Below are 99,546 nucleotides of genomic sequence, written 5' to 3'. Positions count from 1 at the left end.
TTCAATATAATTGTTTAAATTTGCCAAGCAAGGTCACGTTTGATTCGGACAGATGAGGTATTACATAAACGGCTGACAAACGGACACGGATCTTTTTTTGATTTGACTCAGGAGTTAAAAGCAGTTATGTTTTACAGGAGTTATCACTTGGTCCAGAAGTTAAAGCCCCATAGACCTGTTTCTGACTCCTGCCGAAGGCATAACTCCTTCTGACTCTTTTTATCTACTGGTATTTTGAGGATATTCATTTAGATTATAATCACAAATATAAAAACTATGTTTACTATGAGGCATTGTTTATGGGCAATAAATTTTTGGGTACTTTTTTGTTTTTGCAGTGTGGGATATGCCTATTCTCCTCGTGAGGTCATTAATCTGAACCGGGAATGGAAGTATATGCAAGGAGACTTGCAAGGAGCCGAAAAGACGGATTATGACGACAATAACTGGGAGACCATTGGGATTCCTCATTCGTTTAGTATTCCCTATTTTATGTCGAAAGATTTCTATACCGGATATGGGTGGTACCGCAAGCGTGTGTTTTTTACAGACAGGAATCTCTCGGGAAAAATCTTTCTAGAGTTTGACGGTGTTTTTCAGGAAGCGGAAATCTTTTTAAACGGAAAGTTTATAGACCGGCATTGCGGGGGGTATACAGGGTTTTCGGTTGACATAACTGATGCGGCACAAAAAGGAGATAATGTGCTTGCAATACGGGTTAACAATTTATGGCAACCCACTGTGGCACCGCGCGGTGGGGAACATGTTTTTAGCGGAGGTATATACCGTAATGTCCGTTTAGTGTTGAAATCTTCTACGTATATCGGTTGGTATGGAACATTTGTCACGACATCGGGACTTGATGTAAGTAATGGCAAATATGGAATTGTGGACATTTCAACGGAGATTTGTCATTCGGAGCCTGAAACTGGCAATTTCCGTTTGGTTTCCAATATTCTGTCATCTGAAGGCAGGATTATCGCATCCGCACAAAAGATAATACAATTGAAAGGCAATACGAGCCAGGTTGTAAAACAGCAAACAGAAAGAATAGAGCATCCTTTCCTGTGGCACCCGTCACATCCGGTCTTGTACAAGTTGGAAAGTCTGCTTTTCAAAGGTGATGAGCTGATAGACCGAGAGGAAACGTCCTTCGGTTTCCGTTGGTTTGAATGGACAAAAGACCACGGTTTTTTCCTGAATGGGAAACATTTGTATTTTAAAGGAATAAATGTTCATCAAGATCAGGCTGGATGGGGTGATGCTGTGACCGATGCTGCAGCACGCCGTGATGTGGCTTTGGTTAAGCAAGCAGGCTTTGATATGATCCGCGGCTCTCACTATCCGCATTCTCCCGCATTTTCGAAAGCTTGTGATGAAGAAGGTGTGCTGTTCTGGTCGGAAGCTCCCTTTTGGGCTACGGCAGGAGAAAAGAAAGACGGATATTGGACAGCAAGTGCTTATCCAGTCCGCCAGGAGGACTGCAAAGAATTTGAAGAAAATGTCTTGCAGCAGTTGGAGGAAATGATACGTATCCACCGTAATCATCCTTCCATTATCGCATGGAGCATGTGCAACGAGCCTTTTTTTACTGCACCGGAAACAATGCATGGGATAAGGAAACTATTGGAGAGAATGGTGGCTCGTACACACCAGCTTGACCCGACACGTCCTGCTGCCATAGGCGGTGCACAGCGTCCGTTGGGAACAGAGCGCATTGACTTGATAGGAGATATTGTGGGGTATAACGGTGATGGAAGTACCATTCTTGATTTTCAGCAGCCGCCTATACCGAATATGGTAACGGAATACGGAAGCACAACATCCGACCGGCCGGGCGAATATATCCCGGGATGGGGAGACTTACAGAAAAATGACGCCTGGAAAGGTGTAGAATGGCGGAGTGGTCAAGCCATCTGGTGTGGGTTCGACCACGGAAGTATCTTTGGTGAAGAAATGGGCAAAATGGGAATTGTTGATTATTTCCGCATTCCGAAACGTTCTTGGTATTGGTACCGGAATGCTTATGCCAATATAGCCCCTCCGATATGGAGTGTGTCAGGCATTCCGGCAAGGTTGCGGTTGGAAGCCTCGCAATATACCGGCATCAGGGCCGACGGTACGGACGATGTTCAGTTGACGGTAACTGTTCTCGATGAAACAGGCAGAGAACTGAGCAATTCGCCGGCTGTCAGGCTGACTTTGCTATCGGGACCGGGCGAGTTTCCTACCGGTAGCAGCATCCTGTTTGAGGCGGATAGTGACATTCGTATCATGGATGGAAAAGCAGCGATTGCCTTTCGCTCCTATTATGCAGGCGAATCGGTCATTGAAGCTACTTCACCAGGCTTGGAGCCGGCTCGCGTTAAACTGACATTTTCCGGAGCTCCCGTATATCAAGAAGGAGAGACTCCCCAAGTGAAAAATCGTCCTTATATTCCCTTTGCTTTGCAGAAACAGCATAAAATGCAAAGTTTCGGATTGAATAACCCAGCTTTTGGTAGCAGTGCTGCACAGGGACATGCCACAGGATATGCTGCTGATGGTAAGCTTGATACTTGGTGGGAACCTGAAAATTCAGACCGAAAGGTATATTGGACACTTGATACGGAACGTTTCTTGATGTTGGATGAGGTTTGTGTCCGGTTTGCAGGTGCAGCTCCGTATCAGTACAAGATTGAAGTGTCTGAGAACAATAAAGACTGGATCGTGGTTTCGGATAAGACCGGCAACCATGTTCCGCTAGATTCGGACCTGATAAAAAGTGACAGGCAGGTAAAAATGCATTATCTTCGTATCAGTTTTCCTCATTCTGAAAGATACGTGACACCGAAGCTTGCTGAAGTGGAGGTACGCGGACAATTATACTGACACATAACACACACTGCACACGGTTGCATACGCTCATGAGGCTGTGTGCAGTGTTTATTTCTTTATTCTAATGCAATGGTACGCACCTGCACTTCCTGATGCAGAAAGACGTGGGCTGACTCACGGAATTTTTCTACCGATTCGGTAGTAAGGAAAAGACAATTCCCTCCCGTTTCGCAATGGGTTCGTATTTCCGGATGTCGGATAAGGTAGTCTTTCAGGCTGGCTGCTACGTATTTGCCTTGTTCTACCAGGCGGATGTGTGACGGAGTGTAACAACGGATTTTATCCAACAAAAGAGGATAGTGAGTACAGCCTAAAATGATGGTATCTATTTCCGGGTCTTGGGAGAGCAGGCGGTCGAGGTATTTTTGTACGAAATAATCGGCACCAGGGCTTTGGGCTTCATTATTCTCTATTAATGGTACCCACATGGGACAGGATACACTTGTCAATCGGATTTCGGGATAAAGCTTGTGGATTTCTAACGGATAGGATTGTGACTTTACAGTACCTTCGGTGGCAAGCAACCCTACGTGACGGGTTTGGGTCAAGTTGCCGATGCATTCTACGGTAGGACGTATTACGCCCAGTACTCTGCGGGCTGGGTCGAGATGTGGAAGGTCTTGTTGCTGGATACTGCGGAGTGCTTTTGCCGAAGCTGTATTGCAGGCAAGGATAACCAATGGACATCCCAGCTCGAAGAGTTTTCGTACCGCCTGTAAAGTGAATTCGTATACCACTTCGAACGAACGTGTGCCATAGGGGGTACGGGCATTGTCGCCTAAATAGAGATAATTGTACTGAGGAAGCAGGCTGCGTATTTTGTCAAGGATAGTCAACCCTCCGTAGCCGGAATCGAAGATGCCGATGGGTCCTGTGGTTGTCATGATATTTAAATCAGAAACGCAGATTAACGCAGATCGGCGCAGAATGTAAAGTTTTAATCTGCGAGAATCTGTGTTAATCTGCGGTGAATAAACAGAAGGAGATTAGTTTGCCGGAGTAGTAGTTGCGGATGCAGCCGGTGTTGCCGGTACTGCAGTCAGACTGATACCCAACTTGGTTTTGATATCGTTGGTAACATCCTTCGATACGTTTTCATCGATGTAAGGGATGTCCGTACGGTTCAGGTCGAAAACGTAGGTGTATCCGCCAGCTGCACCGATAGCTTTTACTGCATCTTCCAGTTTCTTGTAAATCGGATCCATCATATCAGTATAAGCTTTTTGCAGCTGCTGCTGTGCTTCCTGCTGAAACTGTATGCCTTTTTCCTGCATTTCCTGTAATTCTTTCTGGCGGCGTTCCTGGATGTTTTGCGGAAGTGTCTTTTGTTCTTGTTGGTATTCTGCAAATTTTTTGCTGAACTCGTCTGAAGCACGTTTGATTTCGTCTTCGTACTGTTTCTGCAAAGCTTGAATATCAGTTTGGGCTTTGGCATATTCCGGCATTACCGGGATGATGTCCATAGACTTAAAATGCGCGAACTTTTGCGCGAACAAGCTCATCGGAGCGACGAGCAACAATAATAAAGCAATTCTTTTCAACATAATCTTGATTTTCTATTAGTTTTTAATTTATTGTTTTTGTTCCTGTTGCGGTTCTCGTAAGAGAACGGCTGCAAATGTATAAAATTAATTTGAATATCCTAAGCGTGAGAGCACTTCATTGCTGATATCAATGCGCGGAGAGGCAAAAATCATACTTTGTGCCGAGGCGCGGTCAATAACTGCATCGTAATTCTGCTCCATAGCAATGTCTTTAACAGCATTATAAATGTTGTCTTGGATAGGAGCGACAAGTTCCCGTTGTTTCTTCATCATTTCGCCTTGAGGACCGAAATATTTTTGCCGGAGTTCGGCTGCTTCTTTTTCTTTTGCCACAACTGCTTCTTCTTTTGCAGTACGTTGTGCATCGGTCAGCGTAGCGGCATCTTTCTGGTAAGCCTCATACAAGGCTTTGGCTTCGTTGCTCTTGGCTTCTATTTCGCTTTGCCATTGTTGGGACAGCGATTCCATTTGCTGGTTTGCCTGTTCATAGGCAGGGATATGTTTCAAGATAAATTCCATGTCTATCAACGCGAATTTCTGTGCCTGTGCCGCGCAGAGGCTTATCACAAGCAGTGCTGCAGAGAAAATCAATCTTTTCATATCTTTGGGTCTTTAGGTTAAAATTCTTGTCCGATAATAAAGTGGAACTGGCTTCCACTGTATTGCGTAGAGCCGTTGATCTTGTCGAAACCGTATGCCCAGTCGATACCCATCATACCAATCATCGGCAGGAAGATACGTACACCGACTCCGGCAGAACGTTTCAGCTTGAACGGATTGAAGTCTGCTACATCCGTCCATGCATTTCCGGCTTCTACAAATCCCAAGGCATAGATGCTGGTAGAGTTTTCCAACATCAGCGGGTAGCGGAGTTCAGCTCCCAGACGGATATAAGCATATCCTTCGCTTCCGTAGGGGGTCAACGAACCGTTCTCATATCCACGTAGGGCGATGGTTTCGGATGCGTAGTTGTAACTGTATCCTGTCATACCGTCACCTCCGACATAGAAGGTTTCGAACGGAGAGCGCTTATAACGGTTGAAGTGTCCTAAGATACCAAATTCAGCACGGGTCATGATGACCGGACACTTCTGGATATCCATCAAAGCGGTATAAGTCTTCGATTTGAATTTCCACTTGTGGTATTCAATCCATTTAAACATACTTGCTGCCTCGTCGTAGTTGTCTCTTCCGTAAGTAGAATAGTCTTTGTTGCTGAAGAGCGAGTAAGGCGGCGTGATTTGCAACGAAGCGGTAAACTCGGAACCACGGCGTGGGAAAATGGGATTGTCGGTAGAGTTACGCGACAAAGTCAGGTTCAAGCTCAAGCTGTTGCAATTACCTGTATTCATGTATTCCCCGTTGTTCAACCGGATATACAGGTAACTCCAATCTTTCAGCATAAAGCGCTGGTAGGACAATTCTGCCATGAACGTGAAATAGTCATCGGGCCAGCGCAAGCGTTTTCCCCATCCTACCGAGAACCCGAACATCTTGATGGAACGGTCAGGGTCGTAGTAAGATTCGTAATTGTCATAATAGCCATAGTTGCCGTATCCCCATCCGTACAGATAATTGTAGTAGTTGTTCATGTAAGCCGAGTTGTAATACTGGCTGCTGATATCGGTCTGTACAGAATAGAATGCGGATACTGAAAGTGAGTTCGGGCGCTTACCGCCAAACCATGGGTCAAGGAACGAGATACTGTATGCCTGATAATATTGTCCGTTGGTCTGGCCACTGATGGTAAGGGTCTGTCCGTCACCTTGCGGCAGGAATCCACGGAAATTGTCGTTCTTACGGAACAGGTTAGCGAACGAGAAATTGGTGAATTTCAAGCTCAGCTTACCGATAATACCTGTCTGTCCCCATCCTGCTGAGAACTCTACCTGGTCGTTTGCCTTCGATTCCAACCCCCAATTGATGTCCACCGTACCATCTTCGTAATTGGGTTGTACCTGTGGGTTGATGGTTTCAGGATTGAAGTGCCCCATTTGAGCGATTTCACGGTATGAACGTTCCAAGGCTTCCTTACTGAACAAGTCTCCAGGACGGGTACGAAGTTCACGCCGGATGACGTTTTCGTACAAACGGTCGTTACCATTGATACGTACATGGCTGATGCTTGCCTGCGGACCTTCCATTACACGCATTTCAAGGTCGATGGAGTCACCATCAATATTCACTTCTACGGGGTCGATGTTCGAGAACACGTAACCACGGTTATAATAATTGTTCTTGATGGCATCTTCATCGTTCGAAAGACGGTCGTCCAGCAACTTCTGGTTGTATACGTCACCGTGCTTCATCTGCAATTGTTCGTTCAGCAGGTCAGAGGGGTAAACGGTATTTCCCACCCACGTAATGTTGCGTAGGTAATATTTGTTGCCTTCATATATTTTCATATAGACATCTACCGTCTTTTCATCGTAAGGTGATACGCTGTCCACTTCGATGACAGCATCGCGATAGCCCAGTTCGTTGTATTTTTCGATGATTTTCTGCTTATCTTCTTCGTAACGTTCATCGATGAATTTCTTGGTGCGGAACAGGTTGATGAGCTTACCTTTTTCATTGGTCTTTTTCATCACACGCTTTAACTTCTTGTCTGTCAGTACCGTATTGCCGTCAATCGTGATTTTGTGGACTTTTACCTTTTCTTTCTTGTCAATGTTTACATCAACATACACCTGCTCCTTGTCATTGGGGGCTTCGCGTTCGATAATGTTGATTTCGGCATTTTTAAACCCTTTCTCATCAAAGTATTTCTTGATGATGATTTTGGCACGGTCTACCATATTGGGCGTAATCTGCATACCTTTCACCATATTGCCGAGCTTGTTTTGCAAGTCTTCACGCTCGCCTTTCTTGATACCATTGAAATGGATGTCGGCGATACGCGGACGCTGGGTCAGTTCGATGCGGATCCAGATTTTATTTCCTTCTATCTTATCTGCCGAAATACGGACATCCGAAAACAATCCGTGGCGCCAATACCGCTTGACGGCATCGGTGATATCATCGCCCGGCACGGTAATGGTCTGCCCAACGGCAAGTCCGGAGATGCCGATCAATACATAATCCTCGTAGTTTTTCACTCCCTCCACCTTGATGTCGGCTATTTCATATTTCTTGGGAGTCCCGTTATATAAAATGACTGGTTGGTTCTCTGGTGTCTCCGATTGCTCTGCCGGCTGTGGTGTATCGTGGTGTAAAGAGGCAGAGCCGTCCTCTTCATCTGTCTGACCTTCCTGCACGTTGTTTTCTTGTGCATGTCCGATAGCCGGAAAGCTGAAACATATCAATACCAATAGAGTAAGAAAAAAACTGTATCGCATCTTTTTTAGGGTTTCAATAATTGTTCACTTGTTTTGCCAAAACGGCGTTCTCTTTGTTGATAATCGTATATTGCTTTGCAAAATTCTTCTGCTTTGAAGTCGGGCCAGTAGGTGTCGCAAAAATAAAGTTCAGAATAAGCACATTGCCATAACAGGTAATTGCTGAGCCTTATTTCGCCTCCTGTACGTATCAGCAGGTCTGGGTCGGGCATAAAACTGGTTGCCAGATACTGGTTAATGGTCTTGTCGGTTATTTCATCGACGGCAAGTTTCTGGCACGCCACTTGTGCCGCTATCTGTTTGACGGCTTCGGTCAGCTCCCATTTCGATGAATAACTGAGAGCCAGTACCAGGCACATGCCTGTATTGACCGATGTGCGTTTGATGCATTGTTGCAGGCGTTCGGCCACATTGACGGGTAACTTGTCCTTTTCGCCGATGATGCGGAAACGGATGTTGTTCTTCATCAGCGTCTCTTCCTCAATGGAATCCATAAGGAGAGCCATCAGGGCAGACACTTCTTCGGCAGGCCGTTTCCAGTTTTCGGTAGAGAAGGTGTAAAGTGTCAGGTATTTCACTCCCAGCCGTGCAGCTTCTTCTGCAATGACATGTACTGTTTCGGCACCTGCCTGATGCCCGAACGAGCGGGCATGACCGCGTTGTTTAGCCCATCGCCCGTTACCGTCCATAATGATGGCAATGTGTGCCGGAATCCGTGATTTGTCTATTAAGTCCTTGTATGATGTCATGATGCTTTACGTTTTTCTACCATTTGGGAAGGAATCCCAGCCGGTTGATTCGTCCTCTGCTCATATATCCGTTGTGCCAGATAATCCAAATAAAGTTGTTCTCATCTACTACACACGAGTAGCTTCCTTCACCCAGTGATTCTCCTTCTTCGTATTTTTGCCTGAATGAATCTGACTTTGGGAAGCGGACATAGCGTGTCACAGGTTTCCAAGAGAGACCATTGTCGGTCGACTCGAAGAACGTGTTGAACGGGTGCCGGTATTCTTTATGCGGAAGGCTGTTGATGAATCCTCCGAAAGCATATAGTTTCTTGTCGTAATAAATCATTGTTCCGTCGGCGATGTTCGGACAATAGAAAGTATCGGCCTGTGCATAGTCGTAAGCAATCCAATCGTTTTCAGAATTTAGCCGGCTGGCTGCAAATCCGAACTCATTCCCTAGTGCATCGGGATGGAATCCGAATACGACGGCGCGTGTCAGGGTGGAATTATAGGAAACAGGTAATGACGCAAACGAGAAACGTTGGTTTACGTCAGGGAAAATGCTCCCTTCTCTGTCTTCGCTCCACGATGTGCCGTTGTAGGTCACACACCGGTTGTCTTCGGTGTAGGCATACAGGTAAGAAAGTCCGCTTGCCGTAGTGGCATTTGCCAGGAGTTGCTTCAGGCGATATGCTGGTGCAGGAAGGGAGGAAGGCTGGATAACATTACCGGAAAGTTCGTACAAGGTACCGTCGGCAAGGAAATAAACCGTGCCGTTCCATACCATTGCCGAATAAGAGTCGGTTTCTTGCGGAACATTGTCGAGGGCAATCCAGCCGTCTGCCTGTCCGTTGGTACTGACCGTAGTATATTCGATGACAGGTGTATCCCCGTCTTGTCCGAATACGTAGATACGTCCGTCTGTGTATACCGCTTTCTGGCGGGTCAGGCTCTGTGATACGAAAGCTTGTTGTGAGGCTTCTTCGTCCCATGTCAGCGAGTCGGGCACTTGCTGGTGTACATTGATTTTTATGTGGTAGGCTTTTCCCATCCGTCCGCTGTAGGACATAACCTTGAAAGTCAGTCCTTCGCTAGGAGCCACCGCAAAATTAATGGAGTCGGTATTGGTCCAAAGCGTATCTACAGGTTCGGTACCTAACGAGTCTATTTTGCCATATACTATATAGGGAGAATCGGCATTGATGTTGGTAACGACTCTTGAAATGTCGGTCCCTACCGGAAGCGAGTCTTTATTTTCGATAGTCCGGTTCAGCTGGTCGATGGTGAAAGGATAATTCGACATAGACAACGTATCCATATACAAGGAATCGCTTCCGTCTTGAGCCTGTCCGGTTTTTTGCATCCATAGTGTCCCTACCGAGAAATGGATGATGCTCGTTTCGTTGGTATAGGTTACTTCTATTGTATCATCATTCAGGCAAGATGTCATTGAGAATGTAGCTAAAGCCAGGCTTGCTAATAATATGGATAAAAATCTTATTTTCATTATTAGTATATTCTTTGCATTACAAGTTGCAAAAGTAGAAAGTTTTTTTTCCACTTGGAACTTTTATATCAAGTTTTATATAAAATTATGGATAAACTTTACTTTTTTATCTGCGAATCAGGCAATTTGTCGTACCGGTTGACATAGTGCGCTATCACAGACCGGTCTCTTGGCAGGAAAGAGCATGGGAAACCGCAGGGAATGGACGGTGCCTGTACTCCTTCCCCCAATATGGTGGGGACATGTTCGGCATACGTTTCGTCCCATAATCCTGCATCAAGGAAGGACTGGAGCAACCGGTTCCCGCCTTCTACCAGCAGAGATTGGATTTTATGCTCGTATAAGATACGGGCGATCTGGGGCAGAATGTCTTTGTCAAAGTCGAGAGGAATGAAAGTCAGGTTGGCCTTTCCTGTCTGGGGTACTGAAGTGAACACCCACGTGGGGGTACTTCCGTCGAACAGGTGCAGGGAAGACGGGAGTGAGAGATGGCGGTCGATTACCAGCCGTAGGGGATGCTTGCCATACCATTCGCGGGTAGTGAGTGAAGGATTGTCGAGCAGGGCAGTGCGTCTTCCCACCAGTATTGCCTGATGTTCGGCACGTAGTTTGTGCACGTATGCCGATGTGAGTGGGGAAGAAAGCCGCACCGCTTTTCCTTCCTGACGTATGGTATCGATGAATCCGTCGGCCGATTGTGCCCATTTCAGGGTAATGTAAGGACGTTTTTGCTGGTTGAATGTCACAAAACGCTTAATCAGGTCCCGGCATTCTTGTTCCAGCACTCCGGTCTTGACTTCGATGCCGGCATCTCTGAGTTTTCGGATACCTCTTCCCGATACCAGCGAGAAGGGGTCAATGCATCCTACTACTACACGGGGAATACCTTTGCGGATAATCAGGTCGGCGCACGGAGGAGTCTTCCCGTAATGGGAACAAGGTTCCAGGCTGACATAAAGGGTAGAATCGTGGAGCAGGCTTTCGTCCTTCACCGAGGCAATGGCATTTACTTCGGCATGACCCTCACCGCAACGGGCATGGTATCCTTCGCCGATAATCTTGCCTTGGTGTACGATGACGGCTCCTACCATCGGATTGGGAGGCGTGTTGCATAATCCGTTCTTTGCCAACTGAATGCAGCGGCTTATGTATTTTTCGTCTGTAGTCATAAGCGTATGTTTTTTTCTTTTTGTACCTTTGTGGCATTATGCATCCTTTATATACCTATATTATACAGTCGCTTTCGGGCCTGTATCCAGACTTGGAAGTGAAAGCGTTGGCCAAAGGAATCCTGACCGATGTGTTCGGATTTTCTGCCGTTGATTTGTACGCGGGCAAAGATAGGAATTTTTCAACGAAAGAACGCGAGAAGCTTGAAGATATTCTTTCCCGTTTGAAGCGTTTCGAGCCTTTTCAGTACATTACCGGTGAAACTTTTTTCCTTGGACATCCTTTTTATGTGACGCATGACGTGCTGGTTCCCCGTCCCGAAACCGCCGAGCTGGTGGAATGGATAGCCCGCGATTATGCTTCACAGGAGGGTTTGCGGGTGTTGGACATCGGTACGGGAAGTGGTTGCATCGCGGTGTCGTTGGCACGGTTGTTACCTCGTTCTTCGGTGCTGGCATGGGATGTATCTGAAGCAGCTCTTGCCGTAGCAAGGAGGAACGTTGCACGCAATGGGGTGAATGTGGAGTGCGTCCGGGTGGATGTGCTCTCGCATATAGTTGCGATGCCCGATGCAGATATATGGGTGAGCAATCCTCCTTATATTCGTGAGCAGGAGAAGGCAAGTATGGATAGGAATGTGCTCGACTGGGAACCGGGGCTTGCTTTGTTTGTTCCCGATAACGACCCTTTGTTGTTTTACCGGAAAATAGCAGAACTGGGAAGTAAACATTTGTCTTCCAGTGGCGTTTTATATTATGAAATCAATCAGGCATACGGGCGTGAAACGGTGGAATTACTCCGAAGCATGGGATATCGGAACGTAGAGTTGCGGAAAGACCTTTCGGGCAACGACCGTATGGTAAAAGCGGAAAGACCATGAAGATTTATACTGAAAGCGAATTGAAGAATAAGGCTGAGGCTTATTGTGTGCGGACCGAGCGTTGTCCGGAAGAAGTGGCGCAGAAGCTGGAGCAATGGGGAGCTACTGAAGAAGAAAATGCCCGCATCCTTGCTATGCTTCAACAAGACCGTTTCATCGATACCCGCCGCTATTGCAAAGCTTTCGTGCGCGATAAATATCGCTTCGCACGCTGGGGGAGAAACAAGATAATCCAGGCATTGCGGATGAAACACTTGCCTTCCGATGATATATCGGCGGGGCTTGAAGAGATAGACGATGAGGAATATAGCCGCATCTTGCGCGAAGTGCTTGCCCAAAAGCGGAAGTCGGTAACAGGAAAGACCGAGTACGAACGAGCCATGAAGTTGCTTCGCTATGCCGTGACAAAAGGGTATACGGTAGACGAAATCAAGCGTTACGTCCATCAGGTGTCAGAAGATGAGTTTATGGACTGACTTGCGCGATTTCTTTTTCCCTCGTCTTTGTGTGGCGTGCGGGAACCGTCTGTTGTCAGGCGAGGAAGGAGTGTGCCTTCGTTGTGCATCTTCGCTGCCTTATACTCATTTATATAATAAGGTAGGAAATGAGATGGAGCAATGTTTTTGGGGACGATTCCCGATAGAACGTGCATCTTCGCTTTTCTATTATGCCAAGGGAGGAACGGTGGCACATATTTTGTATGCGATGAAATATGATGGCCAGCGAAGACTTTGTGTAAAGATGGGCGAGTGGATAGGGAGTGAGTTGTTGCCTACAGGTTTTTTCGACGGGATTGATTGCTTGCTTCCTGTGCCTTTGTTCCGCACCCGTGAAAGAAAGAGGGGATACAATCAGAGTGAGCTTCTGGCGCGCGGCATAGCCGAAAAGACAGGCTTGCCTGTATGCCGGAATGCCATTTACCGTCTTCGGAATAATGCCACTCAGACCCATAAGAGCGGTTATGCCCGCTGGCTGAATGTGCAGGAGTTGTTTTGTGCTACTGCAGATGCAGCATCTTTGGCAGGGAAACATATCCTGCTGGTCGATGATGTACTTACTACCGGAGCTACGCTGGTGGCGTGTGCTGATGCCTTGTCGGCCATCGGAGACATTCGTATCAGTATTGTCACTTTGGCGTGGACAAAATGAAAGTTTACTAACTTTTTATTAAAAAAATCCCTATATATTTCATATTCACGTATGTTTTGCATATTTTTGCATCGTTATTTATCAGATAAATAAAGTTATGAAAGCTTTGGAAAGATTATTTGCAGAAAAATTGTTGAAGGTAAAAGCTGTAAAGATTCAGCCTGCGAACCCTTTCACATGGGCATCGGGTTGGAAATCCCCTATTTATTGTGACAACCGCAAGACATTGTCTTATCCTGCCTTGCGCAATTTTGTCAAGTTGGAGTTGTGCCGTATCATTATGGAACGGTTTGGAGAAGTGGATGCAATAGCGGGTGTAGCTACAGGAGCCATTCCCCAAGGCGCATTGGTGGCAGAGGAACTGAACCTCCCGTTCGTCTATGTACGTTCGAGCCCCAAAGACCACGGTCTGGAAAACCTGATTGAGGGCGAGCTTCGTCCGGGTATGAAGGTCGTAGTGGTAGAAGACTTGATATCTACAGGCGGAAGCAGCCTGAAAGCCGTAAACGCTATCCGCCAGAACGGATGCAACGTCATCGGCATGGTGGCTTCGTTCACATACGGATTCGATGTTTCTGCAGAAGCATTCAAAGAGGCAAAAGTGGAACTGGTTACCTTGACCAATTACAATGCGGTATTGGATGCAGCCTTGAAAACCAATTACATCGATGAGCAGGATATTCCTATCCTTCAGGCATGGAGAAAAGACCCGGCACATTGGACGGGAAAATAAATAAAGCATGAAAATTGTTTACGACTTTACGATTTACTATTTACTATAATAGTCAGTCAGAAACAGAATGCGAAAATATAGTCTGTTTTTAGTAGAGACGTCACATTGTGGCGTCTCTGCTGCATGCGGTATTTTTCGCAAACCGATTTTGTTCTGCTATAATTCATCGAAATAGTAAATTGTAAATAGTAAAATCGTAAATAATATTCTGTGTTCAATTAGATACAATGTATGGTACAATTTGAAAGCAGTGTGAAACATGTTCCGTATACACAGGAACGGGTCTATACAAAACTGGCTGACTTAAACAATCTTGCCTCGGTGCGTGAGAAGCTGGGCGAACTGAAAGAAAAATTCCCCGGAAAGGTGGAAGACTTGGTTTTCGACCAGGATTCGCTGACCTTGAAAGTGCAAGGCATCAGCCTTACGCTCCGTATCGTGGAACGCGAGCCGATGAAGTGCATCAAGTTTGAAGGCGACAAGACACCTATCCCGATGAACTTGTGGATACAAATCCTTCCGGAAGGCGAAGCGGAAGCCAAGATGAAGGTGACTATCCGTGCCGAAGTGAACGCCTTTATGAAAGCCATGGTGTCGAAGCCTTTGCAAGAAGGGGTAGAAAAACTGGCAGATATGCTTGCGATGATTCCTTATTGAGTTTGTAAGTTCTTGAGTTTTTAAGTTTGGAGTGTTTTGTGTATGTTTCAACTCAGGAACTTAAAAGCTCAAGAACTCAAAAAACTTACAAACTCAAGAACTCAAAAACTTAATAACGTATGGGACAAAAACTTTGGGAAAAGAATGTACAGGTAAATGCGGAAATCGACCGCTTTACCGTAGGACGCGACCGTGAACTGGACCTTTACCTGGCAAAGCACGATGTGTTGGGCTCAATGGCGCATATCACGATGCTCGAAAGCATCGGCCTGCTGAAGCCCGACGAACTGAAGGTCCTGTTGGAAGAGTTAAAGCAAATCTACGCAACCGCAGAGAAAGGTGAGTTTGTGATTGAAGAAGGCATCGAGGATGTACATTCGCAAGTGGAACTCATGCTCACCCGTAAACTGGGCGATGTAGGCAAGAAGATACATAGCGGGCGTTCGCGGAACGACCAGGTATTGGTGGACTTGAAACTCTTTACCCGTGAGCAATTGAAGCAGGTAGCTGAGGCGGTCGAGACGCTCTTCCGTGTTCTGATTGCGCAAAGCAACCGCTACAAAGACATTCTGATGCCGGGCTATACCCATTTGCAAATCGCCATGCCTTCTTCTTTCGGACTTTGGTTTGGCGCATATGCCGAAAGCCTGGTCGATGATATGCTGTTCCTGCAAGCCGCTTATAAGATGTGCAACCGCAATCCGCTCGGATCTGCCGCCGGATACGGCTCTTCGTTCCCCTTGGACCGTGAGATGACCACCCGCCTGCTCGGTTTCGACTCAATGAATTACAACGTGGTTTATGCACAGATGGGACGTGGTAAGATGGAGCGCAACGTTGCCTTTGCCTTGGCAAGCATTGCCGGAACCGTATCGAAGATGGCATTCGATGCCTGTATGTTCAGTTGCCAGAACTTTGGTTTCGTCAAGCTTCCCGACGAATGCACCACGGGTTCCAGCATCATGCCGCACAAGAAGAACCCCGATGTGTTCGAACTGACCCGTGCCAAATGCAATAAAATCCAGTCTTTGCCCCAGCAGATTATGATGATTATGAACAACCTGCCTTCGGGCTATTTCCGCGACTTGCAGATTATCAAGGAAGTCTTCCTCCCCGCATTCGAGGAACTCTTGGACTGCTTGCGGATGTCGGCATACATCATGGAGCGTATCAAGGTGAACGAACACATCCTGGATGACGATAAATACCTGTATATGTTCAGCGTAGAAGAGGTCAACCGTCTGGCAGCGGAGGGCATGCCTTTCCGTGATGCCTATAAGAAGGTAGGGCTGGATATAGAGGCAGGCAAGTTCACTCATGCCAAGGAGGTGCATCACACCCACGCCGGAAGCATCGGGAACTTATGCAACGATAAAATCGAAGCCCTGATGGCCCAGGTTATGGATGGTTTCGATTTCGAGCGTGTCGCCCAAGCCGAGAAAGCCTTATTGGGGCGTTGAGTCTGTTCTTTTCACCACAGATTGCACAGATTAATAAAGGTGAATTACGCCCCTACTGTTTATCGCGTACAAATGACAACTGAAAATCCCTGTGTCCTCTGTGGTGAATAACGTGAAAAGAACAAACATCTTGAAAGAAAATACGGAAAATGTTTGGAGTGTAAAATAAAACTCCCTACATTTGCACCCGTAAACGCGGAAATAGCTCAGTTGGTAGAGCACAACCTTGCCAAGGTTGGGGTCGCGAGTTCGAGTCTCGTTTTCCGCTCTTGTTCTTTGAATAGGATGCCCGGATGGTGGAATCGGTAGACACGAGGGACTTAAAATCCCTTGGCCAGTGATGGCTGTGCGGGTTCAAGTCCCGCTTCGGGTACGAAAGACGCTTCATGACTGACAGGTTGTGAAGCGTTTTTTGTTTATCCGCAAAGGAAAATCTGGAAATGTTACAGACAGGTACCGGTAGAGAGAACATTCGTGCCGGGCAAACATAAAAAAGAGGCAATTTCAATTCTTATTTTGAAATTGTCTCTTTATGTGTGGAGCATACCGGACTCGAACCGGTCACCTCGACACTGCCAGTGTCGCACTCTAGCCAGATGAGCTAATGCCCCTTTCTGCGTGCAAAGATAAGAGTATTTCTTGTATATTCCTTATTTCCCCATTGTTAAAAATCCTTGTTTTATTGATTTTATGGATTGTTATCGGTCGAAATGTTCTTCTATCCATTTTCCAGTCACTTCCTTGATTGGCAAATAATCGAGGGTGTGATTTACACAGGCTATATTTTGAGCATGTTGAAGCACTGTATTTATGTCGTGGCTTACTAAGATAATGGCGTGTTCGCGGTTGATTTCTTCCAGCAGTGTATAAAGATGTGTTTCGAATCGCTTGTCAATATATGTATTCGGTTCATCTAATATTAAAATTTGCGGATTCGAGACCAAGGCACGTCCCAGCAAGGCACGTTGCAGTTGTCCGCCACTCAGTTGCCCGATAGGACGTTGCTCTAATCCTTCCAGTCCCACGCGGGAGAGCATGGCACGCACTTTTTCATGTTGCGCTTTTGTGAAGGAACGGAAGAGGGATTTCTGCTTGTTTAGGCCGGAAAGTATCACATCGTATACCGATATGGGAAATTTTTTATCTATCGAGGTATATTGTGGCAAGTAGCCCATGCTGAGTTCGGAGGTCTCTTTGCCATTCTGATAAAAACGAATACTTCCCGACAGAGGATGAAGCAATCCCAAAATGAGTTTGACCAGCGTTGTCTTTCCGCCTCCATTGGGTCCTATGATGCCAATGAAGTCTTGTTCGCAGACAGTAAGGTTTATATCTTCCAACACTGGTTTGCGGTCATAGGCGGCACAGATATGTTCTAATTGGATAAGAGGAAATGAAACTGTCATGGCATTTCATCGGATTTGGATAACGTGCGAGCTATACGCAACATTTCTTCTTCCCATCTGTAGCTCAGCGGGTTGATTCGGATAAGGGACAAGTTCAGTTCACGGGCTATTGCTTCCGCATTGCGCGTATCAAACTCTTTTTGTACGAAGATGGTCCGTACATTTTCTTTTTTACATCGGTTGATTAATGTCTTCAGTTGGGCGGGCGAAGGTTCTTTGCCTCCTTCTTCGATGCTGATTTGTGTCAATCCATAATCGCGTGCGAAATAAGAGAGTGCAGGATGGTAAATCAAGAACGTGCGTTCACCGCCGTTCAGGTAAGCCAATATTTTTTCGTCTATCTGCTTTAGCCTAGTACCCAGCCGGGTCATGCGGGTCATATAATATTCTTTATTTTCCGGGTCTATTTGGCAAAGTGCCCGGCAAATGTTGGCTGATATTGTATAAGCATTACTGATGGAACTCCATGTATGCGGCTCGACACCTCCTGCATGGGGATGCTCTGTTTTTTCTTCTTCGTGTATCAGGGTAACGCCATCCGATAAGTTAAAAAAAGGGACGTTTGGGGCATTTTGCTTTAATTTATCAGCCCAGGCGAGTTCATAGCCGATGTATCCGGCACGCAGGAAGGCGCGGCTTCGGCTCAGTTCGACCAATTGTTGTGGAGTAGGATCGTAAGTTTCCGGGCTACTGCCTTCGGGTACCATACAGATTATATGGAAATGCTCGCCCGCAATGGATTCAGCAAAATAACGCAAGGGTTCGATACTGACGGTAAGTATCGGTTTCTCCTCGGCAGGCTTCTGCGTTTTACGTCCTCCACACGCGGTAAACAATAGGATAAGTAAAAAAATGATGTACGTTTTCATGTGTCTGTTTCTTGTTTGTGTTGCAAAAATACAGAATCTTGTTCAGATATGCGAACAAAACAGAAAAGAATGCGTACTCTACGAAATGTTGGATAATAAATTCCATTTTTTCAGAAGCTGTTTTGAATTTATCGTGCGATGATTTGGGATGAGTTTTTGAGGCATTTTCGCTTCTGTGATGAGGAAGATAGCGGGCTATCTGACAAAGAACAGGAGCGAAAAGGACAAAAAAATCGCCCAAAGCACGCACGAAAACGGATACATCAAACCAAGAAAAACTTTTTGGAGAAATTCAAAACAGCTTCTCATTGTTTACGCTATTCCCATTTGCAGCTAAACAAAATAAGGCGTATTTTTGTTTTATACTTTGAATGGTGTGAAATTGTACTTTAATATGGAATGCACACTGCCGGTGTCGCTCCTGTTGTCAGTGCCACTCATGATTACAAATCCGGCATGACAAGCAAGCATTGTTCTCTCCGGCATATAGCTGCATCGGTTGTAAGATTAATAATCTTACAGCGTGAAGATTAATAATCTTTCGGCATGAAGATTAATAATCTTACAAGCAAGGCAGTCATGCGTTTCTTATTTTTTACACAATAAAACAGTAAATTTTATGAGTAATCCGATGATGAAGACTTTCGATTATGCATTCTTGAGCTTTTTGAAACATCGTGTCAATGGTGGTATGGTGCTGATGGTTGTAGCCGTGCTGGCAATGGTAATAGCCAATTCGCCATGGGCGGAAGCTTACCATGCCTTTTGGAATTATCCTGTAGCTTTACAGGTAGGCGGATTCAACCTGTTCAGCCATCACGGTGAACCTCTGACGCTGATGGCGTTCATCAACGATGCCTTGATGGCGGTATTCTTCTTTTCCGTGGGACTGGAAATCAAGCGTGAAGTGCTGGTAGGCGAACTTTCCAGCCTGCGCCAGGCGTTGCTTCCCATCATCGCGGCGGTGGGAGGGATGATTGTCCCCGTGGCAATTTACTTTGCGATGACCGCCGGAACGCCTGCCGAAGGAGGCCTGGCAATACCCATGGCGACTGATATCGCATTTTCCTTGGGTGTGTTGAGCCTGTTCGGCAAGCGTGTTCCCCTGAGCCTGAAGATTTTCCTGACCGCCTTTGCCGTGGTCGATGACATTGGAGGCATTCTGGTTATCGCCTTTTGCTATACGTCTCATTTGGCTGGAGGATATTTGCTGGCTGCAGTTGCGGTTCTTATTATCCTGCTGATAGCTAACCGGATGCAGGTTATGTCGCGCACGTTTTATTGCGTGGCAGGTATTGCGGTGTGGTATCTTTTCCTTCAGTCGGGCGTGCATGCTACGATTGCAGGTGTGCTGGTGGCGTTCACGATTCCTTCCATCCCGTGCCTGAACGTGAAGAAATACATCACGCGCATCCGTGAGAACATTGCCGAATTCCCGCATTTCGACAAGAGCAGTATTCTTCTTACTCCGAATCAGATAGATGCATTAAAGAGTATTGAGTCGGCTTCCGACAAGGTGATTTCGCCTCTCCAGTTTATGGAAGACCGTATGCATGGAATGGTGAACTACCTGATTATGCCACTTTTCGCCTTTGCCAATGCAGGCATTACGCTTTCGGGAGGAGGCGGAGAGATAGCCGGCATAGTGACGTATGCCGTAGTATTAGGTTTGGTAGTGGGTAAGTTTGTGGGGATTTATTCCTTTACGTGGTTGGCTGTACGCTTGCGTGTCACTTCTTTGCCGCAAGGGATGAACTGGCGGAATACAGCGGGAGTGGCATTATTAGGCGGTATTGGCTTTACCGTTTCGCTTTTTATTGCCAATCTTTCCTTTGGGGCAACTGATGAGGTATTGCTGGGCCAGGCAAAGTTAGGAGTGCTGGCAGGTACGGTATTGGCAGGCATCCTGGGGTATGCGATGCTTAAACTGACATTGCCGAAAGCAGATAGTGCCGGAGCAGATAATCCTGACGTTTCATAGCCCCAACCGCCATTCTGATAAGATTGTACTTTGCTCGATATGATGTTATACATTTCGTTGATATTATCATTGAATACGGAACACTACACAGAATGCACGGAGAAATCCAGAAGAAAAATATAAAAAATGAATGTCCGCAAACAGTCAATACATCCCCCTGAAAAATGAATATATACTACATCGGCAAATACAGTATTTCAGCTCCGGCGGATTGACTAATTGCGGGCATTCATAAAAAGTGTTTAGGCTTAATGTGCCGTTTTCGGGCGTGATCAGGTGTGTTTGGGAATCATTCTAAATCGCCAAGCGATAAATTCAAAACAGTTTCTATAAAAAAACGAAAAACTATCCTACTCTTACCTGCCCTGCGGTGAAATTCACTATCTTTGCGGCAATTATACAAAAATGAAACCTTAAGAATGAAACAGTACAACAAGATCAACAATCTGGTAGGCTGGTTCGCTTTCCTTGTTGCAGCATTTACTTACTGCATGACTATCGAACCTACTGCCAGCTTTTGGGATTGTCCCGAGTTTATCACCACCGGATACAAACTGGAAGTAGGCCATCCCCCTGGCGCACCTTTTTTTATGCTGACAGCCAACTTGTTCAGCCAGTTTGCCAGCGACCCATCGCAAGTGGCGATCATGGTAAATATCATGAGCGCATTGATGAGTGCAGCATGTATCCTGTTCCTGTTCTGGAGCATTACGCACCTTACTAAAAAACTGATTTGTCCCGAAGAAAAAGAAATGACAACCGGTAAGCTTATTGCCATCATGGGTGCGGGACTGGTGGGTGCACTGGCTTATACATGGAGCGATACTTTCTGGTTCAGTGCCGTAGAAGGTGAAGTATATGCTTACTCCAGTCTCTTTACCGCCGTAGTGTTCTGGTTGATTCTGAAATGGGAAAACCGTGCTCACGAAGCTCACAGTGACCGTTGGCTTATCCTGATAGCCTATCTGACGGGTTTGTCAATCGGAGTCCACTTGCTGAACTTGCTTTGTATTCCCGCCATTGTACTGGTATATTATTATAAAAAGAATCCCAATGCCAACCTGAAAGGAAGCTTGATGGCACTGGTTGGTTCGATGATACTGATAGCCGTAGTACTTTATGGTATCGTACCGGGCATCGTGAAAATAGGTGGTTGGTTCGAACTGCTGTTTGTCAACAGTTTGGGATTCTCGTTCAATACCGGACTTATTATTTATATCATCCTTTTGGCGGCCAGCCTTATATGGGGTGTATACGAAAGCTATACCGTACGTAGCCGGAAACGGATGAACATTTCTTTCCTTACCACTGTAGGATTGTTGGGTATCCCCTTCTACGGACATGGATGGAGCAGTGTGCTTATCGGCATTATCGTACTGGCGGTTCTGGCATTGTACCTGTTTGCCAAACTTCCTGAAAAATATCAAGTCAGTGCCCGCACGCTTAATACTTCCTTGCTTTGCATGATGATGATGGTGGTGGGATATTCTTCATACGCCGTTATCGTTATCCGTTCATCGGCAAATACGCCGATGGATCAGAATTCACCTGAAGACATTTTTACCTTGGGCGAATACTTGGGACGTGAACAATACGGTACGCGCCCACTTTTCTACGGACAGACGTATGCTTCGAAAATGGCACTCGAAGAAGTCGATGGGGGCTGTGTATATGCCATGACAGAAGGTGCACCTGTCTATCAGCGTAAAGAAAAAGAGCGTCCGGACGAGAAAGACAGTTATGAAATCGTACGCCACAAGAGCGAATACAAGTATGCACAAAACATGATATTCCCTCGCATGTATAGTTCGGATCATGCAGCGGCCTACGAAAGTTGGTTAGGAGGTGTAGAAGGTCGTCAGGTCCCATACGACCAGTGTGGGGAAATGCTGATGGTGAAGATACCTACCCAATGGGATAACATCAAGTTCTTCTTCATCTACCAGTTGAATTATATGTATTGGCGTTACTTTATGTGGAACTTCGCCGGACGGCAGAACGATATTCAAGGTCAGGGCGAAATCGAGCACGGCAACTGGATTACCGGCATTTCGTTCATCGACAAGATGTTGGTGGGTGACCAAACTTTATTGCCAAGCGATTTGAAAAATAATAAGGGGCACAACGTGTTTTATTGTTTGCCTTTGATACTGGGACTAATCGGCTTGTTCTGGCAAGCCTATCGGGGCGAACGGGGCATCCAGCAGTTCTGGATTGTATTTTTCCTGTTCTTTATGACGGGACTTGCCATTGTGCTTTACCTGAACCAGACACCGCAACAACCACGTGAACGTGACTATGCATATGCAGCTTCCTTCTATGCTTTTGCCATCTGGATAGGTCTGGGAGTAGCAGCTATCGCCGAATGGCTAAAGAAAAAGTTAGGCGAGAAACCATCGGCTATTCTTGCCAGCGTGGTATGTCTGCTTGTTCCTTTACAAATGGTAAGCCAGACATGGGATGACCACGACCGGAGCGGACGTTATACGTGCCGCGACTTCGGACAAAACTATTTAAATTCCGTGCAAACCGATGGTAAACCGATAATTTTCACCAACGGTGACAATGACACATTCCCCTTGTGGTACAATCAAGAGACCGAAGGTTTCCGTACGGATGTGCGTGTATGCAACTTGAGCTATCTGCAGACCGATTGGTACATCGACCAAATGCGTCGTCCGGCATACGACTCACCTTCCGTTCCTATAGACTGGGAGCGTATCGACTACGTACAAGGACACAACGAAGCGGTTTATGTACGTCCCGATGCAATGGAAACTATCAACAATTATTACAAGCAATATCCCGAAGAAGCGAAGAAAGAGTTCGGTGACAATCCATACGAACTGAAGAATATCCTGAAATATTGGGTACGTTCGCCGAAGGAAGGCTTGCAAATGATTCCGACGGACAGCATTGTCATCAAGCTGGACAAAGAAGCAATCAAACGTTCGGGTATGCTTACTCCCGATTCGATTCCTGATTATATGCACATCTCACTGAAAGGCAAACGCGTACTATACAAAAGCGAACTGATGATGCTGGAAATGCTTGCCAATACCAACTGGGAACGTCCGATGTATATGGCGATTACCGTGGGTCAGGAAAATCATCTGAACCTGACTAATAACTTCCTGCAAGAAGGTTTGGCATACCGCATCACTCCGTTCGACAACGCCAAACTAGGACGGCGTATTGATTCGGAAAAGATGTACGATAACCTGATGCACAAGTTCAAATTCGGCGGCATTGATAATCCGGATATCTATTTGGATGAAACCGTGCTCCGTATGTGCGATACGCACCGCCGTATGTTCGTTCAATTGGCTTCCCAATTGATAAAAGAAGGCAAGAACGACAAGGCATTGGAAGTTCTTGATTATTGCGAAAAAGTGATTCCGAGCACTACGGTGCGCCATGACTACATCTACAGCAGTTCGAAAGAAATGGCGGATGATTACGCAAAACTGGGTGAAACTGGGAAAGCAGAAAATATCCTCTGCCAGTTAGCGCAAAATTCGGTAGAGTATGCTGCTTGGTATATGAGCCTTGACGATATACGTTTGGCCAGTTCGTACGAAGAGTGCATACGCCACTATACCATCTTAGACGATGTCTGCAAAGCGCTTGAAAAGTTGAAGGATGAAAACGGTAAACCACTTGAATCGGCAACTAGCTACCGTCATCAGTTCGACCAGCTATATGGCTTGCTGGAAAACCGTATAGGAAAAGCTAATCCGGCTCATGAATAGTTTATAGTTAACAATTAACAGTTAACAATGAATAGTTAGCAACAGTTATGCAACAAGCCTGTTATATACTATTCATTGTTGACTATTAATTACTTTCAAAATACTGTTATGCTTATCGAACAACCTCCCTTATTGCTTCGATGGATTTATCCACGTGCTTTATGGCGTATGGATAAAAATGAAAAAGCTGTTTATCTGACTTTCGATGATGGGCCTATCCCCAACATCACACCTTGGGTACTCGACTTATTAGACAAATATAACATCAAGGCTACCTTTTTTATGGTGGGTGATAACGTACGTAAGCACCCTGAAGAATTCCGTATGGTAGTAGAACGAGGCCATCGCATCGGGAACCATACTTTCAATCATATTCGAGGCTTCGAATATCTGAGCCAGAATTATCTGGCAAATACCGACAAGGCAAATGAATACCTGCATACAGATCTTTTCCGTCCTCCTCATGGCCATATGCGCTGGGTGCAATATCATGTATTGAAAAAGAAATACCGCATCGTGATGTGGGATCTTGTCACCCGTGACTACAGCAAGCGTCTTACCGGTCCGCAAGTGCTTGCCAAGGTCAAAAAATATGTCCGAAACGGTTCCATCATCACTTTCCACGACTCTATCAAGTCTGAGCCGCGCCTGAAGTATGCCTTACCCCGTGCTATCGAATGGCTGTTGGCACAAGGCTACACATTCAAAGTATTCGAATAACACGGTCGCAGAATATCGTGGTGATGCTCATTTCCCCGTTATTGTAGTAGCCCATCTGTTCGCATGAAGCGAACAGGAGGCTTCATTTTATCAGAAACAGACATACGCTTTTCATCCTATAACTTGATTGTCCTATTACCGTGTTGTTCAGGGATTGTATTGTGAAATGCCATTCGTTATCATGTCTGTATGAATCTTTGCATTCCCACTGAGGCTTCACTAATAAAGATAGCGCACCGATGGAGGAATTGGGTGTCAAGAAGCGATTGACACACCTACATCGGTGCCGCATTTTAGTTTTCAGAGCGTAAGTATTCCACCAGCTGCTGCACGGCACGGGCGCGGTGGCTGATTTTATTCTTTTCTTCGTTTCCCATTTCGGCAAATGTTTCGGTGTAGCCTTCGGGCTGGAAGACGGGGTCGTAGCCGAAGCCTGCGGTGCCGCGGCGTGCTTCGATGATGTTGCCCTGCACGATGCCTTCGAACAGGTACTCCTTGCCGCTTTCGATGAGGCAGATGGCGGTGCGGAAGCGGGCACGGCGGTTTTCCTTTCCTTCCATTTCGGAAAGCAATTTGCGCATGTTGGCTTCCGAGTCATGTCCTTCGCCTCCGGCATAGCGTGCCGAGTAGATGCCCGGTGCACCGCCGAGGGCTTCCACTTCCAGTCCCGTATCGTCGGCAAAGCAATCCATGCCGTAGTTCTGGTAGATGTATCCGGCTTTCAGGCGGGCGTTTCCTTCGAGGGTATCAGCGGTTTCAGGAATATCGGCGTGACAATCGATGTCGTTCAGGCTCAATATCTCCAGCTTGTCGCCGAGGATGGCGCGTATCTCTTCGAGCTTATGCGCGTTGTTGGTTGCAAAAACGAGTTTCTTTTTCATTGCGTTGGTGGGTTTATTTTTTAGGAGTTAAGAAGTTAAGGAGTTAAGAAGTTAAGCCAATACTTTAGATAACAAATCACAAACAAAACTATTGACTTAACTCCTTAACTCCTTTATTTCACTTTCAGCTTGTCGAATCCTTCTCCGTATACGCCTACGACGTTGCTTTGCGAGATGAAAGCGTTGGGGTCGATGTCTTTCACGAGGCGGAAGATGTCGAGCGACTGGGTCTTTTTTGCCAGTACCACTACTACCTTGATATTCTGTTTGCTGTACCATCCTTGCCCGTCAAGCAGGGTGACACCGCGGTCTATCCGGGTGGAGATGCCTTCGGCTATCTCTTCATACTTGCGCGAGAAGATGAGGAACTGCACCGACTGGCGTGCGCTGTTGATGACATAATCAATCACGATGCTCATGATGAAGAGCACGCAGAAGCCGAAGAGCACGCGCCGCCAGTCGTGGAAGATGAAATAGCACGACGAGATGATGACGATGTCGCAGTACATCATCATACGTCCCAGCGTCACGTCCTTGTACTTATTGATAATCCAGGCGATGATGTCGGTGCCGCCCGTGCTTCCGTTGTTGCAGAACACGATGCCGATACCGAATCCAAGCATGCCGGCTCCGATGACGCACGCCATGAAGTCTTGTCCCGGTCCGAGGAGTTGGGGCAGGTGTCCGGCATCGTCTTTCAGCAGCCACTGGAAGAGCCAGAGCAGGAAGGTCAGCATAAAGATGGCATATACGGTCTTTACACTGAACTTTGGTCCCAGTATTTTCAGGGCAAAGCCTAAGAATATGGCATTGATAATGAAGTAGGATACTTGTATCTCTACTCCTGTGGCGTAATAGATAATGGCGGAGATACCCGTCACGCCTCCCGTCGTAATCTGGTAGGGGAGCAGGAACATCGCCCAGCCCAGCGCGTAGAGTACCAGCCCGAAAGTAATGGCAAGGTAATCTTTCGACTCGCGGCTTATCTTCTTGATTAATGCTAACTCCATAGATAATTGGTTTAAACGCAGATTAACGCGGATTGACGTAGATTTTTTTTATTTTTAATCTGCGAAAATCTGCGTTAATCTGCGTTTCTTTTATTTATAACACGATGTTTACGATTTTCTTCGGCACGATGATGACCTTCTTCGGAGTCTTGCCTTCAATCCATTTCTGCGATTGCTCTTCCGCCATTACCGCTGCCTGTATGGTGTCGTTGTCGGCATCCGCAGGGAATTCCATGGTGAAACGTGCTTTCCCGTTGAAAGAGATAGTATATTTCACCGTGTCTTCCTTCAGGTAGTCTTCGTTCCATGCAGGCCATTGGGCATCGCATACGGTGGTGCCATGTCCCAACGCTTCCCAAAGCTCTTCGGCAAGGTGAGGCGCGAAGGGGGCAAGCAGGATAACGAGGTCGGTCAGCACTGCCTTGTTGCGGCTCTTCAGCGCGGTCAGTTCATTGACACAAATCATGAAGGCACTGATAGAGGTATTGTATGAGAAGACCTCGATGTCGCCCGTAACTTTCTTTATCAGTTTATGGATAGACTTCAGTTCTTCTTTCGTAGCTTCGCCTTCCGCAGGCAGGAATTCGCCCTGACGCCCGTAGAACAGGTTCCAGAGTTTCTTCAGGAAGCGGTGCACACCGTCGATGCCGTTCGTGTCCCAAGGTTTCGACTGCTCTACCGGACCTAGGAACATTTCGTACATACGCAGGGTGTCGGCTCCGTATTTCTCGACAATCATGTCGGGGTTCACCACGTTGTACATCGATTTGCTCATCTTCTCTACCGCCCAGCCGCAGATGTACTTGCCGTCTTCGAGGATGAATTCGGCATCGTGATATTCGGGACGCCAGTTCTTGAAGGCTTCGATGTCGAGCACGTCATTGGTCACGATGTTCACGTCTACGTGTAAAGGTGTCACGTCGTATTGGTCTTTCAGGCCGAGAGAGACGAAGGTGTTGGTATCCTTGATGCGGTATACGAAGTTGCTCCGTCCCTGAATCATGCCTTGGTTCACCAGTTTCTGGAACGGTTCTTCCTTGACACTTACGCCGAGGTCGAACAGGAACTTGTTCCAGAAACGGGAATAGATAAGGTGCCCCGTAGCATGTTCGGTACCGCCTACGTAGAGGTCTACGTTCTGCCAGTAGCGGTCTGCCTTTTCCGATACCAGTGCTTTATCGTTGTGCGGGTCCATGTAGCGCAGGTAATAGGCACTCGAACCGGCAAAGCCCGGCATGGTATTCAGTTCGAGCGGGAATACATGTACGTTGTCTATCTTCGTATTCTCTACCACTTCGCCTTTCTCTACATCCCAAGCCCACTTCGTAGCGTGTCCCAACGGAGGCTCACCTGTTTCGGTAGGCAAGAACTTGTCTACCTCGGGCAATTCCAGCGGAAGCTTGTTTTCGTCAATCATGTAAGGCATGCCGTCCTTGTAATATACCGGGAACGGTTCGCCCCAATAACGCTGGCGCGAGAAGATAGCGTCGCGCAGGCGGTAGTTCACCTTTACACGTCCCAAGTGGTGTGCTTTCACATATTCCTTGGTAGCGGCGATGGCTTCCTTAATGGTCAGGCCGTTCAGGTTCAAGTCGCAATAAGGCGTTACACCGGCTTTCGGCGAGTTGCATACGATACCTTCCTTGGCATCGAAGCTTTCTTCGCTTACGTCACATCCCTCTACCAGCGGAACGATGGGGAGGTTGAAATGCTTGGCGAAAGCATAGTCGCGGCTATCGTGTGCCGGTACCGCCATAATGGCTCCGGTTCCGTAGCCAGCCAATACATAGTCGCTTATCCAGATAGGTACGGCATCGCCCGTGAAAGGATTGATGGCATACGAGCCGCTGAATACGCCCGTTACACGGCGGTCGGAGATGCGTTCGCGTTCGGTACGTTTCTTGGTGCGGTCCAGATAAGCTTCCACTTCGGCACGCTGTCCGTCGGTAGTGACTTGCGGAACCAGTTCGCTTTCGGGAGCCAGTACCATGAAGGTCACGCCGAACATCGTATCGGCACGGGTGGTGAAGATGGTAAATTCGAGGTCACGGTCTTTCACTTTGAACCGCACTTCCGTACCTTCCGAACGGCCTATCCAGTTGCGTTGGGTTTCTTTCAAAGAGTCGGTCCAGTCGATGTGGTCCAGTCCGTCAAGCAAGCGTCCTGCGTATGCCGACACACGCAGGCACCACTGGCGCATCTTCTTCTGCACTACGGGATAGCCTCCGCGTTCGCTTACACCGTCTACCACTTCATCGTTTGCCAGCACCGTACCCAGTTGCGGACACCAGTTTACCATGGTTTCGCCCAGGTAGGCGATGCGGTAGTTCATCAGCGTTTCCTGTTGCTGCTTTTCGCTCATTGCCTTCCATTCGTCGGCGCTGAAGCTCAGTTCTTCCGAGCAAGCTGCGTCCAGCCCTTCGGTACCCTGCTTTTCGAAGTGCTCTATCAGTTTTTCGATGGGTTGTGCCTTGCCGCAGGTGTTGCAATAGAAGCTGTTGAACATTTTCTGGAAAGCCCATTGCGTCCAGTGGTAATACTTAGGGTCGCAGGTACGCACTTCGCGGTTCCAGTCGAACGAGAATCCTATCTTGTCCAGCTGCTCGCGGTAGCGGTTGATATTGTTTTGGGTTGTGATGGCAGGATGCTGCCCGGTCTGGATGGCGTATTGTTCCGCCGGAAGCCCGTAGGCGTCATATCCCATCGGGTTCAGCACGTTGAAGCCTTGCAGGCGTTTGTATCTGGCATAAATGTCGCTGGCGATGTATCCCAGCGGATGGCCTACGTGAAGTCCCGCTCCCGAAGGATAAGGGAACATGTTCAGCACGTAGAACTTCTGTTTCGATTCGTCTTCGGTAACCTGGTAGGTTTTCTGTTCCACCCACTTCTGTTGCCATTTCTTTTCGATCTCTCTGAAATTATATTCCATGGTGATATTGTGTTGTGATTTTGATTTTACACCTTATATTATAAGCTGCGCAAAGATACAAAGAAATCCTTTATTTGCAACGAATGAAGGGCGGAAGAGTTTGAAGTGAGGGAAAGAAACGAGAATACCGGTCAGTTCACTGAAGATTGTTGCATCATTGCTTTGCGGCTTTCCACTTCTTTTTCTAATGCGGTGAACCAATTTTGGTAAACTTTCGGCTTTGTTACAATGCTGTTGGTGACGGTTTTGGTTTCTGTTTGCGATTCGCCTATCAGGTCTGATGAAACATAGCCTTGATAAAGGGTCAGTTTCACTTCAGTCAGGTCATCCCGCAATTTTTGAATGAAAAACGATGCTTGGGCAGTAGAAGATTCCGTAGCACTGCCAAAAAGGATTTTAGAGACAATGGCGAGATTATCGTCTTCCTGTCTGGATGCGATGATGAACCCGGTCGTTTTATCGGCATCGGTTATCAGGAAACCTTGAGATTGCACAAGCGATACAGTCGAAGAAAAGACCAGATCATAATTTTCATTGATGTGTGTTGTGGTCATGGCCTTGATTTCTTCTGGAGTCAAGCGTTTGAATGTTCCGCACGAAATCAATAAAAAGCTTGTCAGGAAAAGGAGCGTTATTTTTTTCATAAGCAGGTAAATGGTAAAAGTTCAGTTTTTCAGTTTCGGTTTCTCATCAGTACAAAGATACAAAAATATAGAAGACAAGCGTTTCTATCGGTTAAGAATTTTGTTGATAAATGGTAAATAAACAGTTGAAAAACTTGTTGAAACCTTCTTATAGGTGTTTATAGCTTGTGGATAACGTCAAGTGAAATGTGTGGATAAATTGCTTCTTATGCATGCTTCAGAAGCATGTGTTGCATAAGGAAGCTGTAGTTTCAGGGAATTTTAACAGGTTAAAACGGCAGTTTTATCATGGTGAAACTATAGTTCTTACCAGTTAAAATGCTTGAAATAACTGCTTGCCTTGCCGGATGTGTATAGTCTTGTGCGGAAAGGGATTGGCAGGTTGTTGGTATTTTGACAATATCTTTATGCACATGTTTGCTTATGTGTGTACTTTTGTTTATATTTACCCTCGTGAATGTAAACGAACAAGAGGCTTTATGAAATCTCATGATATGGCTTACGTAGCCTGTTTCCTTATCGGCTTTGTGATGCTGGCGCTGGGAATAGGCGGCTTCATTTCGCTGGGCATGATAGTGAAAGACTGGAATCCTGCCCGCGGAGTAGTGGAACGGATAGAGTCGGAACGGGTGTACAAGTACCGCAAGATGCGGTGGGAACATCGTGTCGACGTGCGCTACGAAACGGTGGAGTTCGGCGAGATGTACACCTCAAAGGAAGTCTATCTGACGTTCGGCATGCGCGAAGGAGGGGAGATTGCCTTGCTTTACAATCCGGAATATGTGCGCGAGGTACGTTTCCCCGTACATGAAGGCTGCTTGCACGGGTTCTTCAGTGCGGTCGGATTGGGCATCGCATGGATAGGCTTCGTGTTGCGAAAGGAAAAGCGGAAAGGCACGAAAGCATCGTAGATGTTGTAAAAGAGGATAATGCCGGGCACTTGTCCCGTACTGGCTCGGTTCAACTATGGAAGAACGAGCCACGGCAGACGGCATCGAAAAGCCCGAAAACAAGATGCCGGAAGAAAACGGTGCAGACTGAGTAGGCCAGACAAATGTTTTCCGCTTTTTCCCAATATCCTTAAAGAAGCTTAACAGATAGGTATTCGTACCCGATTTATTTGTTATTTTGCACCAAATTAGGGAATAAAGTGAACAGACTGCATATAGATACGTGCCCGTTATGCGGCAAAGACCAACTGGAGAAGGTGATGACTTGTACCGATCACTATGCCACAAATGAACCGTTCGACATTTGCCGGTGTGCATCGTGCGGATTCCTTTTCACGCAGGATGTGCCCGATGAAAGTGAGATAGGACGTTATTACGAGTCGCCCGATTATATTTCGCATACCGATACGCGCAAGGGACTTGCTAACCGGTTGTACCATTGTGTGCGTCAATACATGTTGCGCCGTAAGGCACGACTTATCAAACGGTGTTGCGGACTGAGCCGGGGGCGTTTGCTTGACATCGGCACAGGAACAGGGTATTTTCCTCACTTTATGTCTGGACGCGGATGGCGGGTTTCAGCTATCGAGAAAAGTCCGCAGGCAAGAGTTTTTGCGCGTGAACATTTCGGATTGGAAGTGAATGCTCCTGAAGCTTTGCCGGCATACGAAACCGGTTCATTTGACGTGGTGACATTATGGCACGTAATGGAGCACCTGCAGAATTTAAATGAAACGTGGGAGAGGATTTATTCCCTGCTGAGCGACCGGGGTATTCTGGTTGTAGCTGTACCTAACCCAACTTCGTTTGACGCCCGTTTTTATAAGGAAATGTGGGCGGCATATGATGTGCCGCGTCATTTGTGGCACTTTGCTCCGTCTGTCATACAGCAGTTCGGAGCCAAGCATGGGTTCATCTTGACCGAACGTCATCCGATGCCGTTTGATGCATTTTACGTATCAATGCTTTCGGAAAAGTATCGGAAAAGCAGTTTTCCTTTCGTAAAAGGGATGCTGAAGGGAATGGAAGCCGGTCTGGCTTCATTAGTGAAAAAGGAACGGAGCAGTTCGATGATATATGTGTTTCAGAAAAAAGTGAAGGCATGAGCAAAAAATCGGGAGCATTGATAGATATGCAGTTCATTATCTCCAGCATCAGCACCATGTTGGTCCTGTTGTTGCTGGGAACGGTGGTTTTCTTCGTGCTGGCAGCAAACAACTTATCTGTATATGTACGCGAGAATATAGCTTTCTCTGTATTGATAAGCGATGATATGAAAGACCCCGATATATTACAGTTCCGGAACAGGCTGAACGCCAAGCCTTACGTAAAGCAAACCGATTATATTTCAAAGAAACAGGCATTGCAGGAGCAATCGGAAGCTATGGGAACCGACCCAGCTGAGTTTTTAGGTTACAATCCGTTTACGGCTTCTATCGAAGTAAAGCTGAATGCGGAGTATGCCAATTCGGACAGCATTGCCTGGATAAAGGACGAAATTCTTTCGGAAAAGGGTGTCATCGAAATCAATTATCCACAAGACCTGCTGGATGCGGTCAACCGTAACATCCGTAAAATCAGTGTGGTATTGCTAGGGCTTGCTGCCCTGCTTACGCTGATATCATTTGCATTGATAAACAATACCATCAGGCTTACCATTTATTCCAAACGTTTTCTTATCAATACCATGAAACTGGTAGGAGCAAGCTGGGCTTTCATCCGTCGTCCTTTCTTGGTACGCAATGTATGGGTAGGTATCCTGGCTGGAGTGATAGCCGACGGGATACTGGTTGCAGCAGCGTATGCACTGGTACGATATGAACCCGATTTGCTGGCGGTAATAACCCCTGGGGTAATGTTGGTGGTGATGGGGGCGGTATTCTTGTTCGGGGTAGTGATAACGACATTTTGTGCATGGATTTCCATTAACCGTTATTTGCGGATGAAGACCAATGAACTATATTATAATTAGGAGAAGGTAAAGAAATTAAGGAGAGTGTAAGTTTCATGCCATTTCCATTGGTCTCCAACTTTTTCCACTCTTCAGGTTTCTTTATTATTTCTATAAAAGAACAAATTATGGATAGAAGAAAATTTGCTTTTGACAAGACTAACTTCCTGTTATTGGCAGGAGGGATGGTAGTAATCATCATCGGTTTCTTGCTGATGTCAGGACCGGGTTCTACCGAAACTACATTCGAACCGGACATTTTCAGTGCGCGACGTATCAAGGTGGCACCGGTAGTTTGCTTTATAGGATTTATCGCAATGATTTATGGTATATTGCGCAAACCGAAAGAATAAGTTTGTTACTACTTCGGCTTGCTATTTGCAAATAGACAACTAAATATAATGTGAATCAGGAATTAAAAGCAGTTATGTTTCACAGGAGTTATCACTTTAATTTCCAGTCCGCCTGGCGGGCGATAACTGTTTCTAACTCCCTTTCAACTCCTGATTGGCATAAATAATAAATAGCTGATTGTCAAATTATCAATAAATAATGGAAGGAGATTTGAATTTATTGCAAACAATCATAATAGCGATTGTTGAAGGGTTGACCGAGTTTTTACCTGTCTCATCGACAGGGCATATGATTATAGCACAAAATGTGCTGGGGGTAGAGAGTACCGAATTTGTGAAAGCATTTACGTTCATCATCCAGTTTGGAGCTATTCTTTCGGTGGTATGTTTGTATTGGAAACGTTTTTTCCGTCTGAATCATAAACCGGCTCCCGAAGGGGCTTCAACGCTGAAATGTTTCCTGCATAAGTACGATTTTTATTGGAAATTGTTGGTTGCCTTCATTCCTGCAGCTGTATTAGGTCTGTTGTTCAGTGATATGATCGATGCTATGCTGGAAAGTGTGATTGTGGTTGCGGTAATGTTGATTGTAGGAGGCGTGTTTATGTTGTTTTGCGACAAATTGTTTGGAAATGGAAGCGAAACGACTGAACTGACCGAGAAACGTGCTTTTTGTATCGGACTGTTCCAGTGCATTTCAATGATTCCGGGCGTATCGCGTTCGATGGCCACCATTGTAGGCGGTATGGCACAGAAGCTTACCCGTAAGGCTGCTGCCGAGTTTTCTTTCTTTCTTGCCGTACCTACCATGTTTGCCGCCACGGTCTACAAGATGCTGAAACTGTTTATGGACGGTGGTACAGAAATCATCACGGCAAATATGGAGGCGCTGATTGTAGGCAATGTAGTCGCATTTGTCGTAGCAATGCTCGCCATCAAGTTCTTCATCAGCTTTGTGACGAAATACGGATTTGCAGCTTTCGGATGGTATCGTATCATTGTGGGAGGAGTAATTTTGATAATGACAGCTTTAGGATATAATTTGGAACTTGCTTGATGAACTTTAAAGAAGGAGAGGTGTTGTATTTTGATAAGCCGTACCGATGGACATCGTTTGCGCTTGTCAATAAAATAAGGTATCACGTCAGCCGCAAGCTGGGAGTGAAAAAAATAAAAGTGGGACATGCCGGGACACTCGACCCCTTGGCAACTGGGGTGATGATTGTCTGTACAGGAAAAGCAACAAAGCGTATCGAAGAATTCCAATACCATACGAAAGAATATGTGGCGACCCTACAGTTGGGAGCCACCACGCCGTCGTATGATTTGGAAAAAGAGATAGACGCCACGTATCCTACCGGACACATTACCCGTGAGTTGGTGGAAGAAACATTGCAGCGCTTTGTGGGTGCTATAGAGCAGGTGCCTCCGGCATTTTCTGCATGCAAGGTAGATGGGAAGCGTGCTTACGAACTGGCGCGTAAAGGTGATGAAGTACAACTGAAGCCCAAGACGTTGGTTATCGATGAGATTGAATTGCTGGAATGTGCACTACCCGAAATAAAGATACGCGTGGTCTGTAGCAAAGGTACATATATCCGCGCATTGGCACGCGACATCGGGGAAGCATTACACAGTGGGGCACACCTGACTGCGTTGTGTCGTACTCGCGTGGGTGAAGTGACCTTGGAAAATTGTATGAAAGTAGAAGATTTTGAAAGCTGGCTGAACCAGCAGGATGTAATAGTTGACTAAGTTTAAGTACCTGGTTGGCGGAATGTTCGAATAGGATGGGAATATAGCTCCTTACCGGTTAAAGGAGCTGAAAATATCTGAAAGCCTGTACCCGTTCAACAAAGCCGCTTGGTATCTGGAATAATAATATAAGGAAAGGAGAAGAAGATGAAACTGTCACAATTCAAATTCAAGTTACCGGAAGAAAAGATTGCTTTGCATCCGGTGAAGTACAGAGACGAGTCCCGGCTGATGGTAGTACACAAGTCTACTGGTCAGATAGAACATGTTATATTCAAGGACATCCTGAACTATTTTGATGATCAGGATGCATTCATTTTTAACGACACGAAAGTATTCCCTGCCCGTTTGTATGGAAACAAGGAAAAGACAGGGGCGCGCATTGAAGTCTTTTTGTTGCGAGAATTGAACGAAGAACTCCGCCTATGGGACGTACTGGTGGATCCTGCACGTAAAATACGTATCGGAAATAAGTTGTATTTCGGCGATGATGATTCAATGGTGGCCGAGGTAATAGACAATACCACGTCACGTGGACGAACCCTTCGTTTCCTTTATGATGGTCCGCATGATGAATTTAAGAAGGCTCTCTATGCATTGGGCGAGCCGCCTCTTCCTCCTTTTATCCGTCGTCCGGCAGAACCGGAAGACACCGAACGTTTTCAAACCATCTATGCCAAGTATGAAGGGGCTGTAACCGTACCAGCTGCAGGACTCCACTTCAGCCGCGAGCTGATGAAACGTATGGAAATCAAAGGTATCAACTTGGCATTTATTACCATGCACTGCGGATTGGGATGTTTTCGCGACATTGATGTGGAAGACCTGACCAAGCACAAGATGGATTCGGAACAAATGTTCATCAAATCCGAGGCTTGCCGTATTGTAAATGAAGCAAAGGATAGCGGACACAAGGTATGCGCAGTAGGTACCAGCGTGATGCGGGCCATCGAAACGGCTACAGGCACAGACGGACATCTCAAAGAATATGAGGGTTGGACCAACAAGTTCATTTTCCCGCCCTACGATTTCGTATTGCCCGATGCAATGGTGACCAATTTCCACATGCCTTTGTCTACCATGCTGATGCTGGTATGTTCATATGGAGGATATGAGCTGGTAATGGATGCTTATCAAGAAGCGTTGAAAGAAGATTATCGTTTCGGCACTTATGGCGATGCGATGCTGATATTGAACAAGTAATTCGATAAAGGATGGCAAATGTCTATTTGGGACTGGGTACGAATTTGGGAGACAAAGCAACCAATCTACGTACTGCTACCAGACTGATAAATGACGAGATAGGGAAAGTGATTTCCCTATCTTCTTTTTATGAAACTGCTCCATGGGGGTTCGCTTCCGAACATAAATTTCTAAATGCAGCGGCATGTGTGGAAACCATTTTACCTCCAATGGAAGTCTTGTATCGGACCCAAGAAATCGAACGCACATTGGGGCGTACCCAAAAATCGGTCGGAGGAGTGTATCATGACCGTTTGATTGATATAGACCTGCTGTTATACGATGATGTAATCTTGTATACACCAGAACTGGTTCTGCCACATCCCTTAATGACCGAACGTGAGTTTGTTATGAAACCTTTGGTGGAGATAGCCAGTGAAACATTGCATCCGGTATTGCGAAAGACATTGGGAGAACTGTTTCTAAATGTCTGCCAACAGTCAATACATACCCCTGAAAAATGAATATATACTGCATTGGCGAATGCAGTACTATTGCGTTTTCAACGCGGTTGGGTTGGCTGATGGCAGGCATTTATAAAATATTTTTGCTACAGTAATAGAAGAAAGGATAACTTTATTTAACCTTGAAATGACAACCTAAGGCATGTTTTTCCCAATAGCTTATTTTATCGGATAAAAAACTTATAAAAAAGCCTTTTTTTCCTTTTTAGGGAAGAATCGTGATAAAAACTGCATTTTTTCTCCTTTCCCAAGTAAGATAGATAAAAATTTCCATTATTATACACGATTTTCCATTTTAAAATTCACCTTTTTTGTGGTTCTTTGCGTCTTATAAATCTTTTGTTAATAAAGATAAGAAACAGATGAAAACAACATATAAAAAATGGATATGTAAAGTGATGATTGCCGGGCCTTGAAAGGCAATACCTTTGTTTATTATAATCTTAATCATAACACTAATTAACTTAATAACATGAGAAAGAAAAAGTTTCTAGAAAAGGGGGTTTTGCCGTTTGCACTTTTGTGTACAGTAACGGCTGTATCTCCGGCCTTAGGCTTCCAATCTCTTCATGCGGCAGCTGCTTCTCAACAGCAAGGCATGATTACAGGTTCTGTGTATGACAGTGCAGGTGAACCAGTGATTGGAGCAAGTGTAATGGTGGAAGGAACCAGTACGGGTACCATCACGGACTTGGACGGAAAGTTCCAGTTAAATGTTAAACCGGGTACTAAACTGCAAATTTCCTTTATTGGTTATGCTACCGTAACAGTGGTGGCTAAAGAAGGAATGCGGGTAACAATGGAAGATGACTCACAGATGTTGGGTGAAGTGGAGGTCGTAGCGTATGGTACACAGAAGAAAGTGACCGTGACAGGTGCTATCTCCAGCGTGAAAGGTGACGACTTGCTTAAGTCGCCCACCGGTTCTGTATCGAATATGTTGTCTGGACAACTTGCCGGTTTAACCACCGTGCAATACTCAGGTGAACCGGGTGACGATGCTGCCAGCATTTTCGTTCGTGGTCAGGCTACATGGGAAAACTCAGCACCGTTAATCCAGGTGGATGGTGTAGAGCGTAGTATGAACGACATCGACCCGAACGAAATCGAAAGCATCACCATCCTGAAGGATGCTTCGGCTACAGCGGTATTCGGTGTGCGTGGTGCCAATGGTGTCGTATTGATTACTACCAAACGTGGTAAAGAAGGAAAAGCGAAGATTTCATTCTCTACCTCGGCAAGTATCATTGCGCCGACTAAGACACTTGAGTTGGCTAATTCATACCAGTATGCTACCTTTTATAATCAGATGCAGCTGAATGACCATCCCGAATATACAGAAGACCAACTGATGTTCCAACCGGATGTAATCGAGAAATTCCGTACAGGAAGTGATCCGATCCGCTTCCCGAACACAAACTGGGTAGATTACTGTTTGAAGGACATGACGTTGCAGACCCAGCATAATGTAAATATTTCGGGAGGTACCGACCGTATCCGTTATTTCGTATCAGCAGGTGCCTATACACAAGGAGGTCTGTTTAACGGTTTTGATTTGCCTTACGACCTTTCGTATCAGTACAAACGTTTCAACTACCGTTCGAATCTGGATATCGATGTAACCAAGACAACCACCGTATCAATGAATATTGCCGGAAACGTAAACAACGCCTGGAAACCTTATACGGGACAAGGAAGTGCCGGTATGCTATTGGAGATGTATTATGCAACTCCGTTCTCCAGTCCGGGACTGGTAGATGACAAGTTGGTATATACTACCACCGAATATGGATTGCCGTTTACCGGAGGTACAGGTATGGCATATTATGGCGCAGGTTTTATGCAGACCAGCAACAATACATTGAATGCCGATTTGCAATTAAGCCAAAAACTGGATTTCATTACCAAAGGATTAAGCTTCCGTGTCAAAGGTTCTTACAACAGTGGTTTTACATCGTATACACGCGCTACGGCAAGTATAGCAACTTATACACCGGTTTTGCAAGACGATGGTACCATTGTATATAAGAAAAACGGTACAAATTCGCAATTGAAATACCAAGATGTCGACCCTGCGAAGTCACGTAACTGGTATATGGAAGCTGCTTTCAATTATGACCGTACGTTTGGTAATCACCACGTGACAGCTTTGGCACTGTACAACCAATCGAAGACATATTATCCGACTGAGTTCTCATCTATTCCACAAGGCTATGTAGGTTTGGTAGGACGTGCTACCTATGACTGGAAAAGCCGTTATATGGCTGAGTTCAATATCGGTTACAACGGTTCGGAAAACTTTGCTCCAGACAAACGTTTCGGTACTTTCCCGGCAGGTTCTTTCGGATGGGTCGTCAGTGAAGAAAAGTTCTGGAAACCCATCAAACCGTTTATCGGTTTTATGAAACTGAGATACACCATTGGTCTGGTAGGTAACGATAAGATTGGTGGTAGCCGTTTCATGTACACAGCCGACCCATATTACGTAAATAATACAACAGCATCGAATTTAAATGGTGGTTATAGTTATCTTTTTGGTATTAATAATGCAACAGTAAGTCCAGGTGCGTATGAGGCAGCCAAAAATAATCCTGATGTAACTTGGGAAAAATCGTTGAAACAGAACTATGGTGTAGATATGTATTTCTTAAACGACCGTTTGCAAGGTAGTTTCGATTATTATAAGGAGAAACGAACCAATATCTTGCTGAGCGACGGTACGGCTCCTTCGGTATTGGGTTTCACTTTGCCGATGGCAAATCTTGGTAAAGTAGACAGCTGGGGTTGGGAAATTTCTTTAAAATGGAATGACCGCATTGGCGATGACTTCCGTTATTTTGTCAACTTGAACCTGATGTACAATCAAAACAAGATTATTGAACGCAAGGAAGCTCCGTTGAACCAAGAATATCAATATTCAAAAGGACACCGTATCGGTTCGCGCTTGCAATACCAATTCTTCGAATACTACGATGAGAATACCACTCCGGCTCATTACCGGGAAGTGTTTGGAACAGAAATGCCGACCCAATTGGTAGAGTTGAAGAATGGTGACTGTGTATATGTAGACTTGGATGGGGATGGTGCGATTACCCCTGATGACAAGACGCGTGATTTAGGCTATACCGATGACCCCGAATACATGGCAGGTCTAAATCTCGGATTTAGCTGGAAGAACTTTGATTTCTCCATGCAATGGACGGGTGCCTGGAACGTAAGCCGCAGCATCTCAAGTATTTTCCGTAAGCCGTTTACCGACCGCAACAATGCCAATCAGGGAGGTTTGTTGGTAGCTCAAGTAGAAAATACATGGACAACGGCAAACCCGGATCCGGATGCCGAATATCCGCGTGCTACTTTCGATAATGGTGATTCGAACAACTATCAGGATTCAAATCTATGGGAAAAGGATGCCAAATATCTGCGTCTGAAGAACCTGCAGATTGCTTATAATTTCCATTTCCCTTTGATGGAACGGCTAAAGCTGAGCACTTGCCAACTGGCATTCAGCGGATACAACCTGCTGACCTTTACTCCGTATAAGTGGGGTGACCCGGAATCAAGAGCCAGCAACCAGCCGACTTATCCGTTAACTCGTACTTTTTCGCTGAGCTTGAAACTTGGTTTTTAACCCTTAATAAAAAGATAAAATCATGAAGAAACAACATAAATGGTTTTTCGCTGTTGCCGCAGGACTGACTCTGACTTCAGTTGTCTCCACATCATGTGTGGATGATATCAAGTTCGGAAGTGCTTTCTTGGAGAAAGCACCAGGTGGTGATGTGACCAGCGATACAGTATTCAATAGCCCGGAATACGTGAGACAATTTTTGAATACATTATATACCTTTCAGTATTATGGTCTTCCGTTCCGTAATTCATCGAGCGATGCTTATCCTTGTGAATCTTCCAATCCTTATGTCGGTAAGCCTGAAGCATTGACGGACTGTTATATTTATACTTATTTGTCAAGTGGTATTGTAAACAGCTATTATTATGGAACGCATACGTCAAATTATGGTCAGCGTTCAGATAAATGGGATTATTTGAAAAACCGCGTATGGCAAGCTGTTCGTTATGGTTATTTAATCATAGAAAACATCGACCGTGTGCCTGGAATGGAAGAATCTGAAAAGGCATCCATTGTAGCACAGGCAAAGTGTATCATCGCTTCGCGTTATTTTGATACGTTCCGTCATTATGGAGGTCTGCCTATTATTGACCATTCTTTTAGCGGTACGGATGCCAGCTATGATTTGCCTCGTGCAACGGTAGAAGAAACCGTTAATTTTATGATTAAATTGCTTGATGAAGCGAAAGAAGTGTTGCCTTGGACAGTAGATAATCCACAAACTAATGCCGGTCGTTGGAATCGCGCAGCTGCAATGGCATTGAAATGTCGTATCCTGCAATTTGCTGCTTCTCCGCTTTTTAATGATGATGTAGCATATGCTGGCGGTTCTTCGGAAGCAGAAGCACAACACTTGGTTTGGTATGGCGGCTATAAGGCTGAACTGTGGACACAGTGCCTGCAAGCTTGTGAAGAGTTTTTCAATGAACTGAACGCTAATGGAGGGTATTCGTTGGTACAGTCTAAAGGAACTCGTCCGGAGGACTACCGCTTGGCTTATCGTACTTCTTATGCGGAATTGGATAGTCCTGAGATACTTATGAGTACCAGACAGTTTGGGTATGATGCCTTTAAGTCGAGTAATTATATTTGGCATCAGTGGGGTGATCCACTTGGTACAACCGATGCAAGCCGAAATGGGATTCGCCGTGGATATACTCCTACACAAGAGTATGTGGAAATGTTCCCATGGGCAGACGGTACACCCTTTGATTGGGACAAGACCGCTGCAGAAGGGCGTTTGGACGAGATGTTCATGACCGGTTCTCCGAATGGAGGTGAAGATGGAAAAAGTAACATCGTCCTGACACGTGACCCACGTTTGTATGAAGAAGCTATTGTAAACGGGCAGCCTACTGCGCTTGACTGGACGACCGGCAATATGTCGGGACGTAGTTTCGAGGCTTGGGTTGGCGGTTACGATGCGCAACAAGAGCCAGATAATCAAACCGGTTCTTTTGCTACGGGATATGCACCGATAAAATATCTGATGGGACCGGATATGCTTCGTCATTATACACAATGGGTCGTTTTACGCCTGTCTGACATGTATTTGACATATGCAGAAGCATTGTGCCAGAACAATCGTTTGGCAGATGCCATAGCACAAGTAGACATTGTACGTGCCCGTGTGGGAATGAAAGGACTGGCAGAATGCAATCCGGACAAGAACCTGACCGGTAATAAAGATGCCTTGTTGGAAGAAATTCTCCGCGAACGTGCTTGCGAACTGGGTATGGAAGACACCCGTTTCTTTGATTTGATTCGTTACAAACGTGCAGACATTTTTGAAAAACAATTGCATGGCTTGCGTATTTCCCGTACGGGTGAATTTGCCGGAGAAGGATGGTATAATGGTGATAAAACACAACCTTATCCTACACATTTTGAATATGAGAAGTATGAATTATCCAATCCGGTACGTTACTGGTGGACAAATGGTTTTGATGCAAAATGGTATTTATCACCTTTCCCGTTGACAGAAGTGAACAAAGGGTATGGCTTGATTCAAAACCCAGGATGGTAATGCGAAACACAATTATTAAAAAGTAATTCGACTTATGATAAGAAAAGATAAACTAATCATACCTGCTGCACTGTTTGCCCTTTGCACAATGCCGGGCTACGCGCAGGAAACAACAGACAGCATCGCTTCGCCGGGGAAACCGGAAAAATATGCTGACCAAGTGGTAGAGATCGGCTATCGTACCGCACAGCGTCTGGAGGAATCCACGTCATCGGTCTCCACTGTCTACAATGAAGAGTTTAACAAACGGAGTGCCAAAAATATTGGAAATTCACTTTTTGGTTACGGTACAGGTCTGATGACGTTGCAAGGGACAGGTACATACGCCAATTATGAACCAACTTTTTTTGTACGTGGCTTGCAGACTTTATCATCAACCTCTCCGTTGGTATTGGTAGATGGCATCGAGCGTGACATTACCGATATTACTCCTGAAGAAGTAGAATCGGTAACAGTATTGAAAGACGCTTCTGCCGTAGCCATTTACGGTTATAAAGGCATTAATGGTGTAGTCAATATTACCACCAAACGTGGACAATACAATACGCGTGAAGTGAAATTCTCGTACGACCATGGATTCGAATGGCAAGCACGCCGGCCGAAGTTTGCCGACAGTTATACTTATGCTAATGCCATTAACGAGGCGTTGGCAAATGATGGTCTGTCAGCCCGTTATTCGGCAGATGAATTGAATGCTTTTCGTTCAGGAAAGTATCCCTATCTGTATCCGAATGTGGATTGGATAGGTGAGACATTCCGCGATGTGGCTTCTACTAACATTTACAATATCAGTTTCCGAGGTGGATCCGAACGTTTTCGTTACTATGCTATGGGAAACCTGACCACCAATAAAGGGTTTATAGCCAATCCGTATATGAACGATGGTTATTCTACTCAAGACGAATATTCGCGTGCCAACTTGCGTACGAATCTGGATATTGATTTGACTTCGAGTACCAAACTGAAACTGAATTTGGTAGGTGTTTTGTCGGAGACCCGTGCGCCGGGTGGTAATACGAGTAGTAATACCAGTGCCGACCTTTGGGGCAGTATGATTTATCAGCTTCCTTCGGCTGCTTATCCGGCACAGTTGGAAGACGGAACTTGGGGTGGTAGCTCTACATGGGCAGGCACAATGAACCCGGTTGCCGTATCACAGGATGCAGGATACACCAAATTCCACGAACGTACCTTGTATGCCGATATGACTTTAGACCAGGATTTATCTGCTATCACACCGGGATTGGGTGCCAGCTTGATGTTGGGTTATGACAACTATGCTTTGTATTACGAAGACTATTCGAAAACATTCATTTATGGAAGTGATGCAGTTTCTTCGTGGGTAGACGGTGAACCGGGCGAGCTGACCCGTTATACCGATGGTAAAGAAAGTGCACTGGGTGAAGGCTCGAAAATTACAGCCTTTACACGAGTATTTAATTTTGCCGGTACCTTATATTATAATAAGACTATTAACGAAGCGAACAAAATCTACAGCCAATTGCGTTGGGATTACGAATACCGTAATACGAAAGGTATAGACCAGACTTGGTATCGCCAGAACGTATCTTGGTATACACATTACGGATTGAAAGACCGTTATTTCTTTGATTTGACTTTGGTAGGATCTGCTTCGAACAAGCTGGCTCCGGGACATAAATGGGCTTTTTCTCCTACTGTCGGTGCGGCATGGGTTGTTTCAAAAGAAAATTTCATGCAAAACCAATCTTGGATTGATTTTCTGAAAGTACGTGCATCATTCGGTATCATCAATGCCGACCGTCTGCCGCAAGAAGACGGTTCAGATGTAACCAATTATTGGGAACAGACTTATGGGGGTGGTAGTTTCTATCCGTTCGATACCAACTACTCGCAAGGTACAACCAGTTGGGTGTTAGGACGTCTGGCTTCGCTGAACTCTACGCATGAAAAAGCGTATAAGTATAACTTTGGTTTCGATGCCAGCCTGTTCAAGGGGCTTGACCTGACATTCGATACGTATTACGAACGCCGTTCAGATATCTGGGTTAGTTCCAGCGGTAAATATTCATCGGTATTGGGCTTTACAGCTCCGTATGAAAACGGGGGTATCGTAGATAGTTGGGGGGTAGAAATCGGTGCCAATTATACGAAGAAGGTCGGTGACTTCAAGTTCAATATCGGCGGTAACTTTATGTTGGCAAAGAACAAAATTATCGAGCAACTGGAAGAACCGCGATTGTATGACAATCTGATTCAGACCGGCAATCCGGTAAAGCAGACTTACGGTTTGCAGGCCATCGGTTTCTTTAAGGATGAGGCAGATATCGCCAACAGTCCGGCACAGAATTTCGGTACAACTCTGCGTCCGGGTGACATCAAGTATAAAGATGTGAACAATGATGGCATTATTGATGATAACGATAAAGTAGCTATTGGTTACAGCACCACTGCGCCCGAAATCTACTATTCGTTCCACTTGGGAGCTGAATGGAAAGGGTTGGGCTTCGATGCCATGTTCCAAGGAACAGGACGTTATTCGGCTGTATTGAATACTACCAGCTTGTACTGGCCGTTAATCAATAACACAACGATTTCTGAACATGCATACGAAAACCGTTGGACACCGGAGAATCCGGATGCTTTGTATCCGCGTCTAAGCTCAGAAAGCAATGCTAACAACTACCAGACCAATACCGTATGGCTGGAAGACCGTTCGTTCCTGAAGCTGCGTTCGGTAGAATTGTATTATAATTTCCCGGAAAAGTGGATGAAGAAGACCCATGTATTGAGCAAAGCCAAACTCTATGTACGGGGAATCGACTTGCTCTGCTTTGATAAAATCAAGATTGCCGATCCGGAAGCATACGGAGCCACTGCACCGTTGACGCGTAGTGCCGTGATTGGTTTGTCAATCGGTTTCTAATTTATAAAAAGGAAAAAATATGAGAATCAAAAATATCATAGGAGGCGCAGCGTGTGTGGCATTGCTGAGTGCTTGTAACATGGACTACCACGAATACGCCAATTACGAAAAAGACTATTTGGCACAAAGCTATGATGAAGTGATTGGCTTGGTGACCAATATTTATAATGAGCTTGACTACGATTTCGGACAAGTGTATGGAGGCGGTATGCTGGCTTCGGCATGTGATGAAGCCGAGTATGCCTATACCAGTGGCGATGTGTGTGACTTTACCAATGGTTCTTGGAGTCCTTCCAACCCACTTTCGAACACATGGACTACAAGCTATCGTGCCATTCAAGAATGTAATCAATACCTGCAGGAATTTCAGGGATTGACATTTGACGAACTCAAACAAAATGATGATTATGAAGCGCGTATGTTCCGTTATAACAATTCATTCTATGAAGTACGGTTGTTACGGGCTTACTTCTACTTCAATCTGATCCGTTGCTACGGTGCCGTTCCTTTCTTTACCGAAATGGTGACAGTAGACAATGTGAATAGCTTGACCCGTACACCGGCACAGGAAGTGTTCAGCTTTATCGAAGAAGAATGTGCCGAACTTGCGACTTTATTGCCTGAAGATTATACCGACTTGGGCTTGTTGGGTATTTCTCCAGCAGAAAGTGGCCGTTTGACCAGTTATGCGGCATTGGCACTGAAGGCACGTGCAGCTCTTTATGCGGCAAGTCCTTTATTCAATGAAAGCAACGACCAGGAATTGTGGCATAAAGCTGCACAGGCAAACAAGGAACTGATTGACGCTTGTGTGGCAGGAGATTTCAAATTAGGTACATACGCTGCCTTGTGGGGGACGACCAACTGGCAGAATAGTGAAATGATTTTCATGCGCCGCTATGTCAACTCGAAGGATGCTTCCGGTGCTTCCAGCGTGCTTGAAGAATACAATTATCCTATTGGTATTACTGGTGGAGGTTCGGGCAACTGTCCTTCACAAAATCTGGTAGATGCGTACGAAATGCAGGCAACTGGTTTAGGTATCAATGAAGCCGGCAGCGGATATGATCCGGAAAACCCATACGAAGGACGTGACCCGCGTTTTGCCATGACCGTGGTAAAGAACGGCGATACAGGATGGCCCTCTTATAATACGGCACCGATACAGACTTTCTACGGTGGTACTAATGGCGAACCTATTTCAGGAGCTACTCCTACAGGCTATTACTTGAAGAAGTATCTTGACCCGGCAGTCGACTTACGTGCAAACAGTACGGTTAAAAGTTCGCGTCATACGTGGATTACGTTCCGTTTGGGTGAGTTTTACCTGAACTATGCCGAAGCGGTATTCCGTTATTTGGGCTCTGCCGATGCAACTTCGGCTGAGTTCCCGATGTCGGCACGTGAAGCAGCAAGTGTTACCCGTACGCGTTCGGATGTCAATATGCCGGAATTTCCTACCGGCATGAGCAACGATGCTTTCTGGGAAAAATATCAGAACGAACGTATGGTAGAACTGGCATTCGAGGGACATCGTTTCTATGACCTGCGCCGTTGGAAAGAAGGGGATAAGCTGAAGAGCATTACTGAAATGAAGCTTACCCAGAATGCGGACGGAACCATCACTTACACGCGTAATGAAGTGAGTCGTACTTGGGATGATAAAATGTATTTCTTCCCCATTCCGCAGACTGAAATCATGAAGAATCCTAACCTGACCCAAAACGAAGGTTGGTAAAAACAGAAATACCGCAGGAGCATATACCTGACAAGAAAGATATTGACTTTCAGGCAATATGCCTCTGCGGTACATGCTATTAATTTATCTACATAAAATGAACAGATTATTCAACATTTTTCGTTTGTCTGTTGTGTGTCTGTCGGTTGTGATGCTTGTATCGTGTCTGGACAACGATGACAACCGGCAAAGTGTTACTTTCAACAACATGGCTGTAACGGTAAGTGGTAACGAACTGGAAGGCTATCGGCTGTATACTGACTTTGATGCGGTATTGGTTCCTTCCAATTTGTCACAAATCTCGTGGCTGAAAGAAGTCAGACGGGCTGTAGTCAGTTTTGATACATCAGATGAAAGCCTTACAAATGTATCGGATTTGGAATCCGGACACACGTATGACATTGTATTGAGTGAGGCTGCAGAGATTCCTACCTACATATCCTGTGTCGATACGTTGAGCGAAGACTACCAGATATTCGGGCAAGATTCTATTGCTCTTAAGAATAAGGCTGTGCAAAGCGTCAACCAGACCGAAGGACAGTATTATATACAAAACGGTTACATGAATGTAGTTCCTACCTTTTATTTTGACCCTTATAGTGCGGTTTCTTTCCTGCTTTATTATGATGGCAACCGTGATATAGACACAACAGGAAAAAAAGCTACATTCAATCTGTATTTTGATAACAATGCACCCAATGCATGGAATACAACCTCATCGCTTATCAGCCTGCGTATGCCCGATGAAGTCTATTCCCGTTTTATCCAGACAGGACTGACAGATGACGATACCATCGATGTCTGTCTGAATGTGCGTACACAGACAGGCACCGTTACACTTGAATATAAAACCGCACTGGAAGATTTCATGCTTCCATAACCGGGTTTATGGATACAAAAGTTAGATTAATTTTCAAAGTCGCGCGAGGCAGGAGCAAGTGATTGTGTGAAGCTTCGGGCGCATTTTTTTACTCACAAACCTACTAAACCTTATAACATGAATAAACTCAATTACTTGATTGGACTGGCTTGCCTTGGAACTGTTTTTGCTTGTTCGGACAATTTACCCCTAGACAATTCTGTGACAGAACTTCCTTCTCTTCCTACTGATATAATTACTGGCGACAGACTGATGTGGGTCAGCTATGATCCTGCTCCTGACGAAGATGCCAACTCAACGACCGGTATACATGGTGCTTTAGTGAGCTGGCGTATGCTTCCTACAGATCCTGCAGGTACAGCTTTTGATATATATAAATCAACTGCAAATAATGCAGAAGAGAAGCTGAACAGCGAACCTATAACCGACTCTTCATGCTGGATTGATGAAGATGTTGACCCGACAAAGGAAAACCATTATCGCGTGACTCTTACCGGAGAGGACGAAACTTTATGTGAAACTACTTTCACTTCCCAAATGGCTCAGACGTTTTATCGTGAAATCAAATTGGATATGAATGTTCCGAATGCCTCAGTAGATTATCAACCCGATGATGTACAAGTCGGTGAACTTGACGGTGACGGATGGCCGGAAATCGTGATAAAACGTGAACCGTATGATGGTGCCAACCAAGGAGGCTGGTATGGGGGAACAACTTTGCTGGAAGCATATAAGTTGGACGGAACTTTTTTGTGGCGTATCGATTTAGGTATTAACATACGCTCTGGTTCTCATTATACTTCATTTATTTTATATGATTTTGATGGCGACGGATTGTGTGAAATTGCTTTTCGTTCATCAGAGGGAACAACTTTCGGGGATGGAAAGACAATAACCAATGAAGATGGAACGGTACATGATTACCGTATCCACTATGATGAAGTCGGTTGGTATTCAGGCAGTGCCTTGCCGACACTTTTAGGACTTATCCTCGAAGGACCCGAATATATTTCTTTATGTCGCGGATATGACGGTCGCGAAATTTGCCGTACGGATAATATTCCTCGCGGTGGAACAGGTTCGAAAGCTTCCCGTGCCCAATATTGGCAAGAATACTGGGGAGATGACTACGGCAATCGGATGGACCGTTTCTTTATTGGAGCCGCTTATCTGGATGGAATACCTGACGAGACAACAGGAACGCGTACAAGCAATCCTTCCTTAATCATTACAAGAGGTATTTACCTGAACTGGCAGGTATGGGCTTTAGATTTTAAAGATAATGAATTGGTTGCTCGTTGGCAATTTGATACAGCTGATGGACATGCGGAAAAATGGTTGGCAATGGGGGCGCATGCTTTCCGTGTAGCCGATTTGGATGAAGACGGAAAAGACGAAATACTTTACGGTTCGGCAGCCATAGATGACGATGGAGGTGAATTATGGTGTACAGGCAACGGACATGGCGATATTCTAAGTGTCGGCAAATTTATCAAAGACCGTCAGGGATTACAGGTACAAGCATCTTTTGAAGAGGAAGATACTTATAGCAATCAAGGATTGGGATATGGTTGTCAGATACTGGATGCACGTAATGGCAATCTGATTTCAGGACATGGAGCTGGTCCCAGTGGCGATGTTGGACGTTCCATTGTGGCAGATATTGATCCGGATAGTCCAAACTTTGAATATTGGTCCAGCTTGAATACCGGCGTTTATAATTGTGCAAGTTCGGGTAATGTTCCTCTTGAAGGTGTGTCTATTCCTACAGGCATTGGCGGAGGTTCCATGTATAATGTAGCAATATGGTGGAGTGGAGAACTTACCCGTGAATTGTACGACCGGGCTTTAATTGTAAGCGCAAAAGCAAATCCGATGACCAACAAAAACCGGCTTGTCAATTTCAATACGGGATATGGAACAAATCAAGGGAATCATGGAACAAAATATAATCCCTGTTATTATGGGGATATGGTAGGTGACTGGCGTGAAGAAGTGATTTTGCCTTCAGAAGACAATTCTTCAATCCGTATTTTTTCTACCAATTATCCGACAAGTTACCGTTTTACTGCATTAACCAATGACCATACTTATGACATGTCGCAAACGATGCAGAATATGGGATATAATCAGCAGACGAATATAGGCTTTTATCTGGGAGCCGACAAAGACTAAGAAGCTTTTTGGAGAAATTCAAAATAGTTTCTTAAAAGGTTGTTATTATCTTCTTCTCCCAGCGCAGATAACTTCGTCTGGTGTAAGATTAATAATCTTCCGCTTGTAAGATTAATAATCTTGCAGCCTGAAGATTATTAATCTTACAGCGGATGGACCTATATGTGTGTCTGCCGCAGCACATTTTTGATGCTGCATAAAGTATAAGAACCTGATAGAATATTACTTTATTGGAAAATTTAAACAGGCTCTAAGAATCAGATGCGTTTGCCTTGATTCAGAAGGCTTATTTCTTTTTCCGTACCGGTTTCATTTTCAATATGTCGGGGCGCATAGAGTAGTTTTTCTTTCCGTATGCGGGCTTTTCAAGCAGGCAGGGAGGGATTTCTTTTCCTTCAGCCTTGCGACGGATTACATCTTCCAACACTGCTGCATATTCTTGGTGAATGTAAGCATCATCGCGGTCTGTCTGATTGTAGGCAATGTAGCGAAGATATTCTACGCACTTGTTAAACCACGTGTCGGGCGTGCCTGCCTTGCGGCTGTAATAGCTTGGGCGGGCGATGAATTTCAGGCGCTGAATTAGTTCCTGTTGATTGACGGTGGTGTCGGCTATCATGGCATCAATTTCAGCAGCAGCCTGGTCGTAGTGTTGTTGCTGGATGTCTTGATTGATGCGTATCAGGTTGCAATTGAATGCTTTACCATCGAAGTCGCACAACGATTCTATCTGTGACAGGTCACCATAGGTAGTTTCTTTGGCAAGTTTGGCATCCACAGCTTTTTTGCCGAACCGTTGGCAGAAATCTGCATAGTTATCAGAGACTTGTTGCAGATAAGGCGTGAATCCCGATATGGTATTGACAAACACTTCCCATACATCCGGTTCAGTCAGTTTGGCTCCTCCTTGTATCAGTTCGTCGAATGCCGTTGTCACACTTTTACGGTTGTAGATAGTATGTTGGTAGTTGATGTAGCTTACCAGAAAGCTCCGTTCCCGGTTTCCTTTCTGGTACTCTTCTAATAGATAAGGAGAGCGAGTTTTCGGGTCAAGTGCATTTTTACCGGTTTGGATGAACTGTTCCGGAGTCTGCCGGCTGCTGCTGTAGTGTACCAGTGCTTCGGTTTGTGGGTCAACGAAGATATAGGTGGGGAAGAGACGCACTCCGTATTTCTTAGCCAGTGCTATTCCTTCGCCGTTTTCAGCGTCAATCTTCAGGTTGACAAATGTGTTGTTGTAGAAATAGCCTACCGTAGGTAATGAGAACACTTCCTGTGCCATGTTCAGGCACGGACCGCACCATTGGGTGTAGAAATCGATGAAAATTAATTTGTTTTCGGCTTTGGCTTTGTTCACGGCTTCTTGCCATGAGGTATGCAGGAAGTTGATTCCTGCTTCTTGTGCCTGTACATAGAACAGGGTACACAAGGCAATGAGGGTTGTAAAAATATATTTTTTCATAACAGTGTTGGGTGAAGGAGTACGTGTCAGGTTGATACGTACTCCTTTAAAGTTAATATCCGGGGTTTTGTTCTGCCAGTTCATTCGAATTTCGTTCGCTTGAGGGGATAGCTTCTATCCGTCGGTCGATGATACGTTTATAGTATGCTTCCCCTTGGCTTGCCGAAGCTTCGCATTCTTCATCGTAATTCTCTTTCAGTATGGTGTTCAGTTGGAAGAGGCGTGTGAAGTCTGGACGTTCTGTAAATCCGGCAAAGCGGAGCTGTGCAAACCATTCGTGCCAGTTTTCGAACGACATTTCAATCATCCATTCATTGAATATGGCATCTTCCAGTTCTTCGGCTGTTGTCGGCTGCTGGATGGTTGCACCTGCCCGCTGACGTATTTTTTCGATAGGAGCGTATGCCGTGGCGATGGAAGCTCCGGTACGGTAAAGGGCTTCGGCCTTCATCAGATACAGTTCGGCAGTGCGGCTGAAGATAATAGGCATGTTGTTGGCAGCATTCAGGAATTTCTTGACAGATTTCAGGTTGTATGCCGTAGTTCCGCGGAACTCCAGACTGTCTACGTCCGAGAAAATGGCGTTGGCACGGGGGTCATCGCCTACCAAAGCGACATATTCCTTGCTGGGTCCCCAATAGCCTTGGTTTTTCAGCGTACTGTTTCCGTATGCCGTTTCGCGGGTAGAAGTGTTTGCTGCATCGTTTTGGTCGTAAAAGCGTGCGAACAGGATTTCTTCGGATGTCGTAAATTTATCGAATACGTCTCCGTAATTGGCTTCGGGCAAGTTCTGATTGGTGTCTACCGTTTCGTCTATGACTTGTATAGCTTCCTGGTAGTTACCGCTATAGAAGAGTGCCTTGGCTTTCAGGGCCTGTGCGGCTTCGCGTGAAGCTTGGGCAGCATTCAACCATTCGGGAGCTTTTTCTATGGCTACTTCCACTTGCCGCAGAATTTCTTCGTACGATTCTTTAACGCTGGCTCTTGGTTTTTTAGCATTTTCCACCGAAGGATTTTCGTTACGGATAATTACGCCATACGGGCTGGTTTCATCCCAAAATTCACCATAGCGCGTCAGCAGACGGAAATAGGCGAAAGCACGCAGGTAATAGATTTCGCCGATGATTTCATCTTTCCGGTTGTCGGCAAACGCTCCGGCATCGATGCCATTTAAGGCTTCTTCCAGATAATTGGCATTCTTGATGATACTGTAGTCATCATCCCATTCGTAGGTGTCGCTATAAGATAAAGTCGGATAATAGCGTTCTGAATAATAAATTGTGTTTCCTACTTCGCCGGTAAATTCCTGACGGCGCATGGTTCCTGCCTTGAAAGGTCCTCCAGTAGTAGGGAATATCACGTTGAATCCGCTTCCGGGAAGATTGTAGTAAATACCGTTAAGAGCGAGTTCTACAGTTTCCGGATTGGTGATGGCTCCTTCCAGGTCGGCTTCGAATGCCGGTTTCTTGTCCAGTACATCGACGATATCGCACGAGGCGACTCCTACGATGAGGAGCAGGCTGAATATGTATTTTTTCATCATAGTTCTCTGTTTAAAATGGGATTATAGATTAAACTTGATTCCGACCGACAGGGAGCGGAAGCCGGGATAGCTGGATGTTTCGTAGTTACCTCCATAATTGGACGAAGTAGACACGGTCGCAGGGTCTGTTCCCGGATACGATGTGATGGTAAACAAGTTGGTACCGGCCAGATAGACTTGTCCTTTTACAACATTGCCCAAAGGCAGGTCGTAAGTAAGTCGTACTTCCTGCAGGCGGAAGAAGGAAGCATCGAACAGTTCCAGTTCGGTAAAGCTGGGTACTCCTTCGCCAATGTACAACGCCGGAAGGGTGGCATTCGGGTTTTCCGGCGACCAACGGTCGTTCAGTCCGTAATCAATCAATCCACACAATTGTCCGGGTAGGTTCTGTATGGCTTTATTATACAACTTTTCTCCTCCTATCTGGTAGCCGAAGTTGGCGAATAGGGTAAACCGTTTGTAGCGGACGTTGGCAGTAAAGCCTCCATATACATCAGGGTCGGGAGAACCGATGATGACGCGGTCGTACGATTCTATTTTGCCATTTCCGTCTTTGTCTACCAGTTCCAGATTACCGGGTTTCAGTTCGTTTCCGTTATAATAGTCTTGGTCGTGAGCCTGTGCGTAAGCATTCAGTTCGTCTACGCGGTCCCAGTTCTGGATGATTCCGTTGTGTGCATAGCCTAAAAAGGCTCCCATCGGATAACCTTCTGCCAGTACCTGATTGCTGCTTCCTTGTACGATGACTCCTTCCATGGCGGTTTGTGTAGCTCCTTCTGCAACCAGTTTGGTTACTTTGTTTTTGTTGTGTGCCAAGTTGAAAGATAAGGTCAAATCCCAGTCGTTGTTGGCTATCAGGTGAGAAGTCAGGTTGATTTCGACACCTCGGTTGGTTACGGCGCCGACGTTGCGGTTCATTGACATACTTCCACCTACCGCACTTGAAGGAAAATCGTATGCCCAAATCAAGTCGTTTGTGTTTTTAATATATCCACCGATAGAACCTGCCAGTTTGTAGTTGAAGAACGAAAAGTCAAGACCGAAGTCGTACAGTACTGATTTTTCCCACCGGATATCGCGGTTTCCTACTTGTGAGTGGATGATGGCAGGACGTCCGTTATAGCTTCCTGCTTCATACAGGTCTCGGTTCGAGAAACTGGTCAGGTTTTGCGTACCCGTGGTACCTGCACTGAACCGGAGTTTCAAGTCGTCGATGAACCGTACGTCTTTCAGGAAGTCTTCTTGCGAAAGGCGCCATGCAAAAGCTCCCGAAGGGAAGAAACCATAACGGTTGTTGGCTCCGAACATGGACGAACCGTCGTAACGTGCGGTAAAGGTAAACAGATAACGGTCCATCAACCGGTAGTTGATACGTCCGAACGATGAAAACAATCCGTACGCATTGTATCCGTTGCTCCATCTGGTCAGGTTGGTAGCACTTCCGATATTGGTATAGATTTCATCCAAGGGGTAAGTGTCACCATAGAGGTAAGTGCTGCGGCTGCTGTAGTTTTCAAATGATACACCGATTACGGCATCCAATGCATGTATTTTGTTGAATACATGATTGTATGTCAGCGTATTGTCGAATACGGTTTTTGACGAGCGGTAATGGTTCTCGCTTCCGCCCGCTTCGTCTCTGGTGCTGAGAAAACTGGGGGAGAAGGAAATATTCTGGTTGAACTCCACGTTTGCCGAAAGGCTGGAGCGGAACTTCAGACCTTTGATGATGTCTACTTCGCCATAAACTGTTCCCAGAATACGGTAGATGTCATCGTTGTCTTGATTAAACGTATTGGCTACCGGGTTTGCGCTTCCGGTAGTCAGGTCGAACTCTCCATTGCTGTCATAAATGGGCATGTCGGGACGATAGCCTTGTGCAGCGAATAGAGACGTGCTGGCATTCGACTGGTCGGTATAGCTCATTGTGGCATTGATACCGAAACGTAAGATGGGCAACACGTTCAGTTCGGTTGATACACGTGCATTGTAACGGGTCAGGTCGCCACCTTTTACCATACCTTGTTGGTCGAGTACTGCCAGTGAAAGCAGGTATTTGGCATTTTTGTTTCCACCGCTGACCGAAAAATCTACATTATGCCGGAATGCTCCCTGCTTCACTTCCTTGAACCAGTCGGTATTGGCACTGCCCAAAGCACCTGAATTAGGGTCAAGGATGTCAGGGGCATATTCATTGGACGGGTCGAACACCAAAGTCTGTTCGGCAAATTTCCGTACAGTGTTTCTCCATTCATCTCCATACAGGATGCGGAAGTTCTTGATTTGGAAGTCGGTTGTGAAGTTATAGTTGAAGTTTACCGAAGGTTTGCCTTCCGTTCCGCGTTTGGTGGTAATGATAACTACACCGTTTGCCGCACGTGAACCATAGATAGCAGATGCCGAGGCATCTTTCAGTACGTCCATCGATTGGATGTCGTTGGGCGAGATGGCATCCAACATGGTCGGGTCATCAATAGGCACTCCGTCAATGACATATAACGGTTCATTCGAACCGGTTAGTGAAGTGGCACCACGCACACGTACACGGATGGTTTCGCCTGGCTGACCCGTACTTTGAGATACTTGTACGCCACTTGCCAGATTTTGCAACATCGATGATACATTGGTTGTGTTCAACTGGCTCAACTGCTTGGCTCCTACGGATGCTACCGAACCGGTCAAATCTTTGATAGATGATGTACCATATCCTACAACGACCACTTCGTCCAAATCGGTTGCATCTTCATGTAGCGTAAATTCAAAATGGCGGCGGTCACCTACTTTTTCTTCTACTGTTCTCATGCCGATAAAGCTGACTACCAGCATGTCGTCGCTTTTGAATGAATAAGATAGCTGGAACTTTCCGTCAATGTCGGCTATTGTGCCTACGGTGGTTCCTTTTACTGACACAGAGGCTCCGGGAATGGGATTTCCGGTTTCATCATTTACAATACCTTTTACGGTCACGGTTTGCTGGGCAGCTTCCATAAACGATTGTATGGGAGGCTCAGCCTGCATCGGCACAGAGAGTGCCGGCACAAGGAGGGCAAGGAAAAGATATTTGCCTTTCCTTACCGGATTGGTAAAGCTTTTCATCATTGTGTTGGTTGTAAATAGGTTATATAGTTTTTTTAAAAATGCCGCAAATGTAATAAAAATATTAAAAGATAGCATCTTTTTTGTCATTTCATTGAATAAATAGGGGGATATTCTTAATTATTCTATGAAATTATGGGTTAATTAGGTGTGTTTTAAGAAATTGTTTTGATTTTATCGTGTGTTGATTGGGGATGACTCAAAAAGTTTCAAAATAAAAACACTATCTTTGTCGGAAATGTAAATAAAGAATATGCCGCAACCGCTTCCACAACATAAAGCCTTTATGCTGTCCGACTTCGGAATACGCCTTCGCAAGATGGTTTTCTCGCAAGATGGAGAAGCGCCCATGACGTATGCCCATCAAGATGACTATTATGTCATAGGCTTGGTTGAGAAGGGAACAGGATGCGGCATCATAGATTTTAATGAAATCTGTGTATCTCATGGAGATGTGTTTATTATTCGGCCAGGGCAAGTGCATCGTTTTGTAAGCTCAAAAGAAATAGAAGGCTGGCTGCTTTTTGCCGACAGCAGTTTTATCGGTCATGGCGAGAAGTGCATTTTCGACAAGTTCCTATTGTATGCTGCAACACCGTCATTAAAAATTGAAGGGGAAAGGCTGGACGAGTTGAGACAAATCATTTCTATGCTTGCGAACCGGATAAACAGTATTACGGACGAGCTGGTAAAGGCTACGGTAAGAAAACTGGCAGAAACTTATATTGGCATTGTTGCCGAATCGGTAAGAGAAGCCGGTTTGCAACAGGAAAGACACAGCCGCAGGCATATCGAAATCGTCTTATCATTTATCCATCTTCTTACCGAACGTCTTGCCGTCAACCGTTCTCCGTCGTATTATGCTTCGCTGCTGCACATTTCGCCTGTTTACCTGAATGAGGTAGTCAAGGAAGTCACAGGAATGAGTGCCACCTTATATATAAGGAATGAGCTGATATTGCAAGCCAAGCGTTTGCTTGTCTATACCGGCCTTGCCGTAAAGGAAGTCTCTGACCGCCTCGGTATAGATGATTATGCATATTTCACACGGATATTTACACAAACAACAGGCATAAGCCCTACTACATTCCGGCAAAAGAACCTTGAATAGTCCAAGCATTGCCTTGTTCCGTCCATGTCCTTTTCAGGTTGCGTCCCTTAATTTTGCAGCAAAAAAAGAATGGCAATGAAAAGAACAACAACTGCTTATGTCGCAATGAATCCGCGCCGCTGCATGGCGTGCTGGAAATGTGTAGAAAAGTGCCCGAAGAAAGTAATCGGCAAAACCGGTTTCTTAGGGCACAGGCATGTGATATTCGAAAACGCAGACGCCTGTATCGGATGTAATAAATGTATAAAGACCTGTCTTCAAGGTGTTTTCTTCAAACCGGATGCATCGGTTTCTTGTACGATGAATATGGGGATGGCATTCCGCATAGAGCAGTTGTTGCCATTAGCATTCGTGGCATCTGCCGTTACGGGCATCGGGCTGCACATTGCCGGGCATGGTACCAGTCATGAAACGTGGCACAATTGGGGAGTAGCCCATGTGGTGGCATCTTTCATCTGGCTCTTATCGGTAATGGCTCATGTGAGGCGGCATAAGCATTGGTATAAAACTCTTGTTTCAAAGAGAGTTACGTGCAAACGCCTGATAACCTTTTTCCTGTCCATAGCCTTTTTGATTGTGGCAGTTACGGGCATCTTGCTGGTAGCTTATGTGGAAGGACCAGGCTCTTCCATAGGATTGTGGCATTACAAACTCGGCATATTGTTATGGGTGCTTTCCCTGATTCATGCTCTTTATCGGAAATAGTGGGAAATATTCGTTTCATGCCGAACCACTGGATGGTTGGTAATGTTTAAAGGGAGATTCAAGAAATATCCGGTTGACGTATTCTAGATGCTCTAGTGGCATTCCGTTACAATATTTTCAGGATTTGCTTTCATATATTAAAACAATTTTGTAATATTGCAACAATTTTAGCGAATGAAACACCTTTAAATAACACAAGAAAGTATGAGACGAACGACATTTTATCGCTACCGTTTCTTCCTGACTTTGGCAGCTATTTGGCTGCTCACTCTTGAAGGAATGGCACAAGGTGCGTATAACCGTACCATTCACGGTATCGTGACCGATGAAAATAACGAACCGCTTCCTGCGGCATACGTTAAACAGGTAGTTGAGGCAGAAGGCAATTCCATTGCCGGCATCATCACAGACATGAACGGTCATTTCAGTCTGACACTTCCCAAATCAACACAAGAAATCGAGGTTTCCTTTGTAGGCTACGAAACCCAGCGGGTTCGCCTGACGGCAGCAGTTGATTATGCCATTCACCTCCAGCCTGCTACCGAACTGCTGGACGAAGTGGTAGTGACTGGTTATCAGACCATTTCGAAGGAGCGGGCAACAGGAGCTTTCTCGAAAGTAAATGCCGATCAGCTGGAAACCCAACGCATACCGGACATCAGTTCGATGCTGGAAGGACGGGTGGCCGGATTCAGCGACGGGCAAATCCGTGGAGTCACTTCCATGAACGGACTGACTACTCCTTTGTATGTCATCGATGGTTTCCCTGTAGAGAAGACTACCAATGATGGTTACGGCAACTGGATAGAAAGCGTGCCCGACATGAATCCTGAAGACATTGAAAGTATTACTGTACTGAAGGATGCAGCCGCCACTTCCATTTACGGAGCACGTGCGGCAAACGGCGTTGTGGTTATTACTACCAAGCGTGCCAAGAAAGACCAGCTCAACATTTCATTCTCTGCCACACTTACCGTACAGCCTTATTCTACCTATGCCGACAAGTATCTTGCTGATGCTGCCACTATGATAGGACTGGAAAGAGAATGGGCAGCACAGAATCCTAATTTGCAGGGAGAAGGGGCTTCTGCTTATGCGCAAAGCCTGTTGGATGACAATACCTACACATCGCAAGGAATCCGCGCCCTGTTAGGGTATTATGCCGGAACACTGTCCGAAGCCGATATGAACGCGCGCCTGACATCACTGGCATCGCGCGGTTATCGTTATTACGATGATATAGAACGCTACGGCATGCGCAATCCTTTTACGCAACAATACAACCTGAGCATCGGTAAAGGAAGCGAACGAAACACATTCAATGCTTCGGTCAGCTATCAGGGACAACAGATGAGCGACAAGTTTTCGGATAACCGCTCCATTGGTATCAACCTGCAGAACTCGACCCAAATTACCCGATGGCTGACCTTGGAGGTAGGCACTTACCTCAATTACGGAAGCGGTACAACGCAAAGTTACAGTCTTTTCTCGCCAGGATATACGTATATGCCTTACGATGGATTGATGAACGATGACGGTACGCGGTATACCAACCGGCAGGAAGACCGTTACAACGCATCACAAATGAGTACGCTGGTTTCCAACGGGCTGTATAACCTCGATATTACGCCATTGGACGAAACTGGAATGAATCTGACAGACCATCGTAATTTCAGCAATCGTACTTTCGCTCGCCTGAGTTTTAAGTTCACCGATTGGCTGAAATATACGGCTTCGTTTCAGTATGAATATGCGAACTACACGACCGAACAACTCCAGAATAAGGAATCGTATGATGTGCGTAATACCATTAATACATACGCCTCGGCAAACGGTGATGGTACAGCTACGTTCAATATCCCTTACGGCAATATCTTCTTTACCTCGGGAAATGTAACCCATGCCTATAACTTCCGCCAGCAGCTGGATTTCGACAAGACATTCGGCGGCATACATGAGGTAACGGCACTTTTCGGAACCGAGACGCGCGAAAACAAGAATAACTTCGACAACCGTACCTTATATAATTACGACCCCGACCTGCTGACGTATTCACTCATCGACCAAGCTGCGCTCAGCACCATGGGAAGCATTTGGGGATGGGGCAGTTTCGGAACTGGGAATGTAGCATACATCAATGAACTGACCAACCGTTATGTGTCATTTTATGGTAATGCGGCATATACGTACGGCGGAAAATATACCGTGACCGGCAGCATCCGTTGGGATAAAACAAATCTGTTTGCAACTGGTTCGAAATATCAAAAGCGTCCCATCTGGTCAGTCGGTGCGGCGTGGAATGTCAACCGTGAGAAATTCATGCACGATATTGATTGGATAAACATGCTTAAATTACGCTTCAGTTATGGTATCGGGGGTAATATCGCCAAAGATTCGGCTCCTTATATGACTGCTTATTATAACAATAATATGCATGTGGGCGGAATTTCCGGAACCATACAAAGTCGCCCTAATCCTGATTTGCGTTGGGAAAAAACAACCACTACCAATATCGGTATTGATTTTTCTCTTTTGAAAAACCGTCTGAACGGTTCTATCGAATATTACAATAAGAAAGGTTCCGATTTGCTTGCCAATACAAACGGTGTGCCTACCGAAGGTTGGGGGTATAGCACCTATACCATTAACAACGGTAAGATGACCAACCAAGGATTCGAACTTTCGCTTTCAGGCACCGCTATCAGCACGCGAGATTGGACATGGGACATCGGCGGCGTATTGGGATACAACAAGAATAAAGTGACATACGTCAACGTAGAAGCACCTGTTTCTTACTTGGTTATTGATTATCCTTCTGCTTATCCGCGTGTGGGGAATCCTTACAATGCCATTTATGGATATCAATGGGCGGGATTGAGCGCTACCGGTACTCCGCAAGTATATGATGCAGAGGGAAACCTGTTTACTGATATGGAACCGACTGAAATAGAAGATCTCATTTATTTGGGAACCACAGTACCTGTTTACAGTGGTGCTATCAATACTACATTGCGTTGGCGCAACTGGGAATTGGCTGCACAGTTCCTTTTCGAGGGAGGACATAAGATGCGCAATACCAATGTGGCTTATCTCTCCGGTATGGGTCCCGTAAGCAAGCGCATTGCTGACCGCTGGCAACAACCCGGTGACGAAGCACATACGGATGTGCCACGTTATATCTCTTCGGAAAGTACTCTTTACAATTACAATTACTATAATATGTACGCCCGTTCTTCGGTTAACGTTATTGATGCCAGCAATTGGAGGATGAAGAACCTTTCGCTGACTTATCGTCTGCCAAGCAGTGTATGCGACAAATTGTATGTGAAGAACGCACGCATCATGATAGGTATGGAAAACGCGTTTACCGTAGCCAAAAGTGATGATGCCAAATACTTACTGGGTGGCTATGCCAAGCCGAATTACCTCTGTGGTATTTACCTGAACTTTTAACTAAAATGATTACAGATTTATGAAACACGTCATTTACATCTATATGCTTGTATGCGGGCTGGTTTTCAGCTCCTGCAACGATTATCTGGATATTGTGCCAAAAGGCAATAAAATTCCGTCTACTCTTGCCGATTATGAAGCTCTGTTGCGTGATGAGTATGCTATCGGACAGACTTCCATCAGCAATGCCCTTTATTTGCTGAATGACTATTACGTAACGGTCTCTAACCTGAATAGTCCCACCCTGACCCGTGCTAACTATATGTGGGATGAGACTGCTGATCGTATCTTGTTGAACAATGCCGATGAAAGTACATATTATCAGCTTTATGCTGCTATCTCTTCGTGCAACCTGATTGTAGAAAACGTGCCTTCTGCCACCGAAGCCACTGATGCCGAACGTGCCGAAGTCATCGCTTATGCCAAAGTTATCCGTTCCCTTTGTTATTTCGTATTGGCAAACTATTATGCCGATACGTATGATGCGGCAACCGCCGGCGAAAAGCTGAGCGTACCCCTCATCACAAGTGCCAATATCAATGCTCCTTCGCAGCAAGTGACCATACAAGCTATATACGACTTCATCATCCAAGGAGTGCAGGAAGCAATTGACGGTGGATTGCCCGAACAATCGATGACCGTGCTTCATCCCAATCTGGGCGCCGCATACGCCCTGCTGGCACGTGTATATTTGCAGATGCAGAATTACAGCGAAGCATTAAGCTATGCCAACTTAGCTCTTGGACAAAATGACCAGCTTTACGACTGGAACGCTTATTACGATGAACATCGTTCCACGATTGAGAATCCGGAAGACTATACCGGACTACCCACACCTACCGATTACTCGTATGTGGAGAACTATTATTTCCGTTGCGGAAACGGTTCGCCAAACTACACGACCAATGAACTCAATATACCGGTAGAGCGTGCCGAACGTTTTGAAGAGGGAGATGCACGTTTCTTATCCCGTTGGAAACTTTATTCGCAAAACCAAGACACGTACTACCGTGGAGTAGGAAACGGTTATTTCAACTGGGGAGGACTGACCACTACAGAAGTTTATCTTATCAAGGCAGAATGCCAGGCACGTCTGGCACAAGGAGGAGATTTCACAGAAGCGATGAACACCCTGAACGCTGTGCGCCAAACCCGTATCCGTCCCGAAGTATACCAGCCGCTGACTGCCTCGACATTAACCGAAGCTATCGAACTGATTCGCCGTACCAAAGACAATGAACTGATATTCTCCATTGTACCTTTTGCCGATGCACGCCGCTTCAACCAAGAAGGTACGTATGCACGCACCATGACGAAAACCTACGAAGGTGAAACTTATACGCTTCGTCCGGATTCTCATCTGTGGACAATGCCTTTCCCGGCAGGTGCTATTAACAATCCCGGAAACGGAAGCATTCAACAAAACGTGTCTAAATAAAAATACATAAAACAACAAGTATGAAAGTAACAAACTTAATGCAAATCTTGCTGCTGGGAACCCTTACGGCAGCTTGTACATCCCAAGCCCCTAAAGACGGTTATCTGATAAGTGGAACGATTGAAGGACTTCCAGACAGTGCCTACGTGCAACTCATGCCAGTATGTCACGAAGAAAGTGACCCGATAGCCGACACTCTGGCAATCGGAGGCAAATTCACCTTTATCGGGAAAATGGAAGAACCCCGCGCCGTATTACTTACCGTAAAAGACGCCTACGGCTCGCGCCGCCTGATGCTGGAAAATACAGCTATCGAAATCAAAGGTGCGGTTGTATCGGAAGATGTGAATGGAACTCCCTCGTATAGTCTCGACAAGTTATCCGTAAGTGGGTCTCCCCTGACAGCCCGTTACGATTCGCTGATGGCGGTACGCGGTCGTATGGATTCTCTATTCAATGCCAACCAGCAAGAACATAAAGCTCTCCTCGATGCTATACAAGAAGCCTATCAGGCAAAAGACCAGGCAAAAGTGGCAGAGTTGCGTGCAAGCGAGGCCGGTAAGCAAATGGCAGAAGATGAAATGCGTTTCTTCCAAACCGTAGATTCTGTTTATCGCCAAACGGTAATGGAAAACAAGGACACTTACTGGGGACCGTTGCTGATGATTTCGCTCACTTCTTACATGAACGAAGGCATGCGCTCGTGGTACGAAGAACTCTCACCTGCCGCACAAGCCTCTTATTATGGAAAACTGGTGAAAGACGAACTTTACCCGACTGGTAAAATTGGTGATAAGATGCCTGAATTTATGGTAAAAGATGCATCGGGAAAAGAAATCACTCTCCAAGAACTCTGCCAAGGAAAGAAATACATCCTGATTGACTTTTGGGCATCGTGGTGTAAACCGTGCCGCAAGGAAATTCCTAATATCAAAAAACTTTATGCACAGTACGCTTCTGAAGGTTTTGAGGTAATTAGTATTTCCATTGATAAGAAAAAAACCGATTGGGAAAAAGCTGTAAAAGAAGAACAGTTGAAATGGCCTAACTTCTTGGATGAAACCGGAGTGGCAAAGCTTTACAAGGTAAGAGCTGTTCCGACCATGTATCTGATAGATGCCGAAGGTCGGATGGTCGGTGATAATCTGAGAGGAGAAGCGTTGGCAGAAAAACTGGCTGATTTATTCGATTGACTTTGACTTCATTATGCCAATATGCATTTCCGTGATTGTTTTATATACAGCCTCTGGTAAGTTGAGATAATGCATGCATATATCTGCGTGAGGATGTGTAATATGGCTTACGCTTTCATCAACTTGTATGGTATAAGTTTCTGGCTACTGTTTAGCATAAAGATAAACCTGATCCAGCAGTATGCCTTCGTCTAGCGCATGTACCGTCAATCGGTGTGAAGTGGATTTGCCGAGAGGAAAAGTGATGCGTCGCACAGCTTGGTTGGAAAGGATGTTTTGCTTCCATTCTTCGCTTCTTCCATACGTGCGGTACGAAATGATGTCCGACGGCTGACCGTCTACTTCTACCCGGATGCGCAGGTCTTTTCCATTGATGGGATGAGTGGGCAGGAAGCGGAGTTCCACCTCTACTGAATCGGCACGGCAATTCTCGAAGCTGAAGGATACAGCCTCACCTTGGCGGATGCCTGCTGCTTTGCCCTCGTAGCCCAAGTGTTCCCACATCACGGGATTACCTTCAGCGGCTTCCAGTGCGTTCCATTTATAAAGGTACGGGCGGTCGGGCTTCAGTGATTCCGCAGTATGCGTTTCGGGAATGGGCAGAAATACCGCTAAGTTGCGCGGCTTGTAGTCCATAATGCCTTTCCACTTCGGCGTGTTGTAGTGGCGGGTAAGGGAAACGATGCTGTCGAATGCTGCTGTGCTTTGCTTCCAGTCTGCTTTGCCGTGACGTGCCAGTTGGGCATAGAGGCATTTCTTGTTCATTTGGGAAGCTCCCTGAATGGGGTATTGTACTAGCTGGTAATACGTAGCCTGTTTGGTTTCAGGCATGAGTCTGCCCCATATAGCAGCTTTGTCTTCCAGTTCCTGATAGGCGGCAAGCCGTGTGTGGATAAACGATTCGCTCCACGGCAGATCACTTACTATTTTGTACTGTGGGTCTTTCTCCTCAGTGCGTGTGCTTCCCATGAATTCCGGCTTGCGGATATGGGCAAGGCGATAGTGCTCTTGCATCATCGGAAGCAGGTAGGCGGATGCCTGCGTACCGAACTCGCGGGCAAGAAAGTTTTGCAGATGTCGGGTTACTCCTTCCTGTTCTATCTGGTTTATATTCCAAGCCATGTCCATAAACAATTCTATCTGATATTCGGCAGGTTTGATATCTCCTACATTTAGAATCCACATCTTACGGATGCCGTGGTCGTAGGCGGTCTTCATCTGTTGGTAGATGAGATATGGGCTGAGGGTGGATAGCCACAAATAGTCGTGTGGCCGCCCCCAGTAAGATATGTGGTAATAGATACCGTTGCCGCCCGGGCGTGCCGCTTCTTCTGCGGTAGGGAAATGGGTGATATATCCGTAATTGTCATCGCACCACATCAGAGTCACGTCTTCGGGTACTTCCAGCCCTGCATTGTACACATCGAGTACTTCTTTATACGGTATCAATACTTGTGGCACGCGGGTTACATCGCCTTTGTATTTCGCCAGCAGTGCCCGCTGGTCTTTCAATATGTCGGTCAGTGCCCGCTTCTGTTCGTCTACGGTCTTGGCACCTAACATTCCGCTATCGTGTATGCCACGCATGCCTAACGTATAGATGTCATCCGATTGGCGGAGCAATTTTACCCGTTCTTCCCAAAAGGCTAGCACGTTTTCGCGATTGGTCAGGTAATTGTAGTCGCCTTTGCCCACGCGTCGCCATTCACCGTTGGTATTGCGCATCATTGGTTCGCAATGTGAAGTGCCGAGGTAGATGGCGTAACGGTCTGCTATTTCTTTGTTGCCTTCGGTAAAGAAGAAAGGTACCGAACATTCGTGCATTGCCGGCCAAAAGGTATTGGCACGCAGGCGTAAGAGCAGTTCGAAAATGCGTGCATGGGTTTTCGGACCGATTTGTCCCTTTATATTCGAAGGTTCGTGGTTGGTGTAGCTCCAAGGCATCAGTCCCCAGTCTTCATCGTTGATGAAGATGCCCCGGTAGGGTACCGTCGGATAGTCCAGCTTGCAGAAGCCTGCTTCGATGCGCCATTCCGTTTTTTTCTCCGGTGTAGCGTCTGCCCACCATTCCCAAGGCGATACGCCCAGCATACGTGAGAGTTCTAAGATGCCATATGCTGTACCTCGTTTGTCACTACCAGCCACCAATAGTTTTCCGTTTTTTAATACTTTAATGAAAAAAGCCTCCGGATGTCCGTCCAGGCAAGAAAGGTCTATCCCTTCTCTTTTTGCCACTTTTTCCAGAAGTGTACTCTTTCCTTGCGTTCCTATATAGATATCCCCTTCGGTTTCCATAACCGAGAAGGGTTGCGAAAGTACGGCTTCGCAATCCCGTTTCAGTAAGTCCAATGCAACCTGCACTACGGGTTCTTCACCTGATGCACAAGCCACATTCATCGTGCTACCTGTTTTCCATACAAAGTCTGTTGCTCCCAAAGCGCAAGAGGCAAGCCAACAGCACACAACAGTTAACCATAGTTTTCCCATAATTTCTTTATTGATGTTTTCTGCAAAGGAAAGGCATTTTCCAATATCCGTACATGGATTATTGTGCCTTTTTACTGGGAATTTGTGCATTATTGATGTTTGGTCTTTATTGCAGTACGTTTTTTCGGGAACTTGTTGAGGATAATGCGGTATGAACAAAAAACAGGAATGAGTGTTATGTTGTTTATAGGATGAATTGCTTCTATGATAAGTATGTTATTTTGCTATTTTTTACTGTATTATGAGACGATTTTTGTTTGGCTTATGTCTTATATCTTGTTTGCATGTCAGGGCACAGGAAGAGAAACAACAGGTTTGGGGATGCGATTTGTATGCATCGTTTGACAATTACGGATGCTGGAGTGTGGAACCATCCGTCACATTCCGTCCTGTTTGTTATGCGGGGGTGTCGGTGGGTATGTTTTATAGTAGGCCATTTGTCGCAGATTATTCATTCAACGGGGTTACGTCTGATAACCGTTTGCGATGGAGTGTGGAAGATGTGGAAAGCATCGGAGAAATATTTGCCTTTCGCTCTTCTCTCAGCCTGTTTACACCTCCTGTGCTTTTGGGCAGTGATAAAGAGTATGCACTTTATCTTACGGTATCGCCTGGTGCTACCGTTCCTTTTGTTGCAGATCGAAGGGTAGTCATTGATTATTATCCTAATCAAGCTGGAGCCTGGACTGCCATTCATCAGGAATCGGTAAAAAATAGAGGGGCACGTAAAGTGTTTTGGCATATACGTACAGCACTGACTTTGGAAGTTGATGAACATCTGGTTTTTTTGCTGGCTTATACGTGTTCCGATTTTGATCCTTATGCTTCTTTCCGTAATTTGGTATGGGAAGGCAGGTGTTTCGAGGCAAAGAAGCACAGATTGTCGCATATGGTTTCGATTGGAATAGGTATCCGTTTCTGAAGTTTATATACATTAGACAGGCTTGCATCTCTGTATGGTAGAATATGGTATGGATGTTCTTTAGATTAGTCCAATAAGGATGCGCAAAATGAATATATACTTACTTTGCCGTTGCAGTTATCTTCGTAGGCTGTAGCAGTTATCTGAAATTGCTTATGAATATATCTTCGTTTTGCAGACATGTTAAATAGAAGGGGTGTTCATAAATTGTTGAAAAAGCAAAGTGATGACATTGTTTTTTTGTCCCGTCTGAACAAAAAGCGGTTATCGGTTGTTGTATTGCTGGTGCCGGAAAAGAGTTCCGGCCGTTTGTAATTGATTGACTATTTATTTAATCAACCAACTGACAAGATGAAAAAAAGTTTTTGGATTACGTTCTTATGCAGTCTGATGCTGACGGCTTGTAGCCGGGAAGAATGGATGAAACCTCCAGGAGGGGAGGGAAGCAAGGCAGTCTTTGTCTTGCAATGTGCCGATTATGAAGGTGAAGATGTTCCGTCACGCCTTGTTACAAGCAAGGGCAGGACATACGACCGTGTTATTTTTTATGTAGCGGACGAGGCAGGGCGTGTAGTGACCAACCTGAAAGGATTTTATGATTATGCAGCTTCAGAAATACACCTTGAAGGTTTACAGGAAGGAGATTATACCTTGCTGGTATTGGGTATCCGGGGGGATGCCGGACAAGATGGGGTTTCTATCCGCGAACTGAATAATGTATCCGAGCCTTGGCTGATATTTCCTGCTCAATTGTCGAAACCGCTGGAAGCGGATTATTTCTATTCACGTACTTCTTTTTCTGTTTCCCGGAAACTGGGTGTAGACGGAGCCGAGATTATTGTTTCGGCACCCGGGCAGATTGTGCAACGGCGGATAGCCGGCAGGGTGGACTTTTCGTTCGCTTTTCGCAATCCTTACGTGCGTACCGCGGTCGTACACAAGGAAGTGATATGGGATGCAGTGTCTTTTTATACGACTCTTTCGGGCGACGGTTCGCTTTCGGACGAGGTGGATATGCAGCCTGTGGTCTGGCCGCTGGATTCGGTAGCTTCTTTTTGCTTGCCTCCAGCTTCCGGTGAAGTGCCTCTGCAGGGAGCGGTCACGGTATTGACACGCGATTATCGGAAAAATCAGATAGAGCGGACGTATGATTTTACCGTCGATTCGTTGGTTTCAAACCGTATTTATCGGGTGCATACTCCGGTTGTACATCCCGATGATAAGGCAGGAGTGATGTTTGTTACTCCAATGGCGTATGAAGAAGGCGGGCACGCGAAAATCTTGCAAGATGAAGAGCGGAAAGAAATCTATACGGATACCCGCCAGCGTTCGTTCGACACTTCTCAGCCTTTACAGGTAGAGATAACCGATGACGGGCGTTTGCACATGCGCTTTTATTCACCGCGTGATTTGAGTGATGTGCTGGTACGTGCCCGTTTTCCTTCGGTGAGCGATGAATACATTGACTTGGCTTACTTTGATACGGTACCGGCTTTTGCCGATTTTTACGGTCAGATTCCGCTTTTCACTTCAGAATGTATGTATCGTACCGTTTCGGGGAAATGGATAAAAGTGCCTCCGCAACCGTTGACGGCTGCCCTTGATGCCAGTTACGAAGTGATTTCGGGCGATGCTTATTGGGAAAAACTGCAAGCCATCCGTCATGGTTGGAAGGTGACTTTCAACCTGTATGGAGGTGATCCCGACCAGCCTAATGGCGGACCGGCAGGAAACTGGATGGGAATCCGTCCGGTGCATTGCCGTGAAGTGGTGGCGTTTTTCCTTAATTTCACCTATATGATTGATATGCAAGAACACGAGGATATCTTGCGTGCCAACGAGGACCGTCTTTACGGAAATGGAGGAGTAACCGACAAGGTAAGTGCTGAAACCGTATTGAAACAGATGCGCCAGCCCCGTTCATTGCGGGTAGGATTGGTCTATACGGGAAATGGAGTGCTCGGGCTGGGTGGAGGCGATGTGTTCGGGGCGTATCAGGGTGCTTGGCTCAGCCATTATACCGATACGTATGCCTGCGAGGTGATGTTTCACGAACTGGGGCACGTTATGGGGTATAGCCACGATAGTTCGTTCACTTACGGGCCGTGGGCACAGGAGTTGATGAATCAGTTTTATGTAGACCATTTGTATTTGATGCCTATTGATTCGCCTGATTATCTGAAAAGCAAACAGAGTCCGGCTCTTTATAAATAATGAGTAGTTTAAAATGTAAGGAGTTATGAAGAAAAAGAGAATCATTTTATATGCATTGGGAGGTCTGTTGCTTGCAGGATGTACCCGGGAAACGATGTCGGTCCCTTCGGTGTCGGAAGGAGAAATCATTGCCCGTGTGTCGGTGGATGATTTGGAAGGGAATGGGATAGAGCAGGATGCACGTATCCTGACGATACAAGGATATCGGTTTGAAGGGGAGGTGCTGAAAGAAATCATTACTTCATTCCGTGCGGGAGAAGACGGCAGCTATATCTTCCAGCCCCAAAGGGCGGAAGGAGAAATCTGCCTGCTTGCCAATGCCGGAAAGGTAAGGAATTTGCAGGAGGTGTTACCTGATGTAACAACCAAATCGGAGTTTCTGAAACTAAGTGCCGATAAAGATGAATTGGCATCCGAAGAAGGTGGTCTGGCAATGAGCGGATGGATGGACCCGAACGGGATTTCGTCGGGGAAAAGCGAAGTATCGCTGAGGCGTAGCGTGTCGCGGATAGACCTTTCTTCTTTGGATAAAGGAGTAAAGGTACACCGTGTTACGGTTTCCCATATTTACCGGCAAGGTTATTTGAATGGTCAGGAATCGGTAGAAACACCAGATGGTGCCTCTACGTATGATTTTCGGAAAGAATATGTAGCTTTTGAGAATGGTAGTGAATGCTTGTTTTATTTGCCCGAACAGACAAATAACAAGTTGCAGGTGGAAATACTGGCTTCGTTTGATGGAGCGCAGCATCGGTTGGAAACTTCTTTGCCTGCCGCAATCCGGCGCAATGTGGTTTATACACTCTCGGTTTATGGAAGAGGGGGAAACCTGTCGGTATCGGTGACCGAAGACAATTGGCAAGCTGGTGGTGAGACAGAGTCCGGCCTTCAATTGAATGGGCTGGTCGATGTGGATGCTTCCCGCTTGTCGGAAGGTGTCCGTGTCAACCTTTCGAGAGATACGGTATTCATTCCTTATACACGTTCCGATTCACATCTGGTATTGCTGGGAGAATCCGGGGCGGATGTAGAAATAGAAGGGCAGGTAGACGGGGTTGTTGTACAACGGGTGGCAGGCAGGGGGCTGCAACCAATAGCCGGCATATCTGTTTCGACCAGTATGCGGATGCCCGGAACAGAAGAGGAATATATATACTTGGAGGTATATCGGCAAAACGTGTATGCGGGCAGAGTCGTTTTGGTGGTCGAACCCAGTCCCATCCGACTGGAAGGACAAATCAAGCTGAACGAGCAGGGAATATGCGATTTCGACCGTTATGTTGAGGGTGAATTGGGGCGTTTGACTCTTCCTGCCGGCAAGATAGCCGGTATGGAGTTTGATTCTGGCACTTCCCGTTGGATAAAGCTGGCGCCTGATGGAGAAACTTACCGCATCGTAGGCGGATGGAAACCGAACGACCCTCAGGCGGACGGACGTGTGCAGGAAGGCAGGTTGGTCATATCTGATGCAGATGGAAAGAACCGGGAAGTATATGTGATACGCCGGCGAAACTGGGGGCTTCCGGTGGTGAACATCAACGGGACGTGGTGGTGTAAATACAATTTGCGCGGAAATGTGAAAACATTCAGCGACCAGATATTGGCCGGTACAGATCCGGCAAAGGAAATAGACTTGGCAACTTATTTGAGCACGTGCGATGAAAACGAACTGTTGCATTTGCTGGGATATCAGTATCAGGCAGGTTATCCCGACGGATATCCGTTGAAGCACAACGAAACGGCTTTTTATTATGAAGGTATGCGAAACTCTGCCGAAAATTTCGGTCTGTTATCTTCCGAAGAAATGGCTCCTGAAGGATATCAGATACCTGATTACGATGATTATGCCTTTTTTACCCGGAATACGGATTTCAATTTGGGCGGACAGGGAACGCATACGTACCGGAACGCGGCAGGGCAGGAGCTGACGGTCACGATAACCGAACGGGAAGTATCGTTCGAAGGACATCTGTATGGAGTAATTGCCTTTTATGAGTTTCAGTACGAAGGTGCCCGCTGGGTACTTTGTGGGTTGGGACATCAATGGAACACCACTCCTGGAAACATTGCCCGGATGTCGTTGTTGCTTGCCACGCATGGGCATTCTTCGAACACGTGGGTAATGGAAGGATATGCGCATACAGAAAAACCGGGTGAGAACTGGTTGAAGTATGTGCCGCAGAACAATACAAAAACACGTACGATACGTTGCATAAAGAAACCGGTGGAATATATATATGAATAAATGAATGTTGAACAAATGATTATCAAAAACAAAAAGTGTATGAGAAAAATGACAAACGCGAAAACAGTATGGATGGGAAGTTTATTGTTTGGTATGTTCGGAACAATGGCTTGTGCCGATTCTGAGCATCCCGGTAATGAAGAAACGGCTGTAAGGCCTGTTGTCAAAGCCAGAGTAGCAGGTTATGACCAGCTGGCTGACACTGTAGACGGTGAAGACAAGGTAGAGCATATACAGGCTTGTCAGTTTATCGGAGGAACATTGGCTAAGGTGTATGACGACTTGGCTTTCGATGGTTCCGCTTTCAATTTACAGTTGACCGATTATGAAGGGGCGCTGTATGTGATAGCCAATACCGAAGGAATGATTGATTTGAACGCATTGCACGACCGGCGCATCACCGAAGACGAATGGAAACAGACCGTGCTGAACTTGAAGGAAGGGAAGGAAGTGCACTTCTTTAGCGGCAGTTTGAGTCTGGATAGCTTTGACAAGTCGCAGACCGAGCTTCCCTTGTCGATGAAACGAGGAATGGCACGCTTTGACATTGACCTGCAAACGGCAGGTATGGCATCTGTCGAAAGTCTGACATTGAAGAATGTGGCACGTTCGGTTTATCTGTTTGCCAATCCGGATGCCCATTCGCCCACAGGAGTAGAGCGCAAGGATACAACGGTCGTATTCTCCCGGCCGCTTACGGCAAATACTCCTGGTGTGTTGTACGTGTACGAGCAGGCAAATGAAGGGCTGGAGGTAAGTGTTACCGCAGTGATTGACGGCGAGCGGAAGACACTGACCAAGGTTTTATCGGAACCTGTGATACGCAATACAGTCAATAAGATTATCATGCGTAAAGATTATATCAGTGTGAATCTGAATGTGAGCTTCGATGAATGGGAGCCAGGCAATGATACGGAACTGGAAGCGAAACATGCTTCTTAAACGTTTAAGGCATGTTTATGAAAACAAGGTTGTATATAATCGGTTTGCTCTGTAGCCTGCTGTTTATCTCTTCCTGTTCCGACAGATGGGAACAGGAGGAAACTGTTTCCTCTGGGACAGCGGAACTATGTATCAGCAGATCTTCGTTTCAGGTGGTTGGAAAGCCGTCTCCGCTTTCTGGAGAAGACGAGATAACATCGTTTAGGGCATACCGTTTCGAAGAAGGCGTTTTGCAGAAAGTGTATGAGCCGTTATCGGTCGGGGGAGATGATTATCGTCTGCCGCTCGACCGGCTTTCGGGTACACTTTATGTAATAGCAAATGAAGAACCTGCGTGTGAAGAAGGAACGACAAAAGAAACAGATTGGTTGCAAACTGTACTGACAGCTGACCGGCACCGGATATCGAATTATTTTACCGGAAAAGCAGACTTGTCAGGCAAGATGGAAAAGGCTGTTTCAATACCGTTGGCTTTAACGCGTGGAGTAGCCCGTTTCGATTTCCGGATAGAAGTTCCGGAAGGGACGGTATCGGTGAAGCGTTTTGCGGTGAAACAAGTGGCACGGCAGGCTTATCTTTTTCCGGGAGATGCGGTGCGTTCGCCCGAAGGGACAGCCAAGGAAGACTGCATCATCAGTACGCCGGATGCGCCCCTGACACGCGATTCGTTAGGAATACTGTATGTGTACGAACAGGCTAATCCGGATTTGTCGGTGAGTCTGGAAGCAGAAATAAATGGCAAGGTGTATGCTTTCGAACAGCCGTTGCCGTCAGATATCCGGCGCAATACGGTATATGCCATCGTATTGCGGAAAGACGTTCTGCAGGTTGATGCACAACTGACGGTGGAAGCTTGGGGAGAGGGAGATAGTACGGCAGCATATCCCGACCTGACTGCCCCTCCGCAAGTAGATGCCGCGGCGTCAGAATTGCCTGCCGGATCCGAAGTGACCGCAGGGAAAGATGGCGTGAATCTGCCATACGGACCTGTAGAAATGGTACTGGCAGTAGCGTGTGACGATGAATTGGAATTGCTCCCGGTAGATGCTTCGGCATCGTTGGAAGTGGAGCCGCTTGCCGGTCAGGGGCTGTTTGAGGGCAGACAGCGGTTCCGTATCCGCAAGCCGCTTTTCCCTCCCGAACAGCCACCTGTCGAAACCGCTCTTCGCTTTCGCCGTAAAGGAATGCAGTACGTGTATCCTGAAGATGTAATCACGCTGAGGCTTGCCGGGAACCCCAGCCGGCTTTCAGGAAAATTACAATATGCCGTCGGGATGTATGCCTTCGATTTCGACCGTTATATAGATAATGAGCTGGGTGTATTTACGTTGCCTGCAGAGAAAGAATTGACGGTGGAATACGAAGCGGGCGAAGATGCGTGGATAAAGCTTGACCCTGTTTCTGTAAGAAGCGGAGAAGGTGCGTATCGGGTGCTGGCAGGCTGGCGGCCGAATGACGTTACGGCAAACGGGCGCAGGCAGTCGGCTACGCTGGTCATCCGCAACCGTGCCGATGGCTCGCAGCGCGAGGAATATACCGTGTCTCGCCGCAACTATGGATTGCCAGTGACGTGGATGCACGGCATCTGGTGGTGCAAGTACAATGCCCGTGGTGATTCCCGCTCGTTTGAAGATCAGGTGCTTTCGTCCGATGATCCGGCGCGCCGCGCAGGCCAGACCGTTTTCGAGTACTTGGGAGCGTGCCCGCCCGAAGCGTTTTTTGATTTGTGGAAATGGGCATATCAAGGTGACAGCGGCACAGGGTTGCAGGTAATAGACAAAAACGGTACGGCGGCATTGGATGGCTACAATCACCAGGTGTCCGTGCATATCAACCGGCTGCCTGCCGATGCGCTTGCCCCCGAAGGTTACGAACTTCCGTCGATGGAAGATTTCAACCGCATCTTTGACGCAACCGATTATGTATGGGTGATGTGGAACGGCACGCACACGCTGCGCACTCCGTGGGAAGGGCACAGCCAGGTGAAGCGGCTGCAGAAGCGGAGAAACGATGTGACGGTAGGCAATGTAGCCTTGCCTAGCCTGATTCTCATCGAGATGTGGAGCCCCGATTTCCCCGAGCATGAACCGGTTACGTGGTATGGCGTGGCGTCGCAGTGGAACGACAGCGAAGGTGTCTTTCATAACGGGCATTACAACAATATACTCTTTGGCGTACACTCGCCGGAAGGTACAGGTTGGTTTATTCCCGGGAAAAACGATGCGCTTTATTTGCATAAGAACGGCGGCGCAGCCAAGGACACGCGCGTGCTGCGTTTCCGCAAGTCGGAGGTGGAGTATGTGTATTGAATACCTTACTTGATTTTGATAAAGAAATTAGGTAAAAGCATATAGGTTCATCTGGTGTAAGATTATTAATCTTCAGGCTGCAAGATTATTAATCTTACAAGCGGAAGATTATTAATCTTACACCAGACGAAGTTATCTGAAGGGAAACTTATATAATGAAGTACAAGTGCACAGGTATCTTCTTCAAGTAAAAGCCTTATCTTTGTAACCGTGAGTTTAGAGCTTACCGCATTGTGCATATTGCTTTTCTTGTAAAGTGAAATAAAATTCTCAAATGCTTCCGGCTTTATCTTTTTTCGGTAAAATCATGTATCTTTGCAAGCGGTTAATTAATTGTAATAGAAGATGGCAACAATCAGGAAAAAACATATCGTTCTTTTGTGCTTGGCTTTGGCCTGCGTTGCAGGTTTGACTTTATTCTTCTCCAAACCGGCGAAAAGCGGTCGTGCTGGCATGTCATTGGCTGATGTCCTGACCGACAGCATTTCTCGAATCGTATCAGCCTGTCCGGGTGAGGTCGGGGTGGCTCTTATTGTCAACAACTCCGATACCGTTACCGTCAATAACAAAAGCATTTATCCGATGATGAGCGTGTTCAAGCTTCATCAGGTATTGGCTATTTGCAACCGGTTTGACCAAGACGGATTGTCTCTTGATACTTCATTGACTGTCCGGCGGGAAGACCTTGACCCTAAGACATGGAGTCCCATGCTGAAGGAGCATCGGGAGCCATTGATTACTTTGCCGGTCAGGGATTTGTTGCGTTATACGCTCATTCAAAGTGACAATAACGCGAGCAATCTCCTGTTTGAGCGCTTGGTAAGTGTTGCCGAAACAGATAGCTTTATCGCTACGCTCATTCCCCGTTCGAGTTTCCGGATAGCTTATACAGAATCGGAGATGGCGGCAGACCATGCGAAAGCCTATGCCAACTGTACATCTCCGCTTGGAGCGGCGATGCTGATTCACAGGCTGTTTACGGATGCTCTTGTAAGCCGTGAGAAGCAAGACTTCATCATGAAATCTTTGGGTGAATGTACTACCGGGAAAGACCGTATCGCAGCCCCTCTCCTTGGAAAGGAAGGGATATCTATTGCCCATAAGACCGGTTCCGGTTATACCGAAAACGGAGTCCTTGCAGCCCATAATGATGTTGCATACATTTGTTTGCCCAACGGTGTAAATTATGCGCTGGCTGTATTTATCAAAGATTTTAAGGGCAATGAGTCACAGGCTTCCCAAGTTGCGGCACGTATATCAGCAGCCGTGTATTCGTTATTAGCGTAAGTGTTTGAATATTTTCGAGGGCATTTATAGCACAATGACTTGCGACACTCCCAAACACGGGCGTACGTGTCGTGCAACGTAATCGCTTGACGTGCCCGGTAGGACCGTTCGTCTCAGCCTGTATGGGCGTTCGCGTTTGTTCTTCGTCAGATAGCCCGCTATCTTCTCATCACACAAGCAGAAATGCCTCAAAAACTCATCTCGAATCATCGCACGATAAATTACAGCTTCTAAGTCAAAATAAGAACAAGCCCCCGGAAACACAAGAGAAAGCGGTTTTCGGGGGCTTTGTATTCAGAGAATATTATTCCGGATAATTTAAATTATCGTCCGTCAGCTTCTCCAGCACCTCGTCAAGGAACTTTTGGGCTTCCCATCGTGCCATCGGAAGATTCATCATCAGGTAGTTGCCGCAATCTTTGGGACTGGCTCCCGGCACGTCACCTTCGAAAGTGGCGATAAAGCGGAAAGTCTCTTTCATCAGTCCGACGATATCGGTGGACTGAAGGTCGCCTTTCACAACCAGATAGTTGCCCGTAAGGCATCCCATCGGTCCCCAATAGATAATCTTGTCTGCCCATGTGGGATGATTGCGCAGGAACGTGGCGGCAAGATGTTCTATCGTGTGAATAGCCGAAGGGCTGAGGCACGGCTCGCGGTTGGGTTCTTTCATGCGGATATCGAATGTAGTGACGGTTTCGTCTCCCACCGCGTCTTTGCGTGATACGTAGATGCCACGCAGCAGGCGGATATGGTCTACGGTAAAGCTGGGTATCTTTTTCATATCTGTAGGGTTTTAAAGTTTGTTCGGTAATGCTTTCAGGAAGGTTTCGGTCACACGGAACGAGTTATCGGCTATTTCGCCCCAGAAGTTCTTGTATTGTTCCAAGTGTTTGTCCGCTCCCGGCGTATCGCTGATGATACGGAAACTGATGAAAGGCACGCGGTAGAGATGGCATACTTGGGCAATGGCAGCCGATTCCATATCGACCGCAAGTCCTTCGGGAAAGTTCTGCTTGATGGCATTCAGTTCCGTGCGGTCGGTGATGAATTTATCGCCCGTGCAAATCAGTCCGCCGTGAATCGGCGTTTCGGTATCGAGCGAGAGTGCACAATTATATAAGGTGTCATCACCACGGAAGAAAGTGGGGAAACCTTGTACTTGTCCGTAGGCATTTCCTTCGCCGCACCACACGTCGTGGTAAACGATGTTCCGGCTTACCACTACATCCATTACATTCAGTTCGCTGTCAATGCCTCCCGCCACTCCGGTGCTGATAATGCAGTCGGGCTGGAAATTGCGGATGAGCTCTACCGTTCCGGCGGCTGCATTTACTTTTCCGATGCCGCATTGCATCAGGATGTGCGTGTTGTTCTTTACCGTTCCTTCAATGTAAGAGAAAGGTCCCTCACGATGTTCCGTTTTATTGTCCAGTTGGTTTGCCAGTTGCTTCTGCTCGGAAGACATGGCGGTGATGATTCCTATTTTCATAAATGATTTTATTTTACGCCGCAAAGTTAGCATTTTCAAGGAGTATTGTGTTATCTTTGCCCCCATTAAAACTCAAAAACTTATATCGTATGAATGAATTAAAGAAACTTCTTCCGGATGTGGCGGCGGTTGTGCTTTTCATAGCGATTTCGTTTGCTTACTTCTATCCGGCGGTGTTCGAGGGGCGCATCTTGGCGCAACACGATGCGGTAGCGGGTATCGGAGCCGGACGCGAACATCAGGAATATCATCAGAAACACGGAAAGGTGACCCGTTGGACGAACTCGCTGTTCAGCGGAATGCCTACATATCAGCTGGCTCCGGGATATGATTCGAGCCGTACGCTGAACACGGTGCAAGACCTGTATCATTTGTATTTGCCCACGTATGTATGGTACGTGTTTGTGATGTTGTTGGGATTTTACATCCTGCTTCGTGCATTTAATTTCAAAGTCTGGATGGCGGCATTGGGAGCGGTTATATGGGCATTCTCCTCGTATTTCTTCATTATCATAGCTGCCGGACATATCTGGAAATTCGTCACGCTTGCCTACATACCGCCTACCATTGCGGGAATGGTGCTGGCGTATCGCGGCAAGTATTGGGCAGGAGGTATCGTCACCGCGCTTTTCGCCGCACTTCAGATAGTGTCGAACCACTTGCAGATGACGTATTACTTCCTCTTCGTGATGCTCTTTATGGCAATCGCGTTCGGCGTGAAGGCATGGAAGGAAAAGGCTTTCCCCCGCTTCCTGAAGGCAACGGGCGTGCTGGCGTTGGCGGGTGTGCTGGCGGTATGCATCAACCTGTCGAACCTTTATCACACCTACCAATACAGTAAGGAGAGCATGCGTGGCAAGAGCGAGCTGGTGAAGCCGCAGTCTGCCGACCAGACCGGAAGCGGGCTGGAGCGCAGTTACATTACGCAATGGAGCTACGGCATCGGCGAAACCTTCTCGTTGCTCGTGCCGAACGTGAAAGGCGGAGCCTCCGTACCTTTGGCACAAAACGAGCGGGCGATGAGCAAAGCCAATCCGGTGTATTCAGGCCTGTACAGCCAGTTGGGGCAATATTGGGGCGAACAGCCGGGCACGTCGGGACCAGTCTATGTAGGCGCTTTTGTGATGTTTCTTTTTGTATTGGGCTGCTTCGTTGTAAAGGGACCGATGAAGTGGGCGTTGCTGGGCGGAACCGTATTCTCTATTCTGCTTTCGTGGGGAAAGAACTTTATGGGGCTGACCGATTTCTTCATCGACTATGTGCCGATGTACAATAAGTTCCGTGCCGTTTCGTCTATCCTCGTCATAGCCGAATTCACCATACCTTTATTGGCGATGCTGGCGCTGAAACAGATAGTGGAGCGCCCTGAATTGCTGCGCGAGAAGGCAAAAGCGTTCTTCGTCAGTCTGGGGCTTACGGGGGGCTTGTCGCTATTGTTTGCCATCGCGCCCCGCGTATTCTTCCCTTCGTATGTATCGACGATGGAAATGAACGCGTTGCAGAACGCGCTTCCCGCCGAACATCTGGCGCCTGTCCTGATGAACCTCGAAGAAATGCGTGTCAGTATCTTCACCGCCGACGCCTGGCGCAGCTTCTGTGTCATTCTGGCGGGTGTGGCACTGCTGTTGATGTATGTGCGCGGGAAACTGAAATCCACCGCCCTCATCCTTTCGCTGGCGGCTCTCTGCCTGCTCGATATGTGGACGGTGAACAAGCGTTATCTGTACGACGCGCAGTTTGTGGCGAAAGGCACCGAGATGAAACCTTTCGCACAGCCTTCGGAAACCGACAAGGCGATTCTGAAGGATACCACGTATTATCGGGTGCTGAACCTATCGACCAATACCTTCAATGAAAACGAGACTTCTTATTGGCACAAAAGCATCGGGGGATATCACGCCGCCAAGCTCCGCCGCTATCAGGAGCTCATTGAAGCGTACATCCAGGGCGAAATGGGTAGTCTCTTTTCTGAACTTCCTCAGACGGGAGGTGACATGTCGGCGCTCGACCCCGACCGTATACGTATCTTGAATATGCTGAACGCGAAATATTTCATCTTCCCCTTGCAGGGCGGAGGCACGATGCCCGTGCAGAACCCATACGCAATGGGCAACGCCTGGTTTGTAGACGATGTGCGTTATGTGGGCAATGCCAATGAAGAGCTGGACAGCCTTGCAGTAGTTGACTTACGCAAGACAGCCGTAGTTAATCTTCAGTTTGCCGAGCAAGTAAAAGCTCCTTCACAAGCATCGGTTGCCGATTCGACACGCAGCATTATGTTCAAGCATTACGAACCGAACGAACTGACGTACGAAATCAGTTCACAAGCCGGAGGTACGGTGGTGTTCTCCGAAATCTATTATCCCGAATGGCAGGCTTTTGTGGATGGAGAGGAAGTTCCCGTAGGCAGAGCCGATTACGTGCTCCGTGCCATCAATGTCCCTGCCGGGAAGCATACCGTCCGTTTGCTTTTCGAGCCGAAATCGGTTACTATTACTGAAACTATTGCCTACTGTGCGCTGGGCATCCTGCTCGCAGGTGCCATTGTGCTGGTTGTGCTCCGCCTGCGGAGGCGCGGGTGATTCTCACCACAGATTCACGCAGATTATTTTTATTTTATCTGCGTGAATCTGCGCCAATCTGCGTTTCAAGAGAAATAACTTAAAAAATCTGTGTAATCTGTGGTGAAAAACATCATTTATTTCTTATACAGCAGGCGCAGCGCGAACTTGAGGTGGAGCAGGATGGTCTGTACATAGCCGTAGTGTCGGCACATGATGCGGAAGCGCTCGGTGAGGGAGGCGCGGTGATTGCGCGTGGTCATGCCTTCGTTGAGGTAGTCGATGAGCGTGAGGCGCGTGTTATGCAGCACGGTGCTTTGCTTCATCACGCGGATACACCAGTCGAAGTCAGCGGAGAAGCGGTAGCGGAGGTCATAGGGCACGGCATGGTCGCGGCGGGCGAAGAAAGCCTGGTGGCAGACGAGCATCCCTTGGCGGAAACTGTGCCATGTAAGGTTCTCAGGCGGTTCGAGGCGGCGCATTCGCAGAAAATGCCCTTCTTCATCGACGATGGCAGTACGCCCGTAAATGACATCGGGCAGTCCGGTCAATCCCGTAAGGCTGTGGACGATAAGCTGGAGGGTGTCATCTTCGTGCAGCTCGTCGCCGGCATTGAGGAAGCACACATAGTCGCCTGTGGCGAGGCGGATGCCTTTGTTCATCGCATCGTATAGTCCGCGGTCGGGTTCGCTCACTACGGTATGGATGTGCTTGCGGTAGCGTCCGATGATTTCCATTGTGCGGTCGGTAGAGGCTCCGTCGACGATGATGTATTCGATGTTTTTGTACGTCTGGGTGATGACACTCTGCAAGGTGTCTTCGATGACGGCGGCGGCGTTGTAGGTCACCGTGATGATGGAGAATTTGGGATGAAAGTGTGTCAGCATAGGCGTGTTTCAGTCGTTTTGTCCGGTGATGCGGTTGTAGATTCCGATGTATTTCATTGCTACCACGTGTTCGGCGTAGGTGCTGAGCACTTTGCGTCGGGCTTCGGTGCTGAGGCTTTGGTAATCGCCTTCGGTGAGTGACCAGCAGATGCCGTTTGCCAGGTCTTCGGCAGAGCGGTAGCGTGCCACGTAGCCGTTGTGCAGGTGGTCTATCATTTCGGGGATGCCCCCGATGCAGAATCCTACGCAGGGCACGCCGCACGACATGGCTTCCATAATGGTGTTGGGCAGGTTTTCCTGAAGCGAGGGGGTGACAAAGAGGTCTACGGCGTTATAAATAGTCGGCATTTCTTTTTCCTTACCTACATAATTGAGGCAATAAACAGGGAATGGGAAGAGGTCGGCATATTGTTGCGATTCCTTGCCTACCACCACTACTGCAAGTTCGCGACAAAAATCGGGTTGCATTTCGTTCAGGAGGCGGCAGGCTTCTACTAAATAATCGATGCCTTTTTTCTTGTCGGTAATTTTCATTGAACTGAACAGCAACAATCGTTTGTCTTCAGGGAGGTTCAATTTCCGTCGGGCAGCAAGCTTGTCGGTAGGATGAAACAGATTCGTATTGATAGGATTGGGAATATTGGTTACGGTATGTCCGTGGGTGAGGATACTTTTCTGAGCCAATCCTTCCAGCCAGCGGCTGCATGCTACAAAAGTAATGGGAGCATTCTTGTAGAGGCGTTGTTTTTTGACGAAAGTCTTATAAGAAAGGTCATGTTTGTGCCCACGGTACAACAAATGACAATCGTGACATTGCGTTTGGTAACGGATACAATCCTGTGCATGGTGACAGATACCTGTCACAGGCCACATATCATGCATTGTCCATACTACGGGTTTGCCCGATTGTAGTATTTTCTCAATGTCTTTCAGCGAGAGCATGCCTTGGTTGACCCAATGCAGGTGGATAACATCGGCTTGGTTGAATTCGGGCAACAAGGTGATGTCGGTACCTGTGTTGGCAATGTCTACGGCAAAGAGGTTGTGTTTCTTAAAGTGATTGGCTTTCCATATAATGATACGCTCCCATACGAATTGCCAGATTTGCCGCCAAGACTTCTTCAGTGCTACTACAGTTACCTGTTCAGTTTGTTTGTCGCGTACCAGCATCTTTGCTTTGATACCACTGCTTTTTAAGGCTTCCATCAGTCGGCTTGCGGCAATGGCTGCTCCTCCTATTCGTTCGGATGTATTTATGATAAGTACCCTCATATTTCATCAAAGTTTTTGCAAAGGTACGATTTTCTCTAAGATAAATTCGCTACTTTTGTGCGATATGAAAAGAAAAATGATATTTGTCCCTGCCGGAGGTTTGGCAAACCGCATCCGTGCCACGCTTTCCGCCATTGCATTGGCGGAACAGACCGGCATTGAATTGAAAGTAATCTGGTTTCGTGACTGGGCATTGCATGCTGCTTTTCGTGATTTGTTCGTGCCCCGGAATTTGTCCGAAAAGGTATGTATTACCGAAGCATCGGCTTTTGATTTGTTGGTGTACGACCGTCCGAGGCAGAAGAACTTCCGCGTTCCTGCCTTGTTTCAGAAGCTGCTGTTCCGGGCGTGTCTGTACGAGCATCAGATAGACGCGCTCCGCACGCAAGGTTTCGACTTTGAGGGCTGGGCAAAACGGGGAAATGTGTATATGGCGTCCTATCTGCCTTTCTATGCTTATCCCGATGCGCTGCTGCACGAGGTGTTCCGTCCCGTTCCGCAGATAGAGGAGGTCATCGGGAAACGCATTTCCGCCTTTTCGGATTATACCGTAGGCGTGCATATCCGTCGTACTGATAATGTTTTGTCTATCGAGCACAGTCCGCTGGAGGCGTTTTTCGGTTGTTTGGATAAGGAACAGGCGGCGCATCCCGACCTTTGTATCTACCTTGCCACCGATTCGGAAGAAGTGAAACAAGCGATGCGCACCCGTTACGGCGAAAGAATCGTCTGTGCCGAAAGCAAAGCCGACCGCAGTACCACGGAAGGCATCCGCGAAGGCATCGCCGACCTGTGGACGCTGGCACACACCCGGAAGATATACGGCTCGTTCCACAGCTCGTTCTCTGAACTGGCGGCAGAGCTGGGAAGAATCCCGTTGGTGGTGGTGAAGCGATAGATTAATGCTGTTATAAGGAAACGCGGATTATCGCAGATTAACGCAAAAATTATTATCTGTGTAAATCTGCGTGAATCTGCGTTTCAAAATCGATACAGGTTATAAACTAATACAATATGCTGAAAGAAAACAATCAAGACCGGAAATGGACGGTGCTGGAGAGCGAATACCTCATCCGGCGTCCGTGGCTCACGGCACGAAAAGACCACGTGCTGTTGCCTACAGGAGCAGAAAACAAAGAGTATTACGTGCTGGAATATCCCGACTGGATAAACGTGCTGGCGATTACCCGCGACGGTAAGTTCCTGATGGAGCGCCAGTACCGCCACGGACTGGGGATGACCTGTTATGAAATCTGTGCAGGCGTATGCGAGAAAGGAGAATCGTCCCTCGAATCAGCTCGGCGTGAATTGTACGAGGAAACTGGTTTCGGCGGGGGCGAATGGCAACACTGGATGGACATCTCCGCCAATCCCAGCACGAACACGAACCTCTGCCATTGCTTCCTCGCCACCGGTGTGGAGCGTGTCTCTACCCAACATCTGGAAGAAACCGAGGACATCAGCGTCGAATTGCTTACAGCGGATGAAGTGCGCACCCTGCTCTTGAACGACCAAATCAAGCAAGCCCTGATGGCAGCCCCGCTTTGGAAATACTTTGCCGTGAACGGGCTGCTGTAGGTTTTTATGAAAATCTGAGCTATCTGTGGTGAAATGACTCAGCTTTTCCGCTGTACGATGCGTGCTCCAGCCGGAACACTTTCGGTTACCCAGATATTTCCTCCAATGGTAGCTCCGCGCCCGATGGTGATGCGTCCCAGGATGGTGGCATTCGAATAGACAATTACATCATCCTCCAAAATTGGATGGCGGGGGATACCTTTGATGGGGTTTCCATGTTCGTCAAGCGGGAAGCTTTTTGCTCCTAGTGTCACTCCTTGATAAAGTTTGACATGATTGCCAATGATGCATGTGGCGCCGATAACCACGCCTGTACCGTGGTCGATGGTGAAGTGATCACCTATCTTTGCTCCCGGATGGATATCGATACCCGTTTCCGAGTGGGCCATTTCGGTGATGATACGTGGAATGAGTGGCACGCCTAGCGTGTAGAGTTCGTGGGCTATACGGTAATTGGTGATGGCACGGATAATGGGATAGCAACAGATGATTTCACCGAAGCAGGTAGCGGCAGGGTCGCCGTAGTAAGCCGCTTCTACATCTGTGGCTAGAGTGTGGCGTATTAGCGGCAGGCGACTGATGAACTGGGCAGCAATGTTTGAGGCCGTAGTATGGCACAGGCATTCTTCCGGAGATTCGTCGGAAAGTGCATTCTCGATGCCGAAACAGAATCCTGCCTCCACCTGTTCGGTAAGCAGGCGGAACAGTTCTTCTACATCTACACCGATGTGATAGTTGAGGGTGCGTCTGTGTATGGTAGAGTTGCCGAAGTAGCCAGGAAAAAGAATTTCACGTGACAGTTCTACGATGCGTCTGAGTGATTTGGCAGAGGGGAGGAGTTCACCGTCTTTGTATTGATGGAACAGTCCTTCATAGGAGGCAGGGTCGGACAATTCATTGACCGTTTTGTTGAGGATAGGAGTGTAATCGGGTATCATCATGCTAAGTGTTTTAATTTGTATGCGAGCAAATGTACAAAAAATATTGATTGATTGAAACAGAAAGTTGTAAAGACATGGAAAAACAATTTATTCAACTACGGCATCGATAATTCCTCCACCCAGTACAATGTTGTCTCGATAGAATACCGCCGCTTGTCCGCAGGCAATGGACGCCAACGGTTCGTGCAGGCAGACATGCAAACGGTTGTCGGCGGTAAGTGTAACCCTACAACGGTTGGCTTGTTTGCGGTAGCGTATTTTAACGATAATTTCATCATTGCTTCCGATGACTTCATCGGGGCATGCCAAGTACCAGTGTGAGAGGTACATGCCGTTATGTTCCAGTGCCTGCAAGCGGTTGCAGATGATGACTGCATTTGTTTCGGGAATGATTTGTTTGACGAATAATGCCTGGTTCTGATAAATACCCAGTCTGCGGCGTTGTCCGATGGTATAAAAAGGATATCCTTCGTGTGTCCCGATGGGGATGCCTGCTTCGTTGTAAAAGATGCCGGGTACGATTTTTCCAGCTTCTGTATGTTCGCGTAAGAAAGTGCGGTAATCTCCGGGACAAAAACAGACCCCCTGACTATCACGTTTGTGAGCCATTTTTGTGAATCCCCGTTCGGCAGCTAGTGCGCGCACTTCTTTTTTGGTAAGGTTACCCATGGGCAAAAGCATTCGTTGCAACGTTTCTTGCGACAATCCCCAAAGGAAAAATGATTGGTCTTTGTCTGGGTCAGAGCCGGCAGAGATATGCCAGCGTCCGTTGTGTAGGACCTTTTGTACATAGTGTCCTGTGGCGATATGATAGATGTCTTGTTCGTCGGCAACTTGTTGTAAGAGCGGCCATTTCAGAAGATTGTTGCAAAGAGTGCAGGGCACGGGGGTGCGTCCTTTCAAATATTCGTTGATGAAATAAGTGATTATTCGTTGCTGGAAGATTTCGCGGGCATCATAAACGAGGTGTGGGATGTGTAGCCGTGTGCAGAGTTCAGCGGCATCGTCCAGGTATTCGGTATGAGCATCTTTTTCGTAAAAGCGGAACGTGATACCGGTTACTTCGTATCCGGCATCCTGTAAGATAATGGCTGCTACCGAACTGTCGGTTCCACCACTCATTCCTAATAATACACGCTTGTTCTGTTTTGCTCTCATGACATACGGACATAAAAAAAGGAGTACCGCTGTACTCCAACCTTTGTTAACCTTAAATCTAATACTATGAAAAACACGATGCAAAGGTACGGACTTTTCTGGAATATGCAAGTGTATGTGCTAAAATAATATGTTTTATAACACGATTTAAGAATATAGCTTCGCATTATACGTTCATTAACAAATAGGGCTTTGCCGGTAAGGACATGTGTGCTGAAACGAATGCTGATGTATGGCGTTGAAATATAATTTTCGGTGGAAAACTGGTCTATGTCGAAAAGATTCCTTAGCTTTGTATTTATTATGGTAGAATGAAAAGATATTCAGCCCTATGAAGTGTTTGCATGTGATAACTCCCGTAAAGGATTCCATTGATTCGACGCTTGAAACAATACAGGCGATTATGGAATCTGAAACAAGTGTTCCTTTTACCTATACTGTGTATAATGATTTCAGTACGCCTGAGAATACGCTCCGTTTGCAGGAAGCATCAGAGCGGTATGGCTTCGAATTGGTGAATCTGTCGGAGGTAACTTCGCATCCCTCTCCCAATTATTTGCTGGTGTTGCAGATGGCACAGGCACGTGCCATTGAGGCTGATGCCGGTCTGCTGATAGTAGAGTCGGACGTAGTGGTGAGGCGGGATACCCTGCAGGGCTTGTTCGATGGGGCTTTGCAACGTCCAGGATGCGGTATTGCCGCTTCGGTCACAGTAGACGATAGCGGGGTGATAAATTATCCGTACCTGTATGCACAGGGACAGGAGAATCGTGTCATTGCGGAAAAGAAGCATCTGAGCTTCTGTTGCTCCCTGCTCTGTACCGATTTCTTGCGGAAGTATGATTTCCATCAGCTGGATGCCAGCAAGAATTGGTTCGATGTCACCATTTCGCATCAGGCATTGAAGGATGGATTTACCAATTATCTCTTCACTTCGCTGCCTGTTGTGCACCGTCCGCACGGAAGCCGTCCATGGAAGAAACTGAAATATACCAATCCGTTGAAGTATTATTGGTTGAAGTTCACCAAGGGGCTGGATAAGATTTGAGACTATATGCATGTGCCTGCGCAGCTATATGCATGTGCGATGGCATATATATGAATCAGGTATAGGAATTATATTCGTTTGTCAGTATATGAGCTTGTTCAATCATCAGACCTTGGTACTTCATCCGGACTTTGCCGGTCTGGAAGATTTTATGATAAGTTTGCCCGACCGTTTTTTGCACGATGAGGGTGTAGTTATTCATAACGGACGAAACCAGTTGAGGCGGATTACGTATCAGGGGGCAGATTATGTGGTGAAGGCTTTCCGCAGGCCGAACCTGGTCAATCGCTTTGTTTACGGGGTGTTGCGACCTTCGAAGGCGAAACGTTCATACGACCATGCTCTCCTGTTTCAGCAGATAGGCGTGGGCACTCCTCAGCCTGTAGGCTATATGAATATCCGGAAGGGATTGCTTTTCGACCGGAGTTATTACGTAACCCTTGCCTCTACTTGTCCTTACCGGTATGAAGACCTGTTTCACCGGCATTTCGATTACGAGGAAGAGGTGTTGCGTGCCGTGGGACGGGTGACGGCGCTTCTGCATAATCACGGATATGCCCATAAGGATTACGGGCGTGCCAATATCCTGTTCGAGAAGACGCCCGAAGGCATCAGACTGGATATTGTCGACCTGAACCGCCTTGCCATCGGACCGCTGGACATGAAGGCCGGATGTAAAAATCTGGAGCGTTTGCCTGCCACTCCTGCCATGCACCGGATTATTGCCGAGGAGTATGCCAAGGCACGCGGATTCGATACCGGAGAATGTTATCGCCTGATGGTGGCGTACCGGAGTACCCAGCCGGGCAAGGAAGAAAAAGAAATCGAAGCTTTGAAGCATTATAAGGAAAAGATATGAAAATCATAGCCGTAGTAGTTACATACAACCGACTGGAATTGTTGAAGCGCAATATCGCTTGCTTGCGGGCGAACCGGCCGCTTGATGCTATCGTTGTGGTCAACAACGGGAGCATCGATGGTACTACCGCATGGCTGGCTTCAGAGCCGGGGCTGCATGTGGTCAATCAGGCAAACGTGGGCGGTTCGGGAGGTTTTTATACGGGCATTCGTGAGGCTTGCCGGCTGGATGCCGACTGGATATGGTGCATGGACGATGATGTGTTTCCCCGACCCGATTGTCTGGAGAGTCTTTTGCGTCATGCCGGCCGGAGTGATGTGGGTATGCTCGCACCGCGCCGTCTGATGGAAGGCAAGGTGTATACGAACGATTTCCAGGCACTCGATTTGACATGTCCTTTCGCCTCCCTTTATAAAGGGAAGCTCTCGAAGATGCAGGTCGACGCGCCTACGGAGATTTGTGGAACGGCGTTCGAAGGTCCTTTTATCCGTAGGGAAGTGGTAGAGAAAATCGGTTTGCCCAAGAAAGAGCTTTTTATCTTTTGTGATGATACCGACTATTGCATCCGTACCGTGCAGGCGGGTTATAAGATAATGTATGTTCCCGAAGCGCTGATGGACAAGGAAAAGTTCTTTTCGAAAGACACGTGGGTGGAGCGCAATAAGAAAAAGAAATGGAAACGTTTCTATCAAGTGCGCAACTCCGCATACTTGAACCATCATTATGGGAAGAACTGGGCTGTAAGGTATCTGCGCGGTTTCAACGGGGTGATAGGCTATATTCTGATAGCTTTGTTTACGTGTCCGTTCAGCGATGCATATCGCCTGAGCGACATCGGCAGGTTCTGGAAAGCTTATCTGGACGGAGTGAATGAGCGGTTGGGAATGATGAAATAAGAAAAGAACAATGTGTTATGAGATTGATAAAAGTTACAGGTGGTTTAGGGAATCAGATGTTCATCTATGCATGTTATTTGCAGATGAAGAAGCGCTTTCCGCGGGTTTATATCGACTTGACAGATATGATGCACTATCATGTGCATTACGGTTACGAGATGCATCGGGTATTCGGCCTGCCCTGTGTAGAAGTCTGTATGAACCAGGTGTTGAAGAAAGTCATCGAGTTTTTGTTTTTCAAGACCATCCTTGAACGTAAACAGCACGGCTCGATGCGTCCGTATACACGCAGTTACTTGTGGCCGCTTATCTATTTCAAGGGCTTTTACCAGTCGGAGAAATATTTTGCCGATATCAAGGACGAAGTGCGTCAGGCATTTACGTTCGACTTAAAGCAGGCTAACGGGCAAAGCCTTCGGATGCGTGAGCAGATAGATAAGGATGAACATGCCGTATCTTTGCACGTGCGCCGGGGCGATTACCTCCAACCCAAGCATTGGGAAGCCATCGGGTGCATTTGCCAGCTTTCATATTATCGGAATGCTTTGGAAGAAATGGGCAAACGGGTGGAGCGTCCCCGTTATTATGTCTTTTCGGACGACCTTGCCTGGGTGAAGGAGAATCTGGATTTGCCCGATGCGGTGTATATCGACTGGAACAAAGGAGAGGACAGCTGGCAGGACATGATGCTGATGAGCCGGTGCCGGCATCACATCATCTGCAATAGCACGTTCAGCTGGTGGGGAGCGTGGTTGAATCCGCGCAACGGTAAAATAGTCATTGCTCCCGAACGTTGGACACGCGATGCCGATAGCCGGGAGATTGTTCCGGCGGAGTGGTTGAGAGTATCTATTAAATAAAAGGAGTGAGGACATGCGTATGTATATGATGCGGAAGATAGGTTATGCATTGGTGGAAATCTTCAAGACGTTCCGCCGCATTTCTTCTCCACGGTTGCTTATGACCCTTTTGGTGAAGAACGAAGAAGATATGCTGGAAGAGAATCTGCGCTTTCACAAGGCGATGGGGGTAGATGGCTTTATCATTACTGATAACAATTCCACCGACCGCACACCGGAGATTATCGAAAAATACCGGCAAATGGGATGGGTGAAGGAAGTGATACAGGAAACAGCTACCAATTATGAGCAAAAAGCATGGGTAGACCGTATGATATGGAAAGCCAAGACCCGATACGGTGCCGACTGGATTATCAATGCCGATGCGGATGAGTTATGGTATGCTCCTTCGGGAAACCTGAAGGATGAACTGAGCCGTACGGGTGCCAATGTGTTGAATTGCGAGATGCGAAGCCTTTATCCTGAAGAAGACAAACCCTTCTGGCAATGGGACAAGGCGGTAAAATATGTACCCGACCTGGAACATTATGGTCTGTCACTCTATTCTCTTTTCGAGCGTCAGAACAAGAAAGTGGTACATCGGGCAGCCGGATACATACAGATTTCGATGGGGAACCACAAGGTGACGATGTTGCCTAAACGTTCGGCGGACACCGATATACGCGTGTACCATTATAATATAAGGGGCAAGCAACAATTCCTGGAAAAGATGATAAATGGAGGCAAGCAGTTGGAGCAACACAAAGGGCGGCACGGAGGCCGGCACTGGCGTTATTTTTATCGTTTGTATAAGGAGGGCAAGTTGGAAGAAGAATACGACCGTGTTATCGGTACCCACGTATTCGACCGCCTGCAAGCAGACGGATATGTATATGAGGATGATACGATTTGCAGGTTTTTCAGTTATTTAAAAGAATCGCAACAATGATGCATATAGCTTTGACCATCGACCATAAGTTTGTACGGTTTTGTGCTGTTACAATGGTTTCTGTCTTAAAGAACAACCGTCCGCAAGATGTGACTTTCCATATCGTTTCACAATCCCTTCCCCAGGCAGATTGCGATATACTTGCCCGCTTGGCTTCTTCTTATGGTGCCACTATCGCGTTTTATGATGTGCCGGAAGAGAAAGTGTCTGGTTATGTCATCCGTTGGGAAGGGCAGCGGTTGTCTAAAGTCGTGTTCTATCGGTGTGTCTTGTCTTCCCTCTTGCCCGCGACGGTTTCGAAAGTCCTTTATATGGATTGCGATGTATTGGTCTTGAGTGCGTTGGATGAACTATGGAATACCAATCTTACAGGAGTAGCTTTGGCTGGTATTCCGGATGCCATTCAGGTCAATCCTGTTCATTGCAAGCGTTTAGGGTATGACGTTTCTTACAATTATTTCAATGGAGGCGTTTTGCTTTTGAATTTAGATTATTGGCGAGAACATCAGATAGAGGAACAATGTGTCCGTTATTATCAACGATATCCAGACAGGGTGATATATAATGATCAAGACTTGTTGAACGGATTGTTGCATGAGCATAAGGTGCTGGTTGCTATGAAATGGGATGTGCAGGAAGGTTTATACCGTATTCCAAAAGGCAAGAATGCCTGTTGGCGCCCGCCTTATCTGGAAACCATTCTTCATCCGGCCATCCTGCATTATTCTTCACGCAAGCCCTGGCAATACCATTGTATGCATCCCTTGCGCCATCTGTATTTCGAGTATCAAAATCTGACACCTTGGAAAGGTGAGCATGTGCTTAATCGCTTTAGACCCCGTTTGCACCGGTTTATCCATTTATTGCCTTATACATTAGGTCTGAAGCGAAGCAAGTACCTGAAGTTGTAATTTTAGAAGAAACTGTCTTGAATTTATTGTGTGATGATTTGAGATGACTAAAAATCGCCCAAAGCACACATGAAAACGGATACATCTGATTGGATTATATTATCAATCCAGACATCATCCTTTTATAGTTTCCATCCCAAAACCGTACGTTCTTGATACGGAAACCGTATGTTTTCGATATGGAAACCGTACGGTTTCCATATGGAGAACGTAAAAGGAAGACAGTCTGAAACAGATACTGAACCTTTCAATCATACATTGATTCATATCCGCAAAACAAATTTATCAGAAAAATTAGAACACCCTCTCAAAACAGTTCTTATATATTTAAATGAAGGAATCGTGTACCGATTAGTTTTAAAAGTAAAGTAAGCGAATGTTTTCGGAAAGAAGTCATTCGCCAGTATTGTTTTATAAGTTTGTATGTTTCTCGGTAAGGATAATTTGTACGCAATGCTTTTTTGATGAATCGATAAAAGGCATCGTGTTCATCCTGAACGACTTCTTTACGCGACAGAGAATGGATATATAAGGGCAAATATGGATTCCATTTTTCGTTGTGTAAGCGGATTGTGGTAGCTACCCATTCGGTAGAAAAAGAGCCGATGGAGAAGTGTTCGATGGTTACTGCTCCGCAGATGTAGTTTTGGTAGTGTCGGGCTACCTGTAAAGAAAAGTCCAGGTCATATCCGTGGAAACCGGGTAATAGCCGTTCATCAAATGGACATTCTTGCCATACTTGCCTGCGTACAAACATACACATACCGTCAATGGTGATGCAGGGAGCATATTTTGCGTTGGAAGTAAAAGAGTTCATAAACAATTCTTTTCCTTCCTTTGTCCGTTGGATATAGTGATTGACCATCCATTTTGCAGAAGGATGTACAGAGGATATGGCTTGGAATTTTACAGGCGAACCCGTGAAACCAATAATGCCGCAGTCTGGTTCTTTGAGTTTGTTGATTATGGTTTCGCCCCAATTCTTACAACGGAAAGCAACATCTTCATGCAGGAAGCAAAGATATTCGGTTTTTGCTTGCTGTGCGCAAAGATTGTAAACGTGTGCTATGCCATAATTCAGCGTTTGGTTGTCAAATGGCATGAAGCGGTATTGAGTGTCTCCAATGGTATCATATATGTTATTGTACAATGCCATTGCCCGTTGGGGCGATATGCTGCAAACTATAAAGGTAATCATCAGTTTTATGCTTTTATGTGTAGAAGGCGGTTGCTTATGAGTTTCAGTAACAAAGTAAGAGAATGTTTTTTGAAATGTGTCCGTTTCCAATAATCTTTCAGGAAGGGATAAATATCTTTATAAGGGGATTGGGTGCGTAGTGCCTTCTTTAGAAACAGGAAAAGAGCTTCTTCTTCATAGTAGTTCAGTGCTTTTTCAGAAAAATCCTCAACGGATAATGGAAGCTTGTCTTTCCATTTAGCGTCTAATGCAATGATGGCATTTACCCATTGGGTAGTATAAGAACCATTTGAAAAATGTTCTATGATGATGGTGTTGCAAATGTAGTTTTGATGGTGCATGGCAACCTGTAAAGAAAAGTCCAGATCATAACCGTGAAAGCCTGTCAGTGTTTGTTCGTCAAAATGATGTAGATTCCATACGGCTTTGGGTACAAACATACACATTCCGTCTACGGTGATACAAGCCTTGTAATCTATATCATCGTTCAATGAATTAAAAAAATAACTGTATTTCCTGTCTTTTTGTATGTAGTTGTGGCAAGTTAGCGGATTGTAAGGGTGTACTCCAGAAATGCATTGCGTTTTCAGGATGGAGCCGGAAAATCCGATAATGCCGCAATTATCCGAACTTAATTGATGGATAATGTCTTTTCCCCAATTTCTTGAATGAAAAGCAATGTCTTCATGGAGGAAACATAAATAAGCATAGCGGGCTTTGCTTGCGCATAAATTATATGCTTTGGCTATGCTATAATTGGTCTGACGATTGTCGAATATGATGATTTCATACGGTGTTTCTCCTATCGTACGTTGAATGTTTTGTTCTAAAGCATGAGCCCGTTCGGGGGCAATGCTGCAAATGATAAAAGTTATCATAACAAGTTTGTTTGAAAAATGCAAAATTACGCAATCTATTTGGATTTGCCAATCTTGGTTGCATATAATGATAACGCTTTTATTCTATCTTTTTCTTCAGTTAAGGTATAAGGTAAGAATTTAAGTTTCTTATGCAGTTTGAAATACAGATAATCCTTTAATTTGGATGAATGGAACAATTTATGATACTCTTTCATGACACATTGTTTGATTTGCTTGTTTTTGTGGTGCCTGATGATTCGTACGTCTTTTCCATGTCTCAGCCTGCGTTTTGTGGAATTGATGGAAGGAAGTTGGCTTTCGATGTACAAGCTGATTTTGAAAGTTTCAATGTAAGATTGTCCATTGTATCTCCCTTGGGTCGTTTGGGAAACATGTTGACGGAAGTAATTCAATGTCTGGTGTATCTGAATTACTTTGCCTTGCATAGCCACGCCTGTCCAAAATAGCCAGTCGCCACAATAACGGAATTTTGTCCATTCTTGGTTTTTCAGATGCAAGGCATATTCTTTTCTGAATATGACTCCGCTGGCATTAGGAATTTCGTTTTGCCAATACAGGATGTATTCTACAAACTTTTGCCCGTCGAAACAGATGGCATCAGTTTGTGCTTCTTCTTTGCTCCAGTAATGCACGTTTTGGTTGATGGTATTTCCTTTTTCATCGATGTAAACACTTCCCACATTGCAGATGGCTACTTTTTCTTGCTGTCCGATATAATGCATACAGGTTTCCAGGAAAGTCGGTTCGCATAAATCATCAGCTTCGGCTATCCAAACCCATTCACCTTTTGCCAGCAGGATGCCTTTCATCCATTGCCGGAAAGGACTTCCTGTATTTTGTTTGTTGACCTCAATTTGAGTAACATGAGGATTCTTTCTGTACTTTTCCAATATGGTGATACTTTCATCCGTCGATGCGTCGTCCAGTAGAATCAGCTCATAATCGGTGTAAGTCTGATTCAATATGGATGTGATGCGTTGGTCGAGGAAGCGGCCATAATTATAATTGGGGACGATAATGCTTACTGTGGGATTCTTATCACTCATAGTGTTGGGTTTTAAATTGTCTTGTCAAGAAGTTAGTTTGAGTCTATATAGTAAAAATGAAATGTTACATAAAATACTGCATGTCCGCACACGATAATTTATGCGAATCAGGAGTTAAAATAATTAGAAGCTGTTTTGAATTTCTCCAAAAAGTTTTTCTTGTCTTGATGTATCCGTTTTCGTGTGTGCTTTGGGCGATTTTTTGGTCCTTTTCGCTCCTGTTCTTCGTCAGATAGCCCGCTATCTTCCTCATCACAGAAGCGAAAATGCCTCAAAAACTCATCCCAAATCATCGCACGATAAATTCAAAACAGCTTCTTATGTTTTGCAGGAATTATCCCTTCGTTCGGAAGTTAAAAGCCAATAGGCTTGCTACTGAACGAAGGGAAAAGTATTGGTATCCAACTCCCTATAACTCCTTCTGACTCCCTTTAACTCCTAATCGGTATGATTTACGACCGCCCAAAGGGATGTAGGATTTCAACTTTTACAACGCCTGCATGTCGTTCAGCCGCTTGTAATAGCCGTTTTTCTGGAGCAGTTCCTCATGCTTGCCGCATTCCACAATGCGACCTTCGTAGAGCACGTAGATGCGGTCGGCGTTCTTGATGGTAGAGAGACGATGGGCGATGGCGATTGTCGTGCGGGTCTTCATCAGCCGTTCCAGAGCCTCTTGCACCAGGCGTTCGCTTTCGGTATCAAGTGCTGATGTTGCTTCGTCCAGTATCAGGATAGCAGGGTTTTTCAGAATGGCGCGGGCGATAGAGATGCGTTGGCGCTGCCCTCCCGAAAGTTTGCATCCGCGGTCTCCGATGTTGGTATCATAACCTTGCTCGCTCTCCATGATGAATTCGTGGGCGTTTGCCACCTTGGCGGCGGCTATCACCTCTTCCATTGTGGCGTTGTCTACCCCGAAAGTAATGTTGTTGTAGAAACTGTCGTTGAACAAGATGGCTTCCTGGTTTACGTTGCCTATCAGGCTTCGCAGGTCTTTCACTTTCAGTCCTTTGATGTTCTTTCCGTCTATCAGTATTTCGCCCGACTGGACATCGTGGAAACGGGGTACGAGGTCGACCAGTGTCGATTTGCCGGAACCACTTTGTCCTACAAGTGCAATGGTCTCGCCTTTTTTCACGCTGAGGCTTACGTCGTGAAGCACTTCATGGGTGCCGTAGCTGAACGAGATGTGGCGGAACTCCAGCCCGTCATTCAGTTCGCTGATAGGTTCGGCATCGGGACGTTCTTTGATAGGGTTTTCTGCCTTCAGTATCTTGTCCACACGCTCCATCGAGGCAAGTCCCTTCGGAATGTTGTAGCTCGCTTTCGAAAAGTCTTTCAGTGGATTGATGATGCTGTACAGGATGACCATGTAGAAGATGAACGTGGGTGCGTCAATAGGTGAGGTATCGCTCAGGATAAGCGTTCCGCCGAACCACAGCACCAGCACGATGAGTACCGTGCCCAGAAATTCGCTCATCGGATGGGCAAGGCTCTGGCGCATGGCTACGCGGCTGGTGGCGTCCCGGAACTCATTGCTGCATTTCACGAAGCGGTTTATCATCTTGTCTTCGGCTATGAATGCCTTGATGATGCGCATTCCGCCCAGTGTCTCTTCCAGTTGCGACATCGTTTCGCTCCATTTATTCTGGGCATCCAGCGACTGGCGTTTCAGCTTGCGGCCTACCCGCCCCATTACCCAACCCATTGCCGGAAGCACAATGATGGTAAAGAGTGTAAGTTGCCAGCTGGTAACCAGCAGGGTGGCGAAATAGGAAACGATAAGTATCGGATTCTTCAGCAGCATGTCGAGCGAGCTGGTGATGGAGTTCTCGATTTCGCCTACATCGCCGCTCATGCGGGCGATGATGTCTCCCTTTCGCTCATCGGAAAGGAAACTGAGAGGCAGGTGCATTACTTTGGTATATACCAGGATACGGATGTCACGCACTACGCCTGTGCGCAAAGGAACCATCACAGCTGTAGAGCCGAAGTAGCATGCAGTCTTCAGCAAGGTCATTCCGGCGAGGAACAATCCCAGCCACAGGAGGGTGGTCGAAGGACCGAATGTTTCAATCAGTTGGGAGGCGTAGTAATAGAAGTTGTTGACCGCCACGTCCTTGATGTCAGCACTTCCCCACGGCATGAAGTGATACTCCTGGCCGCTTCCCCCCGTCTTGAACAAGATATTCAGTATCGGGATAAGCAGGGAGAAAGAAAACACGTTGAAGATAGCGGAAAGGATGTTCAGCATCACCGCACCAGCCACATATCTTTTATAAGGCGAGATGAACCGCCGCATCATCTGGAAAAACTCTTTCATAAAGGAACGGATTGTTTGTGAATTGCAAAGATAGTGTTATTTCCCGTAATTCAATATGCTTGAAGCAAAATTTTGGAGTAAAATCCCATTTGCGGCTTTTCGGCAGGATCCTGTCCTATGCGAGGACATAAAACGAAGCCTTTTATCGGAAAGTAGGCTATAAATTAATGCTTTTGTCATTTTTTCATTCTTGAAACAAGTCGCTTTAGGGTAATATTTGTATTTTTGTGCATTGAATTGAACAACCAAAGCCAATGATGGAATGAAATTTGTATATTATATAGTCTTTGCCTCGTGGTACGTGCTTTCGTTGCTCCCTTTGAGGGTGCTGTATGTCGTGTCTGATATTTTGTATCTGCCCTTGTTTTATTGTATCCGTTACCGGAGGCACATTGTCCACCGCAACCTGAAGGCATCGTTCCCGGAGAAGAGTGAGTCGGAAATTCTCCGTATTGAAAAGCAGTTCTATCATTTCTTTTGCGATTATGTGGTAGAAACCATTAAGTTGTTCTCGATATCGAAGAAAGAGATGATGCGGCGGATGTCTTTTTCGGGACTCGACCGGGTGCAAGAGGAACTGGAACGGGAACAAAAGAAGTATTGTTTCATATATTTAGGGCATTATTGCAACTGGGAGTATGTGGCCTCCATGCAATACTGGCTTCCGGATATACATTGCGGACAGATTTACCATCCGCTTTATAACAAAGCGTTCGACCAACTGTTCTTACGGCTCCGCGGGCAGTTCGGGGGCGACAATATCCCGATGAAAGAAACCTTGCGCCGTATTATCAAATTAGGGAAGGGCGAAAAGAAAGTGATGATAGGGTTTATAGCCGATCAGGCGCCTAGCTGGTGGGCAATGGAACATTGGACGACGTTTCTGAATCATGATACTGCTTTCTTTATGGGTACGGAACGTATCGGCAGGAAGCTGGATGCGGCTGTTTATTATCTGGATATCCGTAGGGTGAAGCGTGGCTATTATCATGCAGAGTTGAAACTTCTGACCCTGCATCCCAATGACTTGCCGCAATACCGCCTGACAGATATGTATTCCGAGTGCTTGGAAAAGCAGATTAAGGAAGCTCCTGCCTATTGGCTCTGGAGCCACAACCGCTGGAAACGTACGAAAGAGGAATGGCTGAAGGTAATTGGAAATAAAAGAAAAGACTATGGTTCCTAAAATCATTCATTTGTGCTGGTTCGGAGACAGGGCATATCCGCTGGAAGTGAAAGTATGTATTGCCAGTTGGAAACGGTTGCTCCCTGATTATCAGATACGGGTATGGACGTATGAAGATGCCCGGGCTATCGGATGCCGTTTTATCGACCAGGCACTTTCGATGAAAAAATGGGCTTTTGCCGCAGATGGCGTACGCTTTTACGCGGTGTATCACGAAGGGGGTGTGTACATGGATAGCGATATCTTCTTGCGTAAGCGTTTCGACCGCTTTGTGCCCAAAGAAGGGGAGGGATGTACCACCTTCAATGAATGTTGGATGGAGCAACCGGATGACTTCGGGCTGCAGGCGGCATTCTTTATAGGCGAAAAAGGGAACAGCTTCTGCAAGGAAGTGTTCGAATATTACCGTACGCATGATTTTGTACATCCCGATGGTTCGTTCGACCAGACCATTTCGCCGATGATTATGAAAGAAATAGCTATGAAGCGTGGTTATGTATGCAGGGAAGAGGAGCAACATCTGGAAGGGCTGACCGTGTATCCTACGTTTTGGCTTTCGCCCTGCAACCATTATAATCACAGTCCGGAGGCTTTCGGAGTACATCGTTTGTACGGAAGTTGGCGGACACATAAGCTGGGACGCAAGATGGAACGTGCCGTCAAGCATATATGTAACGCAATAAGATATTACCCACCGTCAAGTTAGAAGTGCAACTCCGCCACCGCCTTCCTCCGTCCTTGGAGCGTAGCGAAAAGGGCGGAGGAAGGCGGTGGAAGCCCGGAATCAGGGTCATCCGGCAATACAAAAT

Annotated in this window: 76 protein-coding genes and 3 tRNA genes; 49 read left to right on the top strand and 30 right to left on the bottom strand. The window is 46.4% G+C overall.

All coding sequences use genetic code 11. The features are described 5' to 3' along the window. Positions 1 to 276: 276 nt before the first annotated feature. Complete coding sequence (locus B5F25_RS06690) at positions 277 to 2,871, top strand: glycoside hydrolase family 2 TIM barrel-domain containing protein (RefSeq protein WP_087248433.1); 2,595 nt, start codon at positions 277 to 279, stop codon at positions 2,869 to 2,871. Positions 2,872 to 2,933: 62 nt separating this feature from the next. Here B5F25_RS06690 and murI read toward each other — a convergent pair whose 3' ends face one another. The 7 genes from murI to ribD all read right to left on the bottom strand — a co-directional run bounded on the left by murI (position 2,934) and on the right by ribD (position 11,166). Continuing rightward, complete coding sequence (gene murI, locus B5F25_RS06685) at positions 2,934 to 3,761, bottom strand: glutamate racemase (protein WP_022040407.1); 828 nt, start codon at positions 3,759 to 3,761, stop codon at positions 2,934 to 2,936. Between the two features lie 102 nt (positions 3,762 to 3,863). Continuing rightward, positions 3,864 to 4,421 (bottom strand): OmpH family outer membrane protein, encoded by a 558-nt coding sequence (locus B5F25_RS06680; protein ID WP_022040406.1) that lies wholly within the window; start codon positions 4,419 to 4,421, stop codon positions 3,864 to 3,866. Between the two features lie 84 nt (positions 4,422 to 4,505). Then, positions 4,506 to 5,021 (bottom strand): OmpH family outer membrane protein, encoded by a 516-nt coding sequence (locus B5F25_RS06675; RefSeq protein WP_087211810.1) that lies wholly within the window; start codon positions 5,019 to 5,021, stop codon positions 4,506 to 4,508. Positions 5,022 to 5,038: 17 nt separating this feature from the next. Next, complete coding sequence (bamA, locus tag B5F25_RS06670) at positions 5,039 to 7,759, bottom strand: outer membrane protein assembly factor BamA (protein ID WP_087248432.1); 2,721 nt, start codon at positions 7,757 to 7,759, stop codon at positions 5,039 to 5,041. Between the two features lie 5 nt (positions 7,760 to 7,764). Beyond that, positions 7,765 to 8,508, bottom strand: coding sequence for an isoprenyl transferase (locus B5F25_RS06665; RefSeq protein ID WP_087248430.1), 744 nt, complete (start codon positions 8,506 to 8,508; stop codon positions 7,765 to 7,767). Positions 8,509 to 8,524: 16 nt separating this feature from the next. Beyond that, positions 8,525 to 9,997, bottom strand: a complete 1,473-nt coding sequence (locus B5F25_RS06660; RefSeq protein WP_140406876.1) for a DUF6242 domain-containing protein — start codon at positions 9,995 to 9,997, stop codon at positions 8,525 to 8,527. Positions 9,998 to 10,095: 98 nt separating this feature from the next. Beyond that, complete coding sequence (gene ribD / locus B5F25_RS06655) at positions 10,096 to 11,166, bottom strand: bifunctional diaminohydroxyphosphoribosylaminopyrimidine deaminase/5-amino-6-(5-phosphoribosylamino)uracil reductase RibD (protein ID WP_087248427.1); 1,071 nt, start codon at positions 11,164 to 11,166, stop codon at positions 10,096 to 10,098. A gap of 38 nt (positions 11,167 to 11,204) precedes the next feature. On the opposite strand from ribD, the gene prmC reads away from it, so the two are divergent. From prmC to B5F25_RS06615, 8 genes are all read left to right on the top strand, one after another. Continuing rightward, positions 11,205 to 12,047 (top strand): peptide chain release factor N(5)-glutamine methyltransferase, encoded by an 843-nt coding sequence (prmC, locus tag B5F25_RS06650; protein ID WP_087248425.1) that lies wholly within the window; start codon positions 11,205 to 11,207, stop codon positions 12,045 to 12,047. After that, positions 12,044 to 12,523 carry a regulatory protein RecX gene (locus tag B5F25_RS06645; protein ID WP_087248423.1) on the top strand — a complete coding sequence of 160 codons (480 nt, stop codon included), beginning with the start codon at positions 12,044 to 12,046 and terminating at the stop codon, positions 12,521 to 12,523. The genes prmC and B5F25_RS06645 overlap by 4 nt, the downstream gene beginning before the upstream one ends. Beyond that, entirely contained in the window at positions 12,507 to 13,196 is a 690-nt protein-coding gene (locus tag B5F25_RS06640) for a ComF family protein (protein ID WP_087248421.1), read from the top strand. The genes B5F25_RS06645 and B5F25_RS06640 overlap by 17 nt, the downstream gene beginning before the upstream one ends. Before the next feature lie 97 nt (positions 13,197 to 13,293). Next, positions 13,294 to 13,929, top strand: coding sequence for an orotate phosphoribosyltransferase (gene pyrE, locus B5F25_RS06635; RefSeq protein ID WP_087248419.1), 636 nt, complete (start codon positions 13,294 to 13,296; stop codon positions 13,927 to 13,929). A gap of 231 nt (positions 13,930 to 14,160) precedes the next feature. Continuing rightward, positions 14,161 to 14,586: an SRPBCC family protein gene (locus B5F25_RS06630; RefSeq protein WP_087211796.1), complete on the top strand. Its 426-nt coding sequence runs from the start codon at positions 14,161 to 14,163 to the stop codon at positions 14,584 to 14,586. A gap of 119 nt (positions 14,587 to 14,705) precedes the next feature. Then, positions 14,706 to 16,046 carry an argininosuccinate lyase gene (argH, locus tag B5F25_RS06625; protein WP_087248417.1) on the top strand — a complete coding sequence of 447 codons (1,341 nt, stop codon included), beginning with the start codon at positions 14,706 to 14,708 and terminating at the stop codon, positions 16,044 to 16,046. Positions 16,047 to 16,241: 195 nt separating this feature from the next. Further along, positions 16,242 to 16,314, top strand: a tRNA-Gly gene (locus B5F25_RS06620). A 19-nt stretch (positions 16,315 to 16,333) separates the two neighbouring features. After that, positions 16,334 to 16,419, top strand: a tRNA-Leu gene (locus tag B5F25_RS06615). 164 nt (positions 16,420 to 16,583) lie between these two features. Here the strand turns inward: B5F25_RS06615 and B5F25_RS06610 are convergent. The 3 genes from B5F25_RS06610 to B5F25_RS06600 all read right to left on the bottom strand — a co-directional run bounded on the left by B5F25_RS06610 (position 16,584) and on the right by B5F25_RS06600 (position 18,321). Next, positions 16,584 to 16,657: transfer RNA gene (locus B5F25_RS06610), tRNA-Ala, on the bottom strand. 87 nt (positions 16,658 to 16,744) lie between these two features. Then, complete coding sequence (locus B5F25_RS06605; RefSeq protein WP_022040389.1) at positions 16,745 to 17,452, bottom strand: ATP-binding cassette domain-containing protein; 708 nt, start codon at positions 17,450 to 17,452, stop codon at positions 16,745 to 16,747. Continuing rightward, a complete protein-coding gene (locus tag B5F25_RS06600; RefSeq protein WP_087248415.1) occupies positions 17,449 to 18,321 on the bottom strand; it encodes a zinc ABC transporter substrate-binding protein in 873 nt (290 codons plus the stop codon). The genes B5F25_RS06605 and B5F25_RS06600 overlap by 4 nt, the downstream gene beginning before the upstream one ends. A gap of 138 nt (positions 18,322 to 18,459) precedes the next feature. Here B5F25_RS06600 and B5F25_RS21580 point away from each other — a divergent pair, with 138 nt between their 5' ends. The 4 genes from B5F25_RS21580 to B5F25_RS06585 all read left to right on the top strand — a co-directional run bounded on the left by B5F25_RS21580 (position 18,460) and on the right by B5F25_RS06585 (position 24,774). Beyond that, positions 18,460 to 18,714, top strand: coding sequence for a hypothetical protein (locus B5F25_RS21580; protein WP_162614364.1), 255 nt, complete (start codon positions 18,460 to 18,462; stop codon positions 18,712 to 18,714). A gap of 226 nt (positions 18,715 to 18,940) precedes the next feature. Beyond that, positions 18,941 to 20,302, top strand: a complete 1,362-nt coding sequence (gene nhaA, locus B5F25_RS06595; RefSeq protein WP_206423534.1) for a Na+/H+ antiporter NhaA — start codon at positions 18,941 to 18,943, stop codon at positions 20,300 to 20,302. Between the two features lie 419 nt (positions 20,303 to 20,721). Next, positions 20,722 to 24,054 (top strand): DUF2723 domain-containing protein, encoded by a 3,333-nt coding sequence (locus B5F25_RS06590; RefSeq protein WP_087248413.1) that lies wholly within the window; start codon positions 20,722 to 20,724, stop codon positions 24,052 to 24,054. Positions 24,055 to 24,162: 108 nt separating this feature from the next. Then, the gene (locus B5F25_RS06585; RefSeq protein ID WP_022040384.1) at positions 24,163 to 24,774 is read left to right on the top strand and encodes a polysaccharide deacetylase family protein; all 612 of its coding nucleotides are present in this window, start codon (positions 24,163 to 24,165) and stop codon (positions 24,772 to 24,774) included. Positions 24,775 to 25,067: 293 nt separating this feature from the next. On the opposite strand, the gene B5F25_RS06580 is transcribed toward B5F25_RS06585, so the two are convergent. From B5F25_RS06580 to B5F25_RS06565, 4 genes are all read right to left on the bottom strand, one after another. Further along, positions 25,068 to 25,655, bottom strand: a complete 588-nt coding sequence (locus B5F25_RS06580; protein ID WP_087248411.1) for a non-canonical purine NTP diphosphatase — start codon at positions 25,653 to 25,655, stop codon at positions 25,068 to 25,070. A 113-nt stretch (positions 25,656 to 25,768) separates the two neighbouring features. Continuing rightward, positions 25,769 to 26,665 (bottom strand): YitT family protein, encoded by an 897-nt coding sequence (locus tag B5F25_RS06575; RefSeq protein ID WP_013618261.1) that lies wholly within the window; start codon positions 26,663 to 26,665, stop codon positions 25,769 to 25,771. A gap of 94 nt (positions 26,666 to 26,759) precedes the next feature. After that, a complete protein-coding gene (gene leuS, locus B5F25_RS06570; RefSeq protein WP_087248409.1) occupies positions 26,760 to 29,594 on the bottom strand; it encodes a leucine--tRNA ligase in 2,835 nt (944 codons plus the stop codon). A gap of 131 nt (positions 29,595 to 29,725) precedes the next feature. Continuing rightward, positions 29,726 to 30,238, bottom strand: a complete 513-nt coding sequence (locus B5F25_RS06565; protein WP_087248407.1) for a hypothetical protein — start codon at positions 30,236 to 30,238, stop codon at positions 29,726 to 29,728. Between the two features lie 479 nt (positions 30,239 to 30,717). Here B5F25_RS06565 and B5F25_RS06560 point away from each other — a divergent pair, with 479 nt between their 5' ends. The 14 genes from B5F25_RS06560 (at position 30,718) to B5F25_RS06495 (ending at position 50,308) form a co-directional block, all read left to right on the top strand. After that, entirely contained in the window at positions 30,718 to 31,149 is a 432-nt protein-coding gene (locus B5F25_RS06560) for a DUF3592 domain-containing protein (protein ID WP_087248405.1), read from the top strand. A gap of 239 nt (positions 31,150 to 31,388) precedes the next feature. After that, positions 31,389 to 32,294 (top strand): class I SAM-dependent methyltransferase, encoded by a 906-nt coding sequence (locus B5F25_RS06555; protein ID WP_022040379.1) that lies wholly within the window; start codon positions 31,389 to 31,391, stop codon positions 32,292 to 32,294. Beyond that, positions 32,291 to 33,160, top strand: a complete 870-nt coding sequence (locus tag B5F25_RS06550) for a permease-like cell division protein FtsX (protein WP_087248403.1) — start codon at positions 32,291 to 32,293, stop codon at positions 33,158 to 33,160. Before B5F25_RS06555 ends, B5F25_RS06550 begins: the two co-directional genes overlap by 4 nt. Positions 33,161 to 33,267: 107 nt before the next feature. Then, the gene (locus B5F25_RS06545) at positions 33,268 to 33,492 is read left to right on the top strand and encodes a DUF3098 domain-containing protein (RefSeq protein ID WP_022040377.1); all 225 of its coding nucleotides are present in this window, start codon (positions 33,268 to 33,270) and stop codon (positions 33,490 to 33,492) included. 199 nt (positions 33,493 to 33,691) lie between these two features. Next, entirely contained in the window at positions 33,692 to 34,549 is an 858-nt protein-coding gene (locus tag B5F25_RS06540; protein WP_087248401.1) for an undecaprenyl-diphosphate phosphatase, read from the top strand. Further along, entirely contained in the window at positions 34,549 to 35,247 is a 699-nt protein-coding gene (gene truB, locus B5F25_RS06535; RefSeq protein WP_022040375.1) for a tRNA pseudouridine(55) synthase TruB, read from the top strand. Before B5F25_RS06540 ends, truB begins: the two co-directional genes overlap by 1 nt. Before the next feature lie 147 nt (positions 35,248 to 35,394). After that, positions 35,395 to 36,450, top strand: coding sequence for a tRNA preQ1(34) S-adenosylmethionine ribosyltransferase-isomerase QueA (gene queA, locus B5F25_RS06530; protein WP_022040374.1), 1,056 nt, complete (start codon positions 35,395 to 35,397; stop codon positions 36,448 to 36,450). An 11-nt stretch (positions 36,451 to 36,461) separates the two neighbouring features. After that, a complete protein-coding gene (gene folK / locus B5F25_RS06525; RefSeq protein WP_087248399.1) occupies positions 36,462 to 36,953 on the top strand; it encodes a 2-amino-4-hydroxy-6-hydroxymethyldihydropteridine diphosphokinase in 492 nt (163 codons plus the stop codon). Positions 36,954 to 37,425: 472 nt separating this feature from the next. Continuing rightward, entirely contained in the window at positions 37,426 to 40,584 is a 3,159-nt protein-coding gene (locus B5F25_RS06520; RefSeq protein ID WP_087248397.1) for a TonB-dependent receptor, read from the top strand. Positions 40,585 to 40,606: 22 nt separating this feature from the next. Further along, positions 40,607 to 42,610, top strand: a complete 2,004-nt coding sequence (locus tag B5F25_RS06515) for a RagB/SusD family nutrient uptake outer membrane protein (protein ID WP_087248395.1) — start codon at positions 40,607 to 40,609, stop codon at positions 42,608 to 42,610. 37 nt (positions 42,611 to 42,647) lie between these two features. After that, positions 42,648 to 45,515, top strand: coding sequence for a SusC/RagA family TonB-linked outer membrane protein (locus tag B5F25_RS06510; RefSeq protein ID WP_087248442.1), 2,868 nt, complete (start codon positions 42,648 to 42,650; stop codon positions 45,513 to 45,515). A gap of 19 nt (positions 45,516 to 45,534) precedes the next feature. Continuing rightward, complete coding sequence (locus tag B5F25_RS06505) at positions 45,535 to 47,253, top strand: RagB/SusD family nutrient uptake outer membrane protein (RefSeq protein ID WP_087248393.1); 1,719 nt, start codon at positions 45,535 to 45,537, stop codon at positions 47,251 to 47,253. Between the two features lie 97 nt (positions 47,254 to 47,350). Further along, complete coding sequence (locus tag B5F25_RS06500) at positions 47,351 to 48,133, top strand: hypothetical protein (protein WP_239414001.1); 783 nt, start codon at positions 47,351 to 47,353, stop codon at positions 48,131 to 48,133. A 117-nt stretch (positions 48,134 to 48,250) separates the two neighbouring features. Continuing rightward, entirely contained in the window at positions 48,251 to 50,308 is a 2,058-nt protein-coding gene (locus B5F25_RS06495) for a hypothetical protein (protein WP_087248391.1), read from the top strand. Between the two features lie 286 nt (positions 50,309 to 50,594). Here B5F25_RS06495 and B5F25_RS06490 read toward each other — a convergent pair whose 3' ends face one another. From B5F25_RS06490 to B5F25_RS06480, 3 genes are read right to left on the bottom strand one after another with little or no spacing between them, the layout of a single operon-like run. After that, the gene (locus B5F25_RS06490; protein WP_087248439.1) at positions 50,595 to 51,770 is read right to left on the bottom strand and encodes a thioredoxin family protein; all 1,176 of its coding nucleotides are present in this window, start codon (positions 51,768 to 51,770) and stop codon (positions 50,595 to 50,597) included. A gap of 52 nt (positions 51,771 to 51,822) precedes the next feature. Then, a complete protein-coding gene (locus B5F25_RS06485; protein ID WP_241148369.1) occupies positions 51,823 to 53,313 on the bottom strand; it encodes a RagB/SusD family nutrient uptake outer membrane protein in 1,491 nt (496 codons plus the stop codon). A gap of 21 nt (positions 53,314 to 53,334) precedes the next feature. Then, complete coding sequence (locus tag B5F25_RS06480; RefSeq protein ID WP_241148368.1) at positions 53,335 to 56,412, bottom strand: TonB-dependent receptor; 3,078 nt, start codon at positions 56,410 to 56,412, stop codon at positions 53,335 to 53,337. Positions 56,413 to 56,662: 250 nt separating this feature from the next. Here B5F25_RS06480 and B5F25_RS06475 point away from each other — a divergent pair, with 250 nt between their 5' ends. The 5 genes from B5F25_RS06475 to B5F25_RS06455 all read left to right on the top strand — a co-directional run bounded on the left by B5F25_RS06475 (position 56,663) and on the right by B5F25_RS06455 (position 64,309). Continuing rightward, positions 56,663 to 57,520, top strand: a complete 858-nt coding sequence (locus B5F25_RS06475; protein ID WP_087248387.1) for a helix-turn-helix transcriptional regulator — start codon at positions 56,663 to 56,665, stop codon at positions 57,518 to 57,520. A gap of 75 nt (positions 57,521 to 57,595) precedes the next feature. Next, positions 57,596 to 58,225, top strand: a complete 630-nt coding sequence (locus tag B5F25_RS06470) for a ferredoxin family protein (RefSeq protein ID WP_206423533.1) — start codon at positions 57,596 to 57,598, stop codon at positions 58,223 to 58,225. Between the two features lie 204 nt (positions 58,226 to 58,429). Continuing rightward, complete coding sequence (locus tag B5F25_RS06465; RefSeq protein WP_087248383.1) at positions 58,430 to 61,678, top strand: SusC/RagA family TonB-linked outer membrane protein; 3,249 nt, start codon at positions 58,430 to 58,432, stop codon at positions 61,676 to 61,678. A gap of 19 nt (positions 61,679 to 61,697) precedes the next feature. Then, a complete protein-coding gene (locus B5F25_RS06460; protein ID WP_087248381.1) occupies positions 61,698 to 63,116 on the top strand; it encodes a RagB/SusD family nutrient uptake outer membrane protein in 1,419 nt (472 codons plus the stop codon). 20 nt (positions 63,117 to 63,136) lie between these two features. Continuing rightward, on the top strand, positions 63,137 to 64,309 hold the full coding sequence (locus tag B5F25_RS06455; protein WP_087248379.1) for a TlpA disulfide reductase family protein: 1,173 nt from the start codon (positions 63,137 to 63,139) through the stop codon (positions 64,307 to 64,309). 144 nt (positions 64,310 to 64,453) lie between these two features. On the opposite strand, the gene B5F25_RS06450 is transcribed toward B5F25_RS06455, so the two are convergent. Then, positions 64,454 to 66,796, bottom strand: a complete 2,343-nt coding sequence (locus tag B5F25_RS06450) for a glycosyl hydrolase 115 family protein (protein ID WP_087248436.1) — start codon at positions 66,794 to 66,796, stop codon at positions 64,454 to 64,456. Between the two features lie 241 nt (positions 66,797 to 67,037). Between B5F25_RS06450 and B5F25_RS06445 the strand changes: the two genes are divergently transcribed. From B5F25_RS06445 to bla, 6 genes are all read left to right on the top strand, one after another. Next, positions 67,038 to 67,718, top strand: a complete 681-nt coding sequence (locus B5F25_RS06445) for a hypothetical protein (RefSeq protein ID WP_140406875.1) — start codon at positions 67,038 to 67,040, stop codon at positions 67,716 to 67,718. A gap of 351 nt (positions 67,719 to 68,069) precedes the next feature. Then, positions 68,070 to 69,932: a hypothetical protein gene (locus B5F25_RS06440; protein WP_087248375.1), complete on the top strand. Its 1,863-nt coding sequence runs from the start codon at positions 68,070 to 68,072 to the stop codon at positions 69,930 to 69,932. A gap of 25 nt (positions 69,933 to 69,957) precedes the next feature. Further along, a complete protein-coding gene (locus B5F25_RS06435) occupies positions 69,958 to 72,177 on the top strand; it encodes a hypothetical protein (protein WP_087248373.1) in 2,220 nt (739 codons plus the stop codon). Positions 72,178 to 72,216: 39 nt separating this feature from the next. Continuing rightward, positions 72,217 to 73,119 (top strand): hypothetical protein, encoded by a 903-nt coding sequence (locus tag B5F25_RS06430; protein ID WP_140406874.1) that lies wholly within the window; start codon positions 72,217 to 72,219, stop codon positions 73,117 to 73,119. 17 nt (positions 73,120 to 73,136) lie between these two features. Continuing rightward, on the top strand, positions 73,137 to 75,428 hold the full coding sequence (locus B5F25_RS06425) for a hypothetical protein (RefSeq protein ID WP_140406873.1): 2,292 nt from the start codon (positions 73,137 to 73,139) through the stop codon (positions 75,426 to 75,428). Positions 75,429 to 75,773: 345 nt separating this feature from the next. After that, positions 75,774 to 76,715, top strand: coding sequence for a class A beta-lactamase, subclass A2 (gene bla, locus B5F25_RS06420; RefSeq protein WP_087248367.1), 942 nt, complete (start codon positions 75,774 to 75,776; stop codon positions 76,713 to 76,715). Positions 76,716 to 76,739: 24 nt separating this feature from the next. On the opposite strand, the gene B5F25_RS21085 is transcribed toward bla, so the two are convergent. The 3 genes from B5F25_RS21085 to B5F25_RS06410 form a co-directional block, all read right to left on the bottom strand. Continuing rightward, positions 76,740 to 76,925 carry a hypothetical protein gene (locus B5F25_RS21085; protein ID WP_140406872.1) on the bottom strand — a complete coding sequence of 62 codons (186 nt, stop codon included), beginning with the start codon at positions 76,923 to 76,925 and terminating at the stop codon, positions 76,740 to 76,742. A 94-nt stretch (positions 76,926 to 77,019) separates the two neighbouring features. Next, positions 77,020 to 77,499 carry an S-ribosylhomocysteine lyase gene (locus B5F25_RS06415; protein WP_087207989.1) on the bottom strand — a complete coding sequence of 160 codons (480 nt, stop codon included), beginning with the start codon at positions 77,497 to 77,499 and terminating at the stop codon, positions 77,020 to 77,022. A 12-nt stretch (positions 77,500 to 77,511) separates the two neighbouring features. After that, positions 77,512 to 78,207, bottom strand: coding sequence for a 5'-methylthioadenosine/adenosylhomocysteine nucleosidase (locus B5F25_RS06410; protein ID WP_087207990.1), 696 nt, complete (start codon positions 78,205 to 78,207; stop codon positions 77,512 to 77,514). An 89-nt stretch (positions 78,208 to 78,296) separates the two neighbouring features. Here B5F25_RS06410 and B5F25_RS06405 point away from each other — a divergent pair, with 89 nt between their 5' ends. Next, a complete protein-coding gene (locus B5F25_RS06405; RefSeq protein WP_087248365.1) occupies positions 78,297 to 80,789 on the top strand; it encodes a YfhO family protein in 2,493 nt (830 codons plus the stop codon). A 116-nt stretch (positions 80,790 to 80,905) separates the two neighbouring features. On the opposite strand, the gene B5F25_RS06400 is transcribed toward B5F25_RS06405, so the two are convergent. Together B5F25_RS06400 and B5F25_RS06395 are read right to left on the bottom strand one after the other, a co-directional pair. Further along, on the bottom strand, positions 80,906 to 81,655 hold the full coding sequence (locus B5F25_RS06400) for a glycosyltransferase family 2 protein (protein ID WP_087207994.1): 750 nt from the start codon (positions 81,653 to 81,655) through the stop codon (positions 80,906 to 80,908). 9 nt (positions 81,656 to 81,664) lie between these two features. Continuing rightward, a complete protein-coding gene (locus B5F25_RS06395) occupies positions 81,665 to 82,927 on the bottom strand; it encodes a glycosyltransferase family 4 protein (protein ID WP_022039013.1) in 1,263 nt (420 codons plus the stop codon). 64 nt (positions 82,928 to 82,991) lie between these two features. On the opposite strand from B5F25_RS06395, the gene B5F25_RS06390 reads away from it, so the two are divergent. Further along, positions 82,992 to 83,825, top strand: a complete 834-nt coding sequence (locus B5F25_RS06390) for a glycosyl transferase (protein ID WP_087248434.1) — start codon at positions 82,992 to 82,994, stop codon at positions 83,823 to 83,825. Between the two features lie 116 nt (positions 83,826 to 83,941). Further along, complete coding sequence (locus B5F25_RS06385) at positions 83,942 to 84,505, top strand: NUDIX hydrolase (protein WP_087248363.1); 564 nt, start codon at positions 83,942 to 83,944, stop codon at positions 84,503 to 84,505. A gap of 38 nt (positions 84,506 to 84,543) precedes the next feature. On the opposite strand, the gene B5F25_RS06380 is transcribed toward B5F25_RS06385, so the two are convergent. Together B5F25_RS06380 and mnmA are read right to left on the bottom strand one after the other, a co-directional pair. After that, positions 84,544 to 85,443: a serine acetyltransferase gene (locus B5F25_RS06380; protein WP_022039010.1), complete on the bottom strand. Its 900-nt coding sequence runs from the start codon at positions 85,441 to 85,443 to the stop codon at positions 84,544 to 84,546. A 90-nt stretch (positions 85,444 to 85,533) separates the two neighbouring features. Beyond that, complete coding sequence (mnmA, locus tag B5F25_RS06375) at positions 85,534 to 86,667, bottom strand: tRNA 2-thiouridine(34) synthase MnmA (RefSeq protein WP_262483267.1); 1,134 nt, start codon at positions 86,665 to 86,667, stop codon at positions 85,534 to 85,536. A gap of 268 nt (positions 86,668 to 86,935) precedes the next feature. On the opposite strand from mnmA, the gene B5F25_RS06370 reads away from it, so the two are divergent. The 6 genes from B5F25_RS06370 (at position 86,936) to B5F25_RS06345 (ending at position 92,106) form a co-directional block, all read left to right on the top strand. Further along, positions 86,936 to 87,652, top strand: coding sequence for a hypothetical protein (locus B5F25_RS06370; protein ID WP_022039008.1), 717 nt, complete (start codon positions 86,936 to 86,938; stop codon positions 87,650 to 87,652). Between the two features lie 88 nt (positions 87,653 to 87,740). Continuing rightward, positions 87,741 to 88,511 (top strand): lipopolysaccharide kinase InaA family protein, encoded by a 771-nt coding sequence (locus B5F25_RS06365; protein WP_087248359.1) that lies wholly within the window; start codon positions 87,741 to 87,743, stop codon positions 88,509 to 88,511. After that, the gene (locus tag B5F25_RS06360) at positions 88,508 to 89,407 is read left to right on the top strand and encodes a glycosyltransferase family 2 protein (RefSeq protein WP_087208002.1); all 900 of its coding nucleotides are present in this window, start codon (positions 88,508 to 88,510) and stop codon (positions 89,405 to 89,407) included. Before B5F25_RS06365 ends, B5F25_RS06360 begins: the two co-directional genes overlap by 4 nt. 17 nt (positions 89,408 to 89,424) lie before the next feature. Then, positions 89,425 to 90,267: an alpha-1,2-fucosyltransferase gene (locus tag B5F25_RS06355; RefSeq protein ID WP_087248357.1), complete on the top strand. Its 843-nt coding sequence runs from the start codon at positions 89,425 to 89,427 to the stop codon at positions 90,265 to 90,267. 13 nt (positions 90,268 to 90,280) lie between these two features. After that, complete coding sequence (locus tag B5F25_RS06350; RefSeq protein WP_087248355.1) at positions 90,281 to 91,195, top strand: glycosyltransferase family 2 protein; 915 nt, start codon at positions 90,281 to 90,283, stop codon at positions 91,193 to 91,195. After that, on the top strand, positions 91,192 to 92,106 hold the full coding sequence (locus B5F25_RS06345; protein ID WP_087248353.1) for a glycosyltransferase family 8 protein: 915 nt from the start codon (positions 91,192 to 91,194) through the stop codon (positions 92,104 to 92,106). Before B5F25_RS06350 ends, B5F25_RS06345 begins: the two co-directional genes overlap by 4 nt. A gap of 319 nt (positions 92,107 to 92,425) precedes the next feature. Here B5F25_RS06345 and B5F25_RS06340 read toward each other — a convergent pair whose 3' ends face one another. The 5 genes from B5F25_RS06340 to B5F25_RS06320 form a co-directional block, all read right to left on the bottom strand. Continuing rightward, on the bottom strand, positions 92,426 to 93,304 hold the full coding sequence (locus tag B5F25_RS06340) for a glycosyltransferase (RefSeq protein ID WP_087248351.1): 879 nt from the start codon (positions 93,302 to 93,304) through the stop codon (positions 92,426 to 92,428). A 5-nt stretch (positions 93,305 to 93,309) separates the two neighbouring features. Next, complete coding sequence (locus B5F25_RS06335; RefSeq protein WP_087248349.1) at positions 93,310 to 94,182, bottom strand: glycosyltransferase; 873 nt, start codon at positions 94,180 to 94,182, stop codon at positions 93,310 to 93,312. Between the two features lie 35 nt (positions 94,183 to 94,217). Continuing rightward, complete coding sequence (locus B5F25_RS06330; RefSeq protein WP_087248347.1) at positions 94,218 to 95,231, bottom strand: glycosyltransferase family 2 protein; 1,014 nt, start codon at positions 95,229 to 95,231, stop codon at positions 94,218 to 94,220. 107 nt (positions 95,232 to 95,338) lie between these two features. Beyond that, positions 95,339 to 95,524 (bottom strand): hypothetical protein, encoded by a 186-nt coding sequence (locus B5F25_RS06325; RefSeq protein ID WP_162614363.1) that lies wholly within the window; start codon positions 95,522 to 95,524, stop codon positions 95,339 to 95,341. A gap of 194 nt (positions 95,525 to 95,718) precedes the next feature. Continuing rightward, on the bottom strand, positions 95,719 to 97,551 hold the full coding sequence (locus tag B5F25_RS06320; protein ID WP_022038999.1) for an ABC transporter ATP-binding protein: 1,833 nt from the start codon (positions 97,549 to 97,551) through the stop codon (positions 95,719 to 95,721). A gap of 262 nt (positions 97,552 to 97,813) precedes the next feature. Here B5F25_RS06320 and B5F25_RS06315 point away from each other — a divergent pair, with 262 nt between their 5' ends. Next, positions 97,814 to 98,737, top strand: coding sequence for a lysophospholipid acyltransferase family protein (locus B5F25_RS06315; protein ID WP_087248343.1), 924 nt, complete (start codon positions 97,814 to 97,816; stop codon positions 98,735 to 98,737). Beyond that, positions 98,727 to 99,443: a glycosyltransferase gene (locus B5F25_RS06310; RefSeq protein WP_087248341.1), complete on the top strand. Its 717-nt coding sequence runs from the start codon at positions 98,727 to 98,729 to the stop codon at positions 99,441 to 99,443. Before B5F25_RS06315 ends, B5F25_RS06310 begins: the two co-directional genes overlap by 11 nt. The last annotated feature ends 103 nt before the right edge of the window (positions 99,444 to 99,546 follow it).

This window comes from Bacteroides sp. An19 (genome assembly GCF_002160215.1).
In the GTDB taxonomy this organism is placed as follows: Bacteria; Bacteroidota; Bacteroidia; order Bacteroidales; family Bacteroidaceae; genus Phocaeicola; species Phocaeicola intestinalis.
This window is presented reverse-complemented; position numbering and strand designations above follow the sequence as displayed.

Coding starts and splice junctions, on each gene's coding strand:
- B5F25_RS06590 (WP_087248413.1), top strand. CDS start 20,722: ATGAAACAGTACAACAAGATCAACAATCTGGTAGGCTGGTTCGCTTTC.
- B5F25_RS06505 (WP_087248393.1), top strand. CDS start 45,535: ATGAGAATCAAAAATATCATAGGAGGCGCAGCGTGTGTGGCATTGCTG.
- B5F25_RS06355 (WP_087248357.1), top strand. CDS start 89,425: ATGAGATTGATAAAAGTTACAGGTGGTTTAGGGAATCAGATGTTCATC.
- B5F25_RS06315 (WP_087248343.1), top strand. CDS start 97,814: ATGAAATTTGTATATTATATAGTCTTTGCCTCGTGGTACGTGCTTTCG.
- B5F25_RS06480 (WP_241148368.1), bottom strand. CDS start 56,412: ATGATGAAAAGCTTTACCAATCCGGTAAGGAAAGGCAAATATCTTTTC.
- B5F25_RS06630 (WP_087211796.1), top strand. CDS start 14,161: ATGGTACAATTTGAAAGCAGTGTGAAACATGTTCCGTATACACAGGAA.
- truB (WP_022040375.1), top strand. CDS start 34,549: ATGAACTTTAAAGAAGGAGAGGTGTTGTATTTTGATAAGCCGTACCGA.
- B5F25_RS06485 (WP_241148369.1), bottom strand. CDS start 53,313: ATGATGAAAAAATACATATTCAGCCTGCTCCTCATCGTAGGAGTCGCC.
- B5F25_RS06330 (WP_087248347.1), bottom strand. CDS start 95,231: ATGAGTGATAAGAATCCCACAGTAAGCATTATCGTCCCCAATTATAAT.
- B5F25_RS06645 (WP_087248423.1), top strand. CDS start 12,044: ATGAAGATTTATACTGAAAGCGAATTGAAGAATAAGGCTGAGGCTTAT.
- B5F25_RS06640 (WP_087248421.1), top strand. CDS start 12,507: ATGAGTTTATGGACTGACTTGCGCGATTTCTTTTTCCCTCGTCTTTGT.
- B5F25_RS06540 (WP_087248401.1), top strand. CDS start 33,692: ATGGAAGGAGATTTGAATTTATTGCAAACAATCATAATAGCGATTGTT.
- B5F25_RS06380 (WP_022039010.1), bottom strand. CDS start 85,443: ATGATACCCGATTACACTCCTATCCTCAACAAAACGGTCAATGAATTG.
- B5F25_RS06490 (WP_087248439.1), bottom strand. CDS start 51,770: ATGAAAAAATATATTTTTACAACCCTCATTGCCTTGTGTACCCTGTTC.
- B5F25_RS06585 (WP_022040384.1), top strand. CDS start 24,163: ATGCTTATCGAACAACCTCCCTTATTGCTTCGATGGATTTATCCACGT.
- B5F25_RS06320 (WP_022038999.1), bottom strand. CDS start 97,551: ATGAAAGAGTTTTTCCAGATGATGCGGCGGTTCATCTCGCCTTATAAA.
- B5F25_RS06500 (WP_239414001.1), top strand. CDS start 47,351: ATGAACAGATTATTCAACATTTTTCGTTTGTCTGTTGTGTGTCTGTCG.
- B5F25_RS21580 (WP_162614364.1), top strand. CDS start 18,460: ATGATTTGGGATGAGTTTTTGAGGCATTTTCGCTTCTGTGATGAGGAA.
- B5F25_RS21085 (WP_140406872.1), bottom strand. CDS start 76,925: ATGATTCGAGATGAGTTTTTGAGGCATTTCTGCTTGTGTGATGAGAAG.
- B5F25_RS06560 (WP_087248405.1), top strand. CDS start 30,718: ATGAAATCTCATGATATGGCTTACGTAGCCTGTTTCCTTATCGGCTTT.
- B5F25_RS06660 (WP_140406876.1), bottom strand. CDS start 9,997: ATGAAAATAAGATTTTTATCCATATTATTAGCAAGCCTGGCTTTAGCT.
- B5F25_RS06475 (WP_087248387.1), top strand. CDS start 56,663: ATGCCGCAACCGCTTCCACAACATAAAGCCTTTATGCTGTCCGACTTC.
- B5F25_RS06455 (WP_087248379.1), top strand. CDS start 63,137: ATGAAAGTAACAAACTTAATGCAAATCTTGCTGCTGGGAACCCTTACG.
- B5F25_RS06690 (WP_087248433.1), top strand. CDS start 277: ATGTTTACTATGAGGCATTGTTTATGGGCAATAAATTTTTGGGTACTT.
- B5F25_RS06425 (WP_140406873.1), top strand. CDS start 73,137: ATGAAAACAAGGTTGTATATAATCGGTTTGCTCTGTAGCCTGCTGTTT.
- prmC (WP_087248425.1), top strand. CDS start 11,205: ATGCATCCTTTATATACCTATATTATACAGTCGCTTTCGGGCCTGTAT.
- B5F25_RS06605 (WP_022040389.1), bottom strand. CDS start 17,452: ATGACAGTTTCATTTCCTCTTATCCAATTAGAACATATCTGTGCCGCC.
- B5F25_RS06365 (WP_087248359.1), top strand. CDS start 87,741: ATGAGCTTGTTCAATCATCAGACCTTGGTACTTCATCCGGACTTTGCC.
- leuS (WP_087248409.1), bottom strand. CDS start 29,594: ATGGAATATAATTTCAGAGAGATCGAAAAGAAATGGCAACAGAAGTGG.
- B5F25_RS06415 (WP_087207989.1), bottom strand. CDS start 77,499: ATGAAAAAGATACCCAGCTTTACCGTAGACCATATCCGCCTGCTGCGT.
- B5F25_RS06575 (WP_013618261.1), bottom strand. CDS start 26,665: ATGGAGTTAGCATTAATCAAGAAGATAAGCCGCGAGTCGAAAGATTAC.
- B5F25_RS06405 (WP_087248365.1), top strand. CDS start 78,297: ATGAATGAATTAAAGAAACTTCTTCCGGATGTGGCGGCGGTTGTGCTT.
- B5F25_RS06385 (WP_087248363.1), top strand. CDS start 83,942: ATGCTGAAAGAAAACAATCAAGACCGGAAATGGACGGTGCTGGAGAGC.
- B5F25_RS06390 (WP_087248434.1), top strand. CDS start 82,992: ATGAAAAGAAAAATGATATTTGTCCCTGCCGGAGGTTTGGCAAACCGC.
- B5F25_RS06435 (WP_087248373.1), top strand. CDS start 69,958: ATGAAGAAAAAGAGAATCATTTTATATGCATTGGGAGGTCTGTTGCTT.
- B5F25_RS06440 (WP_087248375.1), top strand. CDS start 68,070: ATGAAAAAAAGTTTTTGGATTACGTTCTTATGCAGTCTGATGCTGACG.
- B5F25_RS06470 (WP_206423533.1), top strand. CDS start 57,596: ATGAAAAGAACAACAACTGCTTATGTCGCAATGAATCCGCGCCGCTGC.
- B5F25_RS06340 (WP_087248351.1), bottom strand. CDS start 93,304: ATGATTACCTTTATAGTTTGCAGCATATCGCCCCAACGGGCAATGGCA.
- B5F25_RS06395 (WP_022039013.1), bottom strand. CDS start 82,927: ATGAGGGTACTTATCATAAATACATCCGAACGAATAGGAGGAGCAGCC.
- folK (WP_087248399.1), top strand. CDS start 36,462: ATGGCAAATGTCTATTTGGGACTGGGTACGAATTTGGGAGACAAAGCA.
- B5F25_RS06520 (WP_087248397.1), top strand. CDS start 37,426: ATGAGAAAGAAAAAGTTTCTAGAAAAGGGGGTTTTGCCGTTTGCACTT.
- argH (WP_087248417.1), top strand. CDS start 14,706: ATGGGACAAAAACTTTGGGAAAAGAATGTACAGGTAAATGCGGAAATC.
- B5F25_RS06545 (WP_022040377.1), top strand. CDS start 33,268: ATGGATAGAAGAAAATTTGCTTTTGACAAGACTAACTTCCTGTTATTG.
- B5F25_RS06460 (WP_087248381.1), top strand. CDS start 61,698: ATGAAACACGTCATTTACATCTATATGCTTGTATGCGGGCTGGTTTTC.
- B5F25_RS06360 (WP_087208002.1), top strand. CDS start 88,508: ATGAAAATCATAGCCGTAGTAGTTACATACAACCGACTGGAATTGTTG.
- B5F25_RS06550 (WP_087248403.1), top strand. CDS start 32,291: ATGAGCAAAAAATCGGGAGCATTGATAGATATGCAGTTCATTATCTCC.
- B5F25_RS06450 (WP_087248436.1), bottom strand. CDS start 66,796: ATGGGAAAACTATGGTTAACTGTTGTGTGCTGTTGGCTTGCCTCTTGC.
- B5F25_RS06495 (WP_087248391.1), top strand. CDS start 48,251: ATGAATAAACTCAATTACTTGATTGGACTGGCTTGCCTTGGAACTGTT.
- B5F25_RS06515 (WP_087248395.1), top strand. CDS start 40,607: ATGAAGAAACAACATAAATGGTTTTTCGCTGTTGCCGCAGGACTGACT.
- B5F25_RS06565 (WP_087248407.1), bottom strand. CDS start 30,238: ATGAAAAAAATAACGCTCCTTTTCCTGACAAGCTTTTTATTGATTTCG.
- B5F25_RS06410 (WP_087207990.1), bottom strand. CDS start 78,207: ATGAAAATAGGAATCATCACCGCCATGTCTTCCGAGCAGAAGCAACTG.
- pyrE (WP_087248419.1), top strand. CDS start 13,294: ATGAAAGCTTTGGAAAGATTATTTGCAGAAAAATTGTTGAAGGTAAAA.
- B5F25_RS06350 (WP_087248355.1), top strand. CDS start 90,281: ATGCGTATGTATATGATGCGGAAGATAGGTTATGCATTGGTGGAAATC.
- B5F25_RS06310 (WP_087248341.1), top strand. CDS start 98,727: ATGGTTCCTAAAATCATTCATTTGTGCTGGTTCGGAGACAGGGCATAT.
- bla (WP_087248367.1), top strand. CDS start 75,774: ATGGCAACAATCAGGAAAAAACATATCGTTCTTTTGTGCTTGGCTTTG.
- B5F25_RS06445 (WP_140406875.1), top strand. CDS start 67,038: ATGAGACGATTTTTGTTTGGCTTATGTCTTATATCTTGTTTGCATGTC.
- B5F25_RS06400 (WP_087207994.1), bottom strand. CDS start 81,655: ATGCTGACACACTTTCATCCCAAATTCTCCATCATCACGGTGACCTAC.
- B5F25_RS06580 (WP_087248411.1), bottom strand. CDS start 25,655: ATGAAAAAGAAACTCGTTTTTGCAACCAACAACGCGCATAAGCTCGAA.
- murI (WP_022040407.1), bottom strand. CDS start 3,761: ATGACAACCACAGGACCCATCGGCATCTTCGATTCCGGCTACGGAGGG.
- B5F25_RS06430 (WP_140406874.1), top strand. CDS start 72,217: ATGAGAAAAATGACAAACGCGAAAACAGTATGGATGGGAAGTTTATTG.
- B5F25_RS06335 (WP_087248349.1), bottom strand. CDS start 94,182: ATGATAACTTTTATCATTTGCAGCATTGCCCCCGAACGGGCTCATGCT.
- B5F25_RS06600 (WP_087248415.1), bottom strand. CDS start 18,321: ATGAAAACGTACATCATTTTTTTACTTATCCTATTGTTTACCGCGTGT.
- bamA (WP_087248432.1), bottom strand. CDS start 7,759: ATGCGATACAGTTTTTTTCTTACTCTATTGGTATTGATATGTTTCAGC.
- ribD (WP_087248427.1), bottom strand. CDS start 11,166: ATGACTACAGACGAAAAATACATAAGCCGCTGCATTCAGTTGGCAAAG.
- B5F25_RS06345 (WP_087248353.1), top strand. CDS start 91,192: ATGATGCATATAGCTTTGACCATCGACCATAAGTTTGTACGGTTTTGT.
- B5F25_RS06680 (WP_022040406.1), bottom strand. CDS start 4,421: ATGTTGAAAAGAATTGCTTTATTATTGTTGCTCGTCGCTCCGATGAGC.
- B5F25_RS06325 (WP_162614363.1), bottom strand. CDS start 95,524: ATGATTTGGGATGAGTTTTTGAGGCATTTTCGCTTCTGTGATGAGGAA.
- B5F25_RS06665 (WP_087248430.1), bottom strand. CDS start 8,508: ATGACATCATACAAGGACTTAATAGACAAATCACGGATTCCGGCACAC.
- queA (WP_022040374.1), top strand. CDS start 35,395: ATGAAACTGTCACAATTCAAATTCAAGTTACCGGAAGAAAAGATTGCT.
- B5F25_RS06465 (WP_087248383.1), top strand. CDS start 58,430: ATGAGACGAACGACATTTTATCGCTACCGTTTCTTCCTGACTTTGGCA.
- B5F25_RS06370 (WP_022039008.1), top strand. CDS start 86,936: ATGAAGTGTTTGCATGTGATAACTCCCGTAAAGGATTCCATTGATTCG.
- B5F25_RS06675 (WP_087211810.1), bottom strand. CDS start 5,021: ATGAAAAGATTGATTTTCTCTGCAGCACTGCTTGTGATAAGCCTCTGC.
- nhaA (WP_206423534.1), top strand. CDS start 18,941: ATGAGTAATCCGATGATGAAGACTTTCGATTATGCATTCTTGAGCTTT.